Origin of the sequence: Streptomyces sp. NPDC001852 (assembly GCF_042891825.1) — a bacterium.
Lineage (GTDB): Bacteria > Actinomycetota > Actinomycetes > Streptomycetales > Streptomycetaceae > Streptomyces.
The window spans coordinates 22,256-137,598 of record NZ_JBIATN010000001.1; the positions used below are offsets into that span (position 1 = coordinate 22,256).

The window sequence follows — 115,343 nt, forward strand, 5'->3', positions numbered from 1 at the left end:
AGGCCCCCCCCACGCGGCACGGGTGGGCCCGTCCCGCTTGGGGGCCCCCCCCCCCCCCCCCCCGGGGCGGGGGGGGGCGGGGGGGCACGACACCGACGCGCAGGACCAGGTCCTGGGCGTACACGGCGACGGAGACCCGGTACGGCCGTCCGGCCGTACCGGCCTGATGTGCTGCTGTGGAGAGGGACATGCGGAGTCCTGTTCCAGTGGGAGTCGGGAAGGGATGCGGAAGGCCGCGGAAGCCGAGAAGGGCACGGCGGCGGGGCCCGCCGGAGGTTCGCGGGCAATGCCATGAGTCATCAACAGGCCTGCCGACTCCGCAAGTTGACCTTGACCGCGTCGCGGGGCACGCACCCTGCCCGCATGTTGCCCTCGCACCTCTCGTGGCCGTCCGCAGGCGGTTCTACGGTCGTCGCGTGATGCCTTCTGCAGCCTCTTCCGACCCCGGACTGCCCGGGCTCGACATGCCCGACGTGACAGTGGCCCCGGGCGGTACCGCCTCGACCCGCCTGACCGTCCGCAACGACAGCGACATCGTCGAGGCGTACACCTTGGAGGTCGTCGGTGACTGTGCGGCCTGGGCCACCGTGGAACCCGAGCGGGTCTCGCTGTATCCCGGCACCTCCGAGACGGTGACCATCCGGCTGGACCCGCCCCGCTCGCCCGAGGTCCGCGCGGGTGATGTGCCGCTGGGCGTACGCGTGCTGCCGGCCGAGCACCCCGAGGCCGTCACGGTGCCCGAAACGACGGTGCACGTGGAGGAGTTCCACGAGCTGCGCACCGAGATCCTGCCGCGCCGCCGACGTGGCTGGCTCCGGGGCCGCTACCGGCTGGCGACGCGCAACGAGGGCAACGCCCCGGTCCGGATCGCCCTGACACCGGAACAGCCGGGGGAAGAGCTGCGGTTCGCGTTCACTGCAGCCGAACTGGCGCTGGAGCCGGGCGAGTCGGCGGAGACCCGTCTGCGGGTACGCACCGGCAAGCCGGTCTGGTTCGGCAAGCCCGTGGTCTGGCCATTCACCGTACGTGCCACGGACGCGGCGGCCGCTGAGCGTGCCGAGCGGCCCGGCGCCCTCGTTCGGCCGCCGCTGGAAGCCGAGTTCGTTCAGATCCCGATCTTCCCCAAGTGGCTGCTCGCCGTGCTCGCGGCCCTGATGGCGCTGCTGCTCGCGTGGTTCGCGCTCGTCCGTCCGGCGGTGCGCAGCGCCGCCAAGCAGGCCGCCGGCGAGGTGGTCCAGCCGCGGCCCACGCCCGGTGGACAGAACGGGCAGTCTCCGGGGACCGGGTCCGGGGACAAGCCGGGTACGGGTACCCAGGGCGGCAAGGGTTCGACGCCGGGCAATGGCGGGAATGGCGGCACCGGCGGAGACGGTGGCGATGGCGGCACCGGTCAGCAGAGTTCGGCCACGATCGACGTACAGACGTCCGGCGGGCAGGACAAGACCGGCACTTATGTGGTGCCCAAGGGCAAGGTGTTCGGGATCACGGACATCGTGGTGGCCAACTTCCAGGGCGACGAAGGCGTCATGACCATCACCTTCGGCGACCGGAAGATCACCACGATCGCCTTGGAGACCTTCCGCAATCAGGACTACCACTGGGTCACCCCCATCAAGATCCTCGAGGACGCCAAGGTCGCCGTGAAGGTGACATGTGCGAAGCCGGGTACTCCGGCAACCGGCCAGCAGGCACAGCAGTGTCATGAGGTCCTGAACGTCAGTGGCGTACTCGGCGACGTCACCCGGTGACATCGCTCCCTCCAACATCGTTCGCCTCGTAGGGCACGAGCGGAAGAGGAGAATCCCACTCCGTCCGAAAACCGGCAGAGGTCGGGCGGTTTCCGGCAGACTTCGAAAAGTTGCGGAAGCCCGGAAGTACGGGTCTCCCGGGCGGCTTCCGTTTGGTGTTGGCGAGTCCAACTGCTGTTGCCGAAATGGCCAGTTCACGCACCTGGCGCCACGCCTTGCAGGTGCGAAGGCACCCTGAGTGGGTGTCAAGGCGGCGCGCCGATCCGGCGTGCGCCGAGTTCGGCCCGCACGGGGTACGGATCCACGCCGCGGGGCCCGGACCACTCGCACGCAGGGCACGGCGGCATGGGCGAGGACATCGACGTCCTCGCGGCCCAGGCCCTCGCCGGACGGCCCGCCGGGGCCCGGAGATCGCCGAGGCGGTCACCTGTCCGGCGGGCGACGCGGCGAGCTTCGTGCAGGGCCCGGTTCTGCCCGCCGACGGCGGCCGCACGGCCGTCTGACCGGCCCCGGCCGGGGGCGCGACGGGCGCCGCACGTGCCCGGGCCCCTGGCCGTGGCGCCGTATCGCGGAGGGGCACCGGCCCGCCGCGTCCCTTGCCGGCAGAGAGCCCATACGCAGCTCGCGAAGGTGCCCGGTCTGCCGGTCACCCGGTCGCCGTCCGATCGAACGCGGCGATGAGCCGACCCGGATCGCGACGGCGGGGGATCGGCCGGCCGGACCGCCCGGGTGCGCCGCACCAGAAAGTGCCCGACCAGCCGTGACCAGGCCACATGGTCGAACAGGGGCCGCCGACGGCCGGGCGGCGCGAGCGTGAACGCCCCGCCCGGATGCGACCGCCGCCAACCTCACGTCCGCGATCAGCGCCTGCCGTGGACAGATGCCAGGCCTGCATCCGGGTGTCCGGATACGCCTGGAACAGGACCGTGTGGAGCCGCGCGAGCTCGTCCTCGTCCCGCACGGGTCGTACGCGGTACCACGCCGGAACCCGTCCGACGGCAAGCCCCTTGCCCGCGAGGCTGCCCTCGCGTTCATTCCGCGGCCCGGCGAGTCCGGGCAGGCTGTGGTGCTGAGGTATGTCCGGCTTCGAGGGGAGCGCCCGTGCGCGCGCACGACAAGGAGAACGAGCAGAGTGACACGAGGTCCGCGCCGCGTCGGCCGGCCGGCCCGCCGCCCGCCGGGCTGGAAGCGCTGCAGCGAGCGGTGGGCAACCAGGCGGTGACGCGGGCCGTCGCACGGGAGCGGGCGGGGCAGGTGCAGCGTCGCTCCCTGGTGCACGATGTGCTGCGCTCGCCCGGCAGGCCCATGGACGCCGGGCTGCGTGACGAGATGGAGGCCCGGTTCGGGGGTGCCGACTTCAGCGGTGTGCGCGTCCACTCGGACGAGGTCGCCCGCCGGTCGGCGGTGGAGATCCAGGCCAAGGCGTATACCTCGGGGGCGCACGTGGTCGACGGCGGCCGGATGACGAAGGAGGACTGGGCGCACGAGCTGACCCACTACCTGGACCAGCAGGCCGGCCCGGTTCCCGGCACGGACAACGGCTCGGGCCTCCGCGTCTCGGACCCCGCCGACGCGGGGGAGCGCCGCGCGGTCGCCAACGCGCGCAGGGTGATGAGCGGCAGCGCTCCGGCGCAGCGGATGGCCGAGGAGCACACGAGCGGCCACCACACCGGCAGCCACCGGACCCATGCGGCCTCGCCCGTCCAGCGGACCGAGGACGAGGATCTGCGCAACGCCAAGACGCCGGACGAGATCCTCGCCGCCCTGAAGAAGTCGGGCCATTCGGACGACGACGCCTGGCAGTTGATGCAGTACATGACCTCCCAGCAGTTCCGGCCCGGTGAGGGGCAGAGCGAGTTCAACATCCTCGACGGCATCAAGCAGGCCTCGCAGCAGCGCATTGCCCCGGTCCGCAAGAAGCAGGCCGGAGAGCTGCTGGCCAAGCGGTGGACGATCCGTCACTACACGGGCCGTGATCCGGAGAACCCGCCGAGTTTCACGGAGATCGCGTCGACGTACGAGAACGCGGCCGCCGGCCGGGCGAGCGAGCACACGAATGTCGCCGACTGGCGCTCGCTCGGCAACATCAAGTTCACGTTCTACCTGGTGGCCGTGGACGGCAAGGTGCCCCAGCGCAACTGGCTCAACAACACGCACTGGTACGCGGAGTGGGACCTCGACGAGATCGCGGACTGCTGGATCTCCCCGGACCTGCTGGAGAAGATGAACAAGTCCATGGACGCCGACGAGGCACGAGAGACGATGAGGACGGCCAAGGCGTTCCGCGGCACCGGCGCGCAGCTCAAGGAACTGCTCGCGGTCAGCGCCTTCGGTAGCGGCAACGATCCGGCCACCGCCCTCGACACCGCGATCGGCGGCGCCTTCGAGCTGAAGGTCCCCGGCGGACTGACGGTCAACGAGTGGAAGAAGAAGTAGGTCGGGGTTCCTGCTATCGGGTGACGGATGACGGAAGACCAGCAGGATCGGCGCTCGCCAACGATGCCCTGTTCTTGGGCAGGTGACATTGGCACCCGCTTTCGGCTCCCGGCCGGGGTGGGTGTTCGTTGTTTCGTCGGCGGTCTCACCGAGGAAGTGCGGGTGGGAGGAGGCACAGCGCCGAACTCGCGGACCATGCGGGTGGCGATCCGGGTGGCTCCGGCCAGGCTGTTGGCCGCGCCTGTCGATCCCTCGCCGAAGACCACGAGTTCGGCCGCGCGCCCGCCCAGGCGTGCCGCCAGCAGGTCGGTCAGGTAGCTCTTGCTGTACAAGTGGCGTTCATCTTCGGGGAGTTGCTCGGTGACACCGAGGGTGACGCCGGCCGGGAGGAGGGGTCGAAGGGCGCTGCTGGAGCCCTCCGGACAACCGGCACCGGCAGGTCCTCGGCCTTGACGGTCGTCGCGACGGAGAAGACCGCCACGCCGTCGAGGCAGGTGGTGACCCGGCCGACGGCGGCGTCGAGGGCGACAGTGACGGTCCGCCACTCGTTCGCGGGCAGCATCGAGCAGCCGCGCACCTGGTCCCGCTCCTCCGCCGCCGGTGGTCACCGAGGTCTGGAGCAGCCCGGTGCCGTCGTACGGGGTGGTGAAGAGGCATCTCGTGGTATCGGTGCCGAGATCGAAGACGCGCTGTCAGGACGAGGTGTCACCGCCCCACTTCACGCGGGCGGAAACCGTCAGGTCGGTCGCGTCACCGAGCATTTCCCTCGGCAGCCGCACATGGGCGCCGTTCGGGCCGGGAGCCCCGCCGGGGAGGGTGAGTGCCCTGCCGCCGTCCGTACCCTCGACCGAGTGGGCGATCGAGCCGTTGACCAGGCTCGCTGTGAGGCCGTTGCCCGAGCTGTCCGTGATCTGGCCCGAGGTGAGGTCGTCCTGGTCGAAGGTGTGGCGGGCGGTGGGCCTGCACGCCTCCGAACCGCCTGGGCGGGAGCGGCCGGCGTGGTCAGCAGGCCCACGCCGAGGGCCACGGCCATCGCGGCCGGAGCTGTGCGCCGTCGGTTGGATCTGTCGGCGGATGGCATGGATGGCGTCCTCGATCCGTTGAGTAGCCGATGCGTGTCGAACCGGTTCCGCAGTCACGTCGCAGAGGCGCACTGGCCCGTCGAGGTGGTCGGGCGCAAGCCCACTGCCCCGGGTTGTGGAGCAAGGGGACCGGCGGGCGTCGGCAAGGACCTGCTGATCGAACCGGTTCGGTGAAGCTAGCACTGGGACGTCCGGGTCTCAATCCCTGCGGCGAAAGGCTTTTGCGCCTTCGGCGTGATGAGAAGGAGTGCTGTCAAAGGTGTTGACAGGCCTACGGGCAGTTCCTACGGTCACCTCGACGCGAACCGGTTCGACAGCCCGCTCGCCTCACCTTCCTGATCCACGACCTGAGCACCGATCGGCGCAGGGGAACGGCCAGTTGCCGAATCGGTTCGAGCAAGGAGCCGACGTGAACATCGGTGAGATCGCCCGGCTGGCCGGTGTCTCACGGAGTACCGTGTCGTACGCGCTGAGCGGCAAGCGCCCGGTCTCGGAGGAGACGCGCCGGAAGATCCAGCAGGTCGTCGACGAGCTGGGCTACCGGCCCAGTGCCAGTGCCCGCGCTCTGGCGAACGGGCGGACCAGCACGATCGGCCTGGTGTTCCCGCCGGCCGGTACCCACTACACCGGGATGCAACTGGACTTCATCGGCAGCGTGGTGGAGGCGGCGGCGGCCTACGACCACGACGTTCTGCTGTCCCCGAGCGGTGCGGACAGTGACCCTTCCTTCCAGCGATTGCTGGGGGAGCGGCGGGTCGACGGCGCGATCCTGATGGAGATCAGGCTGGCGGACGACCGGGTCGATCACCTGGCCGCCCTGGACTTCCCCTCCGTCGCCATCGGTCGTACCGCCGATCCGGAACGCGGCTGGTGGGTCGGCCTGGACCACACAGCGCTGGCGGCGGCGTGCGTGCACCACCTGGCGGACCTCGGCCACCGTAGGGTCGCGTTCGTCAACCGGCCCGAGCAGTTGCTGCGGGCCGGGTACGAGTCCGCGCACCGGGGACTGGAGGGCTTCACCAAGGCCGCGGCCGAGCGTGGGCTGACGGTGCGGACCTACTGCTGCGGGGACGACGCCGCCTCCGGCCAGGCATGCCTGGAGCGGATCCTGCACGACGACCCGGCCACCACCGGCCTGGTCACGCTGAACGAGGCCGCGCTCGGCGGTCTCTACAGGGGGCTCGCCCAGGCGGGCCGCCATGTGCCGCGCGACTTCTCCGTCACCGGAGTCGTGGCCGGCCGGTGGGCGGAGACGGTGACCCCGCAGCTCACCGCGGCCGACGTACCGGCGGAGGAGATGGGCCGACGCGCCGTCGAACTGCTGGTGGAGCGGCTCGGCCATCCCGGCGCTCCGCCCCGGCACCATCTCCTGGCGCCGCCGATCTCTCTGCGGGCGAGTACAGGGCCCGCGCAAGCCACGCCCACCACCGGCGACGGTCCCGCCACCACCCTCTGACGCCACCTCACACAGCGCTCCCCCTCACCCGGCGCCCGAACTGCTCAGCGGTGCCGTTCTCCCTGCCCGCCCCACCTCGCCACCTCGTGCCCTCAAGCCTGGCATGTCCAGAACAGAACAAGGGGAACCCTCGATGAACCGCTTCTCAAGACACCGCCGTCCGACCGCCGCGGCCCTGACCGTCCTGACCGTGGCCGCCGGTGCCACCGCCTGCTCCGCCGGCTCGGGCAGCAGCGACACCAAGAGCGCAGGCAGCGGCACGTACACCGTCTGGGACCCCTACCCGCAGTTCGACAGGAGCTCGGCCTGGGCGCACCTGCTGGACGTCTGCGGCCGGGGTGTCGGCGTGAAGATCGAGCGGACGGCGTTCGATACGAGCGACCTGGCGAACAAGGCGCTGCTCGCGGCGCAGCAGGGCAACTCCCCGGACGTGATGATCGTCGACAATCCCGTGGTGTCGACCCTGTCGGAGGCCGGGGCGCTCACCACGACCGACGACATCAAACTGGACACCTCGAAGGTGGATCCCAACCTGCTCGCGGCCGGCCAGTCCGGCGGCAAGACCTATGGCACGCCGATCGGCGCCAACACCCTCGCTCTCTACTACAACAAGAAGGTCCTCAAGGCCGCCGGCGTCGACGCCTCCTCGGTCAAGGACTGGAAGTCGCTGACGGCGGCGCTGGCGAAGGTCAAGGCGGCGGGCAAGAAGGGCATCACCTTCTCGGCCATCGGCACAGAGGAGGGCAGCTTCCAGTTCCTGCCCTGGTTCTGGGGCTCGGGTGCGAAGCTGACCCAGCTCGACTCGCCCGAGGGCGTCTCGGCGCTGTCGCTGTGGACGGACTGGCTGAAGCAGGGTTACGCCCCCAACTCGGTCATCAACAACACCCAGACCACCAGCTGGCAGGAGTTCGCCGGCGGCGACTACGCCTTCGCCGAGAACGGCACCTGGCAGCTCGTGAACGCCCAGAAGAGCGGCCTCGACTACGGTGTGCTGCCCATTCCCGGCGCGAACGGAGGCAATGCCCCGGCCCCGACCGGCGGCGAGTTCGTGACCGTCCCGGTCCAGAAGGACACCGGCCGCTACGCCATCTCCCAGAAGCTGGTGTCCTGTCTGACAAGCGACCAGAATCTGAGCCTCACCGACAAGACACTGTCGTACGTGGCCCCCACCGGTGCCGTCCAGGACAAGCAGGTGGCGGCGAACACCGAGCTGAAGCCGTGGGTGGACGCGGTCAAGGGGGCCAAGGGCCGCACCAGTGACGACCTGGGCACCAAGTACCCCAAGATCTCCGAGCAGATGTGGAAGGCCGTCCAGTCCGCCCTCAGCGGGTCCAAGTCGCCCAAGGACGCGCTGTCCGCGGCCCAGTCCGCCGTCAAGTAGCCCGACCACAAGGGTCGTTCATGAACCACACGACACAGATGCCGGCCCACCGGTCCGTGCGCGTCCGCAACGGGGCGGTCACCGCCGCCCCGCCCAGGGCTCATCGGGGGAATCGCCGTCGGCCCACCTCCACGCAGTGGGCCGCCTGGGCCTTCCTCGCCCCGGTGATCCTCTACCTCGCCCTCTTCTACGCCTACCCGCTGTACCGCAACGTCGACCTGAGCCTGCGCAACTACACCGTCCGCTCCTTCGTCCAGGGCGACGCGCCGTTCACGGGCATGGCGAACTACCGCACCGTCTTCGCCGACCCGACCTTCGCCCCGGCCCTGCTCCACACCGCGGTGTTCACCGCCGTGTGCCTGGTCTTCCAGTACGCCATCGGGCTGGCCCTCGCGGTCTTCTTCAACCAGAACTTCCGGCTGTCCGCCACCTTGCGGGCGCTGTTCCTGGTGCCATGGCTGCTGCCGCTGATCGTGTCGGCGTCCACCTGGTCGTGGATGCTCAACAGCGACTCGGGCGTCGTCAACGCCGCCCTGCACGTCGTCGGCGTCGGGCCGGTGAACTGGCTGACCTCACCCTCCTGGTCGCTGGCCTCGGTGATCATCGCGAACATCTGGATCGGCATCCCCTTCAACCTGGTCGTGCTCTACAGCGGCCTGCAGTCCATCCCTGCCGGCCTCTACGAGGCCGCGGCGCTCGACGGGGCGGGTGCGTGGCGCCGGTTCTGGAGCATCACCTTCCCGCTGCTGCGCCCGGTGTCCGCGATCACCCTGCTGCTGGGGCTGGTGTACACGCTCAAGGTCTTCGACATCATCTGGATCATGACCAAGGGCGGCCCGGCGGACTCGTCCACCACCTTCGCCACCTGGTCCTACCAGCTCGGATTCGGCAACCTGCTGCCCGCCTTCGGCCCCGGAGCCGCGGTCGGCAACCTGCTCGTCGCCGCCGCCCTCGTCTTCGGTCTGGTGTACCTGAGAGTCCAGCGAAAGCAGGCACTGTCATGACGAGTCCGCCATGGGTCCTGAACCGCCGCCGCGCGTGGGTGAAGACGACTGCAGGTGTCCTTCTGACCGCGGTCATGCTGTTCCCGGTCTACTGGATGATCAATGTGTCCTTCACCCGCGACCAGGACATGCGCAAGAGCCCGCCGGACCTGCTGCCGGTGCACGGCACCCTGGCCGGCTACCGCACCGTCCTCGGCGAACAGTTGCCCTACCTCGGCACCAGCCTCGTCATCGGGCTGGGCACCGTCGCGCTCACCGTCGTCCTGGCCGCCCCCGCCGGGTACGCACTGGCCAAGCTGCGCCCGCGCGGCGCCGGCATCCTCAGCTTCGTCCTGCTGGCCGCCCAGATGATTCCCGGCATCATCATGGCGATGGGCTTCTACGCCATCTACCTCCAGCTCGGCCTGCTCCAGTCCGTCCCCGGCCTGATCGTCGCCGACTCCACCCTGGCCGTCCCCTTCGCGGTCCTGATCTTCACGGCGTTCATGTCCGGCATCCCCGGCGAACTGCTCCAGGCCGCCACGATGGACGGTGCCGGATCCTGGCGCACCTTCCGGTCGATCGTGCTGCCGATGAGCCGCAACGCCGTCGTCACGGTGTCGCTGTTCGCGTTCCTGTGGTCCTGGTCCGACTTCGTCTTCGCCAGCACCCTGGTCAACGGTGGCGCCCACGAGCCGATCACCCTCGGCATCTACCACTACATCGGCAACAACAACCAGGAGTGGAACGCCATCATGGCCACCGCCGTCGTGGCCTCGCTGCCGGCCGCGGTGATCCTCGTCCTCGCCCAGCGGTACGTCGCCGCCGGCGTGTCCGCCGGAGCCGTCAAGGACTGATCACCACACGACCACCGTCGGTCACCCCTGCTGAAGAAACGAGTCACACCAACATGACCGCCGCCCGATCCGGCCCGGCCTTCTCGGTCCACGACATCCCGTTCAGCACGCACGGCTCCTGGTTCGGCATCTCTCCCGTGCTCGCGGAGAAGACCCGGGCCGAGGATCTCCACCTCGTATCGCACCAGAACGGCATGCACGCGATCCTGCGCTTCACGCCCCTCGACACGACGACGGGCGAGCGCGCGGAAACCCGCGTCGAGGCGACGCCGGGCCTGCTCAGCTGGACCGGCGGGCAAGGGCGCGTAGCCCTCGCCTACGCCTCACCGGACACCGTCCGGCTGCGCGGCGAAGGACTCGGCCTGCGCATCGACGCGACGGCGGACGCCCTGACCGCCTTCACGGGCACGTACTTCTACCGCGATCCGGTGGACGGGGCCTACGTGTTCACCTCGTACGAGACCGGTCGCCGATACCGGGTCACCGTGCTGTCGGGTTCCGTCGCCGAGGTGTCCGGCAGCCAGACCCTCGGTGCCGGTGAACGAGGCGTCACCGTCACCGCGGGCCCTGGCGGAGTCTGGGAAGCGGCCATCGAGGAACTGGACAGCGCACGCCTCCCCTACACGGCCTCGGAGACGTTCGACGCCGTCGTGACGACCGTGGAGCACGCCTTCGCCGCGTTCGTCGACGCGGTGGCCCCCTGGCGCTCGTCCGCCACTCCGGCGGCCGAACTCGCCGCCTACGTCATGTGGTCGGCGACGGTCCGCCCGGCGGGCCTGGTCACCCGGCCCGCGGTGCTCATGTCCAAGCACTGGATGGACAAGGTCTGGAGCTGGGACCACTGCTTCAACGCCCTCGCCCTGGCACCCGGAGCCCCCGCCCTGGCACGGGACCAGTTCTTCCTGCCCTTCGACCACCAGGACGAGACCGGCGCCCTTCCCGACTCGGTGACCCACGCCGAGGTCCTGTACAACTTCGTCAAACCGCCCATCCACGGCTGGGCCCTGTCCCACCTGCGCAGACGGCTTCCCCAGCCCCTCATACGGACCGAACTGGCCCAGATCTACGGCAGGCTGGCACGGTGGACCGAGTTCTGGCTGACCGCCCGCCGCGTGCCCGGCGCCGCCCTGCCCCACTACCAGCACGGCAACGACAGCGGCTGGGACAACGCCACGACCTTCGACACCGAGCGCGTGGTCGCCACCGCCGACCTGGCCGCCTTCCTCGTACTCCAGCTCCGCGAACTCGCCCGACTGGCCACTGAACTGGACCTGCCCCACGAGGCTCGGCGTTGGACCCGTACCGCCGAGGCGACCCGGGCCGCGATGCTCGACGAGCTGTGGACGGGAGAGCGGTTCGTGGCCCGCGGCGTCGACACCGTTGCGACCTGGGACAGCTCCAGCCTGCTGGACCTGATGCCGATGGCCCTGGGCGAGTACCTGCCTGAGAACATCGGCAAAGCCCTGGCCGCCCGGATCGAGACCCACCTGACCCCGTACGGACTGGCCACCGAACACCCCGCCTCACCCCACTACCTCTCCGACGGCTACTGGCGCGGCCCGATCTGGGCCCCCGCCACCGTCCTCATCGAGGACGGCCTGCGCCGCGCCGGCCACCACCGCCTGGCCGACGAGATCAGCGCCCGCTTCCGCGCCCTGTGCGAAACCCACGGCTTCGCCGAGAACTTCGACGCCCTCACCGGAACGGGACTGCGGGACCGCGCCTACACCTGGACCGCGAGCAGCTACCTCCTCCTCGCCGAGGCTCACATCCACCGCAACGGCCGCTGACCGGCTGTCTCCCCACAGCCCCGGGACGTCCGGTCCCGGTACCCCACCCCCCTCACGCAGGAGCCGCACCATGACATCGCCCTGGACACTTCCCGGACCCGCTGCCCGCTCCGGACGCCGAGCGACCTCGACCGCAGCCGTCCTCCTGGCCGCCCTGGCCACGACTTTGGTGCCCGCCGGCCCGTCGCAGGCCGCCGACACCAGCGTGACCGTCGACTTCTCCACGGCCGGAGGCGCCCCCACCTACCGCGCCTCCGGCATGATCTACGGGATGACCCCCGACGGCTCCCTGCCCCAGGACCACTTCTTCAAAGACATCAAGTGGCACTTCATGCGGGCCGGCGGCGCACAGCTCAACCACGGCGGCTACGCCACCAGCCTCGCCGACTACCAGACCCGCTGGAACGCCACCCTCGCCCAGTACAAGCGCACCGTCGCCCTCGGCGGCACGTTCGTCCTGCTCCCGCACGACCTGTGGGGCGCCGACAGCACCACCACCCAGGGCTGGCCCGGTGACAACGGCAACTGGACCCAGTTCGACAACTTCGTCACCCAGTTGATCAGTGACGTCAAGGCCAACCACATGACGGTCGAGTGGGACCTGTGGAACGAACCCGACAACCCGCCCTTCTGGGGCGCCTCGCAGAGCCAGTACCTGCAGATGTGGTCGCGGTTCCACGCCAGGGTCCGGGCGGCTTTCCCGGGCCAGCTGATCGTGGGCCCCAGCATTGCGCACCAGCCCACTTCCTCCAACGCCTGGTGGACCACCTACCTGAACTACGTCAAGGCCAACAACGTCGCCCCTGACATCTACAGTTGGCACTCCGAGCCGGCCGACCCGGTCTCCGGCGCTTCGAGCGCCAACTCCACCCTCGCCGCCGCGGGCCTGACCCACACCCGCCCGTACCAGATCAACGAGTACGGTGCGCTGTCCCAGCAGAACCCCGCCGGCGGCGGCTGGTACATCGGCCGCCTGGAGCGGGCCGGAGTCGACGGCCTGCGGGGCAACTGGGCCTCCGGCACCGCCCTGCACGACGACGAGGCCAACCTGCTCACCAAGAACAGCGTGGGACAGTACCTGCCGCTGGGTGAGTGGTTCACGTACCGCTACTACGGCTCACAGTCCGGCACCATCGTCAACCTCACCCCGGGCACCGGCACCGACGGGCTCGCGACGAAGGACAACGCAGCGGGCAACGCCAAGGTCCTGCTCGGCAGCAACGGCAACACCGGCAACGTCACCGTCAACCTCACCGGCCTGAACACCACCTCGGTGGTGGGGAACGGCAAGGTCCGCGCCGTCGTCCAGCGGATCCCCTACAACGGCGGCGCCGCCGTCACCGGCCCGACGACCGTCTCGGACAGCACCCTGACGGTCTCCGACGACGCCGCCTCGGTCAGCATCCCGTGGAGCAACGCCAAGGACGGGTACACCGTCACCCTGCTCCCGCCGTCCAACACGACGATCTCCACCGCCGCGGTCAGCGAGAACAGCGGCCAGTGCCTGGACGACACCAACCTCAGCACCGCCGACGGCACGCAGTACCAGCAGTACTACTGCGAGGGCGGCTACCAGCAGATGCTCGACCTCAAGCCGGTCGCCGGACGCACCAACACGTACACGCTGGTCAACGAGCTCAGCGGCAAGTGCCTGGACGTCAAGGGTGCCTCCGCCGCCGACGGCGCCGCCGTCATCCAGTACACCTGCAACGGCGCCACCAACCAGATGTTCACCCCCAAGGTCGTCACCGTCCCCGGCAGCAGCCAGGACTACCAGCTGGTCGCGGTCCACAGCGGCAAGTGTGTCGACGTCAGTGGTGTCTCGAAAGCGGCCGGAGCCCAGATCCATCAGTGGACCTGCGACCCGGCGAGCACACTGAGCACCAAGAAGAACCAGATCTGGCGCCTCATGGGCATGGCCTGACCTGTCCCTTGAGCACGGGGGCTCCCAGCACGGCTGGGAGCCCCGATCATGGTGGGCATGCCACGGCCTTCCGGCGTCTCCTGGTCAGGACACGACGGAGTGCTGGGGCACGGTGCCCGCGTCGGTCGGCGTGGAGCGGGTGGTGTACTGCGGTACGGGGGCGTCGTCGCGGCCGGTGTCGCGCACGAGTCCGTACCGTTCGCGCTCGGCGGAGTGCGGGGTCGGGGGCGTGGCGATGTCGTCGGCTGTCTCCTGCCAGGAGGAGGGCAGGACGTCGAGGTTGTAGTCGGCCTGCGTTTCGTTGAGGTGGAGTGTGACGCTGCCGTCGAGGTAGTAGTACTCGTTCTGCCACATCTGCTGGGCTCCCGGCGGCAGGGTGACCAGGCCCTGTTGCCTGTTGCCCATCCAGGTGCCGCCGGCGGTCGCGCCCGGCCGGCGGTCGTCCATGCGGTGGCCGCCGCCCGAGGCCACGTGGAACAGCCTTCCTCTCAGTCCGGTCCACGAGGGCATGGTCAGCAGCCCGGGGCGCAGCCCGTACATCACGTCCCAGTGGACGGTGAGGTAGCCCTTCCCGCGCAGCACCACCGTGTCCCCGCGGTGGACGAGCTGGTAGCCGTCCAGGTGCCTCTTGAGCCCCGTCATCGTCACCGTGGTCTGTGGGCGGTGGGGCAATGCCGCGGGCGGCCGGTCCGGCGGCGGCGCGCTGTCCACGGTGTCGACCACGGACCCGTACCGCGGCCGGGGCGAGGGACGCGAGACGGCCGAGCCCGGCACCGGTGCCGGCCGCGACGGTGATGCCGACGCGGATGCCGTTGGCGAGGGCGCGGGTGCCGGGCTGGAGGCCATCGGGGCGGTGGCCGGACGCGCCGACGGGCTGGACCATGGGGCCGCGTACACGAGCGAGCCGCCCACGGCGAGCAGCGCACCCGCCGCCACCACGGCCTTCGCGGTGAGACCCGTCCCTGCCGTCCCCGCCGTCGCGGAACCCCCGCCGCCTGGAGTGGCCGCGGCACCGGCATGGTCGGCCGCCGCGGCGTGCGTTCCCGCGGACAGCCACGGGCGCCAGGCCAGCAGTGCCGCCGGCACGGGCAGGAGGGCCAGGGGCGCCAGTAGTCCTTCCGGGGCCAGCATGCCCTCCTCGTGGCGCACGCACCGCGGGCACTGCCGCACGTGGCGGCCGAGGCGCTTGCGCCACAGGCCGCCGGGTGCCCCGTTCCAGTCCAGGGTCAGCCGGGTCAGTTCCCCGCATGCGGGCCTGGCCGCGAGGGCTCGGACGATGACGCGGGAGGTGTGCAGGCGCTCCTTCATGCGTTGCACCCGCACAGCAGCTTGATGGCTCGTCATGTCCAGAGCGGAAGCGAGCTCGGCCCGGGCGAGCCGGCCGGCCGTCTCCAGCCACCACAGTGACAGCAGTTCCCGGTCGTCCTCGTCGAGCCAACGGGTCGCGCGCAAGGTCTCCTCGCGCTGCCCGGAAAGCCGCAGTTCGAGGATGACCCCCTCGGCGAAGTCGGCGGCCGGGTCGGGCCGGTGCTCAGCCGCGTCGAACGCCGCTCCCGTCGTCTCCCTCCTGCCGCGCCGGCGGATGTGGTCGCGGACCTCGTTCACGGTGATGGTGATCACCCAGGATCGGAAGGCCTCCGGGCGCTCCAGCCCCCCGACGCCGCGCAGGATGCGCACCATCGTCTCCTGGACGATGTCGTCGACGTCGTCGCGGTACGGGTGCGCACGCGCCGCGACGCTGTAGACCAGCGGAAGCGTCCGGGAGCTGAGCTCTTCCAGGGCGGCGCGCTCGCCGGCCCGAGCCGCGGCGATCACGTCGGCCGCGGGCTCGGCATGCCTTGGCATCGGGTCTCCCTTCGACCTGCCCCGGGTACGAGGCCCCGCTCGCGCCGGCCGAGAAAGGTCGCGAGGTCCTCGGGTGACCGCCGTCGGTATCACAGGCACCGTGGCAGCGATGCCATCGTAAGAGGTGAGCGCTGACAGCCATGCGCGGGCCGGTGGAATCCGTGGCGGCCGGGGATCAGCGTGAGTGACGCGGGGCCGTACGACGACGCGAGCGGCTGCGTACGAGGACGAAGACCGCGGCGACGCCGGCGAGGACGACGCCCGCCAGTCCTGTGACGGTCCACAGAGCACCGGAGTTGCTGCCGGTGTCCGCCATGGTGCCGGTGGAGGAGCCCAGGGGCGCGGCCGCTCGGCCGGCCGGGGCGGGGGAGGGGGCCGGTCCTGTCGCGGCGGAAGCCGGGTGTGCGGCCGTGGTGGACGTGAGAGCGGTGAGCACGGTGTGGGCGCCGGCCCGGCTCACGGAGAAGCGTGCCCCGCCGACGGCGAGTCGGGTACCGGAGACTGTTGCGGTCGTCGAACCGACGGTCATCTCGGGGGAGTTCCGGGAAAGAACGATCTTCGCGCCCTTGACGACCTGCAGCCTGCGCAGGGTCGTGTCGCGTGCCCCGCTGAGGTCCAGGACGGCCGAGGGACCGGTCAGAGCGACCGCGTCAGATGTCCGCAGAGAGGTCCCGGAGACGATCAGACTGCCCTTGGTCACGGTGGTGGCGCCGGTGTAGGCGGCGCTGGTGACGGTGGTGGCCGCGGCTCCGCCCTGCGTCACCGATCCGGTACCGGTCACCGCCGGGAGGGAGGTGGGTGTACTGCTGTTGCGGAGCACCAGTGAACCGTTGTCGATCACTTTGTCGAGGGCTCCGCCTGTGTGGAGGCTTCCGTCGCCGTCCGCGGTCCCGGAGCCGAGATGGAGGGTCGCGTTCCTGTCGATGGTGGTGGATCCGTCGTAGTACTGCGCTGCTGCGAAGGTCACGTCGTTGCCGCTGGTGCCGGCGATGACGACGTCCCCGGCGCCGGGAGCGCCGAGGGTGTCGTGATACACGCCGCCGCCGATGGGCGCGCCCAGGGTCACCGGTCCGTTGTAGTCGAAGGTGAGCCGGGAGCGCTGCCGTCTGGCGTGCAGGTTGATGTAGACCGTCTGCGCCGTGCCGGGCATGAAGATCTGGTGTGTGGTCCCGTCGCCCCACTGGACGTCGGCGCCCTCGATGTTGGTGCCGCGCTTGTTGAGTTTGTGGGCCACGGGCCGCCAGTTCAGACCGGGGTCGCTCAGCGAGGGCGGCGCCCCCTCGCCGCTGTCACTCCAGCTGTAGACGCCGGTGAGGATCACCTTGCTGCCCGGGCGGGAGTGCACGTTGACGTCGTTGCCGTACTCGTGGCTGTAGAAGTTCTGCCGCTGTACGACAGTGTGGTTGAGCGGGGTGTCGATGATCCATGAACCGCGGTTGACGATGGAGCGGGCGCCTGGCAGGTCGGCGGCACAGGTGGTGCTCGCGAAGTTGACGCCCGTGCCGTTGTCGAAGATGCCGGAGAACGGGTTGGTGCCGCAGATCTGGAGCGTTCCCCACATGTTCCGGGGCTGGGTGACCAGGCCGGAGCCGCTGATGAGGCCCAGGTTGAACAGGCGGGTCAGCGACAGGCGCAGTGTGCCGTCCACCCGGATGTTGTCCTGGTTCTGCTGGTAACCGGGCGTGTTGTACGGGAAGGACCCGATCAGGCCGGCCGTACCACCGGTGCCGTACTGGAGGGTTGCCCCCGCGTCCACGGTGACCGCGGGCTCGTCGGGACTGCCGACCACGACGTACGGGTGGTTGCCGCCCGGGATCCGGACCCTCTGGTGCTGCCGGGAGCGCGGCAGGGTGAAGGTGCTGTCCTTGGTGAGGACCAGCGTGCCCGTGCCGGACACGCGAAGGGTTCCTTCACCGCTGATCACGCCGGTGTACGTGTGGGTACCCCGCGGGACGCGCACGACCGCGTCGCCGGTCAGGACGACATCACGGTTCGCCAGGACGGCCGAGGTGATGTCGCCGTCTGCGGCGACTGCGCTGCCCACCGCAACCACCGGTGTGACGGCTCCCGCGACGAGAGCCGACGCCAGGACAAGGTGCCAAGATCGCTTCATCGAGTCAGGGTGCTTCCTGAAGTGCTGGTGATCCTTACGGACATGAAGACCGGTGGCGGGCCACCGGGATCTCAAAAACCCGGAGAAGTTCTTCGGTTCCGGTGTTCAAGGGAGTTCCCCGGACGCCCGGAAGCCGATGGCGGCGCAGGGCCGTCGCGTTCCTGACGTGCGCTCGGCCAGGCCGCTACGGCCTGGAGCAGAGTTCGTGGGCCTCCGCGACGTCTGACGGCCTCCGCGCCGGACGGTGTGCGGGCCGGACCGGTGGGTTCCCGGGAGCGCCGCGCCGACTGGGTGCCGTGCCTGTGGCGGGCAGCCAGTCGCGTCGCTCGGCTACGTGACGACGGCGCGATCAGTGCCGCGAGAACTGGACCCCGGTCGGCTGCACGACGTCCGGCCGCAGCGCGATTCCGGTGATGGTCAGTCGTTCACCGTAGATGTCCGTGATTCTGATCGCGCCGCCGCACCCGCTGCCGTCGGCGGAGAGGAAGTAGTCGTAGTCGGTACGCGGCAGTTGCCGCCAGCCGTCCGAGGTGCGGATCTCGAGCGCGGCCACCGGATTGCGGTGGCCGATCGCCTGGATGCCGCACCAGTAGGGGCTGGAGCCGGTCTTGTACCGGATGGAGATGGTGCCGACGTCACCGGGGCTCAGCAGGCTCCAGGTGATCGGGATCCGGCCGACAGCGAGGTCCGCGAGTTTGGCGAACGCCTGCTGGCTGAGGTCGAGTTGACCGGGTACGCAGGGCGCCGGGCATTCGTTGGTGATCCGGACCGTGACGGAGGCGCCGTTCGCCGCGCGTACGAGGACGTACGCCCCGCACGCCCTGGACGACTCGTAGTCGGTCGTGTTCATCGCTGCGACCATGAGATCGGGGCTCGGACCGAACAGACAGGCGCCGTTTCCGTCGCCGGCCTCGTAGGCGGTGGCGACACCCCGGTAGGTGGTGCCGGGCCGGATCCGTCCGGCCGCCGATGCCGTGGCGGGCGTCGGGCGCGGGGGCCGCGGGGAGTCTGTGGCCGATGGCTTCGCCGCCGCGGACGCCGCGGGGTGCCCCGGCCTCGCCGTGCCCGTCGCCGTCGGGGTCCCCGTCCCGGCCGGGGCGCCCGGCGCGGTAGGGCTGCCCGCCGTGGGCGAGGTCGTCCTGATCGCCTGGGCGGTGGCGGCGGTCCCGGCGCCGGCTCTGCGGTCGGGGAGCACCGCCAGAACCAGAGCGGCCAGAACCCCCGCGGCGGTCAGCGCGACGGCGGTGCCCAGCACCAGTCTGTGTCTGCGCCGGCGCTGTCGCGCGGCCTGCCTCGCCGTCATGGTCTCTGTCTTCATGTCAGTCCGTTCGGAGGATCGAGCCGATGCTGCACTGCTCAGTGACCGCAGGAAGCGAAAACGTTGCCGACGAGTTTTCACGAGTCCTGGTTTCCGACCGTCCCTCCGTTCACCCGCCGCGATCCCGTACGCGACCGGAACGAGCAACCGAATCCCCCCACCGGTTCGCTGACCGGCGACGTGGTGAGGGAGCGGGCTCGGCGGCCGGACGCGTACGGAGGTGTCCGACCGGGCTCAGCGGTTGAACGTCAGGTGTGGTACCGCGTTGCGGGCCAACGTGTGGGCCTGGTCGGGCCACCAGGCGCCGGCGGGCGGGTCGACGATGCCGTACTCGGGGTCGGTCGTGCCGCCGGTGTTGCGGGTGCAGCTGCCGTCGGATTCACCGGGGGTCTTTATCCACAGGTAGGCATCGACGAGCGGGACGCCGGTGTCGGCGGTGGGGCGTGGACCGAGACCGCGCCCGGGCGCGTTGCACCAGGCCTCCGGGTCCCCGCTGTACTTGCCCGGCGCCGGGGTCCAGGCGCCCAGGCCGTTGCGGCTCGTGTCGATCACGAGGTGGTGCAGCTCGTCGGCCGGCGGGGTGCCCACGTTCCGGTCGAACCAGGCGTCGGTCCACCGCCAGGTGGTGGGGTCCGTGGGGGAGACGGCGTCGCCGGGTGCGCCGTCATTGGGGGCGGCGGACGAGTAGTACTGGCTGGCGCACCAGTCGGTGTGGCCGCGTGCCTCCTCGGGGCCCTTGGTGGCGAACCAGATGCACTTGGCGATCCAGGCGCCGTATCTGGCGTTGTGCTCGGTGGGGTGGTTGTTGGACACGTTCAGGGCGAAGCCGTCGCTGTACTGGACCCCGGCCTCCTGCAGTCGCTGGGCGATGTCGCCGACGGCCCGCCACTGTACGTTGCCGGCGTCCAGGTAGACCGCGGTGCGGGGTCTGGCCTTCAGGGCCTTGACGGCGTATCGGAGGTCGGCGATGCGGGCGGCGGTGAGTTCGCCCGTCGGGTCCGTGGCGGGCCCGCAGTCGTTGGGGAGGTTGGCGAGGCCGTCGGGTTCCACGACGATCACCGCGTTGTCGTCGCCGACGCCGGCGGCGAAGGCGTCGATCCACTGGCGGTAGGCGGCGGAGGACGCGGCTCCACCGCTGGAGTACTGGGAGCAGTCCCGGCCGGGTATGTCGTAGGCGACCAGGACGGGGGTCCGGCCGGCGGCCCGGGCCCGGCGGACGAGCCGGTGCACCCTGACCCGGACCTCGTCGGGCGTGCCCTGGGTGAACCACTCGGCCTGCGGCCAGCTCGCGAGTCTGGCCATGTTCGCGGCGTCCTCGATGTCGCCGTTGCCGAGGTCGACGAGGGCCTGCTTCGCTGCCTCGCTGTGCGGGTCCACGTAGAACTTCGTGGCCGGGGCGATCACCTCCCGCGTGGATGTGGCCTGCGCCTGTGTCGCGGTGAGGGCGACGAAGGCGCTGAGCGCCGCGATGACGGCGGCCGCGCGGCGCCGTAGGCTGCGTGTGTTCATGGCTGCTCCTGGGCGGTGGATGGATGGGGGAGCGTCTGCCACCGGGGCGGCCTGTCGACCGCCTGGGCGCAAGGCGGTGCGCGACGGCCCCGGCCGGGCTGTGGCGGACGGCGCCCGTGTCCCGGTGGCGGGCAGGTACGCGCCCGGTCACGGGGTCGCGGATCAGTAGCCGTGGATCATCTTGTAGGCGACCTCGGGGAGGAACTGTCCGGCCGAGGAGCCCGCTCCGACGCCGCAGTTGCCGTCGGACTCGCCCGGGGTCTTCACCCACAGCAGCATCTCGGCGCCTCCGCCCGTCCGGGTCGGGGTGCCGATGCTGCGGCCCGAGGGGTTGCACCACTGGCCGTTGGAGCCGTTGCCGTTGCGGCTGGTGTCCACGACGAACGGCTTGGTGTAGCCGTAGCGGGCGCTGAGTTCGCTGTTGACGGCGTTGCCGTAGGCGATGTTCTCGGCCGTGGTGTAGTAGTTCGAGATGTTGAGCGAGAAGCCGTGGGCCTGTCGCAGACCGGATTCGTTCAGGCGCTGGGCCATGGTCGCCGGGCTCGCCCAACCCGGGTTTCCGGCGTCCAGGTAGACCCAGGTGTCGGGTGCCTGGCGGTTGAACTGCGTGAGGGCGCCGGTGATCATGCCCTCGCGTTCGGCTACCTGATCCTGGGTCATACAGCCGTAGTCCGCGAGGGAGTCCGGTTCGAGGAGGACGACGGCGGGGCGGTCGGCGATACCCCCGGCGAACTGGGCGATCCAGCTCGCGTAGGCGGACGGCGAGGCGGCGCCGCCGGCGGAGTGTCCGCCGCAGTAGTCGCGGTTGTAGATGTTGTACGCGACGAGGATCGGCAGCTTGTGCTGGTGGTCCGCCGCGCCGACGTAGGCGCCCGTGGCGGTGCCGATGATGCCGCTCCAGGAGCCGAACCAGTGGGCCATCGGGGTGTTGGCGATGGCGGAGGTGATCGCCGGCGCCCGGCCGTCGCCGGGGTTGGCCGCCACCCACCGCTTCGCGCTGGAGTCGGGGTCCACGTAGAACCCGTTGGTCATCGTGGTCGGGTCGGCGGCGTGGGCGGAAGGTGCGACAGCGAGCGCCAGCGGCAGAGCGACGAACGCTGCCACGAGGGCGCGGAGTCTGCGACGCATGACTGTACCTCGGTTTCCTGGCAGGGACGCGCCGCACGTTCTCGTACCGCGCATGCGACGCGCTGAGGAAGGGCGGTGGTACGACGTAGGAGGTGGGAGCGCTCCCATTGGAAGCGCTCCCAGGGGTGCTGAGGAGTTTTGGGGTGTGGCCGGTATCGTGTGGCGCCCTGATGAAGCTGTCAAGAGTCGTTGCGCAACCCGCACTTCACAGGGCGGGAGCAAGGCTCTACAGTCCAGGACTGGAAGCGCTTCCAGCCGCACCGGGCCGGGGCGGCACGCTTTCGGCGAAGCCGGGAGGGAAAGGCTCGGAGTTCATGGCTGAGGATGTGCCACGTCGGCAGCCGACGCTCGAGGCGGTGGCGGAACGCGCCGGCGTCTCACGCTCGGTGGCCTCCCGTGTCCTCAACAACGCCCCGCACGTCAGCCGGGCCAAACGCGAGGCGGTCGAACGGGCCGTCAGGCAGCTCGGTTACGTGCCCAATCCGACGGCACGCGCGCTGGCCACCCGGCAGACGGGAGCGGCCGCTCTGGTCGTGGCGGGAGAGGATCCGTCGATCTTCGCGGACCCGTTCTTCGCCCAGGTGATCGTGGGCGCGTCGGCCGCCCTGGAGGAGGCCGACCTGCATCTGATGCTGTGCCTGGCCGCTTCCGACCGGGGACGCGAGCGGGTGGAGGAGCTCCTTCGGGCGAAGGGCGCCGACGGCGTCATGGTGATGGCGCTGCGCGAGGGCGATCCGCTGGCCCGTACGGCCGAGGAGGCGAAGATGCCCGTCGTGTTCGGCGGACGCCCCGTCGGTTCGGCTCCCCGGTGGTTCGTGGACGTCGACAACGCCGGCGGAGCGCGGGAGGCCACCGAGTACCTGCTCTCGCGGGGCCGGACCCGTGTGGCCACGATCTGCGGGCGGCTGGACACCGAGGTGGGGCGCGCCCGGTACCGCGGCTACCGGGACGCCATGCTGGCAGCCGGTCTGGAGCCGCACCCGCCGTGGGAGGGGGACTTCACCGAGCCCGGCGGGGCCGCGGCCATGGCCGCACTGCTGGCGAACCACCCTGAGGTGAACGGGGTGTTCGTCGCCAACGACAACATGGCGGCGGGAGCGCTGCGCACCCTGCGCGAGGCCGGCCGGCCGGTTCCCGCCGACGTCGCCGTCGTGGGCTTCGACGATCTGACCGTCGCCCGGATCGCCGATCCGCCGCTCACCACCGTCCATCAGCCCATAACGGCTCTCGGACGGGAGATGGCGCGTATGCTCGTCGCGCTCATCAACGGGCAGGACCCCACCCCGCTGATCCTGCCCACCCGTCTGGTCATCCGCTCCAGCGCCTGATGGCGGTCTCCTCCGCCTGCCGTGTGCCCGACACCGACGAACGGCAGCCCGGCATCCTGCAGGCGCCCCACGCGAGGATCCTCCAGGCGGATCTCCATCGGAATGACGCCGTCGACACGGCGTTCCGAGATCAACCGCTCGAAGGAACGGTCGTGGTCCTCGCCGGAAGGGGGCAGCAGTACATCCAGGTCGACCCGGGCGGCGGCGTCGACCACGCCGGCGACGAAGTCCAGCTGCATGTGTGTGAGCCTCTTGCCGGCCGGGGGGGATGACGAGATCCCGATGTTCACGCAGCTCCGGTTCGGCGTGACGTGCAACGGGCGGGCCAGGTGCCGCGATACCCGCCCGAGGCCCGGCTCCGCGGGGCGGTGGCGTCGGGACTGCCGGAACCGCCGCGCGTTCCCGGCCATGCACGTGCCGGAAAACCCAGGCGAATCGGCTCCCACGCAAGCGCTTCGACGGAAAGTTACGACCGGCCGAGTGCGGGGTCAATGGCGTGCCATGCGGCAAGGCGGCGCCAAGGCATCGCGGCAAGGGGAACTGCCTGCTGTCACGCCGGATCTGTTCGAGCGTACGGACGAGAACCGACCCACAGGAATCAGCCGTCGAAGCGATTCCGCGACAACCTTCGCGCCAGGGGCTTCGAACTCTTGACAGTCCCGCGGACTCGGGAGGACCGTCTCCCCCCGAAACCTCTCTGCAATCTCACTGCACATACGGCACCTTCAAGTGCTTCGGATCGTCAGCGCCGCCAAGACACCACACCCGACTGGGTCGCGCCGGCACGTAGGGGAGATCAGATGGGAACCATGCGCACAAGACGCCACCCGCTGTCCGGGCGCGGTGGTATACGAGGGCTCCTGGCGGCGTTACGGCGCCGTGGCAGGCCGGAAAGTGTGCCGGATCAGGCACATGTCCCGCCGCCGGCGCGCTCGCCCCGCTCTCGGTCGAGGATGTTCGCCCGGGCGGGGGCCGCAGCCGCGCTCGTCGCCGGGACTCTGGTGGGCGCCACGGCCACGGCCGGCACGGCTCGGGCCGCCGCGTCCGGGCCGTGTGACATCTACGCGGCCGGCGGCACGCCCTGCGTGGCTGCGCACAGCACGACGCGAGCGCTGTACGCCTCGTACACCGGGCCGCTCTACCAGGTCCGGCGTGCCTCGGACAACACCACCCGGAACATCGGCGTCCTGAGCGCGGGCGGGTACGCCGACGCCGCCGCCCAGGACGCGTTCTGTTCGGGGACGACCTGCCTGATCACGGTCATCTACGACCAGTCAGGCCGCGGGAACAGCCTCACCCAGGCGCCCGCGGGCGGTGCCGCGGGCGGCCCCGACAACCTCGCGAACGCGACCGCCGCGCCCACCGTGGTAGGGGGTCACAAGGCCTACGGCGTCTTTGTGGCGCCCGGCACGGGGTACCGCAACAACCACACCAACGGCGTCGCGACCGGGGACAACCCCGAGGGCATGTACGCGATCTTCGACGGTACGCACTACAACGGCGGCTGCTGCTTCGACTACGGCAACGCCGAGACGGACAGCAACGACGACGGCAACGGCACCATGGAGGCCATCTACTTCGGCAACATCAGGGTCTGGGGCTACGGTTCGGGCAACGGTCCGTGGATCATGGCCGACCTGGAGAACGGCCTGTTCTCCGGGGTCAACCAGCATGGCAACGCGGGCGACCCGACCATCAACCACCGGTACACGACCGCCATCATCAAGGGCGGGCCGAACCACTGGGCGATCCGGGGCGGCAACGCGCAGGCCGGCGGCCTGTCCACCTTCTACGACGGACCGCGCCCCAACGTTCCCGGTTACAACCCGATGCGGAAGCAGGGTGCCATCATCCTGGGCACCGGCGGCGACAACAGCAAGGGCGCCCAAGGCACCTTCTACGAGGGCGTGATGACCTCCGGCTACCCGTCCGACGCCACCGAGAACGCGGTCCAGGCCAACATCACCGCGGCCGGATACAGCAGTTCCCCGGGCGCCACGAGCACCGGTGCGCTGCACGCGGTGGGCGCGGGCAAGTGCCTGGACGTGCCCAACTCGTCCACCACGGCCGGCACACAGCTGCAGATCTGGGACTGCAGCGGCGGCGCCAACCAGACCTGGACCCGCACAGCCTCCAACCAGCTGACCGTCTACAGCGGCAGCAGCCAGATGTGCCTGGACGCATACGACAACCAGACCTCCGCCGGTACCAAGGTGGAGACCTGGCCGTGCAACGGCGGCGCCAACCAGCAGTGGCAGCTGAACGCCGACGGCACCGTCACCGGCACCCAGTCCGGACTCTGCCTCGACGTCACCGGCGCCTCCACGGCCAACGGTGCGCCGGCCGAACTCTGGCCGTGCAACGGTGGGTCCAACCAGAAATGGACCTTCAGCTGATCTGAAGGCTGCGGCCGGTTGTCGGCCACCACAGGCCCACGGGCCGCCCGCCACCGGATGCAGGCTTCCGCGTGCCCAGCACCCGGCGGTCGGAGAGGCTCCCGGGATCCCATGGCGGTGCCGGGCGGCTCCACGGCGCCGACACACCCGACATCGCGTGGCAGGCCCCGATCGGAACGTTCGGCCCCGATCGGAACGTTCGGCAGCGCGCCCCCATGGCCCTGCAGAACACCGCTGGCACCGAGCAGGACTTCACGCCGCTGACCGGCTCGCGGACTCGCTCACCCCACCCACTGTCCCGCACCAGTGAGGAACGCTGATGAAGAAGTACTCGGCACCCCCCTTGGCCGCGGCGCTGACGGCTGCCCTCGCCATGGCCTGTGCACTGCCGGCCGCGGCCGCCACCGGCACCGAGGCCCCGCCCTCCACCGTGCGGGCCGCCGCGCCCGCCACCTTGCGGCTGATGCCGTTGGGCGACTCGATCACCTGGGGCGTCGGCAGCCCGTCCGGGAACGGCTACCGGGGCTTCCTGTGGAACCGGCTGTCGGCCGAGGGGCACGCCCTGGACTTCGTCGGCTCGGGTCGCAACGGCACCATGTCCGACCCGGACAACGAAGGCCACTCCGGCTGGTGGATCGATCAGACAGCCGGCATCGCAGACTCCGTGCTGGCCCGTTACCGGCCGAACGTGGTCACCCTGGAGATCGGCACCAATGATCTGAACGGCGGCTCTCCGGCTGCGACCGCCGCCGACCGGCTCCGTGCTCTCATCGACCGGATCACCGAGGACGCACCCGACGCCACCGTCCTCGTCGGTACCGTGATCATCTCCACCAGCGGCACCGAGGAGGCCAACCGGCCCGCGTTCAACGCCAAGCTGCCCGGGATCGTCCAGGCCGAGCAGGCCGCCGGCAAACACGTACGCCTGGCGGACATGAGCGCGCTGACCACCGCGGACCTGTCCGACCCCCTTCACCCCAACGACGACGGCTACCGCAAGATGGCGGACGCCTTCAACACCGGGGTCCAGGCCGCGGACGCGGCAGGCTGGATCAAACCGCCGGTTCCCGTCGGCGGGCAGGTGCGCTCCGGGGTCGCGGGCAAGTGCCTGGACGTCAACGGCGGCAACAGCGCCAACGGAACCGCCACGGAGATCTGGTCCTGCAACGGCTCGGACGCTCAGCTCTGGTCCGCGCGCTCCGACGGCACCTTGCGGGCGCTCGGCAAGTGCCTCGATGCCACCGGCGGCGGCACCGCCAACGGCACCAAGATCGAGATCTGGGACTGCAACGGCGGCAGCAACCAGCAGTGGCAGGCGTACAACGGTGGTTACCGCAACCCGGTCTCCGGCCGCTGCCTCGACGACCCCCGTGCATCCACCGCCGACGGTACGCAACTGATCCTGTGGGACTGCCACGGCGGCGCCAACCAGCAGTGGACCGCTCTCCCGGTCTCCTGAGCTCGTGACCCGACTCCACCGCGGCACTGTCTCGCGGTCGGTGTCTCCCCCCACACACAAGGAGAATGATCCTTCATGCCTTGGCTCAACGAGGAGCCCCGTCTCCGCAAGATCCTGGCCTCGGCCGCCGGTCTGACGGTCGGTACGGTACTGGCCCTGGCCGGAACGGCGGCACCCGAAGCACATGCGGCCTCCGGCACGCTGGGCTCGGCAGCGGCCGGCAGTGGCCGCTACTTCGGTACGGCCGTGGCTGCGGGAAGGCTCGGCGACTCGGCGTACTCCACGATTCTCGACCGGGAGTTCAACATGATCACCCCGGAGAACGAGATGAAGTGGGACACCACCGAACCCTCCCGCGGCACCTTCAACTTCGGCCCGGCCGACTCGATCGTCGGCCACGCCTCCGCACACGGGCAGCGGATGCGGGGCCACACGCTGGTGTGGCACTCGCAGCTGCCCGGCTGGGTCAGCGGCATCAGAGACGCGAACACGCTGCGCAGCGTGATGGACAACCACATCACCACCGAGATGAGCCACTTCAAGGGCAGGATCTACGCCTGGGACGTGGTCAACGAAGCCTTCGCCGACGGCGGCAGCGGTCAGCACCGCAGCTCGGTCTTCCAGGACGTGCTGGGCAACGGCTTCATCGAGGAAGCCTTCCGCACCGCCCGGAACGCCGACCCCTCCGCCAAGCTCTGCTACAACGACTACAACATCGAGAACTGGTCCGACGCCAAGACGCAGGGCGTCTACAACATGGTCAAGGACTTCAAGTCCCGCGGTGTACCCATCGACTGCGTCGGCTTCCAGAGCCACTTCGGCGCAGGCGGCCCGCCGGCCGGCTACGAGACCACTCTGTCCAAGTTCGCCGCGCTCGGCGTCGACGTCCAGATCACCGAACTCGACATCGCCCAGGCGTCACCGACCGCCTACGCCAACACCGTGCAGGCGTGCATGAACGTCGCCCGATGCACCGGCATCACGGTGTGGGGGATCAGGGACAGTGACTCCTGGCGCACCGGTGAGAACCCGCTCCTGTTCGACGCGGCCGGCAACAAGAAGCCCGCCTACGACGCGGTCCTGTCCGTGCTGGGCGGCAGCGCGGGGAACACGGGGGGCATCGTCTCCGGGGCGGTGTATTCGCTGTTCGATGTCGTTGCGGTCCGGGTGCTGGACGTCCCGGGCGGGCAGACGGCGAACGGCACGTCCTTGCAGGTCTGGGATGCCAACGGCGGTGCGAACCAGCAGTGGCGGGCGAGTCGGAACGGTGACGGCTCGTACACGCTGACGAATGTCGGCAGTGGGCGGGTGCTGGACGAGCCGGGTGCTCGGACGGACAACGGCACGCGGATGGAGATCTGGGACGCCAACGGCGGTGCGAACCAGCACTGGCGGGCGAGTCGGAACGGCGACGGTTCGTACACCCTGACCAACGCCGCCTCCGGCCGGGCGTTGGAGGTTCCCGCCGGGCAGAGCGCCAACGGGGCCCCCGTCCAGGTCTGGGACGCCACCGGCGGCGCCAACCAGCACTGGAACCTGCGGTGAGGGGCTCTCCCGGCTCCCGCGAAGGCGAAGTACTCCGACGACAGCCAGTCCATGTCCGCTCCCTCAACTCGACCGAGGAGTCGATGACTTATGCCCATGACCACTGCGCGAGCCAGACGCCTCCGACCGCTGCCCCCTCTGCTCTCCCTGCGTAGAACCCTGGCACTCACCTTCTCGGCCGTGCTGCTCACCGTGGCCACCCCCCTCCTCTCCCTCGCCACGGCGCCACCTGCCGCAGCGCTGGGCAACGGGCTCGCACTGACGCCGCAGATGGGATTCAACGACTGGAACGCGTACGGCTGCGATGTCTCCGAGTCGCTGATCAAGTCCACCGCGCAGGCGATGCACACCGACGGCATGCAGGCGGCGGGCTACTCGTACGTCAACATCGACGACTGCTGGATGACTCACAGCCGGGATTCCGGTGGCCACCTGGTGCCGGATCCGGCCAAGTTCCCCGACGGCATCAAGGGCACCGCGGACTACGTGCACTCGCTGGGGCTGAAGCTGGGAATCTACGAGGACGCGGGCACCTCGACCTGTGCGGGGTATCCGGGCAGCCTGGGGCACGAGACCACGGACGCGCAGTCGTTCGCGTCGTGGGGTGTGGACTATCTGAAGTACGACAACTGCAACAACACCGGGGTGCCGGCACGGACCCGGTACACCGCGATGCGGGACGCCCTGGCGGCCACCGGCCGGCCGATCCTGTTCAGCCTGTGCAACTGGGGTCAGGAGAACGTGTGGACCTGGGGCGCGGGCGTGGGCAACAGCTGGCGCACCACAGGGGACATCAGCCCCAGCTGGTCCAGCATGCTGTCCATCTTCCACAGCAACGTGGGACTGGCCTCCTACGCCGGCCCCGGCCACTGGAACGACCCGGACATGCTGGAGGTGGGCAACGGCTCGCTGACCGCCACCGAGAGCCGCAGCGAGTTCAGTCTGTGGGCGGAGATGGCCGCGCCGCTGATCGCCGGCACGAACATCCCCGCGGCCAGTTCCGACACCTTGTCCACCCTCACCAACTCCCGGGTGATCGCGGTCGACCAGGACCCCCTCGGTGAACAGGGCACCATGGTGTCGTCCTCGGGCGGCCTGGACGTGCTGGCGAAGCCGCTGGCAAACGGGGACGTGTCAGTGGCGCTGTTGAACGAGACGGGCTCGACGGCGACCATCACCACCACCGCGGCCGCGATCGGGAAGACCGGGGCGTCCGCCTACACCCTGACCGACCTGTGGTCGGGGGCGTCCTCGACCACCTCCGGCACCATCAGCGCCTCGGTGCCGGCCCACGGCACGGCGATGTACCGGGTTGCGGGCGGCACCAGCAGCGGCGGCGGCACCAGCGTGACCGGTGAGCTGCACGCGGTGGGTGCGGGCACATGCCTGGACGTGCCGAACTCCACCACGACCGCCGGCACCCAGGTGGAGATCTGGAGCTGCAACGGCGGCACCAACCAGACTTGGACGCATTCCACTTCCAACCAGCTCACCGTCTACTCCGGAAGTGCCCAGATGTGTCTGGACGCCTACAACAACCAGACCACCCCCGGGACGAAGGTCGAGGTCTGGCCGTGCAACGGCCAGACCAACCAGCAGTGGACGCTGAACTCCGACGGCACCGTCACCGGGGTCCAGTCCGGCCTGTGCCTGGATGTCACCGGAGCGGCCACCGCCGACGGAACCCTCGCCGAGCTGTGGACCTGCAACGGCGGCAGGAATCAGCAGTGGACTCTGGGATGAGTCCCCGCCGAGGGGCGGCACCGCCACAGAGGGAGGAGGGCGAGCGCACTCCGGCGCTCCCTGTGGCCGTACCCCCCCGGCAGACGGTCGGGAAGGTGGAGCGCTGGGAGGAGTCCGCCTGCGGGGGCGTCATCCTGCTGGGGCGGTGTTCCTCAGATGTTCCCGCAGCCACTGCTCGGTGTGGCTCACGTGCATCAGCGCGGCGGCCTGGCTGAGCACGGCGTCACGGGCGGACAGGGCATCGAAGATCGCCTGGTGTTCCGCGAGGGTCCTGCCCGCGGCCTGGTCGTCGACCAGGCCGCGCCAGATGCGGGCGCGCAAGGTGCGGCCCGAGATGCCCTCCAGCAGGGTGAGCAGCGTTTCGTTGCCCGTGGCCGAGACCACGGCGCGGTGGAACGCCGCGTCGTGCGCGTTCAGCTGTTCGACGTCCTCGCGTGCGGCTCGCATGGCGTCCAGGTGCTGCTTGACCTCTGCCAGCTGGTCGTCGGAGATCCGGGTGGCGGCGAGTGCAGTGGCCACCGGTTCGAGGAGCCGGCGCACCTCCATCAGGTCCAGCAGCGCAGCCGAGTCGCTCTGCAGCAGCTCGACCGCGCCGCCCAGGCCCTCGAGCAGCAGGCTCGGCTGCAGGCTGGTGACATAGGTGCCGTCGCCCCGGCGGACTTCGAGCACGCGGGCGACCGCGAGTGCTTTGACCGCCTCGCGGGCCAGGTTGCGGGACAGGCCCAGCTGGGCCGCCAGCTCCGGCTCCGGCGGCAGCTTCGAGCCCGGTGGCAGCGCCCCGGTGCGGATGAGTTCACGGATCCGCTCAATGGCCCTGTCCGTCAGCGACAACGCGCACCCCTTTCTCCGGAGTGTTCTCCGCGCTGTTCCGCGTGGGTACGTCCGGCCTGATCAGGCCCTGGGCGCGAAGGTCGTCCCAGAGAGCTTCCGGCACGTGCCGACGGTGGAGTTCCACGTTGTGCCTGACCTGCTCCTGATTCCTCATTCCCAGGGTGACGTTGATGATACTGGGATGGCTGAAGGGGAAAGCGATCGCGGCGGCGGGCAGGGGCGTGCCGTGATGCTCGCAGACCTCGGCGATGGCCAGGGCACGGGCGACGAACTCGGGCGGAGCGTCCTTGTAGTCGTACTTCATGCCCGGCGCGGGACGTTCCCGGGAGAGCAGGCCCGAGTTGAACACGCCGACGGCGACCACGCTCTTGCCGTGCTCCCGTGCGGCGGGCAGCACGTCGTCCAGGGCCGACTGGTCGAGGAGCGTGTAGCGGCCGGCCAGCATCACCACGTCGGCCGCGGTCTCGCCCAGGAAGCGGGCGAGCATGGCCGACTGGTTCATGCCGGCGCCGATCGCCCCGATCACTCCCTGGTCGCGCAGGTCCGCGAGGGTGGGCAGAGCCTCCTCTGCGGCCTGCCGCCAGTGGTCGTCGGGGTCGTGCACGTAGACGATGTCGAGACGGTCGAGACCCGTACGTTCCAGGGTGGCATCGACGGAGCGGAGCACGCCGTCCCGGCTGAAGTCCCACTGGCGGCGCAGGTCGTCCCGGACGACGAAGCCCTCGCTGTCGACGCCCCGCGGCTGCTCGTTGGGCACGAGCAGCCGGCCCACCTTGGAGGAGACGACGTACTGCTCGCGGGGGCGGTCGCGCAGGGCGGCCCCCAGCCGCTGTTCGGACAGGCCGAGCCCGTAGTGCGGCGCGGTGTCGAAGTACCGGATGCCGCTGTCCCAGGCCGCCTCGATCGCGGCCGCCGCGTCCTGGGCCGGTGTGACCCGGTAGAGGTTGCCGATGACGGACGCACCGAAGCCCAGTTCGGTGACGTCGACGGTGGTGTTCGTGATCTTCCGGGTGCGCACGACATGCTCCTCGGGTCCTATGAGTGGGACAGCGGCGCCGATCAACGCCTGACGGCGGCCCCGCCGCCCGCCACGAGTGCTTCGACCTCGGCGAGCGAGGCCATGGAGACGTCGCCGGGCGTGGTCATGGCGAGTGCGCCGTGGGCCGTGCCGTAGGCGAGGGCCCGCTTCAGCCCTGCGATGGTGAGCGGGACACCGGTCGGCCCGGTACCCGTGAGCGGCTCGGGGGCGGTGCGCCCGAGCCATGCGTGCTCCGAGCCGGCCCGGCCGAGCGGGTCGTGCCCCGGAACCTCTTCGCCCCGCCGTCCGTGAGCCGGCCCGGAATCGGCCTCGGGTTCGTTCCCGGGGCCGGGTGCCGAGCCCAGCAGTCCGTAGATCAGTCCGGCAGCGAAGGCGTCGCCGGAGCCGATGCGGTCCAGGACGTGCAGGCCGGGCATGTGGGGGCCCGCGACGAAGGCGGTCGCCGGTGACCAGGCCGCCGAGGACCAGTCGTTCACGCCTGCCGAAGGCACGCCCCGGAGCGTCGTGGCCAGTACCTTCACCCCGGGCAGCAGGGCGGCCGCCTCGGCGAGCGCATCCGGCACCTCGTCCGCGCGGACGCGCACTGCTCCGGGGTACGGTCCGGCAAGGCCGAGGGCGCCCACCACCACGTCGGCGTGCCGGGCGAGCCGCAGGTCCACCTCGCGGGCCCGTTCGGCGCCGCCACGTCCGGCCCAGAGACTCGGGCGGTAGTTGGGATCGTAGGAGACGGCGACGCCGTGCCGCCGTGCCGCGGCCATCGCCTCGTCCGCCAGGTCCGGGGTGGTGTCCGACAGGCCGGCGAAGATGCCGCCCGTGTGGAACCAGCGCGGGCCCCCGGCGAACAGCGCGTCCCAGTCGATGTCCCCCTTGCGCAGCTGGGACACGGCCGTGTTCGCGCGGTCGCTGACGCCGAGCGCACCCCGGACGCCGAAGCCCCGCTCCACGAAGTTCAGCCCGTTGCGGGCGGTGCGGCCCATACCGTCGTCAGGCACCCAGCGGATCAGGGAGGTGTCGACTCCGCCCTGGAGAATGAGGTCCTCGACAAGCCTCCCCACCGCATTGTCGACCAGTGCGGTCACTACGGCCGTGCGCAGGCCGAAGCAGCGGCGCAGTCCGCGTACGACGTTGTACTCGCCGCCGCCCTCCCAGACCTGGAAGGTGCGGGCGGTACGGACGCGGCCCTCGCCCGGGTCGAAGCGGAGCATCACCTCGCCGAGGGCGATGACCTCGGGGACGCTCATCCCCTGCTCCTCTCGAGGGCCTCGGCGGTCAGCCGCCGGATCCCGTCGTAGTCGCCGCGCTCCAGGTGGCCGGTGGTCGCCATCCAGCTGCCGCCGACGGCGAGGACCGCCGGGTGGGAAAGGTAGCCGGACAGGTGCGCGGGGCCGATGCCCCCGGTCGGCAGGAAGCGCGCCTGGGGGAACGGAGCCGCGAGGGCCTTGAGCATTCCCGTGCCGCCGAGCGGTTCGGCGGGGAACAGTTTGACCGTGTCAAGACCGGCGCGCAGGGCGCACATCAGCTCCGTGGCGGTGGCGACACCCGGTACGACGGGTACGTCGAGCTCCCGGCACCTGGCGACGACCTCGGCGTCGTAACCGGGGCTGACGACGAACCGTGCCCCGGCTGCCACGGCCCGCTCCGCCTGGTCGGGCGTGAGCACGGTGCCCGCGCCGACCGCCAGCCCGCCGTGAGCCGCCATCGTCTTCATCACGTGCTCGGCATCCGGGCCACGGAGGGTGACCTCGGCGCACCGGGCTCCGCCCGCCGTGAGCGCGTCGGCGAGCGGGCCGGCGTTCGCGACGGACGGAACCGTGAGCACTGGCAGGATTCGGGCGCCGGCCAGCACAGAGGCGAGGCCGGCGGTCATCGGCCCAGCCATCCGCCGTCGACGGGCAGGACGGTGCCGTGGACGTAGGCGGCGGCGTCGGAGGCCAGGAACACGGTGGCGCCCGCGACGTCGTCGGCGGCGCCCCAGCGTCCGGCCGGGATGCGGTCCAGGATCGCCTTGCTGCGCACCGGATCGTCCCGCAGCGCCTGGGTGTTGTCGGTGGCGATGTAGCCCGGCGCGATGGCGTTGACGTTGACACCGTGCGGGGCCCACTCGTTGGCCAGCGCCTTGGTCAGTCCGGCGATGCCGTGCTTGGCGGCGGTGTAGCCGGGGACGGTGATGCCGCCCTGGATGCTGAGCAGCGACGCCGTGAAGATGATCTTTCCCTGACCGCGGGCCACCATCGCCGCGCCGACGGCCCGAGTGAGCGCGAACTGGGCGTTGAGGTTGACCTGCAGGACCAACTCCCAGTCGGCGTCGGAGTGTTCGGCCGCCGGAGTCCGGCGGATCGTGCCCGCGTTGTTGACCAGGATGTCCACCGGTCGCCGACGGGCCGCGAGTTCCGCGCCCAGGTTCCGTACGGCGTCGGGGTCGGCGAAGTCGGTCCGGACCGCCTCGAAGGTGCGCCCGGCGGCGACGACGTCCTTCTCCACCGCGCTGCCGGAGTCCTCCAGTGAGGCGCTGACGCCGATGACGTCCGCGCCGGCTTCGGCGAGGGCACGGGCCATGGCCCGGCCGAGGCCGCGCCGGGCGCCGGTGACGACCGCGAGCCGGTCGGTGAGGTCGAACAGTGGCATCTCAGGCTCCCGTCGTGTCGTTGCCGCAGTCCACCAGGATCTTCATCACGTCCCCGCCCGCCTCCAGCGCCCCGAAGGCCGCGGGCGCCTCGGTGAGTGGCACGACCTTGCTGATCAGCCGCTCGGCGGGGATGGTGCCGTCCGCCACCAGCGTCACCGCCCGCTCGAAGTCCGGGCGGTCGTACAACCGGGCACCGACGAGGGTGAGTTCGCGCCAGAAGAAGCGGTGCAGGTTCACCTCGCGGGGCCGGGGGTGGATGGCCACCAGGCACAGGCGGCCGCGCACGCCCAGCACCTCCACGGCGGTGCCGACACCGCCCGCGGCGCCGGACACCTCGAAGGCGACGTCCGCGCCCGCGCCGCCGGTCCACTGCCGGACGGCCTCGGGCACGTCGTCGGCGGCCGGGTCCCAGGTGGTCAGTCCCAACTCCTCGGCCAGGAGGCGTCGGTGGGTGCTCAGCTCCACCACGCGGACCTCGGCACCGGCGGCCCGCGCCACCAGCGCGATGAGCACCCCGACCGGTCCGCCGCCGACCACGACGACCCGCTCGCCCTCCCGCACCTCGGCCCGGCCGACATCGTGCACAGCCACGGCCGTGGGCTCCACGAGGGCGGCCCGGTCCAGTGCGAGGGAGCCGGGCAGCCGGACCAGGGTGGCGGCCGGCACGGTCCAGCGCTGCTGCATCGCACCCGGCGAGTCGATGCCGATGAAGTCGAGGTTCTGGCAGATGTGCCGGTGACCGGAGGCACACGCCGGGCAGGTTCCGTCCCAGCGCAGTGGCATCACGGTCACCGCGTCCCCGGGCCGCCAGCCCTCCACGTCCGGTCCGACGCGTACGACACGGCCGGACATCTCGTGCCCGAGGACGGCGGGCGCTGAAACCCGGGCGTCCATGTCGCCGTGGAAGATGTGCAGGTCGGTGCCGCAGATGCCGACGTAGGCGGGCGCCAGTTCCACCTCGCCGGGGCCGGGGGAGGAGGTCTCGGCGGGCGCGGTGTCCAGCGTGCGGGCGGCCGTGTAGCGGACTGCGAGTGTCATCGTGGTGTCAGGGTCCCTTCAGCGCGGACGCCGATGGTCAGCAGCAGGTTGGCGTACGTACGGATGTCGGCGGTGACGATCGCCAGCGCCAGGTCGGGGGAGCGTGCGGCGCCGTAGAACGCGAACCGGTCCAGCGTCTCCACCGGGGCGGGCGCCAGCCGGGCGCGGTACTCGGCGATGGCCGGTGGCTCCGGTTCGCCCTCGGGCGGCACCATCACCTGGGCCGACTCCACGGGGATCGCCCGCAGGAGGACATCGAGCACGGTGGTGACGTCCAGCAGGCCCGGCCTCAGATTGAGGTGGACGGTCCTGGCCCGCTCGCCGGTGGCCGTACCGGCGGGGTAGTGGCCGTCGGCGACCAGGACGCGGGCGCCGTGGCCGGCTCCGGCCAGGGCTTCGAGGATTCCGGGGTGCAGCAGGTCCGTCAGGAGCACGGCGTCCCCTCCTTCGTCGGGGCAGGCGTCAGGTGGTAGAAGTCCGTCGCGGTGCCGGCGAGCACCGCGTGGATCTCGGTGCCGGAGCAGCCGTCGAGGAGTTCCTCGACGGTGGCGGCCCAGCGGTTCCAGCCGCCGGCGAGGACGCAGACCGGCCAGTCGGAGCCGAACATCAGCCGGTCGGGGCCGAAGGCGGAGAGCAGGACGTCCCACGCCGGGCGGAGGTCGTCGACGGTCCACTTCTCGTGGTCGGCCTCCGTGACGAGTCCCGACACCTTGCAGCGGACCTGGGGATGCCGGGCCAGTGTCCCCACCTGCCGTGCCCAGTCGGTCAGTTCCCGCGTTACGAGAGGCGGCTTGCCCGCATGGTCCAGGACGAGGGGCAGCTCCGGCAGCCTCTCCGCGAGACGGATCGCCTGCGGCAACTGGTGGCTGCGGATCAGTACGTCGTATCCGAGTCCGCGCTCTGCGACCGCTCCCAAGCCCCGCTCGACATCAGGCCGTTGGAGCCAGTGGGCGTCCGACTCGCCCTGCACGATGTGCCGCACGGCCCGCAGGTACCGGCCCGCGGACCCGGTCCGCAGGTCGTCGAGTACGTCGCCGATCGCCGGGGACGTCAGGTCCGCCCAGCCGACGACGGCGCCGATCAGCGGGTCGTTGTCGGCCAGGGCGAGGAGGTCACGTGTCTCGGGTACGGAGGTGATGCACTGGACGACCACCGTGCTCGTCAGTCGTCGTCCGGCGATCGGCCGGGTCGCGGCCGAGCGCAGGGCGTGCGAGCTGAAGTTGCGGCGGAGCGGCTCGTGCCCGGGTTCGTCCAGCCAGGGCTGCGGCCGGACGTCCAGGTTCCAGACGTGGTGGTGGGCGTCGACGAGGGCCTGGGCGTCAGACACGGGCGGTCCAGACGGGGCCGTCGGGGTAGGCGTAGTCCTTGAGGGACTCCGGGTGCATCTGTGCGCTCAGCCCGGGCAGCTCCGGCGCCAGGTAGTGGCCGTCGGCGATGCGCACCGGGTCGGTGAAGTGCTCGTGGAGGTGGTCGACGTACTCGATGACCCGGTCCTCCAGGGTGCCGGAGACGGCGACGTAGTCGAACATCGACAGGTGCTGCACCATCTCGCACAGACCGACACCGCCGGCGTGCGGGCACACCGGCACGCCGAACTTCGAGGCGAGCAGCAGGATCGCGATGTTCTCGTTGACGCCGCCGACCCGTGCGCTGTCGATCTGCACGATGTCCACCGCGCCGGCCTGGAGGAGTTGCTTGAATACGACCCGGTTGGCGATGTGCTCGCCGGTGGCGACCTTGATGGGGCTGACGTCCCTGCGGACCGCGGCGTGGCCGAGGATGTCGTCCGGGGAGGTGGGTTCCTCGATCCAGTACGGCTGGTAGGGCGCCAGGGCGCGCATCCAGGCGATCGCGTCCTGGACGTCCCATCTCTGGTTGGCGTCCACGGCGATACGGATGCCGTCGCCGACCGTCTCGCGGGCGACCCGCATGCGTCGTACGTCGTCCTCCAGCGACGCGCCGACCTTCAGCTTGATCTGGGTGAAGCCGTCGGCGACGGCCTCCCGGGCCAGACGGGCCAGCTTCTCGTCGGAGTAGCCGAGCCAGCCGGGGGTGGTGGTGTAGGCGGGGTAGCCGCGCTCCAGCAGGCGGGCGGTGCGCTCCTGGCGGCCCGGTTCGGCACGGCGCAGGATGTCCAGGGCGTCCTCGGGAGTGAGTGCGTCGCTGAGCCAGCGGAAGTCGACCTGCGCGACCAGTTCCTCGGGCGGCATCTCGCCGAGGAAGCGCCACACGGGCTTGCCCGCACGCTTGGCCGCGAGGTCCCAGGCGGCGTTGACCACGGCGCCGGTGGCCATGTGCATCGCCCCCTTCTCCGGTCCCAGCCAGCGCAGTTGAGGGTCGTGGACGAGGGAGCGGGAGAAGGCTCCGAGGTCGCCGCAGACCTCCTCGACGGAAAGGCCGACCACGTGGGGTGCGAGGGCCGCGACCGCGGCGGCCTGCACGTCGTTGCCGCGTCCGGTGGTGAAGGCCAGGGCGTGGCCCTCCAGCCCGTCGCCGGCGTCGGTGCGCAGGATCACGTAGGCGGCCGAGTAGTCGGGTTCGGGGTTCATCGCGTCAGACCCGTCCAGGTGCTCGGACGTCGGGAACCGCACGTCCAGGACGTCGAGGGCGGTGATACGGGCAGACGCCGATGGAGCGGACACGGCAGAGGACATGACGGCAACTCCTGTGAGAGCAGGTGGGAACACGGCCTTCCCTGCGGCGGAAGGACGAGCGGCGAGCGGTGTGCGGCGGCGACGGCCGCCCGGTTCACTCCTGCACCTTGCCGCCGGTGATACGCGAGATGGTCAGGGCGACCAGGATGATCAGGCCGTTGAGGGCACCGATCCACTGCGCGGGGACGCCCGCGAGCGTCAGCACGTTCTGGATCATGAACAGCAGCAGGATGCCGCTGAAGGCGCCGAACATGGTGCCCCTGCCGCCGTTGAGGCTGATTCCGCCGATGACGGCGGCGGCGAAGACGGTGAAGATGTAGCCGTTGCCCTGTGCGGAGGCCACCGAGGCGAGGCGGCCGGACAGCAGCAGCCCGGCGAGGGCGGCGAGCACGCTGCCGGTGACGATGACGATCCACAGCACCCGGTCGGTACGGATGCCGGCCGCCTTCGCAGCGTCGACGTTGCCGCCGATGGCGTACAGCGAGCGGCCGAAGCTGGTCCAGCCGAGGACGACGATGGCGACCGCGAACAGCACCAGGCAGATCCAGATCGACGCCGGCATCCCGAACCATTCGGCGGTGCCCAGGTACAGCATGGACGGTGGCAGTTGGAAGAAGGTCTGGCCGCCGGAGATGCCGGTCAGGACGCCCCGCAGCACGATCAGCATGCCGAGGGTGACGATGAAGCCGTTGAGACCGAAGCGGATGATCAGCAGGGCGTTGACCACTCCGACGAGCGCGCCCACGGCGAGGGTGACGGGGACGGCCCAGACGCCGGGGAGCAGGCCCAGACCGTGCCCGGCGCCGGCCGGCACCACCAGCCAGGCCGCGACGCCGGGGGCGAGCCCCATGGTGGACTCCAGCGACAGGTCCATCTTCTTGACGATCAGGATCATCGTCTGGGCGAGGACCAGCAGGGCCATCTCGGACATGGTCTGCAGGACGTTGATGAGGTTGTCCACCTGCAGGAAGACCGGGTTGACGATCTGGCCGACGATCGCGATGACCACGATGGCGGGTACCAGGGCGAGGTCGCGCAGCCGGGCCAGCGGTATCCGGCCGCCGAGCAGCGCGGTCCGCTTCGCCTGAGGCTCCGAGCCCCCCGCCGCGGCGGTGTCCGCGAGGACGGTTTCAGGCATCGAGGTCCACTCCTTCCATCGCGGCCACGAGTTCGTGGTCGTGCCAGCCGCGGGCGATCTCTGAGGTCACACGGCCCTGGAACATCACCAGGACCCGGTCGCACATGCGCAGGTCGTCGAGTTCGTCGGAGGCGATGAGCACTCCGGTGCCGGTCTGCGCGGTCTCCTCGACCTTGCCGAGGAGGAACTCCTTGGAGCGCACGTCCACGCCCGCGGTCGGATTGATCAGAACCAGCAGCCGGGGGTCGTCGGCGAGGGCGCGGGCCATGACGACCTTCTGCTGGTTGCCGCCGGAGAGGGCGGAGACGGGCAGGTCGGGGCCGGGCGTCTTGATCGCCAGGTGCTCGATCATCCCCTCGGCGAGCCGGTCGCGTCGGCTGTGGCTGAGGAATCCGTTCCTGCCGAGCCTGCGGGGAACGGACAGTGTGGCGTTGTCCGCGATCGACATGCCCGGCACGAAGCCCTGGTGGTGCCGGTCCTGCGGGACGAACCCGGCGCCGGCGGCGAGCGCGGCGGGCACGCTGCCGGGACGTGGGCGGTGGCCGGCGATCTCCACCTCGCCGCTGCCGGCGGCCCGCAGTCCCACGACGGTTTCGGCCACCTCGGTGCGTCCGCTGCCCGCGGCCCCCGCGAGCCCGACGATCTCCCCGGCGCCGACCTGGAAGGAGATGTCGCCGTAGGTCTCGCCGCCCAGGCCCCGAACGCTCAGCGCGGCCGTGGCGCCGGCGTCGAGGGTGCTCGCCCGCTCCTCGCGCCCGTAGGCCGCCACCTCACCGGTCATGGCGGCGACGAGTTCGGTGCGGGGCAGTCCGGCCACCGGGGCGGTCACGATGTGGCGGGCGTCCCGGAACACCGTCACCATGTCGCAGATCTCGTATACCTCCTGCAGGTGGTGGCTGATGAACAGGAAGGTCACACCTTGCTGTTGCAGGTCGCGGATGCGGTCGAAGAGACGGTTGATCGCCGCTGCGTCGAGCTGGGCGGTCGGCTCGTCGAGGATGATGAACCGGGCGCCGAAGGACAGCGCGCGGGCTATCTCCACGAACTGCCGTTGCTCCACGCTGAGATCAGCGGCGGGCGTCTGCGGGTCGATGTCCACGGACCAGGTCGACAGCACGTCCTGCGCGCGGCGGCGTACGCCCTGCCAGCTGATGAGGCGGTGGCGGCCGCGGTCGTGCCGGTTCAGGAAGAGGTTCTCGGCGACGGTCAGTGTGGGGATGATCGTCGACTTCTGGTAGACGCAGGCCACGCGACGGCGCCAGGCATCGCGGTCCGTGAGCCGTGGCGCCGGGCTGCCGCCGAAGGTCACCGTTCCCCCGTCGGGGGCCTGCAGGCCGGTGAGGACGGACACCAGGGTCGACTTGCCGGCGCCGTTGCGGCCGACGAGTGCATGCGTCTCGCCGGGCCTGATGGTGATCCGGGCGCCGTTCAGGGCCACCGTCGGACCGAATCGTTTGACAATGCCCGTCGCCTCGACGACGGGCGGATCTGCCGGGACCCGTCCGTCGTCCGTCGGGGCGGGTGCGGGGCGGACTGCTCGTTCCCCGTCGCTCATCTCAACCGCCTTGGTGGTGTTCGCCGTTGGTCTTCGGGACGTGGTGTCAGCCGAGGTTGTTGCCCCACAGCGACTTGTCGTCGCTCTTGACGCTGGGCACGCCGCCGTAGGTGGCGCCGTCGACGGTGACGAGCGGAGCCGAGAGCTGGTCCTCCAGCAGCCCGTCGCGGACCTTGACGATGGTGCTGTCGTGGTCGGTCTTGCCGGGCTGGAACGTCTTCCCGCCGATCGCGGCCTTCAGGTAGTACAGGGCGTACTTGGCGTAGAGGTCGGCCGGCTGGGAGACCGTGGCGTCGATCTGCCCGGCGGCGATGTCCTTCAGCTCCTCCGGGATGCCGTCGTTGGAGACGACGAACACGTGCTTGTTGTCCTTCGGGCCGACCAGCAGCCCCTTCTGCTTGAGGACCTGGAGCGTCCCGGACAGCGCGAAGCTGGACTGCATGTAGACGCCCTTGATGTCCGGGTTGGCGGTCAGGTCCGTCTGCAGCTTCTGCGCGGCGACGGCACCGTCCCAGTTCGTGGCCTCGCCGAACACCTTGATGCCCGGGTAGTTCGCCTTCATGCACGCGTTGAACGCCTCGGTGCGGTCACGGCCGTTGATCGAGGAGAGGTCGCCCTGGAGCATGACGACCTTGCCCTTGCCCCCGAGCTTGGTGCCGAGGTATTCGCATGCCTTCTCGCCGTACGCCCGGTTGTCGGCACGGACGACCATGAAGACCTTGCCGGTGTCGGGGCGGGTGTCGACCGTGACGACCGGGATCTTCTTGGCCTCCAGCTGCGCCAGGGTGGGGGCGATGGCGGCGGTGTCCTGCGGGGCCATCGCTATGCCCTTGACGCCCTGACTGATGAACGTCTGTGCGTCGGCGGTGAGTTTGGCGACGTCGTTCTGCGAGTTGGTGGTCTTGAGCGAGAGGCCGAGCTGCTTGGCGTACTCCGGCGTGTACTTGATGTACGAGTTCCAGAAGTCGGTGTCGGAACGCGGGTAGTCGACGCCGACCAGCTGTGCGCCGCTCGACGCGGACGCGGTGCCCGAGCCACTGCTGCAGGCGCTGAGCAGCGCCAGGGCGGACAGGGCCGAGGCGGTGGAGCAGAGAGCAGTTCTGAGTCTCATCGGTACTTCCTCGCGCTGGTCCCGGAGCGGGAGAGGGTGTGCAGGGCGACGACTGCGTGCCGCCACATCGGAGAGATGGGATGTATGTATAGGCGGCGACCGAGGTGCTGTCTAGGTCTCGGGCGAAGTCGCTGCAAAATAGGTGGTCCTGGGGCTCCCCGAGGCGACCGGTGGGCCAAATCGATCCCATCAATAAGGGATTGGTGACACGTCGCGGCTTGTCTGCGGGCTCTCCGTGCAGCGCCGCGCTCCTCGCGCAGGGCATCGCGCAAACATGCCATGTCTGACGTCCAAGAAATGGGGCGTAAGCGTCCAACTATGCATGAAATCGCGGGTCAAGAGGTTGCTTTCATCCCTGCACGCCCGTTGACATCCGCGCGTCACATGGTCGAACTTCATGCGTAACGTGCGGCGCTCCAGAGCCGTGGGCGTCGTGTCTGCCCTTGTCCCCCACTTCAGGGATGTCCTCATGTCGAGCTCGTTCAACAGGCGCCAGTTCCTGGCCGCCGCCACATGTGTGGCGGCGGCGACCGTCGCCGGCGGCGGCCTCGGGGCCGGCGTCGCACAGGCGGCACCGAGCACCTACACACCGTCGTGGCCCTCGGTCGACCAGCACCCGCCCGCCCCCGAGTGGTTCCAGGACGCCAAGTTCGGCATCTACTTCCACTGGGGCGTCTTCAGCGTTCCGGCCTACGGGAACGAGTGGTACCCGCGCAGGATGTACATCAGCGGCGACTCGTGCAACCAGCACCACATAGCGACCTACGGCGACCCGTCCGTGTGGCCGTACCACAACTTCATCAACGGGGCGAAGGACCTGGCGGGCAACTTCGTGCAGTTCGCACCGAAGCTGAAGTCGGCGGGCGGCCACTTCGACCCGGACGAGTGGGCGCAGCTGTTCGTCGACGCGGGCGCGAGGTTCGCCGGACCGGTCGCCGAACACCACGACGGCTTCTCCATGTGGAACAGCCAGGTCAACGAGTGGAACTCGGTCGCCAGGGGCCCGAAACTCAACCTGCTCCAGCTGTTCACCGACTCCATCCGCGCCAAGGGGCTGAAGCTCCTGGTGGCCATGCACCACGCGTACAACTTCAACGGCTACTACGACCACGTGCCGGCGCAGTCCGACCCGAGCCTGCAGAAGCTGTACGGGCAACTGGGCACCACGGCGGAGAACCAGTTGTGGTACGGCAAGCTCAAGGAGGTCATCGACCTCGCCCAGCCCGACATCCTCTGGGAGGACTTCGACCTGTCCAAGGTCGACGAGAGCCAGCGGCTGAACTTCCTGTCGTACTACTACAACCAGGCGAACACCTGGGGTCGCGAGGTCGTCGCCACCTACAAGGACGGCTTCGACAGCCACGGCGAGGTCTTCGACTACGAGCGCGGCGGCCCCGCCGACATCACCGCCCCCTACTGGCTCACCGACGACAGCATCTCCAGCTCCAGCTGGTGCTACACGAACGGCATCGGCTACTACAGCACCCAGCAGATGCTGCACTCACTGATCGACCGGGTCAGCAAGAACGGCAACATGCTGCTCAACATCGCCCCGATGGCGGACGGCACGATCCCCCAGGCACAGAAGGACATCCTCCTCGGCATCGGCGACTACCTGAAGCGCTTCGGCGAGTCGGTGTACTCCACCCGGGCCTGGACCGCATACGGCGAAGGTCCCACGCAGATGGGCGGCGGCGCCTTCACCGCCCCGCAAGCAGGTACCCCGCAGGACATCCGCTTCACCCGGAACAAGAACGACACCGTCCTGTACGCCACGGTCCTCGGCTGGCCGGGCAGCACCCTGACGATATCGACGCTCGACTCGGCCCGGATCGACGTCAGCTCCCTGACCTCGGCGCAGCTGCTGAACTCCACCGCCGGCACGTACACGAACCTGCCCACGCCAACGCAGGACGCAAGCGGGCTGCACGTGACCCTGCCGTCGTCGGCGCCGTTCTCCGCCCTCGCCTACGTCGTGAAACTGACCTTCTCCGGTCGGATACCCACCCTGCAGCCACTGGCCGGGGCCGTGGCCTACCAGGACGTCAACTTCTCCGGTGGCTACGCCGTGCTCCCGATCGGCTCCTACACCGCCGACCAGTTGACGCTCGCCGGACTGCCCAGCCCCAGCCTGTCCTCCCTGAAGCTGGCCCCCGGCTACCAGATCACCGGCTACTCCGGTGACAACTTCACCGGCACCGCCTGGACCTTCACCTCCGACAACGCCGACCTGCGCAACACCGGCAACAACGACGCCGTCGTGTCGATGAAGGTGCAGTTCAACCCCTCGGCCTGGCTCAGGATCACCAACGTCACCGACGGGCTGGTGCTGGACAGCGGCGGCAACGTCCCCAGCGCCTCCAACCTCAAGCAATGGACCTGGAACGGCAGCACCAACCTGCAGTGGCAGGCCGTCGACCTCGGCAACGGCTACTACAAGCTGGTCAACCGCACCAACGGCATGGTCGCCGACGGATGGGGCGCCACCACGAACGGCTCCGCCGCCCAGCAGGCTCCCTGGAACGGCGGCACCAACCAGCAGTGGCAGATCACGCCCCGCGGTGGCGGCAGGTACTGGATCGTCAACCGCACCACCGGTCTGGTCCTCGACGGCGGCGGCAACGTGCCCTCGGGCTCCGTGACCAAGCAGTGGTCCGGGAACAGCAGTCCCAACCTGGAGTGGACCTTCACGGCGGTGTGACGCCGGCACCGGCATGACGAGCGGCTGCCGCGGGCGAGATCGAGGTGGGCGGCTCCTCCCACTGGATTCGTCCCGGCGGCTTCGTCACCGCCGTTCGCCTGCGCGGCCCTTGCCGCGCGAGCGGCCCCCCCGCGGACTCGGGCGGGGCGCGACGTGATGATCCGCACCGATGAACAAGGGAGTTCCTGTTGCCTGCACTGCCCACTTTTCGCCGACTGCGCCACGGGCTGGCCGCCTCCCTGGCCACGCTGGCGTTCGCCTTCGCCGGTCTGGTGGCCTCCACCGGCGCCTCGCACGCCGCCACGCGTGGACCCTGCGACATCTACGCCGCGGGCGGCACACCCTGCGTCGCGGCCCACAGCACCACCCGTGCCCTGTACGCGTCCTACAACGGCGCGCTCTACCAGGTCAGACGCGCGTCGGACAACACCACCCGCGACATCGGCGTGCTCAGCGCCGGAGGCGTCGCCAACGCCGCCGCACAGGACTCGTTCTGCGCCGGTACGGGTTGCGTCATCACCCGCGTCTACGACCAGACAGGCAAAGGCAACACCCTGCTCTACCAGGGACCCGGCGGGACCGGCGGCGCCGACACGGCGGCCACGGCGACCTCGGAAGCGGTGGCGGTAGGCGGCCAGAAGGCCTACGCGCTCTACATCAAGCCCGGCAACAGCTACTTCGTCGACGGCTCCGCCTCGGGTGTGCCGACCGGCAGTTCACCCGAGGGCGAGTACATGGTCACCAGCGGCACCCACGTGAACAACGGCTGCTGCTTCGACTACGGCAACACCGAGACGGACCACAAGGCCGACGGCAACGGCGCCATGGACGCGATCAACTTCGGCACGGAGTGCTGGTTCGGTGGTTGCAGCGGAACCGGGCCGTGGGTGCAGGCGGACCTGGAGAACGGCCTGTTCTCCGGCGGCAGCAGGACGTGGAACCCGAACCAGGTCTCCCAGACCAGCCAGTTCGTCACCGCCATGCTCAAGAACAACGGCACGACCCAGATGGCGCTCAACGCCGCCAACGCCCAGTCCGGGAGCCTGGCCAGGCTCTACAGCGGCTCACTGCCCAGCGGATACAACCCGATGCGCAAGCAGGGCGCCATCATCCTCGGCAGCGGCGGCGACTGCTGCCAGACCAACACGAACGCGAGCGCGGGCACCTTCTACGAGGGCGCCATGGTCAAGGGCTACCCCTCCGACGCGACCGACGCCGCGGTCCAGGCCGACATCGCCGCGGCCGGCTACGCCACGACCACCACGCCGTTCACCCCAGGGGCGAGGATCTCACTCCAGGCCACGACCGCGTGTTGCACCTCCGACTACCTGCAGCACGACGCGAGCGACGACAAGGTCGTGATCGCGCCGGTCACCTCGAGCAGTTCATCGACCGGCAAGGACGACGCCACGTGGATCGTCAGGCCCGGTCTGGCGGACAGCAAGTGCGTCTCCTTCGAGTCGGCCAACGCATCCGGCGCCTACCTCAGACACTACGCATTCGAGCTCTACCTCAGGCCCCGCGACGGGACCGCGCAGTTTGCCGGTGACGCCACATTCTGCCCCCGTCCCGGCAACAGCGGCACGGGCTACTCCTTCCAGTCGTTCAACTACCCGGCCAAGTACATCCGCCACTACTCCCACGTCGCCTACGTCGCAGGCGACGGCGGCTCCTACGCCTGGGACGCCGCCTCACTGTGGCCCCAGGACACCAGCTGGCTCGCCTCCACCCCCTGGAGCTGATGTGCAGTCGGGGGACGGGGGCGGCCGGCGCAGGCCACGACCGTGCCCCCGCGTCTGCGCGGCCCTTCCATGGGTGGGAGCTTCGTCGTGAAGCATCGCCGTCCGCTTCGGGCGGCATGTCGATGAAGTTCATGCTCATGCGAGCCGAGAGCAAGCTGCTCGGCGGTGACGCGGGCGATGTAGTCGTCGGGATTCGAGGCGGGAGGAGCTGCACGGAGGGGTCGATGCCGCCGCCGCGGTACTGGGCGCCGGCCATCGCACCGATTCCCTCGCGCAGCTTGTTCCGTTTCCTCTGAGGCCTCCTCTGGTGTTCCACCTGTCCGGGGTGGGCCCGCCATGGCGGCCGCACCGTGCCGTCGTGCCGTCGTGCGGCCGAGTCCGTGCATGCGGGCCCAGGAGCGTCCGTGCCGTTCGGGGGGCCCGCGCGGGCCCAGGTAATTCCGCCGTCCGACTGGAGTCGACCCGAAGATTAACCCAGACGTGGATCAAAGCTGCCATACAGTGATGAACAGCTTACGATCTGTCGCATGCCGCAGGAATGGGCCGTCGGCCGCGCTCGGAGGCGCACGCCGGCTCTCGTCATCCTTGTGGGCCTGACGCTCATGCTCGTGGCCCACGTCGCCTCCTGCGCACTGCATCACGCTGACAGCCATTCGCATACCGCGTCGCAGACCATGTCGATGACGAGCGAGGCCCACGGCGCCGGCGTCTCGGCTGTCGCATCCGACTCCGCGGGCTGTTCAGCGGGGCATGACGCCGATGACCATCCCGACCACGACCACGCGTGCTGCGACCCGGCCGACCGGCCTGCCGACCTTCGCACGTCAACAGCATCCTTGGTTCTGACCCTGCTTGTGCTCGTCGCCTCCCGTCGGGATCCGGCGGGCCTGCTCGTGCCCAACGCGCTGGAGCGAGCCGGCCCAGAGCATCCATCAGCCTGCGTCGGAGTTCACCTGCTGCGTCTCGTCTGCGTCAGCCGTACCTGACGGACCACGCCCGGCCCGTGTCCCCGGTGTCTTCGGGGGAGAACCAGCGTGCCGGGCTCTGCGCACCTTCCGTACGGCACACGCACGGCGGCCCACGACAGCCACCGGGCCGCAGAAAGACGACTTCATGAGCACAGCTCTGCGCGGCGTCTCCGCGCGCGACATCAGCTCCTTCCTCGCAGCACACGAACTCCCGGAACCGGCCGGAGCGCCGCGCCGGTCACCGGCCGGCATGGTCGGCAACACGCCCGTCCTGTGGGTGGGCGAGCCGTTCAATCCGCCCGGGCGCGGCTTCTGGGCCAAGCTGGAGGGCACCAACCCCGGCGGCCTCAAGGACCGCCCGGGCCTGCACATGGTCGCCGCCGCCCGCGAGCGCGGCGAACTCGCACCCGGCGCACCCGTCATCGAATCCACCAGCGGCACCCTCGGCCTCGGTCTCGCCCTGGCCGGCATCACGTACGGCCATCCGGTCACCCTCGTCACCGACCCCGGCATGGAGCCGCTGATGGTGCACCAGCTGCGCTCACTCGGCGCCCGTGTGGACGTCGTCACCGAGCCGGCCTCGGTGGGCGGCTGGCAGGAGGCGCGCCGACGGCGGGTGAGCGAACTGCTGGCACGCAGTCCGTCGGCCTGGTGCCCCGACCAGTACAACAACCCGGACAACGTCGCGGCCTATGCTCCACTCGCCCTGGAACTCACCGTCCAGCTCGGCCGGATCGACGTCCTGGTCGCCGCGGTGGGCACCGGTGGACACTCGGCCGGTATCGCGCGCACGTTGCGCGCCTTCAGCCCCGAGCTGAAACTTGTCGGCGTCGACTCGGTGCACTCCACCGTCTTCGGACAGCCGGAGGGCCCGCGTCTCATGCGCGGCCTGGGCAGCAGCATCCACCCGGGAAACGTCGACCATGCGGCCTTCGACGAGGTCCACTGGGTGGCTCCTGGCGAGGCCGTGCGGACCTGCCGGGAGCTGGCCCGGGGCCACTACGCCAGCGGCGGATGGAGCGTGGGAGCCGTCGCTCTCGTGGCGAACTGGCTCGCCCGTACGCGACCGGAGCGGACCCGTATCGTGGCGATCTTCCCGGACGGCGTGCACCGCTACTGGAACACCGTCTACAGCGACGACTACTGCCGCAGTCATGACCTGCTGGGCAGTGCGCCGTCCGCCGAGCCGGACGAGATCACACACCCCGATGAGCGAGTGGTCGAACGATGGACTCGCTGCACCAACGTCACCGCACCAGGGGTGACGGCACGATGAAGTCCCTTACCACGCAGTTCCGTTCGTTCAACGGATGTGCCCGGCTGCTGATGGTCCAGCAGTTCACCATCAACACCGCCTTCTACATGCTCATGCCTTACCTGGCCGTGCACCTGGCGGGTGACCTGGGCATGGCCGCATGGGCCGTCGGGCTGGTGCTGGGGGTGCGCAACTTCGCCCAGCAGGGCATGTTCCTGGTCGGCGGAACACTCGCCGACCGGCTCGGCTGCAAGCCCGTGATCGTGGCCGGCTGCGTGCTGCGCACCGTCGGCTTCGGCCTCCTCGGCTTCGTCGACAGCCTGCCCGCTCTCGTGGTGGCATCTGCGGTGACCGGCTTCGCTGGGGCGATGTTCAACCCGGCCGTCCGCGCGTACCTGGCCCAGGAGGCAGGGGAGCGGCGGGTGGAGGCCTTCGCCGCCTTCAACGTCTTCTACCAGGCGGGGATGTTCGTCGGCCCGCTCGTCGGACTCGCGCTGCTGGCCGCCGACTTCCGACTGGTCTGCTCCGTGGCGGCCATGCTGTTCCTCGGCCTGACGCTCCTCCAACTGCGGCTCCTGCCCGCCCGCACCGGCACGTCCTCGGCCGAACCGGGCAGTGTCCTGGCGGACTGGCGGACTGTCGTCCGCAACCGCCCATTCGTTCTGTTCTCCCTCGCGATGATCGGCTCGTACGTGCTGTCCTTCCAGGTCTATCTGGCCCTGCCGCTCGAGGCCCACCGTGTGGCGCCGGGCAGCGGTGACGCGGTGACCACGGCTCTGTTCGCGATCTCCGCCGCGGTGGCCGTGACCGGGCAGCTGAGAATCACCGCATGGGCTCGTGCCCGCTGGTCCCCGCAGCGCGCGATGGTCTACGGCATCTCCCTGATGGGCGCGGCCTTTCTGCCCCTGGTGACGGCCGGCTCGACGGTCGACGGCAGGTCCGGCCTCCTCGATCGATGCGTGGAGCTCGGGCCCCTGTTCGTCTCGGTGGCCCTCCTCGGGCTGGGCACGGCCGCGGTGTATCCCTTCGAAATGGACACCGTCGTCTCCCTCGCCGACGGTCGGCTCGTCGCCACGCACTACGGGCTCTACAACACTGTTTCCGGCCTCGGCGTCACTCTGGGCAACCTGACCACGGGCGCCGTCTGGGACGCCGCCAAGCGTCTGGGCCACCCGGAACTGACCTGGTGGATGCTCGCCGCAACAGGTGCGCTCTGCGCCGGATGCGTCGCGCTCCTCGCGCGATCCGGCCGCTTGAATGCCCAGCGGGCGCCGGAGCCGATGGGGGTGGCCTCATGAGCCGCGACGGTGGCGTATGCCGTCGACCGCGGAGCCATCGGCGCGGACCCCGACGTGAGCTGACGGGAGGTATGTCCCGCACGAGCGGCGGAAGGCTCTGGCTGTCGTGAACGTTGGCGCCGGAGATCCCCAGCGACAGGGCCAGTCGGTGCCGGTCGGTGATCAGGTGGATCTTCGATCCGAGTTTGCACGTGATTTTTCGGCAAGGGCAAAGACATCCTTCTCTCCGCCGCCCCGGCTGGTCCCGGCCTCAGCGGCACCTCATGCAGCGGTACGGCTGCCGAGGGCCGTTGCCCGGGGCACGGGTGATGAGACACGGTGGACCCGTCTGATCGGCACCCGACATCGGCACGGCAGAAGCGATCCTGTTGGTGATCTCCAGAATGCTCCCGCCGGCCGACGCTCCTCTTCAGACCGGGATGACAGTGGTGTCGAGGGTCAGACGGACGGCCTGATCGTGGAGGGCGGCGATGCTGATGACCGCAACTGTCTCATCCCCCATCGCGGCGAGGGTGGCGATGTAGTCGCCGTGTGTGAGCCGCCGGCCCTCGACCTCCATTCCGTCCACGACCAGCCGGCCTGTTCCAGTAGTCGGTTCGCCTGGCAGCCGGACCGGTCCGTCGGGCGAAAAGTTGAGGAGGAACTCATCCACGAGCGCGTCAGGCTCCAGGGTCGAGAACACACGGACGTGCTCGGGCAGGCGTCGCTGGGTGGTGACCTGCACCAGCATGGTGTGCTCCTCGTGATACCCGAGGTCCAGCCGCTGGAGGAGGCCGTCGACCGACCCCCGGCCCACCAGGCGGTGCCATCCGGGCTCGGGACGCGTGAGGACGGCCACCGGGCGGCCGAACTCGCGCAGGGTCTGCAGCCAGATGCGATCGACAGGACGGCCCGGCCGGCCGGAGCTGTGGAACATGACGACCTCCCTCTGGCTGGTCAACAGGTGCGGGTGCGGCGCCCACTCATCGTGGTGGGGGATCCGGAACCCATGCAACTCCCGAGTTCACCGACACCATCCAGAGGTTGGGCCGGTTCCCGCCCGGCCGGGGAGATCGGCAAGTCCGTTGAACGTCGCATGCCGGGTGCTGCGCGTGGTCAGGGCCTGACCGCGTACACCATGCCGATGTCGCCGGCCTGTTGCACCGGGTTCTGCTCGGTGCTGACCGTGAAGCCGTGCGTGAGGAGGACCTCGCAGACTGTGTCGTGGTTCTGCTGCCAGCGCTCCACCTCGACGACGGCCTGGCGGACCAGCGGCCAATGCCGTTCCTCGATGCCTCCGAGCACATCGAGTTCGGCGCCTTCCACATCGACCTTGAGCAGGTCGATGTGGTCGATGCCCTGCTCGTCGAGCGCTGATGACAGGGGCCTGACCTTCACCCGGTGCGTCTCGAGCCGCCGCATCACCCGCAGCTTGCGGCCGACGAGAAGAGTGAGGATGGGAGCGGGTACGCGGCGCAGGACCGGTCCCAGGCCGCCCTGGCGGATCATTTCGACAACGCTGGCGGTGACCCGCCGCCGCTCAGCCTCGATGTTCCCCTGGTCCCGCGAGGAGGACGAGAAGATCGTGGCGGCCGGAACGTAGCTGAAATCGAGCTCGTCGTCACGGGACGCCAGGCCGTAAGGGAGCGCGGTCAGACGTCCGTTGAAGAACTCGCGGGCATTGCGTTCCAGTGTCGCGTGGAGCGGCGGCACCGGCTCGAAGGCGTAGATCCGCACGTCCCCGTCCAGCCGCTCATAGACGGCCGCCGAGAACACACCGATGTTGGCGCCCACGTCGAGCACCGTCGCGCCCGGCCTGCACTCGACGCCGTGGGTGAAGTAGCCGCCCACCTCCTCGCGCAGGAAGGACGCCTCCCAACGATTGATGCTGTGCAGTTCAATTTCTTTCATGGCCATGACAGCGCCATTTATCAGGGTTGGAGCCAACAATCCAGCCTCACGCTTCACTTCGGCCGGCCGGTGGCAACGAGGACGTGTCCGCGGCTGCTCTTGCTGCCCTGCCCGGGGCTGTGCGACCCGACTTCGGTGACGGCGGGCTCGCCGCCCTCGGGCTGCTCGTCATCCTGGCTGTAGCGACGCTCTTCGCGTGGACGGGCGTCATGATCGTCTGCGAGACGATGTCCGAGTAAGGGCTCGGGCGGCGCAGTAGGGCGGCCTGGGAGAGGCGGGCGCCGGACCGGGTGGTCACATCCTGTCGCCCTGAGAGGGAGGCCTTCCGCGCGTCCAGGGCTGCTGCAGCCGGGCCGCGAGCTCCCCCGGCAGGGCGTCCCGGTTTGCCGGAGTGAGCTGGACGACCTCGATGTCGGTGCGCCGCTTGAGGGCGTCGGTGAACGGATCGCCGTGCGTGTGGACCGTGGCGACGACGTCGACCTCTGCGGCGAACAGCGCCTCGACCGCGTGCCGGAACGCCGTGCACGCCAGTTCCATCCGCCCCAGCTCGTCGATGAGGACCAGCCGCCCTGCTGCCTCCTCGGTTGCTGCCGGCCGAAGCGACGGCAGCGCCAGTCGTTCCATGACGCCCGGGTCGACGCCGTATTTCCCCACTCGTGGCGGACCGGGCAGGTCGACATGGGCGAGCACTTCCCGTCGGCCTGCCAGGGTCTCCAGGGCGAATCCGACGCGGACGCCGGATTGCCGGATCTCCTCAGTGGTGAAGCCGCTGGCCGTGTGGGTGGGCAGCAGCGCGGCGAGCCGGCGCAGGGCGGTCGTCTTGCCCGCGCCAGGGCGGCCCTCGATCAGGATCCTTGTCGGCACCCTGCCATCTTCGCCCCCTCTTCCGGAGGGGGCCCGGGGTGGGCTCGGCCGAGCGGGGGTTCTGGGGTGCGGACCGGCGCCGGTACGCCGTTGCGGGTATGGCGGCCCGCATGAGCGGAATTGCACTCAGCAGCACCGCGTACGACGACAGGACAGTGATCTCCCGTCGGTACAGCGAGGACCACCGGGGCCAGGGGCCGCACCGGCTGATTCTTCCGCCTGTACGCCCTGTCCGAGCCGTTGCCACTGCACGACCACCCGCGCGTCGAGGACGCGTACCGTGCCCTGAAGGGCAGGGAGCCGGCCTCCGGTACCCCGGTCACCGGTGCGGAGCCGATCCACGAGCGGCTCAGGCACTCGCGGGAAGGCCGCGCAGACGATGACGGCGTCGTACGGGGCAGGGGCCGGCTTCCCCAGGGCCCCGTCGCCGCGTACGACCTCGGCATTGCCGACGCCCTGCCCGGCCGGCCGCGGGCGGGCCTCGTCGGCCAGGTCGGGCCGGTGCTCGACGCTGACGACGTACGCGGCCGAGCGGGCCGGCAGCGCGGTCTGCCGGCCCTGTCCGGTCCCGGCCTCCGGGACCTGTTCGTCTCCTGCCCGTGAGCGAGCGGAACGGGCGTCTCCCGTACGCGGACGCCACCTCGTCTGCGGGGACGCATTCCGCCCGGGGGGATGCTGCGTACGGCCTCCAGGAGGCGGGCGTCGGTCACGCCCACGGCGTGGGCCGCGCGGACCAGGTTCTCGGGGGTCCCTTCATGGGCCATCGGACCGCGGGGCCGGTGATCGAAACGTCCGCCTCCTCCGCGCCGCTCCGCGGCGCGATCCGGGGCGGTCGGGCGCAGGGCGGGACCGCGATCAGGGAGGCACAGCGCGTCGGCGTCAGGACGAGGTCCCCGGGTCGGCGTACCGCAGCAGGGCGCCCACGCCCTCGTACAGCCTCAGCTCGCCCTCGGGCACGATGACCAGCTCGGCACGGGTGCCGACGAGGGCCCGGACGAGGACCTCGGCGGCAGGTTCCTCTCGCGGGGCTCGCACGCCGAAGGACATCAGCTCCGCCTCGGTCAGGGCGAGTTGAGTGGGCTGGGAGCCCGCCCAGAGCCGCAGCGAAGGCCCTGGCGGTCGGTTCAGCAGCAGTGCCGCGACCTGCCCGCGCTGGAGGGCGGCGACGGTGGCGGCCAGCCCGTCCGTCATGGGTCCGTCCAGGTCACGCCGGCCGATGAAGATGTCAACGAGTTCCCGGTCGTGCGCGGCCATGCGGCCGCGGAAGACGCCGTCCAGCTGGGGCTCCAACAGGGCGCGTCCGGTGTCGGTGGGGGTCCGCCCGCCCACGCGTACGACCTTGTCCCGCAGGGTGTGCGGCAGGCGGCGGATCAGTACGTTGCACGCCCACTCGTCCCCGCCCACGACGACGGCGTCGGCATGGGCGCGCCGCGCCCGTTCGTCCAGGCGGTGGCCGAGCTCGAGGGAGGCGCGGTGCCAGGTCGCCACCTTGACCCTGCGGTGCAGCCGCTCACCCGGGGTGACGGTGGACGTGGGCCAGGTGCCGGTCTCCGCCTCCAGAGTCACCCAGCCGTGGGTCTCGGCGGTCGGAAGGCCGCCGTAGTGGACGACCACGGCCATGTAGGGGATCTCCGGAACGTGCTGGGTGATCAGGGGCATCGCGTCCGGCAGGGTGCTGTAGCGCGCGGAGTCGTGCTCGGGCGGCCTGGGCAGCTCCCCGTCCAGGACGAGCGTGCCGTGGGCGGCGAAGATGGCCTGACCGTGCACCCCCGGCACCTCTGCGTCGGCGCCGACCACGTCCTCCAGTACGTTCAGCAACGCCCGGTCCGAGCCCTGACGGGACAGACTCTCGCGCAGCCGCCGCCAGCGCAGTGCGATCGCCCGTTCGGGGTGCTCGACGTTTCGGGAGGTGTCCAGGTACACGGAGGCGAACGGGCCCGGCTCCGCGTAGAGGGATCCAAGGAACGACAACCTCATCGCCACTCCTCGTCGGTGGTCTCCCCTCCTTCGATGATGCGCGCCCCAGGGGCGATGGAGCTCGACGAGCGCAAAGCGGTGCGGAACGCGGGGCGGCCAGGCGCCGGCCCGGCACCAGCGGGCCCGTCGTGAGCATGGGCGCGACAAGGCCGTCCAGCACCGCCCAGCGGAAGACGCTCGACGCCTTCGAGCGCATCGCGCGCTGGACCGAGAGTACGGCGGGGTGATCCCGCGGCCGTCGGCTCCTGCACGACCTCGCTCGGGACAGCCCCGGGACCGCAGGCTCCCGTCAGCGCCCTATTCCGGAGGGCCCGCCTCGGTGCGGAGGGCTGACCGTAGGCCCAGCGCGTACTTCCGGCTCATCGCGGTGGGCCTGTCCAGGGGAGCGAGCAGGGTCAACGTCACCTTGTCCGTGGTGATCTTCGTCAGCGCGCTGTTCAGGAGGGAGAACTGCCGGTCCAGCAGGAAGCGCTGGGACACGGCCCGATCGGCGTAGGGACGCAGGCTCCGGCCGAGGTCGGCCAACGGGCGCAGGATGGCAGCGTCGGTGAGGAGGTCGTCGGCGTCCGGCAGACCGCCGCACGCCGCGACCAGGCCCCGGGCGACCGGGGCGGCCGGATGCTCGTGCCCGTCCGCAGCGGCCAACGCGGTGAGCGCCTGCGAACCTCTCCAGCGATTCCATCTGGGCGTCGGTCAGTTCGGGGCCGAGATCGATGGACCGCAGCCGCCGCCACAGGCCACCGGACTCCTGCTGGCGGTCCTGCCGCGTCAGCCAGCAGGTGACCAGGGCCTCGGTGTGCAGCGAGGCGAGAGCCCGCAGCCCGATCTTCTGGAGCAGGAAGACGGGCCAGTCGTCAGGCAGCGGCGGACGGCCGGGCCAGGACTTCCTGACCGGCTGGGAGCCGATGGCACACACGGCGAGAGCGGGGGCCAGGTCGACGCCCGTCCTGTCGTGGTGCAGGACCGCCTGGCCCTCGGTGCGGCTGAGCCAGTCCGTCACCGCATGCAGGGCGAAGCTCTGCCTTTGGACGGCTCCGCGAGGGTAGCGCACATCCCGTGAGCGGACGGGCACTTCGAGACGGCGAGGACGTCGGCGGGGTCTGGTGTTCGAAGAGGGCAATGGCCAGTCGGCGCACGTGGTGACAGGGCCGTGGCGCGCGAGGGAGGTGCGCGTGCGTGGTGCGCAGCCGTATGACCGCGTGGATGTCCAGACGGAGTGCGGCCGGGTCGACAACGGCTCGGTAGCCGGTGATGACGCCGCTCCTCTCCAGCCGTTGGGCACGCTGCACGTCGACAGACCCCGCCTGCCTTCGGACGGCGTAGGCCGATCAGGGCGCTCGGCTGTCATCGCCGTGCCATGACCCGTCGGCGTCGCGACGACCGGTCGGCAGGCGTCGTACCGCAGGCCCCGATGCCCCGGAACGCACGGTGAGGCTCCGACGAGGCCGGCCGTGTCCGGTCGACCCGCGGGCCCGCGGCGTTCCGCCGAGCCCACGCAGCAAACCCCGCGGCGACCTGCTCATGGTGCCGCCGCCCGGCACAGTCCCCAGGCCGTCGAGGCGCCGTGCTGTTCACCGTCGTGCTTCACACGGCCGGCAGGCCGGCCTGGGCGAGGACGTACCGCCGATCACCGGGCCCGCCCGAGGCGAGGTCAGTGTTTCTGCGGGGTCGGTTCCCCGTCGGCCCCGTCGGTCTTGCCCTGGGCCCATAGTGAGCGCACATGTCCCAGGTGCCGGGTCATGCACTGTTCGGCGGCTTCGGCGTCCCCGGAGAGCATGAGCTCCAGCAGCTCCAGGTGTTCCTGGGCCGAGGGGATCAGTTCGCCGCGCTGGTCCAGGGCGGTCAGGCCGTACAGGCGGGATCGCTTGCGCAGATCACCGACTGTTTCGACGAGGCGGTCGTTGCCGGAGAGCGCCAGCAGCGAGAGGTGGAAACGGCGGTCGGCCTCCAGATAGCCGATGAGGTCGTGGTCGTGCGCGGCGCGCACGATCTCCTCGGCGATCGGACGCAGTGCTTCGAGATCCGCCTTCGACGCGGTCTTCGTGATCCGTCCGACCGTGGGAACCTCGATCAGGGTGCGGATCTCGGTGTACTGGTCGAGGTCGCGCTCGTTGACCTCGGTGATGCGGAAGCCCTTGTTGCGGACGGGCTCGACCAGGCCCTCCCGGGCCAGGTCGAGCATCGCCTCGCGGACGGGGGTGGCGGAGATGCCGAAGTCCTCGGCGAGCGTGGGGGCCGAGTAGACCTCGCCGGGGCGCAGTTCACCGGAGATGAGGGCAGCGCGCAGGGCATGGGCGACCTGGTCGCGCAGCCGCTCGTGGGCCGTGACGAGGTTGCGTGCCTTCAGATGCCCCATGCTGTGTCCTCCGTGCCCTCACCGGAGCGCCAGCGTACAATGTCACGTTGTTTTGGCGGGTGTCAGGGTGTACGTGCGGCTCGTGGTGTAGAAGTCCAGGGCGGCTCTGCCCTGCTCCCTGGGGCCGTGGCTGGATGCCTTGGTGCCGCCGAAGGGCAGGTGGAAGTCGACACCGGTGGACGGTGCGTTGACGCGGATCATGCCGGTGCCGAGGCGGTCGAGCCCGTGCAGCACCGCGTCGAGGCCGGCCGTGTGGACCGAGGTGACCAGGCCGTAGGGGCTGGAGTTGGTGATCCGTACGGCGTGGGACAGGTCGTCCGCGGGCAGCAGGGCCGCGATGGGACCGAAGACCTCCTCCCGCAGGAGCCGGTGGTCCGGCGGGACCTTTTCCACCAGGGTGGGTGATGCGTACCAGCCGTGATCTCGGGCAGCGGGGCCGCCGACGAGCGCGGAGAGGCCGTAGGAGGCCCCCGCCACCTGATCGCGGGCGTGCTCGCTGATGAGGGGGCCGCACACCGTGGCCGGGTCGGCGGGGTCGCCCACGGGGAGCGTGCGCAGTGCCTCGGTGAGGGCCTCGCACAGCGGGTCCAGGGCGGCGCCGACGGCGATCACGCGACTGGTGGCGGTGCACTTCTGCCCGGCGTAACCGGCGATCGCCGAGGCGATGTGGGCGGCGGCCCGGCCGATGTCGGCGTCGGGCAGGACGATCGCCGCGTTCAGCCCGCCCATCTCGGCCTGGACCGGGACGCCCCGGGCGGTGGCGGCGCCGACGACCGCGTGGCCGACCCCGGTGGAGCCGGTGAAGGAGACCACGTCGGCGGTGGAGATGACGGCCTCGCCTTCGGCGGCGCCGCCGGGAATCATCGTGAACACCCCTGAAGGCAGGGCCCTTTGGAGGATCTCGGCCAGCCGCTGGGCGCACGCGGTGGCCTCGGGGGCCGGCTTCAGGACGACCGAGTTGCCCGCCGCCAGCGCCGGGGCCGCCTTCCAGCTCGGGATGGCGAAGGGGAAGTTCCAGGGTGTGATCAGCCCGGCGACGCCGTGTGGGCGGCGCCGGGTCAGCAACAGCCCCTGACCCCGGGCGCTTTCGTGGACGAAGCCGGTGGACTCGAAAGGGGCCTGGGCGTAGTAGCGCCAGAGCGCGGCGGTGCGGGCCACCTCGGCCCGCGCTTCGGCGAGCGGCTTGCCCACTTCGCGTACGGCGAGAGCCGACAGTTCCTCTGCGGCGGCCTCGATGGTCCCGGCGATCGCGGTGAGGGCTGCAGAGCGGGCGGCCCCGCCGCCGGCGAGCCAGTCGGGCTGGGCGGCGCGGGCCCGCTCGACCATGTCGGCCGCACCGAAGGCGCCGGGCGTCGGGATCCGCACCAGGACATCGGAAGGGTCGGCCGGATTGCGGGAGACGACGGAGGAGGACTCGGTCACAGGAGGAAGCCTCCGGGGAAGGGGTCGTCCGGATCGAGGAAGTACTGGGCGGTGCCGGTGATCCAGGCGCGACCGGTGACGGTGGGGATGACGGCCGGGACCCCGCCGACCCGGCTCTCGCCGACCAGGCGGCCGGTGAACCGGGTGCCGATGAAGGACTCGTTGACGAAGTCGCGGTTCAGCGGGAGCTCGCCGCGGGCGTGGAGCTGGGCCATGCGGGCGGAGGTGCCGGTGCCGCACGGCGACCGGTCGAACCAGCCGGGGTGGATGGCCATGGCGTGCCGCGAGTGGTGTGCGTCGGACCCCGGCGCGGCGAGGTAGACGTGCTTGACGCCGCTGATCTCGGGGTGTTCGGGGTGGACGGGGCGGTCCGGCGAGGTGTTGATCGCGTCCATGACGGCGAGACCGGCGGCAAGGAGGTCGTCCTTGTGGGCCCGGTCGAAGGGCAGCCCGAGTGCGTCGAGTTCGACGAAGGCGTAGAAGTTCCCGCCGAACGCGAGGTCGTACGTCACCGTGCCGTACCCGGGGACCTCGGCCTTGCGGCCCAGGCCCACGCAGAACGCGGGCACGTTGGTGAGGGTGACCGCCTTCGCCCGGCCGTCCTCGACGTGCACCTCGACGGAGACCAGCCCGGCCGGGGTGTCCAGCCGCACCGTGGTGACCGGCTCGACGACCGGCACCATCCCGGTCTCGACCAGGACGGTGGCCACCCCGATGGTGCCGTGCCCGCACATCGGCAGCAGGCCGGAGACCTCGATGAACAGGACCCCGTAGTCGGCGTCGGGGCGGGTCGGGGGTTGCAGGATCGCGCCGCTCATGGCGGCGTGGCCACGCGGTTCGTACATCAGGAACGTGCGGATGTGGTCCAGGTGCTCGATGAAGTGGAGTCTGCGCTCGGCCATGGTGGCGCCGGGGATCACCCCGATGCCGCCGGTGATGACTCGCGTGGGCATGCCCTCGGTGTGCGAGTCGACGGCGTGGAAGACGTGACGGGTGCGCACGGACGTCCCTCCTTGTCGCGGATCGGTATGGAGGACCGGGTCCCGGGTCGGGTCAGGAGCCGGTCAGCGGTGGCCCTCGGCGATGGCCTTCTCGGTGGCCGCGCGCACCGCGGCCTCGGTCTCGCCGGTGAGCGGGGAACGCGGCGGACGGGTGGGACCGCCGCGGTGGCCGGCGATGTCCATGGAGAGCTTGATCGACTGCACGAACTCCGTCTTCGAGTCCCAGCGCAGCAGCGGGTGCAACGACCGGTAGAGGGGCAGCGCCGTCTCCAGGTCCCCGGCTACGGCGGCGTGGTAGAGCCGGGCGCAGCTGGCGGGGAAGGCGTTCGGGTAGCCCGCGATCCAGCCGACGGCGCCGGCGATCGCCAGCTCCAGCAGGACGTCGTCCGCGCCGATCAGGAGATCGAGTTCGGGGGCCAGTTCGGCGATCTCGTACGCCCTGCGCACATCGCCGGTGAACTCCTTGACCGCGACCACGCTGCCGTCGCCGTGCAGCCCGGCGAGCAGCGCCGGGCCGAGGTCCACCTTGGTGTCGATCGGGTTGTTGTACGCGACGACCGGCACCCCCGCCTCGGCGACGTGGGCGTAGTGGGCGCGTACGGCGTGCTCGTCGGCGCGGTAGGCGTTCGGGGGCAGCAGCAGTACGGAGCCGCAGCCCGCATCTGCCGCCTGCTCGGTCCAGCGGCGGGCCTCGGCGCTGCCGTAGGCGGCGACCCCGGGCATGACCCGGGCGCCGTCACCGGCGGCTTCGACGGCCGTGCGCACGACGCGGGCGCGCTCCTCGTCGGTGAGGGTCTGGTACTCGCCGAGCGAGCCGTTGGGGACCACGCCGTCACAGCCGTTGGCGATCAGCCGGCGGACGTGCTCGGCGTAGGCGTCGTAGTCGACGGAGAGGTCCGGCCGCAGCGGGAGGGCGGTGGCGACCATGATGCCGCGCCAGGGACGGTCGGGGTTCCAGGAAGTGGAGGTCACGTCGGTTGATCCCTTGATAGAGTGTGACATTTTACTTGCGCCCGCTCGGTCCGGTGAGGTGTGACGAGCGGAGTCATGCGTGGATTCAGTCGGTCTCGTGGGGCTCGCCGGGCTCGTCGAGCGAGGCGAGTGCGCCGAGTGGCACCGGTACGGCGAGCGGCCGGCGCTCGGCGGACGGCGGCACCGTGCCGTCGCCGCGTGCCGCGAGGCAGGCCACGGCGGTCCCGCACATGCGGCCCTGGCACCAGCCCATGCCCGCTCGGGTGAGCAGCTTCGCCGTACGGGCGTCGCGGGCGCCGAAGCCGGCGACCGCCTCCCGGATGCGGCCGGCGGTCACCTCCTCGCAGCGGCACACGTCCGTGTCGTCCGTCAGCCACTCGCTCCAGCCGGGGCCGGGGGTGTGCGCGGCTGCCATGGTGTCGGCGAAGGCACGCATCCGGTCACGGTGACGGCGCAGGGCGCGGGCTCGCCCGTGCTCGGTGAGGGACGGATTGCCGTGCAGTCGGGCGGCGACCGCGATGCCCGCCAACTCGCCTTCTGCACGGGCAAGTTGCGCGCCGCCGATGCCGCCGGTCTCGCCCGCTGCCCAGACGCCGGGGACCGAGGTCTGCTGCAGGTCGTCCAGGGCGAGGGCCGTGGTCGCGTCGGGGGTTCGCCGGGTCGCGCAGCCGAGGCTCGTGGCCAGGTCGATCTGCGGGACCAGCCCGTGTCCGACGGCCAGCGCGTCGCACTCGATGCGCTGCCCCGTTCCCGGCACCGGCCGCCACCGCGGATCGACGCGGGAGACGGTCACGGCCTCCACCCGGTCGGTGCCGTGCACCTCGGTGACCGCGCTGCGGGTACGCAACCGCACGCGGTGGCGCAGCAAGGCCGAACCGTGGACCACGGCCTCGGCGAGCTTGCCCGGATTGCCGGCGAGGACATACGGATGGCGTGCATACCCGAGATAGCCGGAGGCCTCCACGACGGCGGGGACGCGCGCCCCGGCCGCGGACAGTGAGGAGGCCACGGCGAGCAGCAGCGGCCCGCTGCCCGCGACGACGATCCGCTTCCCCGGCAGCACGAGCCCGGACTTGAGCATCGCCTGGGCGCCCCCGGCACTCACCACCCCGGGCACCGTCCAGCCCGGAAAGGGCAGGTGCCGCTCGTACGCACCGGTCGCCAGCAGGAGCGCGCGGGCCCGCACCCGTACCGGGCGCTCGTCCTCGCCGTCGGCGCCCGTGACGGCGTGCACCGCCCACCGCCCCCCGCTCTCCCGGACCACGCTCCACACGTGATGCCCGAGGAGCCGTGCGGTGTCGCTCGCCTTCAGACGTCGGCGCAGGCCGTCGAAGGCGGCCCAGTCGTGATGCAGGGCGTGCGGCCGCACGGCGCCGAGGGCCGGGTCCGGATGCCGGTGGAACTGGCCGCCGAGCTGTCCCGAGGCATCCAGCAGGGCGACGGACAAGCCCCGTTCCGACGCGGCGACGGCACCGGCGAGCCCGGCGTTGCCCGCGCCGATCACGGCCAGGTCGTACGGTTCAGACGCCGAGTCCGGCATGGCCGTGTCCCTCCTGGGTGGTGATCGCGTCACCGGGACGCGCGGGCAGCAGGCAGGCTCTTCTGTTGGGCTCGCCGTTGACGGTGGCCAGGCAGTCGTAGCACTGTCCGATGCCGCAGAAGGCACCGCGTGGGCGGCCGGTGTTCCGCGTGGTGCGCCAGGCGAGGATCCCGGCCCCCCACAGGGCGGCGGCGAGGGACTGCCCGGGCAGCGCGGTGACGGTGCGGCCGTCGACGGTGATCTCGAACGGCGTACCGGGGCGTGCCCCGACCAGTTCACCGGGGGTACGGGCCACGGCGGCCTCCTCTCGAAGAGTCGAAGAGCGGACGGGTCAGGAGACGGATGTGAAGCGGCCGGGGCTGAACGGGCCGACGTCCACAGCGGGTTGTTTCCCGGTCAGGATCTGGGCGACGAGCAGTCCGGTGGCCGGAGCCAGTCCGATGCCCGCGCCCTCGTGGCCGCACGCGTGCAGCAGTCCTGGCCTGCGGGGATCGGCGCCGATCGCCGGCAGGTGGTCGGGGAGATAAGGGCGGAAGCCGGCATAGGTCCGTATCGCCCGCACCCCGGCCAGTACGGGGAACAGCGCGGTGGCCTGGGCGGCGAGGCGACGCAGCACCTCGACGGACAGGGTGCGGTCGAAGCCCACCCGCTCCCGGCTGGCGCCGATCAGCACCGGGCCCGCCGGGGTACCTTCCACGACGGCCGAGGTCTGGAGGGCGGCCGACCCGCTGGCCACGTCGGCGACGTAGTCCGCCGCGTACACCTTGTGGCGGACCACGCGCGGCAGAGGTTCTGTGACGAGGACGAAGCCGCGGCGGGGCAGGACGGGCAGGTCGAGACCGGCGCGTCGGGCCAGTTCGCCGCCCCATGCGCCGGCCGCGTTCACCACCTGCGGGGCGTGGAGGGTGCCGGTGGACGTCCGCACGCCGGTCACCTCGCCGTCCGCCCCGGTGAGGACGTGCGTGACCTCCTCGCCGAGGCGGATCCGGGCGCCTGAGGCACGCAGCAGGTGAGCCGCGGCCAGCGCGGGCTGGACCTGGGCGTCCTGGGGGTAGTGGAAGCCGCCCGCCAGTGTGGGGGCGAGGTGCGGCTCCAGGTCGCCGAGCCGGTCGCCGGGGATCTCCTCCGCCTCGACTCCGGCCTTGTGCTGTCCGGTCGCGAAGTCCCGCAGGGCGTCCATCCCCGTGGCGTCGGAGGCGACGACCAACCCGCCCTTGGCCTCGTACTCGATCTGCGGCGGAAGGGATGCGGCCAGCTCCCGCCACAGCCGTGCGGACAGCAGGGCGAGTTCGAGTTCGGGTCCGGGTTCCTTGTCGGAGACCAGGAGGTTTCCCTCTCCAGCGCCGGTGGTTCCGCCGGCGACGGAGCCGCGGTCGATCACGGTGACCGAAAGACCGGCGCGGGCGGCGTGGTAGGCGCAGGCTGCACCGACCATTCCCGCCCCGACGACGATGACGTCCGAGGAATTTCTCGTGGGCACGGGCAGTAATATTTCACATTGCACAGTGGCTTGCCAAGGGTCCGGGTGCCGGCGTCAGTGGCAGATCACGTGTGACATTTCACATGGGACTGCGAGGTCCCGACCCCTGCCGGAAAGCGCGTGCCGCTCCCTACCATCCGCGCCATGGATCTGGAGGTGCGGCATCTGCGGGTGATCTGCGCGATCGCGGAGGCCGGAAGTCTGACCCGTGCGGCCGCGACGCTGCGCATGACCCAGCCCGGGCTCAGCGCTCAGTTGCGGCGCATTGAGGCCATGCTGGGCGGGCCGATCTTCGACCGCGGGCAGACCGGTGCCGAACCCACCGCGCTGGGCGAGCTGGTGCTCACCCGGGCGCGCGCCATCCTGCCGGGCATCGACGGCCTGCTGGCCGACACGGCCCGCGCCGCCCGCTGCGGAAGCGCCCCCGGCCGCGTCCGCCTGGGAGCGGTGGGCGGGCCACTGCTCGCCGATCTCATCGTGGCCACAAGGGAACTGATCCCCGGTTCGGACGTGACGACCCGGTGCCAGTACTCCCCGTCGCCGCTGCTGGACGACCTCGCGGCGGGACGCCTGGAAGCGGCGGTCCTCGGTGACAACCCCGGCCACGAGCTCCCGCCCCGCGAAGGCGTGGCCCTGCACCCGGTCGTCACCGAGCCCGTCTTCGCCCTGCTCCCGTCCACCCACCCGCTGGCCGTCCGTGAAGAGGTGAGCCTGAAGGAACTCATCGCGGATGACTGGGCCATGCCCCACCCGGACAGCGACCGCACGCGGGAGTACTGGGCGTCCGTCTTCGCCCGGACGGGCCGTCAGCCGTGCACGCCCTACGAGGCGGAAGGCCGGCAGCTGATCGACATCGTCCGGACGGGTCTGGCTATCAGCCTCTGCCAGGCGACCTTCATCGAGGTGCCCGGCGTCGCCGTGCGGCCGCTCGCCGGCAATCCGCTCTGGTACCGCCATGTGCTCGCCTGGCGCCATGACGGGCCGCTGGCCGCACACGGCGACGAGATCGTCCGGCGGGTCGCCGAGGGATATCTCGCCACCTGCGGCGACACCCCGGCCTACGCACGATGGCGCGGTCGCCATCCGGAGCTGCTACGCCTGCCGGAGTGAGCCACCGCTCGGCAGGCGGGCGGCCCCTGGGGTCTGCCAGGTGCGGGCCGAGCCGTCCTGGCCTGCGAGCATCGCCGGGCGGCCCCAGTAGTCGACCGACGACGCCGAACGCGGTTCGCGAGGCCGGGACATGCCCGCATCCACCGCGCGCCCCGGCTCGCGCAAGTCCCGGGTGGGGCATCACTGCTTGGTCAGCGTGATCCGATCGTGAAGAGGGCTGCTGTCATCCACGTCGATCCGCACGCCCGTGCCGGGGTCGGTGAAGGACTGCCCGGTGTGGAAGGCCGCCATGTCCAGGGACTGACAGCCGGAGGGCGGGGTGGTGTCGGGGTTGCCGTTCATGACCTGGACCGGGCCGTAACCGGTCTGGGTGGAGGAGTCCACCTTGTAGATGAGCACGCCGGTGGAGCAGGCGTTGCTGTCCGCGCCGACGGCCCTGCGGGACTCGGCGACGTAGGCGGTGGTCTCGCCGGTACGGATCACCGCGATCTTCGTTCCGCCGGGGCTTTCGACGGCCTTGAGGAGGACGGTGCGGCTTCCGGTCGAGGGGAGACAGGCGACCTGGCTGTCGTCGATCCAGCCGAACTTCCACCGCTCCCAGCCCAGGTGCTGCGGGGCGGCGCCGGCGATATTGCCCATGAGGTCCCAGCCGCGGACGAAGCGGTGGTAGTCGGTGCCGGTGAACGCGTAGAGGTCGGGCAGGCCGAAGGTGTGGCTGGTCTCGTGGTCGGCGACCTTGAAGCCCCAGTGCCACATGTCCTGCCCGAACGTCACCGCCCACTTCACGCGGCTTCCGTCGGCGGTGACGCCCGCGGTGGTGGGGTCGTACAGGTACGTCGGTGAGAAGCTGATCGCGGAGGCGGACTTGGCCGGGACGATGTAGACCATGTCGTACCGGGAGAAGTCGACGTACGGATCTGCCGCGGCCACCGCCTGCCGGACGTACGCCTCGTGCTGCTCGAAGGTGATCCCGCGTTGGAAGCCGTAGCTGGTGGACTCCTGCGGCATCCGGATCCAACGGGTCAGCGGGGTGATGTCCAGAGAGGTGCGGCCGTAGGAGTCCCGCTCCATCCAGTCGCCGGCCGGGGCCAGTTCCCGGTAGGAGGCGGACGTGGAACCGGAGGCCTGGGCGTCGGGGAAGTCGACGAACAGCATCAGCACGTGCTTGGTGCCCAGCGGCCGCTGGAACCGGGTGTAGTCGGTGGCGTGGCCCTCGTCGGTCCAGCCGGTCCTGCCGGGGAGGGCGCAGTCGGTGGCGGTGGCGGCGCTGTGCGCCGGCGCCGCGGTCGCGGTCGGGGCGACGGCGGTGAGCGACAGGAACGCCGTCGCCGCGGCGCCCGCGGCAAGGGCTCTGAGACTCTTGACGGATCCGGACATGTCTCCTCTTCTCTTCTCTGCTTCGGGGTGGGGGAAGGACGTCAAGCGGGTGGGTGCGGGGGAGGACGTCAGGCCCGGTCGACGGCCATGTCCATCAGCCGGGACAGCACGACTTCGCCGGACGCGGACACCCCGTCGTGCTCCCACTCGTTGGTGACCCAGGCGCGCAGCGCGCCGACCGAGCACGCGGTGGCCAGGGACAGCTCCGCGGGTACGTACATGTCGTCGTGGTAGATCGCGGCGGCCACCGGCACCTGGTTGGCCGCCAGCCGCGACGGTGCGTACAGCGCCGGCCAGTCGGCTCGCTCGGCCAGCAGCCGGACCGCGTCGCGGAACGGCCGTAGCCCGGCGATCTCCTGGAACATCCAGGGATAGAACATCTCGCCCGTGAACAGCAGCGGGTCGGCGTCCTCACCGAACTCCGGGCGGTCGGTGAGCGCCCGGGCGGCGGCCCAGTCGGTGGGCTTGCCGCCCTGCGCGAAGATGGATTCCTGCAGTACGGCGAAGAGGGGGTTGTCGACGAACCCCGTCAGGTTCATCACCTGCTGCAGGAAGGTGGCCGAGAGGTCGCCGTCGGTGCCGACGGATTCGTCCAGCAGCCAGTGCAGGCGCTCGGCTCCATCCCCCATGCCCAGCATCAGGCCGAGGGTGCGCAGTCGCCGCACGGTGAGACGGTCGCCGTCGGGCAGGTGGACCGTGCGGCGGTCGAGGAGGCCGGCGATCCGCCGGACCAGCTCCCGGTCACCGGGGTAACGGGCGTAGAAGGCGGTCACCTTCTCCCTGACCTTGGGATACGTGGCCGCGTAGACGTCGTCGGCCGTGGCGTACAGGCCGGGGAGGCCGCCGGTGACGTAGCAGGCACGCAGTCCCTGAGGGGCCCGGGAGAGGTAGGTGAGGGTGAGGAAGCCGCCGTAGCTCTGGCCGAGCGTCTCCCACGGCTCGTCGCCACACAGCCGGTGCCGGATCAGTTCCGCGTCGGCGACGATCGAGTCCGCGCGGAAGAGGGCGAGATGGGCCGCCAGTTCCCGGGCGTCGGAGAACCGTCCGGCCGACCGGGCCGTGACCGGGGTGCTGCGGCCCGTGCCGCGCTGGTCCAGCAGCAGCACCCGGTGGGTCCTCAGGGCACGCGCGAGCCAGCCCGCGGTGGCGTTCAGGGGCCGCGGCGCCTTTCCGCCCGGCCCGCCCTGCAGGTACAACAGCCAGGGCAGGCGCTCGCCGGCGCGGGCCGGGTCGGACACTTCCCGGGCGAACACCTGGATCGAGCCTCCCGCGGGGTCGGCGTGGTCGAGCGGCACGGTGAAGGTGTGGTCGGTGACGGCGAGGCCGGGCAGGCGGTAGCTGTGGCTCATGAGGTCCTTTCCTCGGCGGACGACCCGGAACGCGGCTCGGTCGTCCGCCCGGTCAGCGGCTCGGGGTAGTGGCAGGCGACCTCGTGGCCCGGGGCGACCGGGCCGAGCGCGGGCCGTTCGGTGGCGCAGCGGTCGGCCGCTCTCGGGCAACGGGTGCGGAACGGACAGCCGCTGGGGGGATCGAGGGGGCTGGGCAGGTCGCCGTGGAGAACGATCCGCTCGCGGGTGCGTTCGGCGTCCGGGTCGGGCAGGGGTACGGCGGAGAGCAGGGCGTGGGTGTACGGATGCGCGGCGCTGCCGTAGAGCGTGTCCCGGTCGGCCGTCTCCACGACCGTGCCCAGGTACATCACGGCGACGCGCGTGCTGATCTGACGCACGGCGCCGAGGTCGTGCGCGATGAACACGTAGGCGAGCCCGTACTCCTGCTGCAGGTCCTTGAGCAGGTTGAGGATCTGCGCCTGGACCGACACGTCGAGCGCCGAGACGGGCTCGTCGCACACCACCAGTTTCGGCCGCAGTGCCAGCGCCCGGGCGATCCCGATGCGCTGCGCCTGGCCGCCGGAGAACTCGTGGGGATAGCGGGCGGCGTGCTCCGGCCGCAGGCCCACCCGCTCCAGCAGTTCCTCCACCGGCTCGTCGGGAGTCAGCCCCTGGTAGCGGTACGGCGCCGTCAGGATCTGCCGGACGGTCTGGCGGGGGTTCAGCGAGGAGAACGGGTCCTGGAAGATCATCTGCAGGTCGCGGCGCACGGACCGCAGCAACGGCTCGTCCAGTGTGGTGAGTTCGCGCCCGGCCACGCTGATCGTGCCCGAGGTGGGTTCGACGAGCCGGGTCAGCAGCCGGGCGACGGTGGACTTGCCGCAGCCGGACTCGCCGACCAGACCGAGCGTTTCCCCCGCGTCCACCCGCAGCGACACCCCGTCGACCGCCCTGACGTGCCCGGCGAGCCGCCGGGTCAGGCCGTGTCGTACGGGGAACCGCTTGACCAGGTCGCGTGCTTCGAGCAGGGGCGCGTTCACGCGGTCACCTCCGGCGTCGACAGGGTGGGCAGGCGGTCGGGCACGGGCCCGTCGACGCGGGGTACGCAGGCGAGCAGGCCCTTGGTGTAGGTGTCGCGCGGGCGGTGGAACACCTCGCGGACCGGGCCTCGTTCGACCGCGCGGCCGCCGTACATCACGACGACCTCGTCGGCCAGACCGGCGACCACGCCCATGTCATGGGTGATGAGCATGATCGCGGTGCCGGACCGCTCCCGTAGCTCCCGCAGCAGTTCCAGGATCTGGGCCTGCACGGTCACGTCGAGCGCGGTGGTCGGTTCGTCGGCGATGAGCAGGTCGGGCTCCAGGCACAGGGCCATCGCGATCATCACGCGCTGGCGCATGCCGCCGGAGAACTCGTGCGGGTAGGCGCGGGCGCGCCGTTCGGGCTCGGGGATGCCGACCCGGTCCAGCGTCCGCACCGCGACCCGGTGTCCCTCGCGGCGCCCGGCCCGGCGGTGCGCACGGTACGCCTCGGCGATCTGGAAGCCCACCGGGTAGTAGGGGTTCAGGCAGGACAGCGGATCCTGGAAGATCATCGCGATCCGGTCGCCACGCAGCCGGCGCAGCGCCCGCCCGCCCAGACCGGTCAACTGCTGCCCGTCGAAGCGGACTTCACCCGTGACGCGGGCGTCGGGCAGCAGGCCCATGACGGCCAGGCTGGTCACGGACTTGCCGCTGCCGGACTCGCCCACCACGCCGAGCACCGACCCGGCGGCCAGGTCCAGGTCGAGTCGGTCGACGGCGCGCACGCCGCCCGCGAAGTCCACGGTCAGGTCTCGTACGGTCAGCAGGGTCATCCCACGGCCCTCACTCTCGGGTCCAGGAGCGCGTAGACCAGGTCCACCACAACGTTGGCGATCACGACGAACGCCGCGGCGAACAGCGTCACCCCGAGGATCACCGGCTGGTCGGCGCTGTTGATCGCGTCCGCCGCGAGCTTGCCCACGCCGGGCAGGCCGAAGACCGACTCGGTGATGAGGGCGCCGCCGAGCAGCGCGCCGAGGTCCATGCCGAAGATCGTCACGATGGGCATCAGCGCCGGCCGCAGCGCGTGGCGGCGCAGCACGGTCGGCTCGGGCAGGCCCTTGGCGCGGGCGGTGCGGACGTAGTTCTGGCCGAGGCTGTCGAGCATCTCACCGCGGGTGATCCGGGCGTAGATGCCGGCGTAGAGCATGGCCAGCGTGATCCACGGCATGACCATGGACTGGGCCCAGCCGACCGGGTCCGCGGTGAGCGGTATCGCCTGCGGATAGGGCAACAGGCCCAGCTTGACGACGAGCAGGTACTGCAGCACCAGGGCGGTGAAGTACACCGGCAGCGAGACGCCGCCGAGCGCGGCCGTCATCGCCGCCCGGTCCCACAGGCTGCCGCGGCGCAGCGCGGAGATCACCCCGGCCGTGACGCCGGCCAGCAGCCACAGCACCGCCGCGCCCAGGGCGATGGAGATGCTGACCGGCAGCCGGTCGGTGAGCATCAGCCACACGGGCTGGTCGGTCTGGAAGCTGAATCCCAGGCACGGAGCGGGACAGTGCACGGCCTGCGCACCCGTGCCGTACGTACGACCGGTGACGATGCCGGCGAGGTAGTCACGGAACTGCACGAGCATCGAGTGGTTCAGGCCGAGCGTGGTGCGGATCTCCGCGATGCGCTCCGGGCTGCACGCCTTGCCGCAGGCGCCCTGCGCCGGGTCGGCGGGCATCAGATAGAAGATGGCGAAGGTGGCCGCGCAGATCACCAGCAGGATCAGCGCCGTCGCGGCCAGTCGGCGCAGGACATAGAGGATCATCGGCGCCGGCTCCGGGGATCGAGCGCGTCCCGTACCGCGTCGCCCAGCACGTTGAAGGCGAGCACGGTGGCGAACAGGAAGCCGCCCGGGATCAGGAAGTAGACGGGGTCGGCGGCGTACCACGGCACCGCGGCGGCGATCATCTGCCCCCACGAGGGGGTCGGCGGGCGCACCCCGACGCCGAGGAAGGACAGGCCCGCCTCGGTGGCGACGTAGCTGGGGATCGACATGGTCGCCACCACGAGGACCGGCCCACTGAGGTTGGGCAGCACCTCCCGCACCAGCAGGGCGCGCCTGGAGGCACCCAGCACGCGGGCCGCGGCCACGAACTCGCCGCGGGCCAGCACCATCGCTTGCCCGCGCACGATCCGCCCGACGTACGGCCAGCCGAAGAAGCCGAGCACGACGACCAGCAGCAGTTGCCGGTTCACGCCCGGCGCCGCGGAGATCAGCGCGATCATGAAGATGAGGGCGGGAAAGGACAGGAGCAGGTCCATCACCCTGCCGACGACGGTGTCGGTCCAGCCGCCGAAGAACCCGGCGGCCAGTCCGAGCGCCGTTCCGAGCGCCACCGAGACGGCGGTGGCGAGCAGGGCGATCAGCAGCGAGACCCGGGCGCCGTAGACGACACGGGCGAGAATGTCCCGGCCGCTGCCGGGCTCGACGCCCAGCCAGTGCCGGGCGCCGACACCGCCTCCGGCGCCGCGCGGCAGTCCGCCGAGCGCCGGGTCCACCGCCTCGGAATGGAACTCGGTCGGCGAGTTGCCGGCGGCCCAGGCGATCAGTGGGGCCGCGAGGGCGATGAGCACCAGGAGCACGACCACCGCCAGCGCCACCGTGGCGGAACGCTGGGCCAGCAGCCGGCGCAGCAGGGACGTCTCGTCCGGGCCGACGCGAGGCGGCGTGTCCGACGAGGGCGCGGGGACGGGGAGGGCGGCGGTCACTTGCGCAGCCCCAGGGAGACCAGGTCCAGGCGGCCGACGTAGGCGATGTGCCCGTAGGCGCCCGCGACATGCGGGCCGACCAGGACCGCTGCCTTGTCCCACAGGAAGGGCACGACCGGAGCCTGCCGCATGATCTGCCGGGCGAGTGAGCCGTAGGCGGTCGCGGCGGCCGCCGGGTCCTTCATCCTGGCGATCGCGTCGATACGGGCGTCGACCTCGGCGGAGTCGTACTGGGCGTGGTTGTTGTTGCCCTCGGGCGTGATCAGCCGGCCGTCGAACACCAGCGGCAGGTAGGTGGAGGCGCCGGGCCAGTCGGGTGTCCAGCCGTCGATCACCAGGTCGTGCTCCTGGGCGGTGTTCCCCACCGTGCTGTAGAACGCCGACGAGCTGATCGCGTTGATCTTCACCTTGATCCCGGTCTTGGCCAGGGACGCCTGTACGGCCTCGCCCTGCGCCTGGCCGCCGGCGGTGGCCGGGGTGTCGAGCGTGAGGCTGAGTCCCGAGGCGTGGCCCGACTGGGCGAGCAGCGCCTTGGCCTTGGCCGGATCGCCCTTGCCGCCCGGGCTGGGGAAGGGATCGTCGGGGACGGCACCGGGCAGGGACGGCGGCAGCAGAGTGGTGGCGAGTCGGCCGGCGATCGGTCCGCCCCGGGCGGTGCGCAGGGCGTCCTTGTCCAGCGCGTAGGCGATCGCCTGCCGCACCCGGACGTCGTCGAGCGGCTTGTGCCGGGTGTTGATGCTCAGGTACCGCGTGTTGATCGACTCGCCGGTGACCAGTCGCTTGTGCACCGCGGGGTTGGCCATCACCGGCCCGACCGAGGCCGGGCCGACCGGTTCGAAGGCGACGGCGTCCGCGTCCTGCCCCTGGGCGGCGATGAGCCGTTGGTCGACGACGGCCGGGTCCAGGTTGAGATCGATCACGATCCTGTCCGGCAGCCCCTTGCGCACGGTGTCGGTGGCCGGGCTCCAGTGGGTGTTGCGGACCAGCGTGAGCTGCTTCTTGGGTTCGAAGTCCCCTATCTTGTACGGGCCGGAGGAGAAGGGCCTGCTGTCGTAGCGGACCCCGGTGTCCTTGTCCTGCGGAACCGGGGCGAAGACCGGCAGCGACACCGCGGAACCGAAGTCGGCCACCGGCCGGTTGAGCCTGAAGACGATCGTCCGGTCGTCCGGGGTCCCGATCGAGGCGAGCCCGTGTCCGTCCTTGTAGGGGCCGTGGTAACTCCGGCCCCCTGCAAGCCACATGCGCGCGTACGGCGGCCCTTCGGGGAGTTCCGCGGCGAAGCTCCGCTCGACCCCGTACTTGATGTCCCGGCTGGTGATGGGCCGGCCGTCCTCGAACCTCACCCCCGCCTTGAGCGTGAAGGTCCAGGTGCGGGCCCCGTCGCTCGGGCGCCCGGTGTCCGTCGCCAGATCCGGCACGATCCTTCCCCCGGCCGGCCCCGGTGCCGCCGCGTACGTCGTCAGCGTCCGGTAGATGAGGCGGCCCACGTCCTCGGACGACGTGACGTAGTTGCGGGCCGGGTCGAGGTGCTCCAGGTCGAGGCTGGAGAGCACGTGAAGCGTGCCGCCCTTGCTCGCCGCCCCGCCCTGCCCGTCGCCGCCGTCGGCTCCCCCGCAGCCGGCGACGGTGACGAGTCCGAGGGCGGCAGCCATGGCCATCCCGGAACGTCGTGCTCTCACGATGACTCCTATGTGATGTGACATTTCACTGCGGTGCGCCAAGGGTGTACGGGACCGGGCCCGCACGGCCAGCTCCCGGATCCCCAGAACATCGGGTTATGGACGCTGCTCCCGGGGGGATCAAGCGCTGCCGGTACGTGCCGGAGAGACACAGGGGCGGTGCGGCCGGCGCATGACGCGCCGACCACACCGCCTTCGAGCGCGGGCATCCCGCGCTATGCGCTCACCACTTGTAGGTCCAGACGGTGTCGTTGTACGCGTCGGAGCTGTTGACGTAGATCCGGACACGGGCGGTGCTGTCCTCGAACCACTGACCGGGCTTCCAGGTCTGCATGTCCAGCGTCGTGCAGTTCCCGGTGGGGGCGGCGGCATCGGGGTTGGTGACCACCCGGATCGGCCCGCTTCCGGTGGCGGTGGAGGTGTCGACCTTGTAGATGACGACGCCGGTGGCACAGGCACCGGAGTCGTTGCCCGCGGCCTTGCGGGACTCGGCGACGTAGGCCGTGGTGTCACTGGTCCTGATCACCGCCAGTTTGTAGCCGCTGCCGCCGTATTCCACCCCGTTCAGGGTCGTGGAGTACGTGTTCGCCGTGGACAGGCAGGACACCTGGGAGTCGGTGATCCAGCCGGACTTCCACTCCTCCCAGCCGAAGTACTGCGGCGCCGGACCCGAGATCAGGCCCATGAGGTCCCAGCCGCCGACGTACTGGTTCTGATCGCCGCTGAACGCGTAGAGGTCGGGCAGGCCGAAGGTGTGGCTGGTCTCATGGTCGGCGACCTTGTAGCCCCAGGTCCACATGTCCTGGCCGAAGGTCACCGCCCAGTGGATCGTCACCCAGCTCCGGGTCGCCCCGTTCCACACCTGGGTCGGCTGGGCCGGGTCCTGGACGAAGGTGGGGGAGTGACCGATCGCGGCCGCGGTGCTGGTCGGCACGATGTAGAACATGTCGTACCCGGACAGGTCGACGCCGGAAGCGGCGGCAGCGGTGAGGGCGTCCTTCACATAGGTCTGGTGCGTGGTCCAGGAGAATCCGCGTTCCCAGTTGTAGTCGGTGGAGTTCTTCGGCATGCGGACCCAGTTGCCGTACGGGGCTGTCAGGTCCAGCCATGTCCTGCCGTGGGAGGCGTTCCACATCCAGTCGGCGGCGCCCGACAACTGGCTGTAGTAGGGGGTCAGGGGCAGGGTGGTGCCGGCGGCGTCGGGGAAGTCCACGTAGATCACGGCCACGTGCTTGGTGCCGACGGGGTTCTGGAACCGTGTGTAGTCGGTCTGTTGTCCCTCGTCGGTGTATCCGGTCGTCCCCTGGAGCGCACACGCCGAGGTGCTCCCGTTGTCCGCGTGGGCGGGGTGGGCGGGGCCGATCACCAGGGTGAGCAGGGCCGACAGGACGATCACGAGTGAAGCTGCGCGGGACGTGTGTCTCGTTGCGGCTGGAAAGCGCATGGTGCCTCCGGGGACGGGCGAGGGGGAGTGGGGACCCGGACAGCGTCGAACTGCGGGCAGCACGCGGCTGTGTGGGGTGTTGCGGGCGGCACCACAACTATTCGGCCATCCCCGTGTCATCGGGGAGCCGTCAGAAATCCATAACCCGGCGCTATGGGTCATGCGCCGAGCACTCCGGCAGTGTGGTCCCGGTCGTTGTTCGCTTCGGTGATGACGGCCGAGGCGAGGCGGCCCGCCGGGTGCGCGCTGCTCGCACCAGTCGCCGAGTTCGGGGCGAGCCGCCGTGTCACGTCCCTCGACGCCCTCGCCCCACGCGAACGTGAGGCACACGCGCTGATGGCCGAGGGCCGTACGAACCAGTCCGTCGCCCGAGCGTTCACCGTCTTCCCCCGGGTGGAGGCCTCTTCGTGACGGGTTCAGTGCGTCTGGCGGCGCCAGATCGAGGGGCTGACGCCCCGAGTGCGCTTGAACGCCACGCTGAAGGCGAAGGGGTCCTCGTACCCGACCTCGCGGGCTGCGGCGGCGACGGTCGTCCCGGCGTCCCGCAGCAGGTCCGCCGCCAGGGTCATGCGCCAGCCGGTGAGGTAGGTGAGCGGGGGTTCCCCGACCAGCGCGGTGAAGCGGGCGGCGAACGCCGCACGGGAGATGCCGACCCGGGCGGCCAGCCCGGCGACCGTCCACCGACGGGCGGGATCCTCGTGCAGCAGGCGCAGCGCCTCGCCGATCACCGGATCGGCCAGCGCCCGGTACCAGGCGGGTGCCGTCCTCGTCCCGGCGCACCAGGCCCGCAGCGCCAGCACGAGCAAGAGGTCCAGCAGCCGGTCCAGCACGGCGTCCTGACCGGGCTCGTCGCGGGTGGCCTCGGCGGCGAGCAGGTCCAGTGCCGCCCGGGTGGCCGGACCGGTGGGTACGACCGCCAGCGGCGGCAGCATGCCGAGCAGACGGTCGCCGACGTCGCCGCCGAGGTCGTAGGCGCCACGGAGCATGATCGTGGCCCCGGGCAGGCCGTCGCCGTAGGTGCGCGGCGCCAGGCTCCGCTGTGTCTCCGGCGCTTGTGCGGACCCGCCGACGACGCGTTTCGTCCGCCCGTGGATCACGACCTGCGGCGCGGTGGCAGGGTCGTCGGCGATCGTGTACCGGCCGGGGCGGGTGATGAGGGCGATGTCGCCCGCGGCGAGCCGTACCGGTGCGGTGCCCGCGTCGTCGATCCGCACCGATGCGTGACCGGCGAGCGTGGTCACGACCGTGAGCGGTGGCGGATCGGTGAAGCTCAGCGACCACGGAGGACGCTGGATCAGTTGCCTGACCCACGCGTTCCTGGCCCTCGCTCGGTGCAGCAGATCGCTGAGGACGTCCACGTCCCGACGTTAGACGATCGCAAAGGAAGCTGCGACGTTCTCCCATGGATCGTCCATGGGTCGCTGGGATTGTCTGTACGGCATGAAGACCATCCTCGTCCTCGGCGGCACCGGCAAGACCGGCAGCCGCGTCGCCCGGCGCCTCGGGGCCGCCGGCCTGCCGGTCCGCACGGCATCCCGCACCGGCGGCGACTGCCGCCTCGACCTTGACGACCCGGCGAGCTGGGCGCCCGCGCTCGCCGGCGTCACGGCCGCCTACCTCGTGGAGCCCAGCCTGGCGGGCAGCACCGACCACCAGGCGCGCATCCCCCGGTTGGTGGCCGAGGCGGTCGCCGCGGGCGTGCGCCGCCTGGTGCTGCTGTCCGCCCCTCGCGCGGGCGAGGACGGCCATCCCCTGTATGCCGCCGAGCAGGCCGTGCGCGGCTGTGGCGCCGACTGGACCGTTCTGCGCCCGCAGTGGTTCGCGCAGAACTTCAGCGAGGGACCCTGGCGGCACGGGATTCTCGGCGGGACCCTGGCCCTGCCGACCGGTGACGGGCGCACTCCGTTCGTCGACGCCGAGGACATCGCCGAGGTCGCCGTGGCGGCGCTGACCGAAGAGCGCCACAGCGGCTGCGTCTACGACCTGACCGGCCCACGGGCTGTCGGCTTCGGTGAAGCGGCCGACCTCATCGCCGAGGCCACCGGGCGTACGATCCGTCATGTCGATGTCGAGCCGGAGGTCTTCATCGAGCGTCAGGTCGCCGCCGGCGCCTCACCCGACGTCGCCCGCCTGCTCACAGAACTCCTGGTGGCCCTCCGCAACGGCTCGGGCGCCGCGCTCTCCGACGGAGTGGAACGAGCCCTCGGACGACCACCCAGGACTTTCGAGACCTTCGTGACCGGGACCGCGGCCGCAGGTCACTGGAACTGAGCAGCCCGCCGGTAGTCTTCGGCCATGAGTGATCATGTGATCCCGAACTCGCAGAGCCGCAGCCCAGCCAGGGGAACCGCTGGGTACGCGGAGTCGGCGGACGCACTGGTCGTTCAGTACGAGGAAGTCACCTTCGAGGAAGTGCACAGCGCCGTGCTGCAGTTGGTTCCTGCGCGGCCCGGCCGCATCCTGGACGTGGGCGCAGGAACGGGGCGCGACGCTGCGGCGTTGGCGGCCCGCGGACACCGCGTCGTCGCCGTTGAGCCGACCCCGGAGCTGCGGGAGCACGGACAGCGGATTCATCCGGACAGTGCCATCGACTGGGTCGACGACACTCTTCCGGATCTCCTCTCGAGCCGGGGCCGGTTCGACGCGGTCTTCGCCACTGCGGTGTGGATGCACCTGGACGCCGGGGAACGCCGACGAGCGATGGCCAGGATCGCCGGCCTCCTGGCACCTGGTGGCCGCTTCTTCGTGAACCTCCGGCACGGCCCCGTGCCGGAGGGCCGCCACATGTTCGACGTCTCCGCCTCTGAGACGGTTGAGTTGGCCAGTACCCACGGGCTGCGGACGGTCCACCTCAGCGAGCGCGCCGACCTTCACGGGCGGGACGGCGTCCGGTGGACCTGCCTGGTGCTGCAGTGGGAGAGCGCTGAGAACTCGGCTGCTTGAACACGGGTTGCCGATGCCGGCCGGAAGACCCCGTCGCACGCGACAAGCCCGGCGACGCCGGAGGTCGTCGCGGGATACTGGTCGCCATGGACGAGGTCGAGGTCGTCGTCGCCCATTCCGAGCGCGCGACCCTGCGCGTCGGCGACGTGTTCCTGAAGGTGGACGCCGATCAGGCGCGCATCGACGTCGAGGTCGAGGCGATGGCCCTGGCGCCGGTGCCGACCCCGGAGGTCCTGTGGCGCAAGCCGCCCGTGCTCGCGATCGCCGCGGTCCCGGGGAGGGCGCTGGGCCGGCTCGGTGAGCCGTCGACCGCTTCGCCGGCGGCGTGGGCCGCGGCGGGTGCCGCCGTCCGGGAGTTGCACGACGCGCCGTTGCCGCCCTGGCCCGGCCGGGCGGGCCGGGACCTCGGCGAGTTGGCCGCGGAACTCGACGGCGAGTGCGAGTGGCTCGTGACGAACGGCGTCCTGCCCGCCGGCCTGGTCACCCGCAACCGCCGGGTGGCCGAGACCGCACTCCGGCTGTGCACTCCGGTGTTCACGCACGGCGACCTGCAGATCACCCACGTGTTCGTCGACGGCGACGAGATCACGGGCATCATCGACTGGTCCGAGGCGGGCCGGGGGGATCCCCTGTTCGACCTCGCCACCTTGACGCTCGGACACGAGGAGCACCTCGGCGACGTCCTCACCGGCTATGGCACTGGTGTCGACCTCGACGTGATCCGCGCGTGGTGGTCGTTACGAAGCCTGCTGGTGGTTCGCTGGCTGGTCGAGCACGGTTTCGACCCGTTCGCGCCGGGCTGTGAGGTCGATGTGCTGAGATCCCGGATGTGAGGCTGCGCGGGTCCGACTGCCATGAGCACCTTCCGGTGTATCGAGCGGGAACCGGTGCAGCAGCGCGACCGCTCCTTCCACGGGCAGGCCTGGGGCCGCCGCGCGTGGCATCGCAACAGTGCGAGGCCGGCCGCGTCGATCCGTGCCTGGTCGCCTCGCACCGCTGCGCGACCAGGGGCGCCGGCGTTCCGGGGCTGAAAGGGTGTCGGGCAGGGCGCGGCCACCGTCGTCGGCCCGTCTGCCCGCCCCACGTGAAAGAGATGTGGAGACCGCCCGAGCCGACACGTGAAATCCCACGTAAGTCCCGAGGGGCGCGTGACGTCGGTGCTCGGGAGTGGCTTTACTAGGTGTCACCCATGGACCATCGCCGGGACCAGGCATGGCGGTTCAGGGTAACGGGAGGACTGTCGATGGCTTATGCCAAGGGGTACGACGTGTCCGACTTCCAGTCGGGCATACCGGGGGACGCGGGGTTCGTCTTCATCAAGGCGACCGAGGGGGCGCACACCGAACAGAGCGGCTACGAGAAGAAGTTGGCGGAGGCACGCCGTCGCAGACTGGTGGTCGGGCACTACCACTTCCTGCACGCGGAGAACGCCGTGGCGGACGAGGTGGACCACTTCTGCCGGGTCGTCGGCCATGTGCCGCAGGGCGAGCTGTTGGCGCTGGACTTCGAGCCGTACGGCCAGAACGTGAGTGACGCGCACGCGACCCAGGTGAAGAACGAGTGGCTGGCGGCGGTGAAGCGGCACTACCCGGACAACCGGGTCGGCCTCTACGTCGACCGCGACTACTGGTTCCGGACGGATGACAACGCGGGTGAATTCCTCTGGATAGCGGACTACGTCACACCGGGCGCGCCCAGGATCCGGGCTCCGTGGAAGTTCCATCAGTACACCGACCGGCCGCTGGACATCGATGTGTACCACGGCACGATGCAGCAGCTGAGGGAGTGGGCGGGGGCCGCGGCGCCGAAGCCGGTCCCCGCGCCACCGCCGCACCCACAGCCGAAGCCCCAACCGCCGTGGCGCGGACTGCAGTTGGTACCGCGGGCCGAATGGGGCGCCCGGCCCTGGCGGGAGCCGAACGGGTCGATCCCGTACCACGAGCCGCGCAAGGGCGTGAAGATCCACTATCTGGGCACGTCCTACACCTTCGGCCCGCACTCCACCTGCGCGGCCTATGTGCGCCGCATCCAGGCCGGGCACATGGACTTCGACAAGTGGTCCGACATCGGGTACAGCTTCGTGGTCTGCGAGCACGGCGTGGTCTTCGAAGGCCGCGGGCTGCAGCGGCGCAACAGCGCCAACGGGAACGTGCCGCTCAACGAGGCGCACTACGCGGTCTGCGCGCTGGTCGGTGCCTCCGGGTCCACCACCCCCACCTGGGACCAGCTCAACGGCCTGCGGGACGCGATCGAGTACTGCCAGAAGCACGGGCCGGCCGGCCCGGAGATCAAGGGCCATCGGGACGGGTACGCCACCGCCTGCCCCGGGCCGGTGCTCTATGCCTGGGTGCGCGAGGGGGCGCCGAGGCCGGCGGGCTCGGGCAAGCCTGCACCGCAGCCCACTCCGAAGCCCCAGCCGACTCCGAAGCCCCAGCCCACGCCGCAGCCCGAGCAGCCGACACGCCGTCAAGTCACCGTCGGCGGCCTGCAGTACGGGTTCGGCGCCAAGGGCATGCACGTCACGGCCGTCGGCAGGGCCCTGGTCGCCGCCGGGTTCGGCACGCACTACCGCCAGGGCCCCGGCCCCGAGTGGACGGACGCGGACACCCTCAACTACGCGGACTTCCAACGCAGTCTGGGCTTCTCCGGCGCTGACGCCGACGGGGTACCCGGCGAGCGTTCGCTGCGCTCCCTGCTGCACGGGGGGATACCGCTCGCCACGGTCGCGCATGTCAAGGTGGTCGCCTCGGCGCGGCACGACCCAGGTGCCCCGCAGGGCGCGACCAGCAACCCGGACGACGTCCTCACCGTCGAACTCGCGCTGGCCGAAGAGGGGTTGCTCGACCGCAAGTGGGTCGACGGCTCCTTCGGCACCAAGACCGTCGCCGCCTACTCGGAGCTGCAGAAGCGTTACGGCTACACCGGGATGATGGCCGACGGCATCCCTGGCAAGGACTCGCTGACCAGGCTCGGCCATGCGCACGGCTTCGCCGTCGAGTGACCTTCTGCCGCGAGAGACTGAGGAGACCGTCATGTACCAGATCGCCCTGTCCCTTTGGCGGACCTTCGTGCCCTATCTGGTGGCCTTCGTCGTGCTGCAGGCCGCCCGGTTGGGCATCCATCTGGACAACGCCACCGTGAACTCCGCGCTCACCACCGCCTTCGGCACGGTCTACTACGCGGTCTTCCGCACGCTGGAACACCGCTACGGCGCCCGCTGGGGCTGGTTCCTGGGAGCGGCCAGACCGCCTGCCTACGCGCCCAGGGGTGCCGCACCCAGCAGCCACGCGATCGACTACTCCAAGCTGCCCGAAGGCGGCTGACGCGCCATCAAGTCGGTTAACTCAGAACGGAGTTGTGAAGGATGTTGGGTCGAAGAGTGCAGATACACGTTCCCGGTCGGAAATGACCGGGAGTGGCCGGATGGAGTCCTTGACTGGTGCGCAATCGGACCGTGAGACTCATCCTGCACTCAGGCACCAGGGACTTCATGCAGACCAGCGCAACGCCTCCGCGGTACGGGTGCCGCGGGGGCTGCGACGGGGGAATCAGGTAACGGCCGCACCGGGCCTCTTCCGGTGCTCGCGTATGTGTCGTGACTTTCGTGCATGTGCGGCGGCGACAGCGCACCGCGCACCGCCCGTCGGTTCGCGCGCGTCTTCCTCCTTCTTCGTGTCCCCGGGTGCGACAAGGGAATGGAGGGGGAATTGACGACCACACCGACCTATCCCGGGGTCTACATCGAGGAGCTGCCCAGCAGCGTCCGCACCATCGGCACCGTGACCACCTCGGTCACCGCGTTCGTAGGCCGCACCCGGCGGGGACCCGTGGACCGGCCCGTGACCATCACCGGATTCGCCGACTACGAGCGGCAGTTCGGCGGCCTCGACCCGCAGAGCCCGGTCAGCTACGCCGTGCAGCAGTTCTTCGTCAACGGCGGCACGGTCGCCGTGATCGTGCGTGCGGTAGCGGCCGGCACGGGCAAGTCGGCGACGGTGACGCTGCACTCGACCGAGAACAGCACCGAGGCCCCGGTCCTGGAGGTCACCGCCGAGCAGCCCGGTGCCTGGGGCGCGGGTCTGCGGCTCCTGGTGGACTACGACACCACCGCTCCGGAGAGCACCTTCAACCTGCGGGTCTTCGACGTCACCGGCAGCGTCGGCGAGTTCTTCCCCGGGCTGTCGGTCAGGGCCGGCGACAACAACTTCGCCGAGACCGTGGTCAACGGCGGCTCGGACACCATCAGGGTGAAGGTGCTCGCCGAACAGCGCCCGGACCCGGTGGGCACCGTCTCCAAGCCCTTCGCCGCCACCCTGCCCGACCTCACGCAGCAGATCGAGGTCAAGATCGGGGACGTCCAGCGCACGTTCCGCATCTACGACGCCGAGCAGGACGGCAAGGCCCCGGTCACCGTCACCGACCTCGCCCTGCTGCTGGAGCGCAAGCTGCGCGCGCTGCCGGACGCCCCCGGCAGGCGCGTCTTCGCGGGGACCACCGTCACCGCCTTCGGCAAGCGCCTGCAGATCGTGGCCGGCTCCACCGACCCCGCCGACACCGTGCGCTTCGTCGGCGAGGCCGCGAACAACCTCGGCCTGGAGGCCGGCGTGAACCCGCCGGTCTTCGCGCTCGCGGGCGGCGAGGACGGCGGAGCGCCCGGCCCGACCGACCTGATCGGCGGCGAGCCGGACAAGAGCGGCATGCAGGCGCTGCGCGATGTCGAGGACGTCAACCTCCTGGTGCTGCCCGAGATCTCCGCCTACCCGAACATCGAGGACCAGCTCACCGTGCTCTCGGCGGCGCAGGCACTGGCGGAGGAGAAGCGTCTCTTCGTCATCGCCGACGCCCCGCAGACCTGGGCGAGCGTGGACGAGGCGCGGGCCGGCCTGTCCGCCTTCGACCCGGTGCGCAGCGATCATTCGGCGCTCTACTTCCCGCAGCTGGAGCTGATCGACCCGCTCACCGGCCGGCTGCGTTCCTTCCCGCCGTCGGGCAGCATCGCCGGGGTCTACGCCCGCACCGACGCCGCGCGCGGGGTGTGGAAGGCGCCGGCCGGGACGGAGACGCCGCTCTCCGGGGTGCGGGCGCTGGGCGTCAAGCTCACCGACAAGGAGAACGGGCTGCTCAACCCGCTGGGGCTGAACTGCGCACGGAGCTTCCCGGTCGTCGGCCCGGTGGTGTGGGGCGCGCGGACGCTGGCGGGTGCGGACGCACTGCAGTCCGAGTGGAAGTACGTCCCGGTGCGGCGGCTGGCGCTGTTCATCGAGGAGAGCCTCTACCGCGGGCTGCGATGGGTGGTCTTCGAGCCGAACGACGAGCGGCTGTGGTCGCAGATCCGGCTCAACGTCGAGTCCTTCCTGCAGAAGCTCTTCCAGCAGGGGGCGTTCCAGGGGACGACTCCGCGCACGTCGTACTTCGTCAAGTGCGACAGCTCGACCACCACGGAGGCGGACATCGACCGCGGAGTGGTCAATGTGCTGGTCGGCTTCGCTCCGGTGAAGCCCGCCGAGTTCGTGATCGTCCAGATCGAGCAGATGGCCGGGCAGTTCGAGGCATAGGTTCAGGGGTTAGGAAGCAGCTTTCATGGCCGAGTTCACCGTCAACCCGCAGCGATTCGACCCCTACAAGAACTTCAAGTTCCTGGTGGTCTGGGACGGCCGGGTGGTCGCCGGAATCAGCAAGATCAGCCCGTTGAAGCGGACCACCGAGGTGGTCAAGCACCGCAACGGCGGCGACCCCAGCTCGCCGCGGAAGTCCCCGGGCCGTACCGAGTTCGAGGCGATAACCCTGGAGCGGGGGGTCACCCACGACCCGGAGTTCGACCGCTGGGCCAACAAGGTCTGGCAGGTCGGCGCCGGTCCCGGCGCCGAGGTCTCGCTCGCCGACTTCCGCAAGGACCTGGTCATCCAGGTGCTCAACGAGGCCGGACAGGTGGCCGTGGCGCACAAGGTGTTCCGGGCCTGGCCGAGCGAGTACCAGGTGCTCGGCGAGATGGACGCCAACGCCAACGCGGTCGCCATCCAGAGCCTCAAGCTGGAGTGCGAGGGCTGGGACCGGGACTGGTCGGTCCCGGAGCCGCAGGAGCCCACATACACCAACCCCGCGTAGCCGACTGTGAGTTCGGAACGAACGGCCGGCGCATCGGTCGGCGCGGCCGCCCTGCTGGCCGTCTGGGAGGCGGGGCTGGCCGCGGGGTACGCCAGGCGTGCCCTGCTGCTGCACTCCGCCGCCCGGCCGGCCGCGGACAGCGAGGAACTGCTGTCGGTCCCGGTCGGCCGCCGCGACGCCGACCTGTTCGCGCTGCGGCGCGAACTCTTCGGAGAACGGCTCGAGGTGCGAGTGACGTGCCGTCAGTGCGGCGAGGAGATGGAGTTCGCGCTCGGGGTGCGGGACGTCATCGGCGCCGGTACGGCCGAGGTCGCGGACGGACCGCTGGCCGTCGAGGCCGACGGCTGGACGGTGCGGTTCCGGCTGCCGACGGCCGGGGACCTGGCCGTCGTCGAGGCATCGCCATCCGCGGACGCCGGTGCCGAACTGGTCGCCCGCTGCGTACTGCACGCCGAACGTTCCGGAACCGAGGTGGCGGCCGACGCACTGCCCGAGCACGTACGGCAGCGCGTCGCCCAGGCCGCGGCCGAGGCCGACCCGGGAGCCGACGTCCGGCTCAACCTGGCCTGCCCGGTCTGCGGTCACGCGGCCACCGCCGAACTGGACATCGCCTCGTACCTGTGGGCCGAACTGGACGCGTGGGCGCGGGGCACCCTGCAGGACGTCCATCTGCTCGCCGGTCATTACGGCTGGAGCGAGTCCGAGATCCTGGCGCTCAGCCCGCTGCGGCGCCGCTACTACCTGGAGCTGTGTGCGGATGCCTGACCACTTCGACCGCCTGGTGGGGCGGACCGCTCCCGCTGCCGCGCCGTCCGGCGGCGCGGCCGGCGCGGCGGACACCGGTGTGGTGCGGGTGCGCCCGCGCCTGCCGGGTCCGTTCGAGCGGATGGACGCCTTCGGGGCCCGTGTCGACCCGTTCGGTCCGGACCTCGAGGAGCGGGAGTCGTCGGAGCCCATGCGACGTGCCGAATCAACCGACCCGCGCCATAGGGCGGTTGAGGCGGTGCCGCGTCGTGACCTGACGCCCGTCCAGCCCGCCGTCCCGCGGTTGCCGTCGGCCCTCCGTGAGCAGACGGCGCCGCAGCGCGGACTGCTGGTTCCCGCGGCCGTACCGCAGCCCGCCCCCGAACCGGCCGCCGGGCCCGCCCGGCGGTCCGCCGCGCACGAGGAGCACGGTGATCCGTCGCGGCGAGCGGGGGACTTCGGGCGGCCGACCGCGGAACCGGCGGTCCGTCGCGCCTCCTCCCCGGCCCGGCAGGACACCGCCCCACGGCCCATCGCCGCGGTTCCCGCGCAGACCGCGCGCGCCGCGGTCCGGCCGGCCGCCCCTGCCGCCGGACGCCAGTCCGCCCGCGACACCACGGGGCGGCGCACGCCCGAGCGTACCGTGCACATCAGCATCGGCCGGCTGGAGGTCCGAGCCGCCGCACGTGGTGGCGCTGCCGCGGCTCCGCGCCCGTCCGAGCGCGCCCAGCGGTCCGGTCGTACGACGCCCGTTCTGAGCCTGGAGAAGTATCTGTCCCGCGGGGAGGCCCAGCGATGAGCAACACGCTCGCCGTGGCCACGGTCACCGAGGCGCTTCGCCAGCAGATCGCCCAGTCGCTGGCGCCCGACATCCCGTTCGCCGTCGACGTCGCCGCGCGCAAACCGCCCACGGACCCGCCGGCCGAGCCGACGATCACCGTCTTCCTGTACCAGGTGACGCCCAACGCCGCACTGCGCAACATGGACGCGCCCACCCGAGCGGCCGACGGCACCGTGCTCACCCGGCCCTCGGCCGCCCTCGACCTGCACTACCTGATCAGCTTCTACGGCGACGAGGCCGAGCTGGTCCCACAGCGCCTGCTGGGCTGCGTGGTGCGCACCCTGCACGAGAGCCCGGTGCTGTCCAAGGCGATGATCGAGGCCGCCGCCGAGCAGCCCTACCTCCAGGGCACCGACCTGGCCGACGCCCCGCAGCGGGTGCGCTTCACGCCCACCGCGCTGGACATCGACGACACGTCCAAGCTCTGGGGGATGCTCTACCAGAACAACACTCCTTACGCCCTCTCCCTCATCTACCAGGGCATCGCCGTGATGATCGACGGCCGCGCGAAGCCGGTCGAGTCCAAGCCCGTCAAGACCCGCACCGTGCACGCCGTGCCGGAAGTCGGCTGAGCGGGAGCGGAGTCACGGCCATGGGAGGGGAGAAGGCGAAGGTGCCCGGCGGCGGCGATCTGCACCACAAGGTGCTGTCCGTGGCGGTGGAGGCGGTGCTGGCCCGTCTGGACGCGCACGCGTCCGGGCGCGAGAGCGGCGGCACCGCCCCGTCCGAGCTGCCCGCCTGCCCGGAGCCGGAGCCCGGCAGCGCCCTGGACACCCTCTGCTCCTGCTTCGGCCTGAGCCCCTTCGAACGCGACGTCCTCGTCCTGGCCGCCGCAGCCGAGCTGGACTCCACCACCGCGAGCCGCTGCGCCGCGGCCGGCGGCGACCCGGCGCGGCCGTACCCGACCTTCTCACTCGCCCTGGCCGCCCTGGACGACGCGCACTGGAGCGCGCTCGCCCCGGTCGGGCCGCTGCGCCGCTGGCGGCTGCTCGAACTCGACGACCGGGACGGGAGCGCGGCCCTCACCGCCTCGCGCATCCGGATCGACGAACGGATCCTGCACTTCCTCGTCGGCGTCGACTATCTGGACGTCCGCCTGCACGGGCTGCTGAACCGGATCGCCACGTCGGCGCAGGCCCTGCCGCCCGCGCACGAGCGCACCGCGCGGGACGTCTCCGCGAGCTGGGCCGCGGCCGAGCTGGACGTGCTGCCGCATGTGGAGCTGGCCGGGGCCGACCGGCAGACCCGCTGGGAGATCGCCGCCGCCGCGGCCCGCGAATCCGGGCTCGCCCTGTACGCCGTCTCCGCCGAGGACCTGCCGACGGACCCCGGCGAGCGCGACCAGCTCGCCCGGTTGTGGCAGCGGGAGGCGGTGCTCCTGCCCGCGGCCTTGCTGGTGGAGTCGCATGACGGTGCGTCGGTCTCGCTGGGCGAGGCGCCGTCGGGGCTCTCCGCCAGGGACAGCTCGGCCGCCGTGGACGCCCTGACCGGCGGGCTCGCCGTACCCCTGGTGCTCTCCGCCGACGACCCGCGTCCGGCGACCGCATGCGCCCGCGCCGAGCGGGTGACCGTTCCGGCGCTCAGCGCGGAGGAGCAACTGGACGTCTGGACGGGCGCGCTGGGCGATCTGCCGGACGTCACCGAGAGCGGACTGCGCGGGCTGGTCGCCCAGTTCTCGCTGCCCGCACACGTCATCCGTGCGGCGGCGACCTCGGTACGGCGGTCGTCGGGCGCCGCCGACGCCCGCAGCGACTCGACCCAACTGGCCTGGCGCGCCGGGCTGGTGGAGGCCCGTATGGCCCTCGACGAGCTCGGCCGCCGGGTCGAGCCGCGCGCAGGCTGGGACGATCTGGTCGTCGCCGAACGCCAGCGGGCGATCCTCCGGGAGATCGTCGCCCACGTGCGCCGCCGGGCCACCGTCCACCAGGAGTGGGGCTTCGAAAGCGTGCTGCGCCGCGGACTCGGCGTCACCGCGCTCTTCGCGGGCGGATCCGGCACCGGAAAGACGCTGGCCGCCGAGGTCATGGCGGGGGAGCTGGGCGTCGACCTGTTCGTCATCGACCTCTCGCAGGTGGTCAGCAAGTACATCGGAGAGACGGAGAAGAACCTCCGCCGGGTCTTCGACGCGGCCGAGCGCGGCGGCGCCCTGCTGCTGTTCGACGAGGCCGACTCGCTCTTCGGCAAGCGCAGCGAGGTCAAGGACAGCCATGACCGGTACGCCAACCTGGAGGTCAGCTACCTCCTGATGCGCATGGAGGCCTACCGCGGGCTGGCCGTCCTCACCACCAACATGAAGAAGGCCCTGGACAACGCCTTCATGCGGCGGATCCGCTTCGTCGTCGACTTCCCCTTCCCGTCCGTGCCGGAGCGTGCCGAGATCTGGCGTCGCGTCATCCCGGACCGGACGCCGACGGAGGGACTCGACCCCGAACGGCTCGCCCAGCTCACCGTCGCGGGCGGCTCGATCCGCAACATAGCGCTGGCCGGTGCCTTCCTCGCCGCCGAGGAGGGCAGCCCGGTGCGCATGCGGCACATGCTCGCCGCGGCGCGCACCGAGTACCTCAAGCTCGAACGCTCCCTGACGCCTTCGGAGGTGGACGGGTGGGTCTGAACGACGTGCACGGCGTGCGCCACGTGACCGCGGACAGGTGGCGGGTGTCCCCAGCCTCCGCGCCGACCGCGATCCGCATCGACATCGGCGAACTCGCGCTCGAAGGCTTCGACTTGAGCCCGCGCGACACCGCCCGCCTCCGCGAGTCGTTCCGCGGCGAGCTGGACCGGCTGGTCCGCGAGCGCGGCGTCCCGGCCGCCCTGCTCGCCGACGGCGACCGTGCGCTCGACCTCCTCTCCGGGCTGCCCGAACTGCCCGCCACGGGCAACCCCCGCCGCCTGGGCGAGGCCCTCGCCCGCGCGGTCCACGCCGGCCTGTCCGGAGCCGGTGCCGTGAACGGCCGCAGGGAGCGCCGTTGAACAGCACACACGCGCCCGCGCAGAGCCGGCAGAGCAGCAGCGGCGGCAACAGGCAGAAGACCCGCAAGCCGCAGCGCTCCGCCCGCACGCCCGAGCCCAAGGAGATCATCAGCGGCGCCGGACACCCCCTCGACCCGGGCGTCCGGCGGGAGTTGGAAGCGCGGCTCGGTCACGACTTCAGCCGCGTCCGCGTGCACACCGATGAGGACTCGGCCGCGCTGGCCGACCTCGTCGGCGCCGATGCGGTCACCGTCGGGCAGGAGATCTTCTTCCGCAAGGGCGCCTTCCGCCCCGGCACCCAGGACGGCCGCCGCCTGCTCGCCCACGAGCTGCTGCACACCGTCCAGGCGCCCGACCAGCCCGGGCGGCTGCGCGCAGGCCGTGACTTCGGCGGCGTCAGCCTGCCCACCGACGCCGTCGAGCAGCAGGCCGAACAGGGCGCGCGCAGCGCGGACCCGGCAACGCCCGAGGTGACCCGTGATGCGTCCGCCACCCCCGGCTGGCTCCGCTACGCCCGCGTCGACGCCGACCGGCTCCGCAGCGAACGCCTCGACCCGGCGACCCTGGTGGACCGGCTGACCGCCGGTATCCTCCGCTCCCTGCGCGGCGACCCCACCGACTCCTCCGGCCGGGTGCGCAGACAACTCGTCCGGTTCGCCCCGGAGTTGGAGCAGGCGGTGCTCGCCAGGCTCGAACTCCGACTGCCGTCCTCCGACTACCGGCGCGTCCTCGCCCTCGCCGAGCAGACCTCGCACCTGCCGGAGGGCATGGACACCCCGCTCACGCCCGTCCCCGTCACGGACACGGTCGACCGGATGGAGGCCGAGCACGACCAGGACGACCTGCTCGAACGCGACCACCGCGAGACCGAGCAGGAGCACCGCGCCGACACGGCCGAGGGCCGTCGACGCGAGCGCCGGCGCCCGGACGGCTCCTCCCGGGAACCGGATGAGGGCCAGACCCGGCGGCGGCCCGAGCACGAGCAGCAGCACGAGGAAGAGCACCCGCAGCAGCGCGACCACCAGCAGGAACCGAAGAAGCACAAGCCCTCCGAGCGGCGCACGCACACAAAGCGGAACTCCCGCCGGGAGAGCGGGACTTCGAGCCCGTCGGGCTCAGGCGGCAACACGTCCGCCGACGCCTCCGCGTCCTCGGCACCTGAGGGCGCCACCGCCGACCAGTCCGCGTCCGCACAGCCCGGCGCCGCCTCCGCGGACCAGGCGCAGGCAGCCCAGCCGGGCCAGGACCAGGCCCAGGGCGCAACCGGCGCCCAGCAGCAGACCGACGGCAAGGACGCCCAGGACAAGAACCGCCAGGACCAGCAGGACCAGCAGGACCAGCAGGACAGGAAGGAGCAACAGGCCCAGCAGCAGAAGACCGACCAGAACAAGGACCCCAAGGACAAACCCGCCGCAGCGAAGGCCGAAGGCTCGCCGGAGCACGAGCGGAAGTCCGCCGCCCAGCAGCCCGTCGCCGGCAGCAAGCAGCACAACCCGGACCACCTGCCCACCCCGCGATCCGGCCCCGTCCGCCCGGAAGAGGTCGACAAGACCGCCGAGGAGCGCGACGGCTCGCTCGCCCGCCACGGCGTCCTCGAGGGCGACGAGGAGCAAGGCGAACCCCCCGAGCAGGAGCAGCCCGAGGGGCTGGAACCCGGCGCCGACAGCGAGTTCGACGGTCCGCACGGCGGAGAGAAGCCCGGGGCCGGCGCCGAGGCGGAGACCGCTCTCAAGCCGGAGGACTTCGTCCCCTCCACCGACCTCGACGTCTCCGCCGTACCGACAGCCGACCGGATCCACCTGCCCGCCGACGGCTCCGCCCCGGCCCCCGCCGAGTTGCCCGGCTTCCCCGCACCACCCCCGACAAAGGCGGAGAAGGTCCAGGCAGCACGCGAGAGCGAGCGCGAGGACGACGAGCCCGCCGAGCCGCCCACCGCGACGGCCCCTCCCGCTCAGGGACGCCGCGCTCCGCAGTCGACCCCGCAGCCGGGCCCCGTCGCCGAGAACGAGGCCGGGGACCGCACCGAGCACGACCTCCAGACCGAGAAGCCGGCCGAGCAGGAGGTCGGTCCGGACCCCGAGCAGACCCAACCCGCCGCCGACGCCTCTCCGGCCGCGAAACCGGAGGCCGAGCCGGGGCCGGAGCCCGAGGCCGGCCGGTTCGCCGACGGTACGTCAGCACAGGGGCCGCGCACCGAAGAGGGCGCCGCCCCCACCCCCGCCCAGCAGGAGAGCGCAGCCGAGCACAACGAGCGCCAGGAGGCCGAGCACGCCCCGGCCCCCGCGACCCCGACCTCCGCCCGCGCCTCCGCGCGACCCGCCACGGCCCCGCACCCGCACCAGCCGGCGGGCGTCCCGCACGGATCGGACCACGCCGCGGGATCGGCCCCGGGCCGCGCACCTGCCCCCGCCGGCCCCGCCGCTGCCGCCGCGGGCCCGGTCGGCGCGCCCGAGCCCGCGGGGGCGGTCGCGGGACCGGGTGCCGGGCCCGGCGCCGTCGCTCCTGCCCGTACCGCCGCGGCGACACCCGCCCTCGGTCCCGCCGACCAGCAGTCCGACACCCCGGGTTCCCTCGGTGCCCAGCCCGCCCCCGGCGCCTCGCTCGAACCGGGCGGCGGTGCCTGCGCGGGTGCCCCGCAGCCCAGCACGGAGGCCGACAAGCCCGAAGGCAGCGGCGGCGGTTGCGGAGGCGGAGGCGGCGCCGCCCAGGAGCCGAAGAGCCCGGCCCCACCCAACGTCTCCGACCAGGACCCGCAGGCCGCCCTGGGTACGGCCGCCGACGTGCCGCCGGACCAGACGGTCACCGTCCTCGACGGCGCCGACGGCGCGGTCGATCACTCCATCGGCCGGCAGCAGGCCCAGCTCAAGGCCGCCCCGCCGACCGCGCAGCGCCCCTCCGGCGCGCCGCAGACCCTGCACGGCAAGCCGACGGAGGAGGCCCCGGCCCCCCAGGTGTCGGGTCAGCTGGAGCGGGTGGCCCCGCCCGGGCAGGGGCAGCAGCAGAAGGCCGACGGCAACCAGGTCCAGGGCCAGAACCCGGCCCAGCAGGTCCAGACCCCCAACGTGCCGGACACCGACGTGGGGAAAGCCGACGCCCACGACGTGCAGAACATGCAGGACGCGGTCAACGACGTCCCCTCCACCGACCCCGGACTGAACGTCACCGTCGGCCCTGCCCCCCAGGTGCAGCTGACCGGCGACGCCGATCCGAAGCTGACGGACCAGCAGGCCGGCAAGTACAACGACAAAACGTCCCAGATCCAGGACACCGGCCGCCAGGACACGGCCAAGCCGCTGGGCGAGGACCAGATCTACCCGGACGTCCCCGACGAGACGCTGAAGGGCAACGTCCCGGGGGGCGCCGGCGGCCAGAGCGGCGGTGGCCAGGGCAAGGCCGGAGCGCTGCTGAAGCCCGGTGAGGCCACCGTCGTCCAGCAGCAGCGCGGCCCGCAGATCAGGCAGGCGATCGGGCAGGGCCAGGGCCAGGTGGGCAGCGCCCAGGTCAAGAACAAGCAGCAGCAGTCCGAGGCGCGCAAGAAGAACCAGTCGGACATCGACAAGGAGACCGCGGCCAACGCCAGGAGGCAGACCGACAAACGCGGTGAGGTGGGCGTCCAGGCCAAGCAGGCGCGCGACCAGTGGCGCTCCGAGCAGGACAAGCAGATCGCCGACTCCGACAAGCAGGCGGATCAGTCGCACACGGAGAACAACCAGAAGATCCTCTCCAAGCGCGACGACAGCAACAAGCAGGTCAAGGACCGGCAGACCAGCGACAACAAGAAGATCCAGGACAACCGTCAGCAGGCGCAGAAGAAGGCCCAGGACGAGAAGGAGAAGAAGAAGCACGAGTCCTCGGGCTGGTTCGGCTGGATCACGTCCAAGATCAAGGACGCCTTCAACGCCCTGCTGTCCGCGGTGACCAAGATCTTCGACTTCTTCCGCAAGCTGGTCAACGACATCATCGACGGCTTCAAGAAGTTCGCGGACTCGGTCATCGACGCCTGCCGCAAGCTCGCCGTGGAACTGATCAAGGTCGTCGCCGATGCGCTGATCAAGATCTGCGACGTCCTGCTCGCCGCGTTCCCCGCGTTGCGCGACAAGTTCCGCAAGGCCATCGAGGCCCTGCGCGACGCCGCCATCGCCGCGGTCAACGCCCTGGCCGACGCGCTCAAGGCAGCGGTCAACGCGCTCCTCGACGCACTGGGCGCCGCGCTCAACGCGCTGCTGAAACTGGCCGAGGCCACCCTCAAGGCCATCATCAACCAGGTACGGGCGGCGGTCGAGGCCGCGATCAACTTCGTCAAGGCGGCCATCGCCGCGCTCGGCCAACTCGCCGCGCTCATCGCCGACATCGCGCCGGACCCGGGCGGCTGGCTGCACAAGATGGGCGCCGCCGCGACGGACGGCATCCAGCACCACCTGTGGGGCGCGGTGAAGACGGCGGTGAAGGCCTGGTTCGACCAGAAGGTCGAGTCCGTCGTCGGCCTGACGTCCACCCTCCTGAACATCCTCGTCAAGGGCTGCATCTCCCTCAAGAAGATCGGCCAGATGGCCTGGAAGGCGGTCATCTCCGCCCTCCCGATGATGCTCGCGCAGATCATCATCGAGAAGGTCATCTCGATGATCGTGCCTGCGGCCGGGGCCATCCTGACGATCATTCAGGGCCTCATGGCCGCCTGGGGCACCATCAGCAAGATCATCGCCGCCTTCGGCAAGTTCTTCGCCTTCCTGAAGGCGGTGAAGGCCGGCCCGGCCGCCTGCCTCTTCGCCGAGGCCGTCGCCGCCGGCGTCGTCGCCCTCCTGGAGTTCGTCTCCCAATACCTCCTCTCCAAGCTCAAGGGCGCCGGAAAGGCGGTCGGCTCCAAGCTCAAGTCCCTCGCCCAGAAGATCATGAAGGCCCTGGCAAAGGCCGGGAAGGGCGCCCGGAAGGCCGTCGGCACGGCCGTCAACCGCGCCCGCACGGGCCTGCGCAACGCCATGTCCTCGATCCGCGAGCGCTTCCCGTCCCGCCGCCGGCCCGCCGAGTCCAGCTTCGGGGAGCACCCCCATGAGCACCCGGGCGAGCCCCATGCGACACCCCGTCACCCTGAGGAGGAGCGTCCCCAGACGCACCACCTCGAAGAGCGGCCGACCGACACCAAGCGCCCGGCCGAGCACGAGGACCCCAAGTCCACGAAGTCGCACGAGCAGGAGCAGTCCAAGCCGGCCAGGCCCCACGAGCCGGACGAGCCCAAGAAGTCCCGCGAGCCCGAAAAGCCGAAGGAGCCCGCCCGCCCCAAGCGCCCCGTCTCCCGCGTGGGCCGCGCCCTCAACCGGGCCAAGGGCGCCGTCAAGGGCGCCCTGGCCAAGGCCCGCAACGCGGCCCGCGCCCTGGGCCGCAAGCTCAAGAACAGCAAGCTCGGCCGCGCCATCCGCAATGGCGCCCACAAGGTCTACGACGCCTACAAGCGCAAGCGGGACCAGTTGCGCGAGTGGTGGAACAAGCGGATGGAGCAGCGCAAGCAACGTCACGAGGAGCGTGACAAGCGCGAGAATTCTCCTCAGTCCAAGCTGGAACGCCTTGAACGTATTGTGTCCCGCATTCGGCCTGCGCTCGGGGGACTCCTCAGAAAAGGCATCTTCCGGGCCGTCCTCCGGCCGACCATGTCTGCCATGCGGCGATGGTACAGGCTGACTTCGCTGGAGACGAGAGGAGTCGAGCGCGGCGGGATCTGGGCGGTTCTCAACCCGGAAAAGGAGTCCAACGAATACGCTCAGCGGGACGACGGTGCACTTGTCGACCCGTCCGAAGCCGGACAGAAAAATCAAAAGAAGAACCGAAATAAGAAACCTGAACGGAGTGAACGTGAAACCGGGCGCCCGGACGACCGGCCGGAGCCTGTTAATCCGCATGAGGTGCACGAGCACACAACTGATGCTCTTGAAAGGCTAAAGGCAGACGGCGCGCCTGGTTATCAGATCGAAATGCTCAATAATGTATTGGGTAGGGCTGCCGACGTGAAAATGGCCATCGAGGACAAGGAGCTTGGATTCACGAAGGAGGAGATCGAAGAAGAGCGCCGGAAGCTGGAAGCGGCAATGGAGGAGTACTCCAAGCACTTCAAGCGGAGCGACGTGGACCCGAAGGCCGCGCGGAAGGAGAGGGAGGATCAGGAGCATCGGCGAAGGGTTGACAACGCTCGGCACGTGCCTCCCCGTGAGTATAGTGGCGGAAAGCATTGGAAGGGGAAGACGGATGACGCCCGCAGGAATGCGAGTAGGAATGGCGGAGCCGGTCAGTTTGTTGCGCATATGACGGAAGCGGATGTGATGAGACTCGAACGAGAGGCGCATCTGACCGGAATAAGAGTCACATCTCAAGGCTCGGTGTACGGCTGGAAGAAGTTTGACTTCCAGATTGGATGGGACAATGGGGAGCCGGCCTATTGGCTTCGCGCTGAACTCACCGACCTTGATAATGAAACTCCGACTATCCATTCGCACCCAAGAAAAGAGATGGCCTAGTATGGTTCGACTGATGCCATTGAGGATCCCTTCGGGATGGGCTGTTGTCTTCAATAAGTTTGTAGAACTTCCGCCGCCGGCGGAGGTGACGCCGGAGGACCGGGACGCTTATCTGTCTCAAGACATCCTTTCGATGATGAAGACCGCGTACTCCGGGGAGGGTTGGCGGACTCAAGCGAACTCATTGATCATCGATCTCGGTTGGTACGTCCCTGCCGGGTCCGACGGTTTCTATCGTCTTTGTGTCCTCAGGGGATCTTGGGACGATGTGTTGATCACTGTTGAAGATGCCGATCAGTACGTTGTCAGGGATCGTATCGATCTCATCTTGGAGCGCCTTTCCAACGGAGTTCCCATCGATGACGTGGTCGCCGAAGTGACACGACTGAGTGATGGACAGTCATGACCACCTACGCAGACATACCCAAGCCCATCCGCTCCGGCCTGGTCATCGTCGATCCCCAACGCGGAACCCCCCAGGAAATCATCGTCCTCCAGTTCAACCCCGACAGCCTCGAGCGCAGCATCGCCCCCCAGGCCGCCGGGGCGGACAACTCGTCCGGCGACAGGACGGAGGCGCTGCGGCTCAAGGGGCCGGCGGTCGAGACATGGAAGCTGACCGCGGAGATCGACGCGACCGATCAGTTGGACGTGGCCGCGCCGAACGGGATTCATCCGCAGCTCGCCGTGCTGGAGATGCTGGTCAGCCCGTCGAGCGCCAGCCTGCGCCAGCTCGAGGCGCTTGCCGCCCGCGGCACCCTGGAGATCACACCAGTCGAGGCGCCGCTGACGCTGTTCACGTGGGGCAACAAGCGGGTCGTACCCGTCAGGCTCACGGAGTTCTCGATCACCGAGGAGGCGTTCGACGTCGACCTCAACCCGATCAGGGCCCAAGTGGCCATCACTCTGCGGGTTCTGACGGTCAGTGATCTTCCGGTGACCAATCGGGGGTACGAGCTCTACCTCGCGTACCTGGCGCAGAAGGAGCGGCTGGCAGGTCCCGCCGCGACCCGGCGGCTCAGCGCGCGGGGGCTCAGCGGAAGTGGACTGGGAGGGGTCTGATCAACCATGGCATCGCTGGAGAACCCGTTGGACGCGGTCGCGCTCACACAGGCGACCACCGCCTATCCGCGGTCGAGCCGCTACTACGGACTGGGCATCGCCCGGTTCACGGAAGCGGACGGCCATGAGGTCACCTACCTGCGTCGCCGCCTCCTCCCCGACCCGGCGGGCATGGCGGACCTGACCACCCACACCGTCAGCACCGGCGACCGCCCCGACCTGCTCGCCGCCCAGTACCTGGGCAACGCCGAGCAGTGGTGGCGGATCGCCGACGCCAACCCGGCTCTGGACCCACGGGAGTTGACCGACGAACCGGGCCGCCGGATCCGCATCACGCTCCCCTCGGGCGTGCCCGGAGGGGTGAATGGCTGACAACGGTCCGATCACGACCGGGCCGATCCATCTGACCCTGATGATGGGCCCGCAGCTGGCCGTGCCCGTCGCGCAGGAGGTCGCGGACTCGCTGCTCTCGGTGCAGGTGACGGTGGCGTCGGGGCAGCGCAGTGGCTTCCAGCTGGCGTTCGACCTGGCGAAGGACAGCCTGATCGGCAACAGCCTGCTGCCGGGCGGATACTTCGATCCCAAGACACGCGTCATCCTCACGGTCACGGTCCAGGGCACGCCCACCGTGCTCATGGACGGCGTGATCATTCGCCAGGAGGTCGGGATCTCCAACCAGCCCGGCCAGTCGACGCTCACCGTCACCGGCGAGGACCTCACCGTCCTGATGGACCTGGAGGAGCGCGCCGCCGTTCCGTACCCCGCGATGTCCCCGGCCGCCCGCGTGCACGCGATCGTCGCGCAGTACGCGCAGTACGGGATCACCCCGCTGGTCGTCCCGGAGCTCATCCCGCAGACCCCCATGCCCACCCAGCGGGTGGACTTCCAGAAGGGCACCGACCTCGCCTATGTCAACCAGCTGGCGCAGGCCAACGGTTATGCCTTCTACCTCGACCCCGGCCCTGTCCCCGGGCAGAGCCGCGCCTACTGGGGGCCGGAGGTCCGCCTCGGTGAACCGCAGCACGCGCTGAACGTCAACATGGACGGGTTGTCCAACGTCGACCAGCTGACCTTCGCCTTCGACGGGACGGCGCGCGAGCAGCCGGAGGCGCGTATCCAGTTGCCGGCCACCCGCGTCTCGTCCATCCTGCCCGTGCCCGAAGTGAGCATCCTGCGGCCGCAGTTGGCGCAGCGCCCGGCGCCCGCCCTGAAGAAGACGGTCATCGGGGACACCGCGAAGAAGGACAGTGGACAAGGCATCGCCGAAGCCCTCGCCAAGGCGGCCGAATCCGCCGACGCCGTCACCGGCTCCGGTCAGTTGGACGTCGTCCGGTACGGATACCTGCTGCGTGCCCGTGAGTTGGTCGGTGTCCGTGGCGCCGGCATCACGTACGACGGCCGGTACTACGTCAAGTCGGTGACCCACAACCTGCAACGGGGCTCGTACACGCAGAACTTCACCCTTGCTCGCGAGGGGCTGATCGCGCTCGAGCCGACGGTCGTCCCCTAGGAGACAGAGAATGGCTGCTGAACCCACCCGCTACCTCGGCAAGTACCGGGGCACCGTGGTGAGCAATGCCGACCCCATGGTCGTGGGCCGGCTGCAGGTCCAGGTCCCGGACGTGCTCGGTGACGTGCCCTCGACCTGGGCCATGCCGTGCTTCCCGCTGGCCGGCCCCGGGATGGGGCAGTTCCATCTGCCGCCGGTGGGCTCGGGCGTCTGGGTGGAGTTCGAGCAGGGCGACCCCAGCTACCCGATCTGGACCGGGTGTTGGTACGGCGCCGCGCACGAGGTGCCCGAGGACGCGGTCACCGCCACCAACAACCCGAACGTCGTGCTCCAGACGCCCGGTCGGCGCCAGATCGTCCTGTCCGACGAGCCCGGCGGCAAGGGCATCACCCTCAAGCACCCCTCCGGCGCGTCGATCGTCATCGACGACACGGGGGTGCACATCAGCAACGGCCAGGGCGCGGTGATCTCACTCGTGGGACCGACCGTGACCATCAACAACGACGCGCTCAGCGTCACCTGAACTCCGACGGGGGAAGGCCAAGTTCACGTGTCCGGAAATCTTGTCACCATCGATGCCACGGTGATGTGCCCGCACGGCGGTCGGGCGAACGTCCTGCCCGCCCAGTCGCGGGTGCTCGTCGCCGGCAGCCCGGCCGCCACCGAGGCCGACGTCTACACGGTGACCGGCTGCACCTTCACCGCCGGCAGGAATCCCCACCCCTGCACGACGATCCGCTGGACGGGGACCTCCGCACGCATCCGCATCAACGGTTCGCCCGCCCTGCCCCAGGACTCCACGGCGCTGTGCCACACCGCCGTCGGCGGCCCCCAGGGCCCGCCGAACGTCACCGTCGTACAGCAACGGGTGGTGGGACGATGAGCCCGCGCAAGGGCCGAACCGCGGCAGCGGGCGCGGCCGCCGGGGCCGGCGCCCACGCCGAGCGCGTCGTCCAGCTGCCCGCTCCGCAGCCGTACCCGCCCCGCAGGGACATCGCCTTCCCCTTCCACGTCGACAACCGCGGCCGCACCGCGGACACCGACTACGACGGCCACGTCCGGGACATGATCGAGCAGCTGCTCTTCACCAGCCCGGGGGAGCGGGTGATGCGCCCCGACTTCGGCTGCGGGCTGCTCGACCTGGTCTTCGCGCCCAACAGCCCGGAGCTGGCCTCGGCGCTGCACCTCTCCGTCCAGGCCGCCCTGCAGCGCTGGCTCGGCGACGTGATCGAGGTGGACGCGCTCGACGTGGTCAGCGAGGAGAACGTGGTGCGGGTGCACCTGGCCTATACCGTCCGGCGCACCGGGACGCGCCGGACCGATGTGTTCGAGGGGAGCGGGGGAGCCGCGTGAGCAGCACAGACTGCCGTACCGACCAGCGGCGCGGCGCCGTCCGCGCCGCGCGCCTGCACGGCGTGGACGAGGTGGAGACGAGCGAGGACGGCCGCACGCTCACCGTCACCTTCCTCGGCAAGGCGCCGCACCACCTGACGCACCATCACATCCGTATCGAGGGCGGCCGTCGCATCAGGGACATCCACGCCCTGGCGGCCGAGATCGTCCGCGAGGACGACCCCGAGCTCGACGACCGGATGTTCGTGACCCTGGACAAGGCGGGGGACACCTCGCCCTACCGGCTCCGCGTCGTCGAGACCGACGCCTTCGGCCGGCCCGGCACGCAGCCCCGTCGTGGCTTCGACGTCCGGTACGCCGCCGCCGAGTTCACCTTCACCCAGGGCGGGCCCAGCCCGTACGACTGCGGGGAGGACGAGGGGGACTGCGCCCCGCAGTACGCCCGCCGTCCCGTCATCGACTACACCGCGCGCGACTACGACAGCCTGCGACGGCTGGTCCTCGACCGGATGAGCCTGACCGCCCCCGGCTGGGTCGAGCGCCATGCGCCGGACGTCGGCACGGCCCTGGTCGAACTGCTGGCCTTCGCCGGCGACCAGCTCTCCTACCACCAGGACGCGGTGGCCACCGAGGCGTACCTCGCCACGGCCCGCCGTCGCGTCTCGGTCCGCCGCCACGTCCGCCTGATCGACTACGCGATGCACGACGGCTGCAATGCCCGTACCTTCGTGGCGCTTCGGACGGACCGCCAACTGACGCTCCCCAAGGGCGAGTTCCGCTTCGCGGCCATCGACCTGTCACGTCTCGGCCCGCAGGAGCGCCCCGACTTCGGCACCGTCATCGCCGACGAGGACCTGGACGCCCTCGCCGACCTCCCCGTCGGCCTGGAGGTGTTCGAGCCCCTGAACCCGGGCGCCGACCTCGTTCTCCGCCCCGAGCACAACGAGATCCGTTTCTGGACCTGGGGTGAGGAGGAGTGCCTCCTGCCCAAGGGCGCCACCGCCGCGACGCTGATGGACACCCCGAAGCGCGGGCTGAAGCTCAAGCCCGGCGATCTGCTCGTCCTGGAGGAGGTCCTCGGCCCGCGCACCGGCACACCCGCCGGCGCCGACCCGACGCACCGCCAGGTCGTCCGCCTCACCTCGGTCGCGCCCGGCGAGGACGAGCTCTACGAGCAGCCGATCCTCGACGTGACATGGGCCCAGGAGGACGCCCTCTCCTTCCCGTTGTGCCTGTCCGCCCGCGGCGGACTCGACTGCGCGCTCATCACGGACGTCAGCGTCGCCCGCGGCAACGTGGTCCTGGTCGACCACGGCCGTTCGCTGACCTTCTGCGGCGGCGCCCCCGAGCGCTTCGCCGTACCGCCCGCTCCTGCCGAACTCAGGCCCTGCGGCCCCACCGCCTTCGGCTGCTCCGACGAGCGCACCCAGGGCAGCCCCGCCGCCGAGGCGGTCCACGCCCTGCTGGACCAGACCCGCTGCGGACGGCCCATGACGCCGGATCAGGTGCGCGAGCTGGAACCGCTCCTCGGCGCGGAAGCCGTCGCCCGCGCAGGCATCTCCGTCGTCCTCGCCCCGGGCACCACCGTCGAGGAACGCGTCCAACCCTCCACCGCAGACGCCCAGGCCACGGCCCTGGAGACGCTGCTCGCCCAGTCCACCTACCCGGCGATCGCCCCCCGCTTCCGCCCGGTCCTGCGCCACGCCCCCGTCACCCAGGCCACCTCCTACCCCGACCCGGCCCGTATCGCCGCAGGCCAGGCCGCCCGTCTGGCCGCCATACCCACCCGCCTGCGCGAGCGGATCGAGGAGCTGTGGCGCCGTGCCGAGGAGGGCGAGGCGCCCACCGAGAGCGAGATCCACGAGCTGACCGTGGTCTTCGGCGCCCGCACGATCCAGCGCCTGCGCATCGACGAGCACCCCGGCCGGGCCCTGCGCGAGCTCTACGGCCGCTTCAGTCGCCTCCTCGCCGGCAAGCTCCGCCGCCTGGAGGTGCTCACCGCCCGCGCCCACGCGGGCACGGTGCTCCACCGCTACGTCGTCTGGGAGATAGCCCAGAGCTGGGGCGAGCACTACGCCGCCGAACTGGACCCGAGCGACCCGGTGCTCGCCGGACCGGCCGCCGACGGCCTGCGCCAGGACCCGCGCACCGCGCTGCCCGCCGTCCGCGCCCAGTCCGGTGAAGGGGTGTGGACTCCGCGCCGCGACCTGCTCGCCGACGGCCCGCGCGGCCACCACCTGGTCGGCGAGGTCGAGGACGACGGACGCCTGGCCCTCCGCTTCGGCGACGGCAAGCACGGCGCGCCGCCCCCACCCGGCGCCACGCTGGAGGTCGCCTACCGCGTCGGCAACGGCGCGTCGGGCAACGTCGGCGCCGAGGCCATCAACCACCTGGTCGTCTGCCGCGGCAGTGACGAGGACGGCCGTGGCGCACGCTCCCGCCGTGCCGCCTTCGAGGCGGTCACGGCGGTCCGCAACCCGCTCCCCGCCGTCGGCGGCACCGAGCCCGAGGCGGTCGACGAGGTCCGCCGGCTCGCCCCGCTCGCCCCGCACCGCGACCTCAAGCGCGCCATCACCCCCGGCGACTACGCGGCCCTGGCCGCGCAGGTTCCGGGCGTGCGCCGGGCCGCCGCCGAGCTGCGCTGGACCGGCAGCGGCCAGGAGATGCACATCGCCGTCGAGTCGGTGCAGCGCCCGAAGGCCACCGTGGCGGGAGGGCCCGCCGGAGCCGTCGACTTCCCCGAGCCCGGCGCGGCCCTGCTGCAGGCCGTCGAGCACAGCCTGCTGCCCTACCGCCGCATCGGCCACGAGCTGGTGGTGCGCCCCGCGCTGCAGGTCCCGGTCGACCTCGCACTGTCGGTCTGCGTGGACCCGGCCCACCAGCTCGGCCATGTGACGGCCGAGGTGCGCCGGGTGCTGGGCAACCGCCGCCTGCCCGACGGCAGGCTCGGCTTCTTCCACCCGGACGCCCTCACCTTCGGCGAGCCGGTCCGGGTCAGCCGTCTGGTCGCCGCCGCGGCGGCGGTACCCGGTGTGCTCAGCGCCAAGGTGACCCGGCTGCGGCGCCTCTTCCGCACCGACCAGGGCGAGCTGGCGGCCGGGATCCTGCCGGTCGGCGCGCTCGAGGTCGCCTGCTGCGACAACGACTCCGCCCGGCCCGAGAACGGCCGGCTCACCATCGAGATCGGAGGTGGCCGATGACCGGCAACCCGTGCGGCTGCGGCTGCGACCGCGGCGGTGCCAACCCGGCCACGCCGGTCGAGGTGTTCAACCCGCCCGGCCTGGACGCGGTCCGCTACCGGGTGGGGGAGTACGGGCGCTTCGTCTCCGCGATGCTGGACCGGCTCTCCGGCCCGGCCTACCCCGCCCTGCGGGGCCTCACCGTGCGCACCCCGGACGACCCGGCGATCGCGCTGGTCGACGCCGCCGCCGTGGTGGGCGACGTGCTCACCTTCTACTCGGAGCGGATCGCCAACGAGGGCTATCTGCGCACCGCCACCGAGGAGGGCTCCCTCGCCCTGCTCGGTGGTCTGGTGGGCCACAGGCCCCGGCCGGGCGTCGCCGCCGAGACGTACCTGGCGTACACGGTGGACCGCGATCCGCGCAGCGGCCAGGAGACCACGGTCGTCGTGCCGCGCGGGACCCGCTCGCAGAGTGTTCCGGGCCAGGGCGAGGAGCCGCAGTCCTTCGAGACCGTGGAGGACCTCACCGCCCGCTGGGCCTGGAACGAGCTCAGGGTGCTCCAGCGGCGCCCCTACCAGCTGACGGCGGCCCAACTCGCCAAGCGCGGACAACTGTTCGCGAGCGGCACGACCAACAACATCAAGCAGGGCGACCAGCTGCTCTTCATCTTCAGCGCCGACCGCGCAGCCGACCGCAGTCAGCGCGTACTGCTCACGGTCCCCGGCGTCAGCGTCGACCGGGAGAACGGCACCACCGCCATCGGCCTGCCCCAGGCCTCGCTGCCCTCCCTCCACGGGATCAAGGCCGAGCTCACCCGCTGGATCACCCCCGGTGGGGAGCACAACCCCAACCCCTGGCCCGAACACAGCCGTATCGTCAGCGACTTCGACGACCAGGTGCTGACCCCGCTGCGCGGCGAACTCGACACCCTCGACACCCCGCCGAAGCTCGCCGACCGGCTGACCCGGACCCTCGCCCGGCTGCGCGAGGCCAAGGCCTACGGGCAGGACTACCGGGACGTCTCCGACTGGTTCGAGGCCCTGGACACCGAACTGACCCGGCTGCGCGCGCAGGCCCTCGCCCTGCAGCCGCCGCAGCCGACCGCCGCGGGGACGGGAGCGCACACCGCACGGGCGTCGACCACGTCCGACGGGACGTCGACTCCGGGCAGCGAGCCGGGGGACTGCCCCAGCGACGTGCTCGACCCGGCCCTCTCCGGCCTGGGCCCGCTGCTCTCCGCCCTGCGCACCCCGCCGGCCGGACTCCCCTCGGACGCCCGCGCCCTCTCCCGCGATCCCGAGCGCAGCTACGCGCCCGGGTCGGACCTCGGCGCCCAACTGCTCACCGCGCTCGACCCGCGCTTGCGCGACGGCCTCTACGCCGCCTGGGGCAACGCCGACCTCGGCGCACCTCTCGCTCTGCTCGACGCCCAGGCCATGCGGGTCACCGGGACGCCCTTCGGCGCCACCGCCCCGCTCAAGCCGGTCTACGACGGGACCGGCCGGGTCGTCCGCTACACCGACTGGCCGCTCACCGGCTCCAAGCTCACCAGCATGCGCGTCGACTACGACACGGACGGCACCACGCCCCGCCGTGCGGAGTTCAGCTACGTCGAGGCCAGCGGTTCGGTGAGCATCAACTTCACGCTCCCCGGCGACGACGGCACGCACGACTTCGGCCCCGGCCGGATCGAACTGGCCACCGCAGGCAACGAGTCGGCGCTGCGCCGGGCCCTCGAGGCCGGCCACGACCAGGGTGTCACCGCACGCCTGCAGGCCCACCTCCCCGAGCGCGACCTCTTCGTCTCCCGCCCCGGCGACGACGGCCGCATCCACGTCACCATCACCGCGACCGGCACCACCGACGAGGGCGACGGCAACGGCCCCAACCCGCCGCTGCCCGGCCCGCTCGACTTCCACCTCGCCCCCGGTGACCAGGTGACGGGCACACAGGGCGCCTACCAGGTCACGGTGAAGCGATCCGCCGACGACGGCCCGGCCTCCGTCGAGATCGCCCTCGCCGCCCAACTCGGCCTGACCGCACGCAACGTGCTCGCGCTCGACGCGGTCCACGAGGGCATCGCCCCCGGCAGCTGGGTCGCCGTCGACCGCCCCCGCAAGGGCGTCACCGGCGGCGTCCCCGGTGACCCCGGGCTCTCCCGGGTCATCACCCGGGTGAGCGGGGTCCGCGTGCTCTCCCGCGCCGACTTCGGCATCACCGGCAAGGTCACCGAGCTGACCCTCGAGGACCCGTGGCTGGACGACAAGGACACCCTGCTCTCGCACATCCGCGACACCAGCGTCTACGCCCGCGGCGAGAGCTTCCAACTGGCCGACGAACCGCTCACCGACGACGTCGGCGGCGACCTGATCGACCTCGCCCAGCTCTACGACGGCCTGGCCCCCGGCCGCTGGATCGTCGTCTCCGGCGAACGGACCGACATCCCCGGCACCCCGGGCGTGCACGGCAGCGAACTGGCCATGGTCTCCCAGGCGCTCCAGGCCGTGGACCCGGCCCTGCCCGGCGACACGGTCCGCACCACCCTCATGCTCACCGCCCCGCTCGCCTACCGCTACAAGCGCTCCACGGTGACGATCCACGGCAACGTGGTCCGTGCCACCCAGGGCGCCACCCGCGACGAGCCGATCGGCAGCGGCGACGCGAGCAAGGCAGGGCAGAGCTTCGTCCTCTGGCAGGCCCCGCTCACCTGGCTGGCGTCCGACACCCCTCAGGGCGCGGCGAGCACCCTCCGCATCCGCGTCGACGGAGTCCTCTGGCACGAGGTGGACACCCTGGCCGCGGCCGGCCCGCACGACCGCGTCTACACCACGAGCACCACCGAGGACGGCCGGATCAGGGTCACCTTCGGCGACGGCATCCACGGCCGCCGCCTGCCGAGCGGCCACGAGAACGTCCGGGCCACCTACCGGACCGGCATCGGCAGGTCCGCCAATGTCGCCGCGGGCAGGATCACCCAGCTGGCCACGCGCCCGCTCGGTGTGACCGGGGTGACCAACCCGCTCCCGGCCACCGGCGGAGCCGACCCCGAGGGCGCCGCGGGCGCCACCGACACGCGCGCCCTCACCCCCGGCTTCAGCCCGCGGCGCCGCCAGGTGCCGCTGGCCGTCTCGACCCTGGACCGCCTGGTCTCCGTCCCCGACTACGAGGACTTCACCCGGGCCCGGGCCGGCATCGGCCGCGCCAGGGCGGCCCAGCTCTTCGACGGGCGACGCCAGTTGGTGCATGTCACGGTCGCCGGCGTGGACGACATACCGATCGCCCCCGACTCCGGACTGCTGACCTCGCTGCGTGCCTCGCTCGCCGAGTACGGCGACCTCCGGCTGCCGGTGGAGGTGGCCGTCCGCGAGCAGGTCCTGCTGCTCCTCGCCGCCCAGGTGACGGTCGGCAAGGACCATGACTGGGAGCAGGTGGAGCCCTCCCTGCGCTCGGCCCTCCTCGCCCGCTTCGGCTTCGACGCCCGCGAACTCGCCCAGCCCGCCCACCTCTCGGAGGTGCTGGCCACCGCCCACTCCGTGCCCGGTGTCGACCACATCGAGGTCACCGCCTTCACCGGGGTCGCGAGCGACCTCTCTCCGCAGGGACTCGAGCGGCTCGGCGACCGACTCGCCGTACCCCAGGACGCGGTGGCCGCGCAGCCGGCCCGCCACCGCGTCGAACGCCACCGCGTGACCGGCCCGGCGGACGAGACCCTGACCGACATCGCGGCCCAGTACGGCATCTCCCTCGTCGAACTGCTCCGCCTCAACCCCGACCTCACCGGAACCCAGCCCCTCGGGCCGGGCAGCAGCGTGGTCGTCTTCCGCGGGATCCGCCCGGCGCAGCTCGCCGTGCTCTCCCCGGACCTGCCGGACACCCTGATCCTCAAGGAGGCCTCCGCATGAGCCGGGACCCCGACGGCCTGCTCGACCTGCTCCCGGACTGGTACCGCATCCGCGACGCCGAGTCCGGCGAGCCGCTGCGGGCGCTGCTCGCGGTCATCTCCGAGCAGCTCGACCTGATCCGCACCACCGTCGAGCGGCAGTACGACGACTGGTTCGTGGAGACCGCCGCCGACTGGGTCCTGCCCTACCTGGGCGACCTCGTCGGGTACCAGGTGCTCCCCGGCTACCAGGACACGTTGAGCACCGACCCCGGGCTGGCCGCCCGCCTCGCCCCGCGCCGCGACGTGGCCGACACGGTCGCGGGCCGCCGCCGCAAGGGCACGCTGGCCGTGCTGGAGGAGATCTGCGCCGCCACCGCCGACTGGCCGGCCCGCGCGGTGGAGTTCTCCCGGCTCCTGGCCACCACCCAGCCCGTGCGCCTCTTCCGGGCCGACGAGACGTCCGCCGACCGCCGCCGCCTGCGCCGTGGCCGCCTCGCCGACCTCCGCGACGGCACCGCCCTCGACCTGCTCGGGAGCCCCTTCGACAGCTCGGCCCGCACCGCCGACGTACGCCGGGCCGCCTCCACCCGCAGCCAGGGCGGGGTCACGCCGGCCGGCGTGGGCCTCTTCGTCTGGCGCCTCAAGCCGTACGCGATCTCCCGCGGCCCGGCCTACTGCCTCGACCGGGCCCGCAACCACTACACCTTCTCCATCCTCGGCAACGACACCCCGCTCGTCACCCTCCCCGAGCCGGAGCCCTCGGCGACGCACATCGCCACCATCGACAACGTCCCCGGCTCCATAACCCGCCGCCGGCTCGCCGACCGGCTGAGCGACTTCTACGGTCCCGGCAAGAGCTTCGCCATCTGGCGCGACGACGAGTTCACGCCCATCCCGCTCTCCGACATCGTGGTGGCCGACCTCTCGGGCTGGCACTACCGGCCCAGGTACGGTCAGGTGGCCGTCGACCCCGAGCTCGGGCGGATCGCCTTCGGCGCCCGCTCGGCGCCCACGCGCGGCGTCTGGGTCAGCTACCACTACGCGTTCTCCGACGACATGGGCGGCGGCCAGTACCCGCGCGACCGCGTCACCCCGCCCGAGGCCGCCGTCTACCGGGTCGGCCCCGGCCGCCGTTTCGAGCGCATCACCGACGCCTACGAACAGTGGCGCACCGACAAGTCCGCGGGCACGGCCGGGTCCGAGGCGATCATCCAGATCACCCACAGCGGTGCCTACCAGGAGCAGCTGGACTTCGCCCTCGACCCGGAGGACCGCCTCGAACTGCGCGCCGCCGAGGGCACCCGCCCGGTGATCCGCCTCCTCGACTGGTACGGCAACCGCCCCGACGCCCTCAACGTCCGCGGCACCGGCGGCGCTTCGGGCCGCACCCGGGGCGGCCGCATGGTCCTGGACGGCCTTCTCGTCACCGGCCGCGGCGTCAACGTCACCGGCCCGCTCGGCGAGCTGGTCATCCGGCACTGCACCCTGGTACCGGGCTGGTCGCTCACCGACCACTGCGCACCGCACTCGCCCGAGGAGCCCAGCCTGGTCCTCGACCGCACCACGGCCTGCGTCCAGATCGAACGGTCGATCCTCGGCACCGTCCAGGTCGTCGGCGACGAGGTCGACGACGACCCGCTGCCCATCCACATCGCGGACAGCATCCTGGACGCCACCGCCTCCGGCCTCGAGGCGCTCTCCGCCCCCGACTGCCGCCACGCCCACGCCGTCCTGCACGCCTACCGCACCACCGTGATCGGCGAGGTGCACACGCACGCCGTCGACACCGCCGAGGACTGCATCTTCACCGGCCGCATGAACGTCGCCCGCCGCTCGGTCGGCTGTCTCCGCTTCAGCTACGTGCCGCCCGGCTCGCGCACCCCGCGCCGCTACCACTGCCAGCCGGACGTGGTCCGCGAGGCCGTCCAGGAGCTCGTCGGGAGCGGCCGGGCGGCCCGCGCGGACGCCGCCGCACTGGCCGCCGCGGAGACCGACCGGGTCCGCCCGCGCTTCACCAGCCTCCGGTACGGCACCCCGGCCTACGGCCAACTCGCCCGCGGCTGCGCCCCGGAGATCGCCCGAGGCGCCGCCGACCGCTCCGAACAGGGTGCCTTCCACGACCTCTTCCAGCCGCAGCGCACGGACAACCTCCGCGCCCGCCTGGCGGAGTTCGCCCCGGCCGGCACCGACGCGGGCGTCTTCTTCGTGACCTGACGCCCGTCCATCCCCAGACGCAGACCACCCACCGGCGCACCAGCACAAGAAAGTTGAGGGGGACCATGCACGGCGACTTCTCCCGCCTGACCCACCAGCCCGGAAAGCACTACTCCGCGGTGCTCGCCCAGCAGGGCCGCGTCCAACTGGACGCCGACGCCAACGAGCAGACGGCGATCGAGCTCTTCCGCTCCCGCACCCTGGCCCGTGACCTGATCGGACGCGACGGGGGACCCGGGGAACCCGGCAAGGACCCCGGCTTCGGCATCGTCTACGTCAAGGGCACCCACGACCAGGACGACCTCACGATCGGCGGCGGCCGCTACTACGTCGACGGCATCCAGCTCGACGCGACGCGCCCCCAGCCGGCTCCGGCCGTCCCCTCCGGCGGCCCGCTGCCGCTCGACAGCGGATCGGCGGGCGCGGACAGCGACGGCGTCATCCCGTCCCCCACCCCGGCCACCTGGACGTACTGGAACCAGCCCGACGCCTACCGCGACCCCGAGCTGCCGGCCGACCAACTCCCCTCCACCTTCCCGTTCCTCGCCTACCTCAAGGTCTGGGACCGCAGCGTCACCGCCGTCGAGGACCCCGAGATCCGTGAGGTCGCGCTCGGCGCCGCCATGCCGGACACCGCCGCCCGTGTCAAGACCGTCTGGCAGGTACTCACCCTCCCCGCCCAGGACCTGGACGTCGGCGACGGGGGCGCTGCCACGGTCCGCGCCGCCTTCGACGAGTGGGCCGCCGCCCAGCGCTCCACCGCCCGCCTGGCCGCCCGCGCCGAGCGGCCGGAGGGAGCGGCGGACGAGCCCTGCCTGGTCCGGCCCGACGCCCGTTACCGCGGCCCGGAGAACCAGCTCTACCGCATCGAGATCCATCAGGGCGGAACGGCCGAGCGGGGCGCGACCTTCAAGTGGTCGCGGGAGAACGGCAGCGTCGCCTTCCCGATCGCCGAACTCGACGGCACCTGGGTCGCGTTGTCCACCCTCGGCGATGACGACAAGCTCACCCTGGACGTCGGGGACCGCGTCGAGGTCTGCGACTCCGCCTACCTCAGCCGCGGTGAGCCGGCGCCCCTGCTGAGCGTCGAGGAGATCGACCTCCCCGGCCGCCGGGTCCGCCTCTCCGCCGAACCCCTCCCCGGCATCGGGGCGCTGCCCGAACGCCACCCCTTCCTGCGCCGCTGGGACCACGCCGCCACCGGCACTCCCGGCCACCGCCCGCGCACCGACGGTGGCGCCCTGCCCGTCGAGGAGGGCACCTGGACAGAGCTGGAGGACGGCCTCCAGATCTACTTCAACCCCGGCGGCTCCTATCGCTCCGGCGACTTCTGGCTGGTCCCGACCCGCACCGTCAGCGGCACCGTCGAGTGGCCGGCCAACTCCGCCGGCGACCCCCTCCTCCAGCTCCCGCTGGGCATCGACGTCCACTACGCCCCGCTGGCCTGGATCACCGGTGAGAACTCCCTCTCCGATCTCCGCCGCGTCTTCCATCCGCTGGCCACGCCGCTCTCGGACGCGAACGCGGAGCCCCAGGAGAACTGAGGAGAACTGACGTGCCCCTCTGCCCCTTCGCCTCGGTCCGGCTCCTCGCCCGGCCCGAGCCGCCTGCGCCCCTGAAGCCGACCCAGATCATCGTCCACACGGCGAACGCCACCCTGCCCGCCGCGGACGTCCGCTTCCGTCGGCCCGGCGCCCGCGGCTGGAGCCATTTCGGCGTGTCCGCCACCGGGAAGATCACCCAGTGGCTGGACACGACCACCCCCGCCGATTCCGCGTACCGCGCGAACCTCCGCTCCGACGGCACGGGCGCGGTCGGCATCACGACGGAGGGGCACGTCTCCCAGCCCTGGACGGACGCCCAGCTGGACGCACTGATCCGCCTCCACTGGTGGCTGATGCGCACCCACCCCGCCATCGCCCACCGGGCCTGCCGCACCCCCGCCGACCCCGGCCTGGCCCACCACACCCTCCTCGGCTCGCCGGGCCCCTGGACTCCCGTCCCCAAGTCCTGCCCGGGCCCCCGCCGAATCCAGCAGTGGGAGGACGCGCTCCTCCCGCGTGTCCTGGCCCCCTACGGGATCCTCGTCTCCGACATGCGCCCGCGCCACGAGCGCGCCGAGGAGATCGTCCAGGAACTCCTGTCGACGCCGATAGCGCCCCCCTCCGCCCCGGCTGCCGAAGAGGTGCTGCCGACTCCGGACTCGGACCCGTCCACGCCGTCCGAGCAGCCGCCCACTACGGCCGACGCAGCACCCGGACCACCCGCGGAGGATTCCGCGGCGTCACTCCGGCCCCGCCAGCACCACCCCGTCCGCGAAGCCCTCCTGGACTTCTTCCTCCCCGACTCCGCACCCCACGGCCCCAGACCGTCCCCACCTCCGGAAGGGAGCTGACGCGGCGAGCCCGAGGCAGGGACCGACGGGGCGAGCCCGAGGCCATGACACAGCGGCACGTGACGGCAACGCGCCGCGGCCGACACGGCCTCATCGACCGCTGCCTCCTCTCACTGTCCGTGTTCACCGCGCGATCCGCCGGTGTGGGCGAAGCGACCACCGGTGTTATTCAATGAGGTGTGCGGTCAGGGATCTCGGGGCCCCGTCGCACGGGTCCGAGTACGGCCCCGGCGCTGCGCCGGGGATTGCTGAGAGAGCCGCATGGACTCCACACCCTCTCCCTCGTCCTCTTCGCCGTTCGACCTGGTCAGCAGTGCCCTGGGGCGCTACATCCCGCGCGGCGGAGCGGCAGCGGCCGCCGGCCCCGCCGACGCCCGGGGCGACCGCGGCCCTCGCCGGCCCGAACCGGACGACGCGGACGCCGGCGGTCAGGACCAGATCCTCGGCGTGGTCAACCTGGACAGGGATCTGAGAATCACCCGCTGCGCCCTGGCAGCCCCGGTATTCGCGGGTCTGGACGCCGTGCCGGGGAGTCCCTTCGTCGAGCTCCTGCCCCCCGGGGACGTACCGACGGTCACCCGGCGGTTGCAGCAGGTCCTGGAGACCGGTGAGGCGCACGTCGCCCGGATCCAGCGCCTGCGGCGCGGCGACGGGTCGGAGCTGGTGGTCTCGATGAGCATCCTGCCCGCCCCGGCGCCCGAGGAGGGCCTGACCGTCTCCGTGATCGCCATGGCCAGGAGGCTGCACCTGTACGCCGCCGAGACCGCGATCGGCACCTCGCTGGACATCGGCGAGACCGCGCAGTCGCTGGCGGAATCCCTGCTGGCCTGGGGGGACGTGGCCGCCGTCGACCTCGACTTCGCCGTGTGGACGGGCGAGGGAGTCACCGAGCGGGCGCAGGGGCGCATCCGGCTGCGGCGGGCGGCCCTGGTGCCGGACCGGGCGTGGCCCGACGGTTACGTGACTCCGGGCGACGATCTTCCCAGCGACGCGAGCCGCCTGCTGGCACAGGCGGTACGACGCGACGACGCCCCGCAGGCCATCGTCATACCCGACCGGGAGGCGGTCGAGCGGGTGCTCGGCAGTCCGCGCGTGATGCGCGCCCTGGTGCCCGGCGACCGCTCGGCCGGTGTGGCGTGCATACCGCTGGTCCTGGACGGCTCGCCGCCGGTCGTACTGGGCGTGGCGGAGGTCTGGCGGCGGGCGGACTGTCCCTTCCGCGACAGCGAGCTGTTCGACCTGCAGGAACTGGTGGCCAGGACCGCCCATCACGTCGACCTGGCCCGTCAGCACCAGCGCGAGCACACGCAGGTGCTGGCGTTGCAGCGCCGGCTGCTGCCCCGGACCGGCGGCGACACCATCGAGATCGCCAGCGTCTACCAGCCCGCCACGCCCGACAGCGCGGGCGTCGGCGGCGACTGGGTGAACAGCTTTCCGCTGCCGGACGGCCGTACCGCGCTGGTGGTCGGTGACGTCGTCGGGCACGGCCTGGGAGCCGCGGCAACCATGGGCCAGCTGAGCATGGAGGCCCGCGCGCTGCTGTCCGCCGGGCTGGCTCCCGACGAGGTGCTGGAGCACCTGGACGAGACCGTATCGCTGCTGGACGACGCGGAGTCCGGGCTCGCGGCCGGCTACAGCGCCCTCGGCTCCACCTGCTGCATCGCCCTCTACGACCCGGTCAGCCACCGCGTGGCCCTGTCCAGCGCCGGGCACCTCCCCCCGGTCCTGGTCTCCCCGGACGGACACGCGGGCCCGCTCGCGGTCCGCCCCCATCCCGGCCTGGGCGCCGAGTTCGCACTGCGGGAGCCCTTCGACGTGCACACGTTCGGCGCGCCCCCGGGCTCCCTGCTCGCCCTCTACACCGACGGCCTGGTGGAGGATCCGGCCGAGTCGATCGACGAGGGCATCGGCAGGCTGGCGGACGCCGTGTCCACGGTGCACCCCTGGGACGCCCTGCAGCAGGCCGCACGACGCGTCGTCGCCGCGTTGGTCCCCGGGCGCCAGCGCGACGACGTGACCCTGCTGCTCGCACGCATGATCGGCTACCGCAAGGGGGACACCGCGACCTGGCGGCTGCCCGCCCGCGGCGACGCGCCCGCCCGTGCCCGCGCACAGGTCTCCGCGCTGCTGCGGCAATGGCGCACCAGGGACGACACCCGGGACACCGTCCAGCTGCTGGTCAGCGAGCTGGTCACGAACGCGGTGCGCTTCGCCACCGGCCCCGTCACGGTACGGCTGATCAGGACCGGCCACGGCCTGCTGTGCGAGGTGGGCGACACCGGCAACGGCAGGCCACGACTGAGCCGGGGCGGCCTCCTCGACGACGGCGGCCGGGGCCTGCACATCGTGCACGGGCTCACCACCCGGTGGGGGGTGCGGTGGACGGACACCGGCAAGGTGATCTGGGCGGAAGTCGCGAGGTGACGCGGCGTGCCGTGCGGGCGGCCGACGGTACGGAACGTGTCCTCGGCGCTACGTGACGTGCCCGGCGATGCGCAGGGCCCGTCCGGTGCGGCCGAGGCGGGTCCGTACTACAGCCACTCCCCTTCCAGGGCGGTGGCGGTGAGGCCCGGTGCCGCCGCGTACAGGACGGCGCGACTGCCCGGCTTCTGCCCGGCGTCGTGCGCCCGCCGCATGATGTCGAACACGGCGGCGCCTCCGCGGTTGCCGGTGGTGTAGCTGTCCCGGCTGTAGTCCAGCAGCCCCGACGGCCACGCCTCGGGCATGGTCTGCTCCATGTACTCCAGCACCCGGGTCCCGCCGGGGTGCGCCAGCAGCACGTCGGGGTGCCAGGAGCCGGGGTGGTCCTGGTAACGAACGCGCAGCCACTCCCACATCGCCGTGACCGTCTCCTGTACGGCGCGCGGCCCGCGCCGGTCCATCACGAAGTGGGTGCCGTCCGCCCGCGTCTCCAGGCGGTGCAGGTCCTGGGTGCCGGGCAGGGTGTGGTGCCAGGAGGAGTCCAGCCGCAGCACCGACTCGGGCCGCGGGCGGCCCGTGACCACCGCGGCGACCGCAGTGTCCGCGAACAGCAACCGGACGATCAGGGACTCGAGGGTGTCGTCCGCGGGCTGGTAGGTCGTGCTCAGCGCCTCCGCGATCACGACCAGGACCACCCGGTCGGGGTCCGCGGCCACGAGATCCGCCGCCAGCGCCAGGGAGCGGGTCCCCGCGATGCAGGCCCACTGCGTGGCCGGCTGCAGCATCACGTCGTTGCGGAGCTGAAGCCGGTTGGCCAGGGCGATGTCCAGACCCGGCAGCGCCGGGGTGGTGGAGTTGCTGGTGATCAGGCAGTCGATGTCCGCGACGTCCAGCCCGGCGATGTGCAGGGCCCCGCGCGCCGCACGCTCCCCGTAGGACTGTACGGCCTCCCAGGCCGGCGCGGTGCGCTCCTGGACGGTCTGCGGCGTGGGTATCGCCTCGAGGGTGGCGATCACGCGGTCCACGTCCTGCTCGGTGAACCCGTCGCGGGCCAGGGCCTCTTGGGCCGGGCCGACGCCGACAGCCCGCAGGCCGCCGCCGTTGCCGGGCGCGACGGCGCTCTCCAGCGGCAGCATCCACCCGCGGGTCTCGATGCCCGTGCTGGCCGCGATGCCGTCGATCCGCGGCGCCCAGGCCGCGTGCGGATGCCGGTTGCGCACCTCCGCCACGATCTGGCTGGTTTCCACGGCGTGCTCGCCGTGAATCACGGCAGGAGGACAGAGGTATGCGGCCATAGTGGGGCACCTTTCCGGGGGGAACTAGCGGGAATGTCACGAGTGCTGTGGCATGGGTCACTTTGCAACTTCGCGCCCAAGAGGTTGCCGATATGCTCCACTTCGGGAGCTGATATCCGTTTCGAGCATGGACGCTAAATGGACATTTCCGCTGTGATGCACGCAACTTAGGCGGCCCTCGGAATGCGTGACACGGCACACACCGCTGAAAAAGGGGGCCCCTCGGAGCGGTTCCGCAGGCCTCATCCGACGTGTCGTCAGTCAGGACGGGCCAGGCCGGGTTGGGGGCCGGGAGCGATCAGCAGGGACAACGGCCGGCGGCCCGCCGGCGTCGGCGGGCCCTACGGCTTGAGGCCGGTGTCTACGATCCGTTGCACCGTCTCCTGCTCACCGAACCGCACGCGGCCGTCGCCCCGGACTCGTCGCGGGCCTGCGTGCGGGCCTGCCTCACCCGTGCGAAAGGGGCGAGGGCAGGCCGGCATCATCCGAGTCAGCGTGCGGAGTTGCCCCGGCCGCCCCGGCGTCCGGGGACGTGGTCGCCGGTAGTGCCGCGGGCCGCCGCCCGTCGGCCGGATCCGCGGACAGCCTTGCCGGAGGCAGCACCGGTCGCCGCCCCGTCCCCGGCGCGGCGGTCCGAGCCGACATCCGCCCTGCGGCGGGCAGAACCGCGGCCGCTGCCTGCGGAAGGGCCGCCCGCCACCGCCGCCCCGGCCGTGGTCCGGCGGTTCGAGCCCCGGTCCCTCGTGCTGTTGGCGGCATCGGTTGCCGTTGCGCCGCCGCCCTTTCGCCGGCGGCCGGACCGCTTGCCGGGCTCGGTGCCGGTCTTCCGGGCCGGGCGGGACGCCGTCGGTGTCGCCGGCTGGGGGACCTCGATGGTGACGGGCACACCGGAGGGCTCGCGGGCGCCGGTGATGGCGGCCAGTTCCGCGTCGCTCGACTTGATGCGGGCCGTTCGGGGCCGGATGCCCGCGTCCGACATGAGCCGGGTGACGTCCCGTTTCTGGTCGGGCAGGACCAGGGTGACCACACTGCCGGAGCCGCCGGCGCGAGCCGTGCGGCCGCCCCGGTGGAGGTAGTCCTTGTGGTCGGTGGGCGGATCGACGTTCACGACCAGGTCGAGGTCGTCGACGTGTATGCCCCGGGCCGCGACGTTCGTCGCCACCAGCGCGGTGACCTGGCCGTTCTTGAACTGTTCCAGGGTGCGGTTGCGCTGCGGCTGGGAGCGGCCCCCGTGCAGAGCCGCCGCGCGGACACCGACGGCCAGGAGCCGTTTGGCGAGCCGGTCGGCGGACCTCTTGGTGTCGAGGAAGAGGATCACCCGGCCGTCACGGGCTGCGATGCGCGTGGTGACGGCCTTCTTGTCGGTCTCGTCCAGGACGTGGAGCACGTGGTGCTCCATGGTGGTCACCGCTCCCGCGGACGGGTCCACGGAGTGCACCACGGGATCGGTCAGGAACCGCTGCACCAGGCGGTCGATGTTGCGGTCCAGGGTGGCCGAGAAGAGCATGCGCTGCCCGTCGGCCCGTACCTGCTGGATCAGCTTGGTGATCTGCGGCAGGAAGCCCATGTCCGTCATCTGGTCGGCCTCGTCCAGCACGGTGATGCGTACGCTGCCGAGCTCGCAGTCCCCGCGTTCCACGAGGTCGTTGAGCCTGCCGGGAGTCGCCACGAGTACCTCCGCGCCCCGACGGATG

The 115,343-nt window shown here is 71.2% G+C and carries 89 protein-coding genes and 2 pseudogenes (1 of these 91 cut by a window edge); 47 read left to right on the plus strand and 44 right to left on the minus strand.

Translation table 11 applies throughout. The features are described 5' to 3' along the window. Window positions 1-419 precede the first annotated feature (419 nt). Window positions 420-1,748, plus strand: a complete 1,329-nt coding sequence (locus ACFYZB_RS00100; protein WP_388753454.1) for a hydrolytic protein — start codon at window positions 420-422, stop codon at window positions 1,746-1,748. A gap of 1,101 nt (window positions 1,749-2,849) precedes the next feature. Next, window positions 2,850-4,184, plus strand: a complete 1,335-nt coding sequence (locus ACFYZB_RS00105; protein WP_388752321.1) for a DUF4157 domain-containing protein — start codon at window positions 2,850-2,852, stop codon at window positions 4,182-4,184. Window positions 4,185-4,420: 236 nt separating this feature from the next. Here the strand turns inward: ACFYZB_RS00105 and ACFYZB_RS00110 are convergent. The 3 genes and pseudogenes from ACFYZB_RS00110 to ACFYZB_RS00120 all read right to left on the minus strand — a co-directional run. After that, window positions 4,421-4,516: pseudogene (locus ACFYZB_RS00110) on the minus strand (hypothetical protein); the annotation flags it as partial. Next, entirely contained in the window at window positions 4,495-4,761 is a 267-nt protein-coding gene (locus tag ACFYZB_RS00115) for a hypothetical protein (RefSeq protein WP_388752324.1), read from the minus strand. The gene ACFYZB_RS00115 and the pseudogene ACFYZB_RS00110, both read right to left, overlap by 22 nt. A gap of 115 nt (window positions 4,762-4,876) precedes the next feature. Next, complete coding sequence (locus ACFYZB_RS00120; RefSeq protein ID WP_388752327.1) at window positions 4,877-5,323, minus strand: hypothetical protein; 447 nt, start codon at window positions 5,321-5,323, stop codon at window positions 4,877-4,879. 352 nt (window positions 5,324-5,675) lie between these two features. On the opposite strand from ACFYZB_RS00120, the gene ACFYZB_RS00125 reads away from it, so the two are divergent. The 6 genes from ACFYZB_RS00125 to ACFYZB_RS00150 all read left to right on the plus strand — a co-directional run bounded on the left by ACFYZB_RS00125 (window position 5,676) and on the right by ACFYZB_RS00150 (window position 13,657). Beyond that, window positions 5,676-6,722, plus strand: a complete 1,047-nt coding sequence (locus ACFYZB_RS00125; protein WP_388752330.1) for a LacI family DNA-binding transcriptional regulator — start codon at window positions 5,676-5,678, stop codon at window positions 6,720-6,722. Between the two features lie 133 nt (window positions 6,723-6,855). Beyond that, the gene (locus tag ACFYZB_RS00130; RefSeq protein WP_388752333.1) at window positions 6,856-8,103 is read left to right on the plus strand and encodes an extracellular solute-binding protein; all 1,248 of its coding nucleotides are present in this window, start codon (window positions 6,856-6,858) and stop codon (window positions 8,101-8,103) included. Window positions 8,104-8,123: 20 nt separating this feature from the next. Then, window positions 8,124-9,107 (plus strand): carbohydrate ABC transporter permease, encoded by a 984-nt coding sequence (locus ACFYZB_RS00135; RefSeq protein ID WP_388752336.1) that lies wholly within the window; start codon window positions 8,124-8,126, stop codon window positions 9,105-9,107. Next, a complete protein-coding gene (locus ACFYZB_RS00140) occupies window positions 9,104-9,943 on the plus strand; it encodes a carbohydrate ABC transporter permease (protein ID WP_388752339.1) in 840 nt (279 codons plus the stop codon). Before ACFYZB_RS00135 ends, ACFYZB_RS00140 begins: the two co-directional genes overlap by 4 nt. 53 nt (window positions 9,944-9,996) lie before the next feature. After that, window positions 9,997-11,733, plus strand: coding sequence for an amylo-alpha-1,6-glucosidase (locus ACFYZB_RS00145; protein WP_388752341.1), 1,737 nt, complete (start codon window positions 9,997-9,999; stop codon window positions 11,731-11,733). Between the two features lie 70 nt (window positions 11,734-11,803). Beyond that, window positions 11,804-13,657 carry an RICIN domain-containing protein gene (locus ACFYZB_RS00150; RefSeq protein WP_388752343.1) on the plus strand — a complete coding sequence of 618 codons (1,854 nt, stop codon included), beginning with the start codon at window positions 11,804-11,806 and terminating at the stop codon, window positions 13,655-13,657. Window positions 13,658-13,741: 84 nt separating this feature from the next. Here ACFYZB_RS00150 and ACFYZB_RS00155 read toward each other — a convergent pair whose 3' ends face one another. The 5 genes from ACFYZB_RS00155 to ACFYZB_RS00175 form a co-directional block, all read right to left on the minus strand. Next, on the minus strand, window positions 13,742-15,502 hold the full coding sequence (locus ACFYZB_RS00155; RefSeq protein ID WP_388752346.1) for an RNA polymerase sigma factor: 1,761 nt from the start codon (window positions 15,500-15,502) through the stop codon (window positions 13,742-13,744). 175 nt (window positions 15,503-15,677) lie between these two features. Further along, window positions 15,678-17,615 (minus strand): autotransporter, encoded by a 1,938-nt coding sequence (locus ACFYZB_RS00160; protein ID WP_388752349.1) that lies wholly within the window; start codon window positions 17,613-17,615, stop codon window positions 15,678-15,680. 349 nt (window positions 17,616-17,964) lie between these two features. Further along, a complete protein-coding gene (locus ACFYZB_RS00165; RefSeq protein WP_388752351.1) occupies window positions 17,965-18,933 on the minus strand; it encodes an expansin EXLX1 family cellulose-binding protein in 969 nt (322 codons plus the stop codon). Window positions 18,934-19,167: 234 nt separating this feature from the next. Further along, complete coding sequence (locus ACFYZB_RS00170) at window positions 19,168-20,442, minus strand: glycoside hydrolase family 6 protein (RefSeq protein ID WP_388752354.1); 1,275 nt, start codon at window positions 20,440-20,442, stop codon at window positions 19,168-19,170. Between the two features lie 162 nt (window positions 20,443-20,604). Beyond that, window positions 20,605-21,570 (minus strand): glycoside hydrolase family 6 protein, encoded by a 966-nt coding sequence (locus ACFYZB_RS00175; RefSeq protein ID WP_388752357.1) that lies wholly within the window; start codon window positions 21,568-21,570, stop codon window positions 20,605-20,607. Window positions 21,571-21,884: 314 nt separating this feature from the next. Between ACFYZB_RS00175 and ACFYZB_RS00180 the strand changes: the two genes are divergently transcribed. The 6 genes and pseudogenes from ACFYZB_RS00180 to ACFYZB_RS00205 all read left to right on the plus strand — a co-directional run bounded on the left by ACFYZB_RS00180 (window position 21,885) and on the right by ACFYZB_RS00205 (window position 30,041). Continuing rightward, window positions 21,885-22,898, plus strand: coding sequence for a LacI family DNA-binding transcriptional regulator (locus ACFYZB_RS00180; protein WP_388752359.1), 1,014 nt, complete (start codon window positions 21,885-21,887; stop codon window positions 22,896-22,898). Window positions 22,899-22,921: 23 nt separating this feature from the next. Further along, window positions 22,922-23,170: a hypothetical protein gene (locus ACFYZB_RS00185; RefSeq protein WP_388752361.1), complete on the plus strand. Its 249-nt coding sequence runs from the start codon at window positions 22,922-22,924 to the stop codon at window positions 23,168-23,170. 681 nt (window positions 23,171-23,851) lie between these two features. After that, window positions 23,852-25,294 (plus strand): arabinofuranosidase catalytic domain-containing protein, encoded by a 1,443-nt coding sequence (locus ACFYZB_RS00190; protein ID WP_388752364.1) that lies wholly within the window; start codon window positions 23,852-23,854, stop codon window positions 25,292-25,294. A 319-nt stretch (window positions 25,295-25,613) separates the two neighbouring features. Then, on the plus strand, window positions 25,614-26,753 hold the full coding sequence (locus ACFYZB_RS00195) for a ricin-type beta-trefoil lectin domain protein (protein WP_388752366.1): 1,140 nt from the start codon (window positions 25,614-25,616) through the stop codon (window positions 26,751-26,753). 75 nt (window positions 26,754-26,828) lie between these two features. Next, window positions 26,829-28,295, plus strand: a pseudogene (locus ACFYZB_RS00200) (endo-1,4-beta-xylanase); the annotation flags it as partial. Window positions 28,296-28,394: 99 nt separating this feature from the next. After that, window positions 28,395-30,041: a glycoside hydrolase family 27 protein gene (locus tag ACFYZB_RS00205; RefSeq protein ID WP_388752369.1), complete on the plus strand. Its 1,647-nt coding sequence runs from the start codon at window positions 28,395-28,397 to the stop codon at window positions 30,039-30,041. Between the two features lie 129 nt (window positions 30,042-30,170). On the opposite strand, the gene ACFYZB_RS00210 is transcribed toward ACFYZB_RS00205, so the two are convergent. The 12 genes from ACFYZB_RS00210 to ACFYZB_RS00265 all read right to left on the minus strand — a co-directional run bounded on the left by ACFYZB_RS00210 (window position 30,171) and on the right by ACFYZB_RS00265 (window position 42,033). Next, the gene (locus ACFYZB_RS00210) at window positions 30,171-30,872 is read right to left on the minus strand and encodes a FadR/GntR family transcriptional regulator (RefSeq protein WP_388752371.1); all 702 of its coding nucleotides are present in this window, start codon (window positions 30,870-30,872) and stop codon (window positions 30,171-30,173) included. Further along, window positions 30,847-31,890 (minus strand): aldo/keto reductase, encoded by a 1,044-nt coding sequence (locus ACFYZB_RS00215; protein ID WP_388752373.1) that lies wholly within the window; start codon window positions 31,888-31,890, stop codon window positions 30,847-30,849. Before ACFYZB_RS00215 ends, ACFYZB_RS00210 begins: the two co-directional genes overlap by 26 nt. A 41-nt stretch (window positions 31,891-31,931) precedes the next feature. Further along, window positions 31,932-33,152 (minus strand): sugar kinase, encoded by a 1,221-nt coding sequence (locus tag ACFYZB_RS00220; RefSeq protein ID WP_388752376.1) that lies wholly within the window; start codon window positions 33,150-33,152, stop codon window positions 31,932-31,934. Then, window positions 33,149-33,778 carry a bifunctional 4-hydroxy-2-oxoglutarate aldolase/2-dehydro-3-deoxy-phosphogluconate aldolase gene (locus ACFYZB_RS00225; RefSeq protein WP_388752379.1) on the minus strand — a complete coding sequence of 210 codons (630 nt, stop codon included), beginning with the start codon at window positions 33,776-33,778 and terminating at the stop codon, window positions 33,149-33,151. Before ACFYZB_RS00225 ends, ACFYZB_RS00220 begins: the two co-directional genes overlap by 4 nt. Further along, the gene (locus tag ACFYZB_RS00230; RefSeq protein WP_388752382.1) at window positions 33,775-34,536 is read right to left on the minus strand and encodes an SDR family oxidoreductase; all 762 of its coding nucleotides are present in this window, start codon (window positions 34,534-34,536) and stop codon (window positions 33,775-33,777) included. The genes ACFYZB_RS00225 and ACFYZB_RS00230 overlap by 4 nt, the downstream gene beginning before the upstream one ends. Before the next feature lies 1 nt (window position 34,537). Beyond that, window positions 34,538-35,575 carry a zinc-binding dehydrogenase gene (locus ACFYZB_RS00235; RefSeq protein ID WP_388752384.1) on the minus strand — a complete coding sequence of 346 codons (1,038 nt, stop codon included), beginning with the start codon at window positions 35,573-35,575 and terminating at the stop codon, window positions 34,538-34,540. Further along, on the minus strand, window positions 35,572-36,009 hold the full coding sequence (locus tag ACFYZB_RS00240) for an RbsD/FucU domain-containing protein (protein WP_388752387.1): 438 nt from the start codon (window positions 36,007-36,009) through the stop codon (window positions 35,572-35,574). Before ACFYZB_RS00240 ends, ACFYZB_RS00235 begins: the two co-directional genes overlap by 4 nt. Further along, a complete protein-coding gene (locus ACFYZB_RS00245) occupies window positions 36,000-36,902 on the minus strand; it encodes an amidohydrolase family protein (RefSeq protein WP_388752390.1) in 903 nt (300 codons plus the stop codon). Before ACFYZB_RS00245 ends, ACFYZB_RS00240 begins: the two co-directional genes overlap by 10 nt. Continuing rightward, entirely contained in the window at window positions 36,895-38,229 is a 1,335-nt protein-coding gene (locus tag ACFYZB_RS00250; RefSeq protein WP_388752393.1) for an enolase C-terminal domain-like protein, read from the minus strand. The genes ACFYZB_RS00245 and ACFYZB_RS00250 overlap by 8 nt, the downstream gene beginning before the upstream one ends. A 94-nt stretch (window positions 38,230-38,323) precedes the next feature. Continuing rightward, window positions 38,324-39,367 (minus strand): ABC transporter permease, encoded by a 1,044-nt coding sequence (locus tag ACFYZB_RS00255; RefSeq protein ID WP_388752395.1) that lies wholly within the window; start codon window positions 39,365-39,367, stop codon window positions 38,324-38,326. Then, on the minus strand, window positions 39,360-40,922 hold the full coding sequence (locus ACFYZB_RS00260) for a sugar ABC transporter ATP-binding protein (protein ID WP_388752398.1): 1,563 nt from the start codon (window positions 40,920-40,922) through the stop codon (window positions 39,360-39,362). The genes ACFYZB_RS00255 and ACFYZB_RS00260 overlap by 8 nt, the downstream gene beginning before the upstream one ends. A 46-nt stretch (window positions 40,923-40,968) precedes the next feature. Then, on the minus strand, window positions 40,969-42,033 hold the full coding sequence (locus ACFYZB_RS00265; protein WP_388752401.1) for a sugar ABC transporter substrate-binding protein: 1,065 nt from the start codon (window positions 42,031-42,033) through the stop codon (window positions 40,969-40,971). Window positions 42,034-42,502: 469 nt separating this feature from the next. On the opposite strand from ACFYZB_RS00265, the gene ACFYZB_RS00270 reads away from it, so the two are divergent. The 5 genes from ACFYZB_RS00270 to ACFYZB_RS00290 all read left to right on the plus strand — a co-directional run bounded on the left by ACFYZB_RS00270 (window position 42,503) and on the right by ACFYZB_RS00290 (window position 49,997). Beyond that, the gene (locus ACFYZB_RS00270) at window positions 42,503-44,734 is read left to right on the plus strand and encodes an alpha-L-fucosidase (RefSeq protein WP_388752404.1); all 2,232 of its coding nucleotides are present in this window, start codon (window positions 42,503-42,505) and stop codon (window positions 44,732-44,734) included. A 188-nt stretch (window positions 44,735-44,922) separates the two neighbouring features. Next, window positions 44,923-46,476, plus strand: a complete 1,554-nt coding sequence (locus tag ACFYZB_RS00275) for an alpha-L-arabinofuranosidase B (protein ID WP_388752406.1) — start codon at window positions 44,923-44,925, stop codon at window positions 46,474-46,476. A 527-nt stretch (window positions 46,477-47,003) separates the two neighbouring features. Next, window positions 47,004-47,462 (plus strand): hypothetical protein, encoded by a 459-nt coding sequence (locus ACFYZB_RS00280; protein WP_388752409.1) that lies wholly within the window; start codon window positions 47,004-47,006, stop codon window positions 47,460-47,462. 127 nt (window positions 47,463-47,589) lie between these two features. Further along, entirely contained in the window at window positions 47,590-48,720 is a 1,131-nt protein-coding gene (locus tag ACFYZB_RS00285) for a PLP-dependent cysteine synthase family protein (protein ID WP_388752411.1), read from the plus strand. Continuing rightward, complete coding sequence (locus ACFYZB_RS00290; protein ID WP_388752414.1) at window positions 48,717-49,997, plus strand: MDR family MFS transporter; 1,281 nt, start codon at window positions 48,717-48,719, stop codon at window positions 49,995-49,997. The genes ACFYZB_RS00285 and ACFYZB_RS00290 overlap by 4 nt, the downstream gene beginning before the upstream one ends. A 409-nt stretch (window positions 49,998-50,406) precedes the next feature. On the opposite strand, the gene ACFYZB_RS00295 is transcribed toward ACFYZB_RS00290, so the two are convergent. The 13 genes from ACFYZB_RS00295 to ACFYZB_RS00355 form a co-directional block, all read right to left on the minus strand. Beyond that, on the minus strand, window positions 50,407-50,913 hold the full coding sequence (locus ACFYZB_RS00295; protein ID WP_388752417.1) for a hypothetical protein: 507 nt from the start codon (window positions 50,911-50,913) through the stop codon (window positions 50,407-50,409). A gap of 179 nt (window positions 50,914-51,092) precedes the next feature. Then, the gene (locus ACFYZB_RS00300) at window positions 51,093-51,923 is read right to left on the minus strand and encodes an FkbM family methyltransferase (RefSeq protein ID WP_388752419.1); all 831 of its coding nucleotides are present in this window, start codon (window positions 51,921-51,923) and stop codon (window positions 51,093-51,095) included. A 258-nt stretch (window positions 51,924-52,181) separates the two neighbouring features. Further along, window positions 52,182-52,751: a nucleoside-triphosphatase gene (locus tag ACFYZB_RS00305; protein ID WP_388752422.1), complete on the minus strand. Its 570-nt coding sequence runs from the start codon at window positions 52,749-52,751 to the stop codon at window positions 52,182-52,184. A gap of 126 nt (window positions 52,752-52,877) precedes the next feature. Further along, complete coding sequence (locus ACFYZB_RS00310; RefSeq protein ID WP_388753456.1) at window positions 52,878-53,294, minus strand: protein-L-isoaspartate O-methyltransferase; 417 nt, start codon at window positions 53,292-53,294, stop codon at window positions 52,878-52,880. A gap of 336 nt (window positions 53,295-53,630) precedes the next feature. Beyond that, on the minus strand, window positions 53,631-54,728 hold the full coding sequence (locus ACFYZB_RS00315) for a hypothetical protein (RefSeq protein ID WP_388752425.1): 1,098 nt from the start codon (window positions 54,726-54,728) through the stop codon (window positions 53,631-53,633). A 297-nt stretch (window positions 54,729-55,025) separates the two neighbouring features. Then, entirely contained in the window at window positions 55,026-55,373 is a 348-nt protein-coding gene (locus ACFYZB_RS00320; protein ID WP_388752428.1) for a hypothetical protein, read from the minus strand. A 1,006-nt stretch (window positions 55,374-56,379) separates the two neighbouring features. Then, the gene (locus tag ACFYZB_RS00325; RefSeq protein ID WP_388752431.1) at window positions 56,380-57,084 is read right to left on the minus strand and encodes a GntR family transcriptional regulator; all 705 of its coding nucleotides are present in this window, start codon (window positions 57,082-57,084) and stop codon (window positions 56,380-56,382) included. Window positions 57,085-57,126: 42 nt separating this feature from the next. Beyond that, window positions 57,127-58,506, minus strand: a complete 1,380-nt coding sequence (locus ACFYZB_RS00330) for an aldehyde dehydrogenase family protein (RefSeq protein WP_388752434.1) — start codon at window positions 58,504-58,506, stop codon at window positions 57,127-57,129. After that, window positions 58,503-59,507, minus strand: a complete 1,005-nt coding sequence (locus ACFYZB_RS00335; protein ID WP_388752438.1) for a proline racemase family protein — start codon at window positions 59,505-59,507, stop codon at window positions 58,503-58,505. Before ACFYZB_RS00335 ends, ACFYZB_RS00330 begins: the two co-directional genes overlap by 4 nt. 63 nt (window positions 59,508-59,570) lie before the next feature. Continuing rightward, on the minus strand, window positions 59,571-60,479 hold the full coding sequence (locus ACFYZB_RS00340; protein ID WP_388752440.1) for a dihydrodipicolinate synthase family protein: 909 nt from the start codon (window positions 60,477-60,479) through the stop codon (window positions 59,571-59,573). 85 nt (window positions 60,480-60,564) lie between these two features. Continuing rightward, window positions 60,565-62,019, minus strand: a complete 1,455-nt coding sequence (locus ACFYZB_RS00345) for an NAD(P)/FAD-dependent oxidoreductase (protein WP_388752442.1) — start codon at window positions 62,017-62,019, stop codon at window positions 60,565-60,567. Beyond that, window positions 62,000-62,314 (minus strand): (2Fe-2S)-binding protein, encoded by a 315-nt coding sequence (locus tag ACFYZB_RS00350; RefSeq protein ID WP_351207459.1) that lies wholly within the window; start codon window positions 62,312-62,314, stop codon window positions 62,000-62,002. Before ACFYZB_RS00350 ends, ACFYZB_RS00345 begins: the two co-directional genes overlap by 20 nt. Before the next feature lie 36 nt (window positions 62,315-62,350). After that, the gene (locus ACFYZB_RS00355) at window positions 62,351-63,499 is read right to left on the minus strand and encodes an NAD(P)/FAD-dependent oxidoreductase (protein WP_388752444.1); all 1,149 of its coding nucleotides are present in this window, start codon (window positions 63,497-63,499) and stop codon (window positions 62,351-62,353) included. Between the two features lie 144 nt (window positions 63,500-63,643). On the opposite strand from ACFYZB_RS00355, the gene ACFYZB_RS00360 reads away from it, so the two are divergent. Continuing rightward, on the plus strand, window positions 63,644-64,609 hold the full coding sequence (locus tag ACFYZB_RS00360) for a LysR family transcriptional regulator (protein WP_388752446.1): 966 nt from the start codon (window positions 63,644-63,646) through the stop codon (window positions 64,607-64,609). Window positions 64,610-64,789: 180 nt separating this feature from the next. On the opposite strand, the gene ACFYZB_RS00365 is transcribed toward ACFYZB_RS00360, so the two are convergent. From ACFYZB_RS00365 to ACFYZB_RS00400, 8 genes are all read right to left on the minus strand, one after another. Continuing rightward, window positions 64,790-65,986 (minus strand): M6 family metalloprotease domain-containing protein, encoded by a 1,197-nt coding sequence (locus ACFYZB_RS00365; protein ID WP_388752448.1) that lies wholly within the window; start codon window positions 65,984-65,986, stop codon window positions 64,790-64,792. 68 nt (window positions 65,987-66,054) lie between these two features. Then, complete coding sequence (locus ACFYZB_RS00370; RefSeq protein WP_388752451.1) at window positions 66,055-67,335, minus strand: alpha/beta fold hydrolase; 1,281 nt, start codon at window positions 67,333-67,335, stop codon at window positions 66,055-66,057. Beyond that, window positions 67,332-68,354 (minus strand): ABC transporter ATP-binding protein, encoded by a 1,023-nt coding sequence (locus tag ACFYZB_RS00375; protein ID WP_388752454.1) that lies wholly within the window; start codon window positions 68,352-68,354, stop codon window positions 67,332-67,334. The genes ACFYZB_RS00370 and ACFYZB_RS00375 overlap by 4 nt, the downstream gene beginning before the upstream one ends. Beyond that, complete coding sequence (locus ACFYZB_RS00380) at window positions 68,351-69,172, minus strand: ABC transporter ATP-binding protein (RefSeq protein WP_388752456.1); 822 nt, start codon at window positions 69,170-69,172, stop codon at window positions 68,351-68,353. Before ACFYZB_RS00380 ends, ACFYZB_RS00375 begins: the two co-directional genes overlap by 4 nt. Continuing rightward, window positions 69,169-70,161, minus strand: coding sequence for an ABC transporter permease (locus ACFYZB_RS00385; protein WP_388752459.1), 993 nt, complete (start codon window positions 70,159-70,161; stop codon window positions 69,169-69,171). Before ACFYZB_RS00385 ends, ACFYZB_RS00380 begins: the two co-directional genes overlap by 4 nt. Continuing rightward, on the minus strand, window positions 70,158-71,105 hold the full coding sequence (locus ACFYZB_RS00390) for an ABC transporter permease (RefSeq protein WP_388752461.1): 948 nt from the start codon (window positions 71,103-71,105) through the stop codon (window positions 70,158-70,160). The genes ACFYZB_RS00385 and ACFYZB_RS00390 overlap by 4 nt, the downstream gene beginning before the upstream one ends. After that, window positions 71,102-72,784: an ABC transporter substrate-binding protein gene (locus ACFYZB_RS00395; protein WP_388752463.1), complete on the minus strand. Its 1,683-nt coding sequence runs from the start codon at window positions 72,782-72,784 to the stop codon at window positions 71,102-71,104. Before ACFYZB_RS00395 ends, ACFYZB_RS00390 begins: the two co-directional genes overlap by 4 nt. 223 nt (window positions 72,785-73,007) lie before the next feature. Beyond that, a complete protein-coding gene (locus ACFYZB_RS00400; RefSeq protein WP_388752466.1) occupies window positions 73,008-74,180 on the minus strand; it encodes a M6 family metalloprotease domain-containing protein in 1,173 nt (390 codons plus the stop codon). Window positions 74,181-74,438: 258 nt separating this feature from the next. Here ACFYZB_RS00400 and ACFYZB_RS00405 point away from each other — a divergent pair, with 258 nt between their 5' ends. After that, window positions 74,439-74,639, plus strand: coding sequence for a hypothetical protein (locus tag ACFYZB_RS00405; RefSeq protein ID WP_388752469.1), 201 nt, complete (start codon window positions 74,439-74,441; stop codon window positions 74,637-74,639). Window positions 74,640-74,644: 5 nt separating this feature from the next. On the opposite strand, the gene ACFYZB_RS00410 is transcribed toward ACFYZB_RS00405, so the two are convergent. Beyond that, a complete protein-coding gene (locus ACFYZB_RS00410) occupies window positions 74,645-75,586 on the minus strand; it encodes an AraC family transcriptional regulator (protein ID WP_388752471.1) in 942 nt (313 codons plus the stop codon). Window positions 75,587-75,641: 55 nt separating this feature from the next. Between ACFYZB_RS00410 and ACFYZB_RS00415 the strand changes: the two genes are divergently transcribed. The 26 genes from ACFYZB_RS00415 to ACFYZB_RS00540 all read left to right on the plus strand — a co-directional run bounded on the left by ACFYZB_RS00415 (window position 75,642) and on the right by ACFYZB_RS00540 (window position 112,357). Further along, on the plus strand, window positions 75,642-76,499 hold the full coding sequence (locus ACFYZB_RS00415) for an NAD(P)H-binding protein (RefSeq protein ID WP_388752474.1): 858 nt from the start codon (window positions 75,642-75,644) through the stop codon (window positions 76,497-76,499). Window positions 76,500-76,523: 24 nt separating this feature from the next. Then, the gene (locus ACFYZB_RS00420; RefSeq protein ID WP_388752476.1) at window positions 76,524-77,171 is read left to right on the plus strand and encodes a class I SAM-dependent methyltransferase; all 648 of its coding nucleotides are present in this window, start codon (window positions 76,524-76,526) and stop codon (window positions 77,169-77,171) included. Between the two features lie 86 nt (window positions 77,172-77,257). Then, a complete protein-coding gene (locus ACFYZB_RS00425) occupies window positions 77,258-78,004 on the plus strand; it encodes a phosphotransferase family protein (protein WP_388752479.1) in 747 nt (248 codons plus the stop codon). Window positions 78,005-78,414: 410 nt separating this feature from the next. After that, the gene (locus tag ACFYZB_RS00430; protein WP_388752481.1) at window positions 78,415-80,172 is read left to right on the plus strand and encodes a peptidoglycan-binding protein; all 1,758 of its coding nucleotides are present in this window, start codon (window positions 78,415-78,417) and stop codon (window positions 80,170-80,172) included. Window positions 80,173-80,203: 31 nt separating this feature from the next. Then, complete coding sequence (locus tag ACFYZB_RS00435; RefSeq protein ID WP_388752483.1) at window positions 80,204-80,494, plus strand: hypothetical protein; 291 nt, start codon at window positions 80,204-80,206, stop codon at window positions 80,492-80,494. Between the two features lie 384 nt (window positions 80,495-80,878). After that, window positions 80,879-82,726: a phage tail sheath family protein gene (locus ACFYZB_RS00440; RefSeq protein WP_388752486.1), complete on the plus strand. Its 1,848-nt coding sequence runs from the start codon at window positions 80,879-80,881 to the stop codon at window positions 82,724-82,726. A 25-nt stretch (window positions 82,727-82,751) separates the two neighbouring features. After that, window positions 82,752-83,276 carry a phage tail protein gene (locus ACFYZB_RS00445; RefSeq protein WP_351205251.1) on the plus strand — a complete coding sequence of 175 codons (525 nt, stop codon included), beginning with the start codon at window positions 82,752-82,754 and terminating at the stop codon, window positions 83,274-83,276. Window positions 83,277-83,282: 6 nt separating this feature from the next. Next, a complete protein-coding gene (locus ACFYZB_RS00450) occupies window positions 83,283-84,041 on the plus strand; it encodes a hypothetical protein (protein ID WP_388752489.1) in 759 nt (252 codons plus the stop codon). Then, window positions 84,034-84,819, plus strand: a complete 786-nt coding sequence (locus ACFYZB_RS00455; RefSeq protein ID WP_388752492.1) for a hypothetical protein — start codon at window positions 84,034-84,036, stop codon at window positions 84,817-84,819. Before ACFYZB_RS00450 ends, ACFYZB_RS00455 begins: the two co-directional genes overlap by 8 nt. Continuing rightward, window positions 84,816-85,433, plus strand: a complete 618-nt coding sequence (locus ACFYZB_RS00460) for a DUF4255 domain-containing protein (protein WP_351205257.1) — start codon at window positions 84,816-84,818, stop codon at window positions 85,431-85,433. Before ACFYZB_RS00455 ends, ACFYZB_RS00460 begins: the two co-directional genes overlap by 4 nt. 20 nt (window positions 85,434-85,453) lie before the next feature. Then, entirely contained in the window at window positions 85,454-87,472 is a 2,019-nt protein-coding gene (locus ACFYZB_RS00465) for an AAA family ATPase (protein WP_388752495.1), read from the plus strand. Next, on the plus strand, window positions 87,463-87,831 hold the full coding sequence (locus ACFYZB_RS00470; protein WP_388752497.1) for a hypothetical protein: 369 nt from the start codon (window positions 87,463-87,465) through the stop codon (window positions 87,829-87,831). Before ACFYZB_RS00465 ends, ACFYZB_RS00470 begins: the two co-directional genes overlap by 10 nt. Then, a complete protein-coding gene (locus ACFYZB_RS00475; protein WP_388752500.1) occupies window positions 87,828-94,334 on the plus strand; it encodes a DUF4157 domain-containing protein in 6,507 nt (2,168 codons plus the stop codon). The genes ACFYZB_RS00470 and ACFYZB_RS00475 overlap by 4 nt, the downstream gene beginning before the upstream one ends. A gap of 13 nt (window positions 94,335-94,347) precedes the next feature. Continuing rightward, entirely contained in the window at window positions 94,348-94,740 is a 393-nt protein-coding gene (locus ACFYZB_RS00480; protein ID WP_388752503.1) for a hypothetical protein, read from the plus strand. Next, window positions 94,737-95,396, plus strand: a complete 660-nt coding sequence (locus tag ACFYZB_RS00485; protein ID WP_388752505.1) for a hypothetical protein — start codon at window positions 94,737-94,739, stop codon at window positions 95,394-95,396. Before ACFYZB_RS00480 ends, ACFYZB_RS00485 begins: the two co-directional genes overlap by 4 nt. Before the next feature lie 6 nt (window positions 95,397-95,402). Beyond that, entirely contained in the window at window positions 95,403-95,768 is a 366-nt protein-coding gene (locus ACFYZB_RS00490) for a hypothetical protein (RefSeq protein ID WP_388752507.1), read from the plus strand. Continuing rightward, window positions 95,761-96,906, plus strand: coding sequence for a hypothetical protein (locus ACFYZB_RS00495; protein ID WP_351205271.1), 1,146 nt, complete (start codon window positions 95,761-95,763; stop codon window positions 96,904-96,906). Before ACFYZB_RS00490 ends, ACFYZB_RS00495 begins: the two co-directional genes overlap by 8 nt. A 10-nt stretch (window positions 96,907-96,916) precedes the next feature. Further along, the gene (locus tag ACFYZB_RS00500) at window positions 96,917-97,429 is read left to right on the plus strand and encodes a phage baseplate assembly protein V (RefSeq protein ID WP_388752509.1); all 513 of its coding nucleotides are present in this window, start codon (window positions 96,917-96,919) and stop codon (window positions 97,427-97,429) included. A gap of 27 nt (window positions 97,430-97,456) precedes the next feature. Then, window positions 97,457-97,789 (plus strand): PAAR-like protein, encoded by a 333-nt coding sequence (locus ACFYZB_RS00505; RefSeq protein ID WP_388752511.1) that lies wholly within the window; start codon window positions 97,457-97,459, stop codon window positions 97,787-97,789. Window positions 97,790-97,863: 74 nt separating this feature from the next. Then, on the plus strand, window positions 97,864-98,259 hold the full coding sequence (locus ACFYZB_RS00510; protein ID WP_388753459.1) for a GPW/gp25 family protein: 396 nt from the start codon (window positions 97,864-97,866) through the stop codon (window positions 98,257-98,259). After that, window positions 98,256-101,459, plus strand: coding sequence for a putative baseplate assembly protein (locus ACFYZB_RS00515; RefSeq protein WP_388752514.1), 3,204 nt, complete (start codon window positions 98,256-98,258; stop codon window positions 101,457-101,459). Before ACFYZB_RS00510 ends, ACFYZB_RS00515 begins: the two co-directional genes overlap by 4 nt. Further along, window positions 101,456-105,343 carry a putative baseplate assembly protein gene (locus ACFYZB_RS00520; protein ID WP_388752517.1) on the plus strand — a complete coding sequence of 1,296 codons (3,888 nt, stop codon included), beginning with the start codon at window positions 101,456-101,458 and terminating at the stop codon, window positions 105,341-105,343. Before ACFYZB_RS00515 ends, ACFYZB_RS00520 begins: the two co-directional genes overlap by 4 nt. Continuing rightward, window positions 105,340-107,538 carry a hypothetical protein gene (locus tag ACFYZB_RS00525; protein WP_388752520.1) on the plus strand — a complete coding sequence of 733 codons (2,199 nt, stop codon included), beginning with the start codon at window positions 105,340-105,342 and terminating at the stop codon, window positions 107,536-107,538. The genes ACFYZB_RS00520 and ACFYZB_RS00525 overlap by 4 nt, the downstream gene beginning before the upstream one ends. A gap of 65 nt (window positions 107,539-107,603) precedes the next feature. Next, the gene (locus tag ACFYZB_RS00530) at window positions 107,604-109,082 is read left to right on the plus strand and encodes a DUF6519 domain-containing protein (RefSeq protein ID WP_388752523.1); all 1,479 of its coding nucleotides are present in this window, start codon (window positions 107,604-107,606) and stop codon (window positions 109,080-109,082) included. Window positions 109,083-109,093: 11 nt separating this feature from the next. Continuing rightward, a complete protein-coding gene (locus ACFYZB_RS00535; protein WP_388752525.1) occupies window positions 109,094-109,933 on the plus strand; it encodes an N-acetylmuramoyl-L-alanine amidase in 840 nt (279 codons plus the stop codon). 261 nt (window positions 109,934-110,194) lie between these two features. Further along, a complete protein-coding gene (locus tag ACFYZB_RS00540) occupies window positions 110,195-112,357 on the plus strand; it encodes a SpoIIE family protein phosphatase (RefSeq protein ID WP_388752528.1) in 2,163 nt (720 codons plus the stop codon). A 107-nt stretch (window positions 112,358-112,464) separates the two neighbouring features. On the opposite strand, the gene ACFYZB_RS00545 is transcribed toward ACFYZB_RS00540, so the two are convergent. Together ACFYZB_RS00545 and ACFYZB_RS00550 are read right to left on the minus strand one after the other, a co-directional pair. Then, window positions 112,465-113,649, minus strand: coding sequence for a type III polyketide synthase (locus tag ACFYZB_RS00545; protein WP_388752531.1), 1,185 nt, complete (start codon window positions 113,647-113,649; stop codon window positions 112,465-112,467). 490 nt (window positions 113,650-114,139) lie between these two features. After that, window positions 114,140-115,343, minus strand: partial view of a DEAD/DEAH box helicase gene (locus ACFYZB_RS00550; protein ID WP_388752533.1) — the 3' portion only. The gene runs 476 nt beyond the window's last position; 1,204 of the gene's 1,680 nt are visible here — the last part of the coding sequence; its start codon lies off the right edge, out of view; its stop codon occupies window positions 114,140-114,142.

Excerpts from the sequence above, each read along its gene's own strand:
- ACFYZB_RS00100 (WP_388753454.1), top strand. The coding sequence starts at position 420 with ATGCCTTCTGCAGCCTCTTCCGACCCCGGACTGCCCGGGCTCGACATG.
- ACFYZB_RS00130 (WP_388752333.1), top strand. The coding sequence starts at position 6,856 with ATGAACCGCTTCTCAAGACACCGCCGTCCGACCGCCGCGGCCCTGACC.
- ACFYZB_RS00135 (WP_388752336.1), top strand. The coding sequence starts at position 8,124 with ATGAACCACACGACACAGATGCCGGCCCACCGGTCCGTGCGCGTCCGC.
- ACFYZB_RS00140 (WP_388752339.1), top strand. The coding sequence starts at position 9,104 with ATGACGAGTCCGCCATGGGTCCTGAACCGCCGCCGCGCGTGGGTGAAG.
- ACFYZB_RS00145 (WP_388752341.1), top strand. The coding sequence starts at position 9,997 with ATGACCGCCGCCCGATCCGGCCCGGCCTTCTCGGTCCACGACATCCCG.
- ACFYZB_RS00150 (WP_388752343.1), top strand. The coding sequence starts at position 11,804 with ATGACATCGCCCTGGACACTTCCCGGACCCGCTGCCCGCTCCGGACGC.
- ACFYZB_RS00155 (WP_388752346.1), bottom strand. The coding sequence starts at position 15,502 with ATGCCAAGGCATGCCGAGCCCGCGGCCGACGTGATCGCCGCGGCTCGG.
- ACFYZB_RS00160 (WP_388752349.1), bottom strand. The coding sequence starts at position 17,615 with ATGAAGCGATCTTGGCACCTTGTCCTGGCGTCGGCTCTCGTCGCGGGA.
- ACFYZB_RS00165 (WP_388752351.1), bottom strand. The coding sequence starts at position 18,933 with ATGAAGACAGAGACCATGACGGCGAGGCAGGCCGCGCGACAGCGCCGG.
- ACFYZB_RS00170 (WP_388752354.1), bottom strand. The coding sequence starts at position 20,442 with ATGAACACACGCAGCCTACGGCGCCGCGCGGCCGCCGTCATCGCGGCG.
- ACFYZB_RS00175 (WP_388752357.1), bottom strand. The coding sequence starts at position 21,570 with ATGCGTCGCAGACTCCGCGCCCTCGTGGCAGCGTTCGTCGCTCTGCCG.
- ACFYZB_RS00180 (WP_388752359.1), top strand. The coding sequence starts at position 21,885 with ATGGCTGAGGATGTGCCACGTCGGCAGCCGACGCTCGAGGCGGTGGCG.
- ACFYZB_RS00190 (WP_388752364.1), top strand. The coding sequence starts at position 23,852 with ATGTTCGCCCGGGCGGGGGCCGCAGCCGCGCTCGTCGCCGGGACTCTG.
- ACFYZB_RS00195 (WP_388752366.1), top strand. The coding sequence starts at position 25,614 with ATGAAGAAGTACTCGGCACCCCCCTTGGCCGCGGCGCTGACGGCTGCC.
- ACFYZB_RS00205 (WP_388752369.1), top strand. The coding sequence starts at position 28,395 with ATGACCACTGCGCGAGCCAGACGCCTCCGACCGCTGCCCCCTCTGCTC.
- ACFYZB_RS00220 (WP_388752376.1), bottom strand. The coding sequence starts at position 33,152 with ATGAGCGTCCCCGAGGTCATCGCCCTCGGCGAGGTGATGCTCCGCTTC.
- ACFYZB_RS00225 (WP_388752379.1), bottom strand. The coding sequence starts at position 33,778 with ATGACCGCCGGCCTCGCCTCTGTGCTGGCCGGCGCCCGAATCCTGCCA.
- ACFYZB_RS00230 (WP_388752382.1), bottom strand. The coding sequence starts at position 34,536 with ATGCCACTGTTCGACCTCACCGACCGGCTCGCGGTCGTCACCGGCGCC.
- ACFYZB_RS00235 (WP_388752384.1), bottom strand. The coding sequence starts at position 35,575 with ATGACACTCGCAGTCCGCTACACGGCCGCCCGCACGCTGGACACCGCG.
- ACFYZB_RS00250 (WP_388752393.1), bottom strand. The coding sequence starts at position 38,229 with ATGTCCTCTGCCGTGTCCGCTCCATCGGCGTCTGCCCGTATCACCGCC.
- ACFYZB_RS00255 (WP_388752395.1), bottom strand. The coding sequence starts at position 39,367 with ATGCCTGAAACCGTCCTCGCGGACACCGCCGCGGCGGGGGGCTCGGAG.
- ACFYZB_RS00260 (WP_388752398.1), bottom strand. The coding sequence starts at position 40,922 with ATGAGCGACGGGGAACGAGCAGTCCGCCCCGCACCCGCCCCGACGGAC.
- ACFYZB_RS00265 (WP_388752401.1), bottom strand. The coding sequence starts at position 42,033 with ATGAGACTCAGAACTGCTCTCTGCTCCACCGCCTCGGCCCTGTCCGCC.
- ACFYZB_RS00270 (WP_388752404.1), top strand. The coding sequence starts at position 42,503 with ATGTCGAGCTCGTTCAACAGGCGCCAGTTCCTGGCCGCCGCCACATGT.
- ACFYZB_RS00280 (WP_388752409.1), top strand. The coding sequence starts at position 47,004 with ATGCCGCAGGAATGGGCCGTCGGCCGCGCTCGGAGGCGCACGCCGGCT.
- ACFYZB_RS00285 (WP_388752411.1), top strand. The coding sequence starts at position 47,590 with ATGAGCACAGCTCTGCGCGGCGTCTCCGCGCGCGACATCAGCTCCTTC.
- ACFYZB_RS00290 (WP_388752414.1), top strand. The coding sequence starts at position 48,717 with ATGAAGTCCCTTACCACGCAGTTCCGTTCGTTCAACGGATGTGCCCGG.
- ACFYZB_RS00295 (WP_388752417.1), bottom strand. The coding sequence starts at position 50,913 with ATGTTCCACAGCTCCGGCCGGCCGGGCCGTCCTGTCGATCGCATCTGG.
- ACFYZB_RS00315 (WP_388752425.1), bottom strand. The coding sequence starts at position 54,728 with ATGAGGTTGTCGTTCCTTGGATCCCTCTACGCGGAGCCGGGCCCGTTC.
- ACFYZB_RS00325 (WP_388752431.1), bottom strand. The coding sequence starts at position 57,084 with ATGGGGCATCTGAAGGCACGCAACCTCGTCACGGCCCACGAGCGGCTG.
- ACFYZB_RS00345 (WP_388752442.1), bottom strand. The coding sequence starts at position 62,019 with ATGCCGGACTCGGCGTCTGAACCGTACGACCTGGCCGTGATCGGCGCG.
- ACFYZB_RS00360 (WP_388752446.1), top strand. The coding sequence starts at position 63,644 with ATGGATCTGGAGGTGCGGCATCTGCGGGTGATCTGCGCGATCGCGGAG.
- ACFYZB_RS00365 (WP_388752448.1), bottom strand. The coding sequence starts at position 65,986 with ATGTCCGGATCCGTCAAGAGTCTCAGAGCCCTTGCCGCGGGCGCCGCG.
- ACFYZB_RS00370 (WP_388752451.1), bottom strand. The coding sequence starts at position 67,335 with ATGAGCCACAGCTACCGCCTGCCCGGCCTCGCCGTCACCGACCACACC.
- ACFYZB_RS00380 (WP_388752456.1), bottom strand. The coding sequence starts at position 69,172 with ATGACCCTGCTGACCGTACGAGACCTGACCGTGGACTTCGCGGGCGGC.
- ACFYZB_RS00385 (WP_388752459.1), bottom strand. The coding sequence starts at position 70,161 with ATGATCCTCTATGTCCTGCGCCGACTGGCCGCGACGGCGCTGATCCTG.
- ACFYZB_RS00405 (WP_388752469.1), top strand. The coding sequence starts at position 74,439 with ATGACGGCCGAGGCGAGGCGGCCCGCCGGGTGCGCGCTGCTCGCACCA.
- ACFYZB_RS00415 (WP_388752474.1), top strand. The coding sequence starts at position 75,642 with ATGGGTCGCTGGGATTGTCTGTACGGCATGAAGACCATCCTCGTCCTC.
- ACFYZB_RS00420 (WP_388752476.1), top strand. The coding sequence starts at position 76,524 with ATGAGTGATCATGTGATCCCGAACTCGCAGAGCCGCAGCCCAGCCAGG.
- ACFYZB_RS00425 (WP_388752479.1), top strand. The coding sequence starts at position 77,258 with ATGGACGAGGTCGAGGTCGTCGTCGCCCATTCCGAGCGCGCGACCCTG.
- ACFYZB_RS00430 (WP_388752481.1), top strand. The coding sequence starts at position 78,415 with ATGGCTTATGCCAAGGGGTACGACGTGTCCGACTTCCAGTCGGGCATA.
- ACFYZB_RS00435 (WP_388752483.1), top strand. The coding sequence starts at position 80,204 with ATGTACCAGATCGCCCTGTCCCTTTGGCGGACCTTCGTGCCCTATCTG.
- ACFYZB_RS00445 (WP_351205251.1), top strand. The coding sequence starts at position 82,752 with ATGGCCGAGTTCACCGTCAACCCGCAGCGATTCGACCCCTACAAGAAC.
- ACFYZB_RS00455 (WP_388752492.1), top strand. The coding sequence starts at position 84,034 with ATGCCTGACCACTTCGACCGCCTGGTGGGGCGGACCGCTCCCGCTGCC.
- ACFYZB_RS00460 (WP_351205257.1), top strand. The coding sequence starts at position 84,816 with ATGAGCAACACGCTCGCCGTGGCCACGGTCACCGAGGCGCTTCGCCAG.
- ACFYZB_RS00465 (WP_388752495.1), top strand. The coding sequence starts at position 85,454 with ATGGGAGGGGAGAAGGCGAAGGTGCCCGGCGGCGGCGATCTGCACCAC.
- ACFYZB_RS00480 (WP_388752503.1), top strand. The coding sequence starts at position 94,348 with ATGCCATTGAGGATCCCTTCGGGATGGGCTGTTGTCTTCAATAAGTTT.
- ACFYZB_RS00485 (WP_388752505.1), top strand. The coding sequence starts at position 94,737 with ATGACCACCTACGCAGACATACCCAAGCCCATCCGCTCCGGCCTGGTC.
- ACFYZB_RS00490 (WP_388752507.1), top strand. The coding sequence starts at position 95,403 with ATGGCATCGCTGGAGAACCCGTTGGACGCGGTCGCGCTCACACAGGCG.
- ACFYZB_RS00495 (WP_351205271.1), top strand. The coding sequence starts at position 95,761 with ATGGCTGACAACGGTCCGATCACGACCGGGCCGATCCATCTGACCCTG.
- ACFYZB_RS00500 (WP_388752509.1), top strand. The coding sequence starts at position 96,917 with ATGGCTGCTGAACCCACCCGCTACCTCGGCAAGTACCGGGGCACCGTG.
- ACFYZB_RS00520 (WP_388752517.1), top strand. The coding sequence starts at position 101,456 with ATGACCGGCAACCCGTGCGGCTGCGGCTGCGACCGCGGCGGTGCCAAC.
- ACFYZB_RS00525 (WP_388752520.1), top strand. The coding sequence starts at position 105,340 with ATGAGCCGGGACCCCGACGGCCTGCTCGACCTGCTCCCGGACTGGTAC.
- ACFYZB_RS00530 (WP_388752523.1), top strand. The coding sequence starts at position 107,604 with ATGCACGGCGACTTCTCCCGCCTGACCCACCAGCCCGGAAAGCACTAC.
- ACFYZB_RS00540 (WP_388752528.1), top strand. The coding sequence starts at position 110,195 with ATGGACTCCACACCCTCTCCCTCGTCCTCTTCGCCGTTCGACCTGGTC.
- ACFYZB_RS00545 (WP_388752531.1), bottom strand. The coding sequence starts at position 113,649 with ATGGCCGCATACCTCTGTCCTCCTGCCGTGATTCACGGCGAGCACGCC.